The organism is Phyllobacterium sophorae (assembly GCF_003010965.1).
In the GTDB taxonomy this organism is placed as follows: domain Bacteria; phylum Pseudomonadota; class Alphaproteobacteria; order Rhizobiales; family Rhizobiaceae; genus Phyllobacterium; species Phyllobacterium sophorae.
Genome location: NZ_PGGM01000021.1, coordinates 1 through 97,215 on the forward strand (window position 1 = coordinate 1; position 97,215 = coordinate 97,215).

The following is a 97,215-nucleotide window of genomic DNA, read 5'->3' on the forward strand; positions in this document are numbered from 1 at the left end:
GGAATCGGGGCCAACGCTCTTTAGATTCGACGCGGGAGCTTATGCACAACTACTTCAATTCCCGGCTGCGCAATCCCGAAAAAATTCTGCTCCAACGAGCAACTGCCGCCAAATCTGCCCCGGTTACGCTGCGGCCCATCACAGAGGCAACAGCCGCGCTGTGCCGGCTCGACGAGCGCATCGCCCGTTCGCCCGTGGGCGAGGGGTTGTCGAGCGCTCGCACTTCACGGACGCCTGCGCCTCGCTGCGGATCGACGGTGAACTCGTCCATCTCGAAGACCTCGTCCTCCATGACGCCACGAAGGATATTCGCACGCCAACCTATGAACCTATGAACTCACCATCGCCCGCGACGTGCTGAAAACCCGCCGGCGCATCGCCGCGCATACGTCCGGCTGGGCGCTGTCCGCCGAAGGCCTGCGCTCCCTGCGCGGGCACGGCCTCGCCGCCGGCGCGCCGACCGCAGCTCATGGTGACTGGGACCGGGACCGCCGAGCCGACTATCGACGCGCGTGCAGAAGGGGAGGGGAGGACGGTGATGACGGCGCCGCGTTCGATGCAGAGCTTGCCGCCATCGATGCCGTGCTGGCCCGATCCGAGGCCGCAATCGCCGGCGACAGAGCGCCGATCCGCATCGGGTCCCCGGAAAAGGATTTTCTGGTCTACGATCCGGACTGGAGTGAGGATGAAAGACTCGACGAATGGCAGGTGGTGCTGCGGCAGACACAAGACCTGCCACCGGTGCTACAGGCGATCGTTGTCCTCGATGCCTGGAGCGAACTCTCTGTTCAGCAGCATGCGCCCTGGCTCGGCAGGCTGTTTTGCGCTTCGATCCTGCGTGAAGCCGGCATCACCACCGGTGCCCATCTCGCCGCCATCAATCTCGGCCTGAAAACCATTCCTATCGATCGGCGCCGTCATCGAGACCGGGAGACCCGGCTGCTCGCCATCGCCCACGGTTTTCTGGCGCCGCCGAGCTCGGCCTCAAGCAACACGATCGGCTGGCGCTGGCGCGGCAGATGATGGAGCGAAAACTGGCGGGTCGGCGGACATCCTCAAGACTGGCGGAGCTGGTCGAGCTCGTGATGGCGAAGCCGTTGGTGTCGGCCGGGATGGTGGCCAAGACGCTCGATGTGACGCCGCAGGCGGCGCGGCGGATTGTCTTGGAGCTGGGGCTGAGGGAGATGACCGGGAGGGGGAGGTTTCGGGCGTGGGGAGTTATGTAAATCCACGGCTTACGAAATGACCCCGTCGCGCACTGGTTGGGCCCGTGCGGCGCAATGCCACTGACGCGCCAGCAGACCGACCTTCAAGCAGCGAATATTTCTCGCTGGCTCCTGACCTAATCCTCCAGCAAATCCGCCCACAACAGGCCCTTCTCTTCCCGAAACCGCTTGAAATAATCCAGCTCTTCTTTCACCGCGTCGTCGGACTTGAAATAGTCGTGCATGATGAGGTTGGACTGGTTGAGAATGGCGATGAAGGAATCCAGCGTTGCGGCGAGGTCTTCGCGGGTGGGTTTGTCGAATATCACCATGTCGAGGCCATCCTCCCGTGGCCGGAAGTGCCGCGACGTGAGCGCCCGGATGTTGTTATGGCTGTCGTTGCAGAGGCTGTTGTAGATTGACCGGTATTCGTTTTCCATTCCAGCCGCTTTGAATTTGTCATAGTTGCTTGGAATAGCTGATGCTTCGGTGAAGGCCTTCAGCTCCGCCGTATGATGATCGAGCTTCTTTAGCGCTTCAGGGTTATTTTTGAAGTAGATGAGAAAGGGGTTCTCTCCTTTCACTCCGGCGCCTGCGAGCTTAATCCACTCCTTGTGGTAAACGGCAAGCATCGCCTTCAGATACCCGTCGCTGTTCGCTAAATTGATAAGATCCACATGAGCTTCCATGGCGGACCTGAGCAATGTGTCCATGCCAGTATATGCGCCGCCCTCGCGAATAATGATGGCGCTGTTCGTCAGCTCGATGATGGTGGCGTAGAGCGATATAAGGGTCCGGTGAACTTCGCTGCGCTTGTCGAAACTAAGATTGCTAAGATGCTTTACGGTCACACTGTATAGTTCGATGATATAGCCGTACATTGGTTCCTCCGGGCAGAGAAAATTTGCACGGCTGGAGGTAAACGTCCAGATCATCCCAAGTGCGGTCTACAGCCAGAATCCTGAGTGAAGTTCTTCTCCGCAAGGCTGCGGTTCCCAGCAATGTTCTGTGCTGTGACAATGTTGGTTCCTCCGGGCATCCAAGGCGAGATGCGCTGGCGGCGCCCGCGGCCGGTAATCCTAGCCGGGATGGTGGCGGATACGCTCGACGTCACGGCGCTATCGGCGCGGCAAAGTATGAGCTTCGTGCTTAAGGAGATGTCGGCGATTTTTTAGCTGAAAACGATTGGATAAACCCACCCCTTCCCAACACCTGTGCTCGTTTCGCGCGAATACCTCTCCGTGAACGGATAGATCATGCTAGCAGCACGGCCCTCTAACCTTGATAAATAGTACAGCCCGAAACCCAGAACCTGTGGTTTTGTTGATAAGGGGCTCAAATATAGGTTAGATATGCGTTGTTTGCTGTTTAGCAGACTCACGGCCTCATCTAAGACAGCGGCCGTGACATAGGGGTCGTTCGCCGTCGCGAAAAAATTGAGATCCACGGCATGTTGGGTCGAAACAGCGGATACGCGGTCAAGGCGTAAAATGCTCTCTTGGTACATGTCTGCACTCAAAGAGGGAAAGCAATGCAGCTGCACAACTCGCGCGCTTTCCTTATTAGCTATTACTTGGCCAATTAAGCTATGATCATAACCGATGCCAACCACGACAACGTCATGGTCCATCTCGGGGTTGTGCAATCCTTCAAAACCAGCGACTTGGCGTACACTGACTGTCTCTGTCAGAGAAAAGCGCGTTTCGACCTTGCGCGAATAATGGCCTGGTTCAGTATATATGAACTCTAGTTCTTCGACCGGATTAGCTTTGAAATATTTCAGAAGCAAAAGGATATGGGGGTGCAAAAATCCCGTAATGTCGACGCACACGCTCTTGATGTCCGGATCGGCCAGGCCGCTTCGCCGAAGGCCCTCAACAACCAGCTCCGCTTCATTCTCAGGTAGCGAATCCACAAGATGAGGTCCTGCAGGATATTCATCGGTGCTGTATCCGTAATCGGGCAAGATCCACCAAACCTTCCGAGATGCATTTACCTCGTCAAATGTAGACTTCACCCGTTCATTGTCGTTATATGCCGAGATAAAAACGTCTCGATTACGCTGTTTCTCATCGGCTGATAGAAGACGCTTTGAGTCAATCAAAAATTGCAGCATCATTGATCACAGAAGTTTTGGTTGTTTTACAGTGGCATTACGCGAGACTTCGATGAACATGTTTTGAACCCGACCTCGCATCAGAGACGCCAGCGATGCCCGCTTCGTGTGATCTAAAATCGCGTTCGCGAGTTCTTGCTGTAGTTCAATCGTTCCCCGCCTATGGATCGATACTCCCCATCTAGGGGCAAGCATAGGGCCAAGCTGGTATTTGGCATCGACGGCGTGAGAGTTCTTGTTTTTGCTCCCTGCCTGGATTTTGATGAGGTATGACCAGTTCTCGCAGGTTTGTAGTACTTTGCGTGCGTTTTCGGTTAGTTTCTCCTCATCAACGCTGAACGTCCCAACGTCACATTCGCTCGGTTTGTCGCTGTATCGCACGGTTCGGAAGAGCACCGCCAGTGCTTCCACCGCTTCCCTTACGTCCACCCCTGTTCCCGTGGGCTGTGCATCCTCCCAGAACCAAGCGGCGCTGTCGAGAACACCAAGTGATTGGGATTCGACGCTGATCACGCCATCGGCGAATGGCTTCTCCCCTGCGAACGAAGAGCGACGGTAGATTTGCTTCAGAATACCAAGTAGATTCCGCGGGATTCCCTGTGACAAATGAACTAGCTGTTCCCAACCACAGTAAGGGATGGTTTTTCCGCATTCTCTGTAGAGTTGAGCGAGCAAATCGGAGCCGAAGTGGCTTAGGACATCCTCGTAGTCGGGTGCGGCAACTTTCCCACCTTTCATGAAGGCATCCGCTTTCGCTGATATAGATTCAGCAGCCGCGCGTATTTCGCCGGTTGTGTCGGCCCATGCTCGGTATAGCAAGAGGATGTTCACCTTCTCGAGTAGGGGATAATCCTTCATTGTCAACAGCGTTACGATTTGCTCCACCCATGACAATGGCGCGTCAAACCCCTTTGTAAGATTTGACCGTAGCTTTGCTATATGAGTTCTGTCGGCTCCTTTTTTGTCTCGGCCCGAAACCGCCTCAAGGGTCGGTTTCTGGTAAAAATTGGCCTTGTTTAGCTCTTGAAAGCAATCACGGAGTTCTCCGTTACGCCGCGATGTCAGACCGACTTGGTCAAGCCGCTTCGATACCAGTTTTTCAACAAAGACTTCATACGCTGATGACTCATCACGTAGGAAGGAATCGAGTTCTACGCGCTCGTATTCCGAGCCCCGCTTTATGGGTTCTCCTGATCCAAGCGTTTCGTATGTTCGAATGCCATACAATCTGGCGCCCACCTTAACCGTGGCATTTCCGGATCGGTATCGGATCAAGCTGTTGAGGAACCGTTGTTGGGTGGCAGTGAAATTTTCCGCCTCGTCGATAAGATAGACAAATACCGTCTTTTCGAATTCACGGATCCGTTGCGCTGCTATACGCGGGAGGCCGTAGAAAAGACTTCCAGGCGAGAAAGATATCACCACCGGGTCCATGGTTCCCGTGATCGCCACGTTGTTAGCCGCATAGTCAATATGCTTTCGTAACCGTGTGACATACTCAATGAGCTCGTCGATGGTCGAAAATTCACCCTTCACATTGATGTCGAAAAGTTGGTGGATATCCGAAACGAAGCCGCTTGAATCGTAGTCGCATTCCTCGTTTTCGTTGAGCCAGCTTTTGAGGACATCGAGAAAAGTGGCGACAAGCCAAAGCTCAAAATACATGCTGAAGATCGCCAGCCACAGGTCTTCAGTCTGCTTCTTGCCCGAGAATTTCTGCGAATTAAGTCCTTCGGCTCGCACGTAGATGCCGAGGTAACCATCTTTTACGACAGCATCGGTTATGCTTCCCGCCCTGGCTGCTTGCACCGGCGCAGAACAATAGCGCATCAAATGCGTCTTGCCGCTGCCTTTGCCGCCAACAAGGATCATCGGCATTAAAAGTCGAGGTTGAAGGAAGTTAACGAGACCTCCATGTTCGTCGGCGATATCAACCCAATAATCAAGGATCTCCGCCGCAGAAAAATCGGATGCCTTAACGAGGTCAAACGGGTTTTCGTCTAGTCGAATTGCCATGCTTCTAATCCTAAATCTTCGGATACCGTCTAAATATCGGTGTCCAAGGTATCGGAGAGCCGTTTGAGACCTCGCGCCATATTATTGGGAGCGTATTGTCTGGTGTGTTGTGATGAAATCCGAACAACATCTGACTGTCTTCAAAACCTCCCGCGTGGCCAGGAGCCAGCAGGTTGCCATAATGCAGAGCAACGTCGCGAACAGTTGCCTCAGATACATGCTCCGGTACCACCCGAAGATATCGAGAATCGTTAGAAAGGCACCGGTAACTAGCGTCCAGCTCGATAAGAGCAGCCGATCGCGCATTGAACAACGTGTTCGTCCTCACATTCGACATACCTGCTGCGGTTCCGAAGATTGAAAAGTAAGAAAATTCGATGTCAGGATCGAGCGCCCGAATATCCTGCAAGATGTTCCTGGAGTATTTGAGTGCTGTATCCCCCGAGCCGCATACATCATCCAAAAATATATATCGTCTGATGGATGTGTCCTGTAACTGCCTCGAGACAACGCCCCCAGGGCCGACAAACCTCTCAGTGATTTCTGCGTTGTCCAGAAAAATCGACTTAGTCAGCCCGTTCTCCTGCCTAAAAAAATATAGCAGATGAACGCCGCTCTCAGACGGATTTCCCACCCCAAGAAACCGCGTCCGGTTCAATTCTTCGGAAAGTCTCGCTCGTATCACATCGAGATCGCGAGTGTCGTCGGACGCCTTTCGGACCTCTTGAATAAGAGGTATAAGAAACAGATCTCTGTATTGGGCTCGTAGTAGAACACGAATTTCCGTGCTGCCGTAGTAGAGAAACTGGGCGAGGAGGTATAATGCGTGTAGTCGCTCCACCTCATTGGTATGGCCGCTCCGACCGTCGAAATTCTCCAACCACCGCTCGACAAGTGGCCAGCTAACTCGGCCTTCCCACAAAGCGGAATTCAACACGGTAATGCGTCGGCGAAGGCTGTCCCAAGTACTTTCAGCACCTTCGTCTTCCACAAGCGGAAGCAGGCTTCGGATTTCGTCCAACGGGCTCATCACACTTACACCGGCAGCTTCTTATGGACCAACATCCGGTGTTTAGTGATGGCTTCTGAGCATCCTTGCCCCGTTGCCATCAAACGTATTTCTTTTATCGTATCCGCCAGTCTCTGTCGCATTATCGAACCCTTTGTCCCCTCAGCGCTTTTGAAAAACAATCACGTGCTCTCGTTCAATTGTTCCGGCGGTTTTGTTGCGCTTCGTCATCAACCCTCGGGATCGTATATCGTCCACTAGTTCAAGCGTCGTTGTCAGACCTTTGCGCGAGAAAATGTCTTTCACAAACTGACTAGTTGAAAAATTATGGCCGCAAATCATATTATCCCCAACAACTAGAACTAGATGCCCGTTCTGTCGAAGTCGTGAAACGATATTTTCTGCCGCGTTGTCCATTTCGCGAAGATAAGTAACCGCAATGTGAGCACGCAGAGGATTAACAGCTTTGATTTTTTTTAGCACCTCCACAGCGCTAGACACTACTGAAGCGCTCTCCGCGTTGTAGTCAGATTTGCAAAAGTGCTCTCTGCCAATATTTAGTTTCTCTAGCTCGCGAAGCTGATTGGCGGGGGCCATTCCCAACCAGCCAATGCTTAAAGACGATGCTCGAATGTATTTTTGGGCTCCTGCGTAAGGCGGCGAGGTGATGATGAGGTCCGCCTTTGCTTCTCCATCTAGGTGATGTTGCCGCGCATCGGTGTAAATTTTCGAAATGCAGCCTTCCGGCATCTTACTTAAGCGAGCGCAGTTTGCCATTACAACCTTTTTGAAATGCTCGATAAGGTCTGGAGAGTGTATAATGTGCTTTTCGAGCGCCTCTCCCTTTAGTCGAACGGGTACAGAAAGTCTCGGATCGCTGACGCTCACTTTTTTCACACAGGCGGAAAAGCACGCCTCAAAAAAATCGAGGACAGAACCGGTTGTGTTATTTCGTATTGAATAAAGTAGAGAGCCGAGAGAGCTAAGCACAGCTTCAGAAAACCAAATATCCTTTTTGATTGTAGTAGTAAAAGAAACTTGCCGCGCTGCGTCGACATCAGAGATGACTGCATCAAGTGCTGCTGTTATTATATTGGAAGTTAGGTGTGTCGTCTTAGCTTTAGCTATAAGCCTTGCGAGCGGGTTTGCATCGGCGCCCATAGCCCGCCGTCCAGCTAATAGAGCTTCAACCAAGACAGTGCCAGACCCCGAGAAGGGATCATAGACCAAGTCGTTTGGTCGCGAGTACTTTGTGCAATTTATGAAAAATAGCGGGATGTTAAGCAGCAGCTTCGCAGGGTAAGAATGAAAAAGATGTGTGGCTCGATCCACACCAGACCCGAGTGGAACAAGGGCGCGGAAATTGACCGACATCGGTGAACCGTTGGCGTCGTATGCTTCTTGCAAACTCTGAAGGTCTGCGTCGAAGTTCCAGGTCTTAAGATCGCGTGTTTTAACTTGCGTGCTAGTTGGCGCAGCCCCTGCGGTAAAATCAGAGTCCGTCAGAGATCGAGCGCGAAGGGGACGAATAAATTCATTCATCTTTGAGCGCAGACATAAGCTCGGTCCATTCCCTTTGGGAAAGACCGCTCTCATCGAATGAGATCGATTTACCAACAAGCTGGCTTTTCACGACCTTCCACGCTGAAGCCGAGAGTGTCACCGCGCCTAGCTTGTACTCCTTGAACGCATCGTAGGTCAGAGGGACCCATTTTTCGGTGATTTCAAGCAGCCGTTCTGCATATGCGCGGATCTCGTATTGAGCGTGAGGATCGGCTCGTAGGCGTAAAAAATTCAACAAGTTGTGTAGATTCGTCTTCCAATACCACTGTGTGTAAAAATTGAGGCTCAGGTTCATGCGAGCGAGCTCGCGCGCGATGCCAACACGTCCATTGTCAATGACCATGCCTTCTTCGGAAACATTCAAAAGAGCGTTGTAGCCCGCGTAGCTGCGCTCAGCCTCTTCACGAAGAAGGTTCAGCACCCACCCGTTGTCGGCTAGAGGCGCGTCCTCGCGCCCTTGCTTGTTGTTGGCGGACTGCGCAGCCAAATTCGCGGCATCAGGCACATAAAACTCTTTGTCCAGAATAGAGTACCGGGCAGAGTACTCGTTCACACTCGCAGTTCTATGGCGTATCCATTGGCGAGCAACAAAGATCGGCAATTTAACGTGAATTTTAATTTCGGCCATCTCGAACGGCGTCGTATGTGAGTGGCGCATCAGATATCGGATGAGGCCGCGATCCTCGCTAACCTTCTTCGTCCCGCGACCGTAGGACACTCTTGCGGCCTGCACCACCGCTGCATCGTCTCCCATGTAGTCAACCACACGGATGAAACCGTGGTCGAGCACAGGAATCGTCTTGTGGAGAAGTTCTTCCAGGCCGATGGAGACAGCACGGTACGTCGGTTTCAAGTCGTCTCGCAGACCGTTTTCAAAGTCATTTTCCTGTACCAAATCATCCTCATAGAGTAGCTGTCTACGCTATATCAGTACTGTGAATTCGGCCTAGCGACAATCTAGAAGGCCTTTTTTCTTCCCAATTGCCTTCAAGGGATGGGAGCATCGCTTTGGATCAGCGTCGCGCGCGTAAAACTGCCGATAGCCCCACGCTTGTCTAAGATCATTAGGATCTTGCGGCTGCCCAAATGTTCGATCGAGAGCTTGATCGAAGACATTCGAATTCTTGCCGTTCATAAAGCACATTGGGATAGGCGCCGGATGAAGGCTTGAAGGTCAGCTTGCCAAATCTGTCTTGAATACCTCATTTGCATCCCATGTACGAAGGCAACAAACCACATGGCACTATGAAAAAGCGACTGAACGACAAAGTGCTCAAACGTGGGGATGTGATCCTGACAACCAGTGACGCGGGGATTAGTAAACTAATCCGCGCCACCACCATCAGCCCGATTTCGCACGCTATGCTCTATGTCGATCACTGCTCGGTCATCGACGCGACGGGAGATGGAGTTCACTCCGCTAACACACAACGACTGTTCTTCGAGCCGCACAACGCCGTATTTGTCCTTCGCGTCGAAGGTGGGCTGGATCCGGCAACCGCGGTAAAGATCTGCAACTATGTCCGCGAACGCGTCGGAAGCGAGTACGCAACTTGGGAAGCTGGCAGAGCCTGGCAGGGACTGGGAAAAAAAGGAACGCCCAAACAATTCTGCAGCCGTCTCGTTGCCCAGGCTTACGCAGCCAATGGCTTCAATCTCGTCAAGAACACGGATTTCTGCACGCCAAAGAAACTATTGAAGAGTGCGAAGCTCGTCGAAATTGCCGACCCTACGGTGGAAGTCACCGACGAGGAATATCGGGCCTGGCAGATACATCCCAACGGGTTAGATATGATGCGGCAGTCGACGAACCACATTCTCAACGGCGCTCGTAATATTGATAAATCTATTCAACATCTTAGTGACGTGGACACATTAGTGCTGGAACATTCCGAATACGACGAAGCCGTTTTGCAGCTTTATATAGAGTCGGGCTTTCTTCACGTTTGGAAGACCGATCACGAGATCAACCCGTGGCACTACGATGGGCAGCTTATGGAGGATGTTGGCAGTAGAAATTATGACGACGTTCGGTGGTATTGCGAGAGCACTCTGTCTGAGGGGTCTCGCACAGACAATCGATATGCGGCGAATGCCAAGGTCTACCAACATTACCAGTCGATGAGGCCCAGAAAAACCATTGCGATGCTCATGGCCTTCTATCAGATGTTAGCGGAGCAACACGCGCGCCGCCTCGATATCGCTGAGAATTGGCTCAAGCGTCACCCATAAGTATGGTAGCGAAAGCGGCTTTCTCCGAACCATCCGGCGCCTCGCGAAGTACACAGCAAGAGGCTACCTCAACTGAACTTGAAAAACATATTATCGTTAATGTTCAGTGCGATAAGGATTAAACATCTACAGGTCACCGGTTCCAATCCCTTCAAGACCAAGGATTTCGGAGCGCAACGAGGATCAGCTAGCACACGCGGCCGATCCAACAACCGAACGATTTCAATCAAAGAACGCGAACGTTTTCAGCCTTCGATTTTCGGGTCTTGCGATCCTGACCGACGTCGTCCTGATCAAAGATACGTTGTATGAGGGCGATGCGGCTGAAGCTGCCGAGGCGGTGGAATGCGTCGAAGCCGCACAATAGATATGCATAGGCGGCAACATAGGGCCGAACTGTTTGGTCCACCCAACCTGGCAATCGTCTTGCAAACGCGTGACGATCTTCGCCGATAAGGCGCACCCACGCATCCTCGTTCCAGCCCCAATACGGCGTACCTTCTTCGGCAGATCGGAATAGAACGACGCCAATGGCATCCTTGGACGAGCGACGATGAAGCTGTGTGTCGGGAATGCGGAGGTAGAGACGGGCCGCATCGAGCGGAGCCAGAAGCCGACCCACCTGCGACCACTCAAGCCGATTCGTGTTATGGCTACGCCGCCTCCGGAGATCCCAGTGTAAGGCCCAGAGCGCTTCTTGCTCACCAATCGCAAAAGACGGTGATCGATCGAACTCGGCTAGGTTCAACATCGGAGTATTCCGCTTAGTCAAGGTCATGCCGACCCCGCCGCGGTAGCTGCAAGAAGAGCAATCCTCCAGTCGTGAATCTGTGCCATACCACTGGCAAGCTTGGCGGCAAGCTCGCGACCCGACAGGTGAATATACTGGAGCGTCGTGTCGGGTGAGCGATGGCCGGCGAATGTCGCGATCGCGTGCAACTCCCAGCCAGCGCGCGCAAGATCGGTCAGGCAGAGGTGGCGTAAGGTGTGCGTGCTGAAGCGCGGCTCGCCAGCCTCGAGGGCGATCCGACGGATAACCTTGGACCATGTCCAAAGCGTCAACGGTTCGGCCCAGTTACGAGGCGACTCCGATAGAAACAGAGGTCCACGTGCCCGGCTGAGAGTTGAGCGATGAGCGAGATAGGCGCGAAGCAGCTCTCCTCCTGGCGCCGAATATGGAACCACGCGCTCTCGCCGGCCTTTTGTCGTTTCGGCTCGTACCCTGATTGTGCGCCGAGCCGGATCGATATCGTCGGTTCGCAAGGAACACAGCTCCTCGCGCCTCAAAGCGGCATCATAAGCGAGCGCCAGCATTGTTCGATTTCGAATTGGCTCACGGCTGGCGACCGTGAGAATTGCGTCCCATGCTTCATCGTCGGGTATCCACGGCAAATGGGTGAAGCGCGGCATCAGACCGCGGCGGCTGACCCCGGCCCGTCCTCCAGGCGCATATCGGCCACGACCGATCGGGCTGGATATTCGTAAGCCCTCCTCGACGAGAAAATCATAAAATAAACGGACCGCAGTCAGTCGCTGTTGTACCGTCGCATTAGAGAGGCGCGGAAAAGAGGGAGCACCATGTTCGGCGACACTCCGAGGTCGGAACGAGGGCCGGTCCGTGAGATCGCGTACGAAGAGAGCGATATCGTCACGTCCGGCACTGATGGGATCGATCAAATGGGTTGCGCAGAAAACGAGATAGGCCGTTAGACCACGACCGTAAGCGTCGATGGTTCGGGGCGCACAGCCGAGATCGTCGCGCATTCGCAGCCACGTCAGCGCAGGCGGAACGGAAGCTATCTCGGGGAAACGCCGCTCTATCGAAGCAGAAGACACTCTGTCCCTCCCAGTTTTCACCCAAATTCATGAAGCAATTCCACGTAACATATATGAAGATCGAGCGCTCGATGCGGCCCATTTCGCGCAGCGCCTGATTGAGCCGGTTTTGCCGGGGGGATGCGGCAAGTTTCTTGAGGATCACCGAGGGTGGCACCAGACCTGCGCCGATCGAAGCCTTCAGGCGCAATACCTCATCCCAGTGCTGCTCGATGACATCCATATTGACGGTTCCCGCGATCAGCGCGTCAAGCGGGGCGTAAGCCGGATCTGGATCGATGGCGAACAGCCTGCGATTGCCGAGATTGCGGATACGCGGAATGAGTCTGTAGCCGAAGGCATGGAACATGGAAAACGTCGTTTCGGTCGCGCCGGCGGTGTCTGTTGCGTGCTCATGGATTTCGATTGAGCTTTCGTTGTGAAGGAGCCCGTCGAGTACATAGGGAGCCTCGCTCTCAGACGCCTGGATCATGCGGGAGAAGAAGGAGGCGAAGCGGTTGGACAGGAAGCCATAGAGCGAGGCGCCGGGCCGCTTGCCATATTTTGCGTTGTAATCGAGGCTGGCTTCGCCGCGGCCGCCGGCCGGAAAGAACTGACCGTCTGAGGAGGATATATGGCCATCACCCCAAATCGCGGCAAAGGGATGGACTTGCTGCGCATCGACCAGAACGGCGGTCGCCGTGGCATAGGTTTCCGAGCGCAGATGCCGGTCCACCATCAGCATCATTTGATGGATCGTGACACCACGCGAGCTTTCAGCCATGCGCTCAGCGCCCGCATTGGTCGCGTCGGCAAGGATCGCCGCCATCAATGCCGCCTCATCGCTCGCCGTCTCACCGGTGCGATAATGGGTGAAGCTGTCGAGAAACCTGGTCCAGCTGTGAACTTCGGCGAGCAGGCTGGTGATTCTGATCCGTGGAACGAGGACATAAAGACGCCGACTGAGCGCTACGACCCTCTCGCGCTCATCCTCGCGAATGGGCGAGATTGACAGACCCTTGTCGGAAATCACCGCATCCGGAATGGCGTTGGACGCAGCCGCTTGAGCCAAGGCTTTCAGTTTGGCGTCAAGCGTGGCAGTGCGTTCGGCCCGCCAGGCCGCGAAGCTGTCCGGGATGGCAAGCCCCAGCCGTCCTTCCACGCGCATCAGGGCGAAGGTCGCGCGCGGCAACAGATAATCTTCAAAACTTCGCCATGCTCGGCTGCCATCGACCCAGATGTCGCCGGCCCGCAAACGATCCCGCAGGTGGACGAGCACCGCCACTTCCCAGGCGCGGAGGTCGATCTCGCCGCCGCCCGACCGGACACGTCGTCGCCATTTGCGGGTCAGGAAAGCAAGCGGCACGTGCGCGGGCAGCTTGCGTCCGCGGTAGAGCGCGGCAGATGATCCACTGCGGACAGAAGCGGATCGTCGGGACGAAAGGACCGGAAACAAAACGCGTCGAACAGGAACCGGGCCAGCTTGCGCATCGACTTGTGCCGCTCCACCAGTGCGTCGAATTCGTCGCTGCGATCAGGACGAACAACAGCTGTGGCTGCCGCCATACTGGCCAACAGTCCTTCCCAGCCGATGCTGGCTGCGATCGCCGAGGCAAAATCAGCGTTGCCCTCGCGTGCCGTCACCAGCGCCTCACCGAGCTGAAGATGATTGAGCGCCACACCGGCAAGGATTTCCGCTTCTTTCAGCCGGCGTTCCTTGCGGCTGACCTCGGCTTTGCGGCGGGCGCTGCCAATCAGTTTGCAGAACATGTCGATCGCAAAATCGGTGATCGACGCCTGCCTTTCGATGACGAAGGCGGTCAGCGTGGCGTAGCGACGCTCGACGGTTAGGCGTCGTATCTCACGCGCATGCAGGATGCGGGTTTCCCGGGCGATGATGCCATAGCGGTTGGCATGGATCGTCTTGCGCCTTTCATCTGGAATGGCGGCGGACCGCAAAACCTCAAGGCGGGCGATCAAACCCTTGAGGTTCTTCAGCTTCGCCCCTTCAGGTGCTTCCGCGATCCAGCCGAGATGGCTTCGGTCTCCAATCCGGTCAGCGACAAGCTGGTCAAGGACCTCAATGGAGGGCTGGGCCAACCTCCGGATCAACTCACGATAGGCATGCCTGCGCGCCGCTGCCCGACCGGCCATCGCCAGGCGTATCAGCAGTTCGGGGCCAGGAACGAGGAGCTTCCCGTCTTTCAGCGCCTCGATAACCGCCTGTGCGATCGGCATACCCTTCTCGGTAGCGGCCGCCTGGCGTGCTGCCGCGGTGATCAGACTGCGGTAGTCGCTCGCCCGGACAGCTCGCAGCCCAAGAGCGGCAACGATCTCGCGCGCATGTTCCCGGCGTGTTTCCTCACGTTGCGCATAGAGGCCGAAAACGGCAGGGTCGATGCCGAGCTGATCGGCGACAACCGAGACAATTGCCTGAGGCGGAGCTTCGCCCGCGCGCAGCGGCCGCCCCAAATCCCGGACCAACGCAAGCTGGATCGCAAAGCCCAACCGGTTGTGCGAACGGCGATGCCCCTTGGCGAAGGTAATATCCTCGACCGAGAGCGCATAGCGCGCCAAGGCCTCTTCATAAGCTTCGGGTGGCTCAAACAGTGTGGCACGCGACTGCGCGTCGAGGAAGGACATCGATCATCCCCGCCCTTAAAGCGAGGTGTCGGGCGGATCTTTCTTCCCCGGCCCGGTCCATCCAATCCGCCTCAGTGTGTCGATCAGCGTGGATCGCGGTACCTTGAAAGTCCGGCAAACGGACGCCTTGCTGGCGCCGCCTTCCAGGGCCGCAAGGACCTTTTCGGCGTCGATCGCCGCAGGCCTGCCGCCCTTGCGACACCGCCGGCGCGCCGCAGCCAGGCCGGCATTGACCCGCTCCGTGATCAGCGCTCTTTCGTATTCGGCAAGCGAGCCAAACAGGTTGAACAATGCGCCATGCGAGTTCGTGGTATCCATCGCCTCCGTGAGAGACCGGAAGGCGATGCCACGCGCCTTCAGTTCCTCGACAATCCGGATCAGATGCGAAAGCGAGCGCCCCAACCGGTCGAGTTTCCATACGACCAGAACATCGCCCCTGCGCCGTTCCGCGAGTTCTCTCACGACAGCCGTCCTCGCGCGTTGGAGACCCGAAATGACCATCAGCCTCTTGAGTTGGGGATGCGAATTTGAGCGAACTCTGGAATTTTGTGCTTCAGCCACTTCAGAGATTCTCCGAGAGCCCAATACTCAAGCTCGGCGACTTTTCCGGGATCCTTTGTTATGAGACTGTCGATATCAACATATTCGGCAGGCTCGCGGAGTGGCGTGACGGGATGTTGGAAGAAACCTTCTCCCAAATTTGCGCTTCCGCGGCGGTCTCGCATCGCAGCCTGATAGCCCCACGTGTTTTCAAAGCAAATTCGATCGACTCCCGAGGCTAGAAGCTGAGAAGTGATCTCAGCCACCGGAGCATTGCCTCCGCCGATCGGCACACCGAGCAGGCCACCCTCGCCGGGAGCGAGGATTACACAGTCCTTCAGGTGCGCCGAGCGTATCCAGGGGCGCATAAGATCCAGGGATGTCAACGGATCCTCATAGAACAGCATCGAGTTCACGTAGTCAAAAAGCCCTTGTACCCAAGGACTGTCGACGTGGGTGAGGATTTCGGCGACCTCGCTGGCCGAAATATCCTCGTGGTTTTCAAGAAGCAGTGGGATGCCGGCGCGCTCGGCTGCATGCGCCGCCTGGGCGAGATTGGCTTTGGCTTCTTCGACGCGAAGGCGCCTGTCCAAAGTTCCCTTGGTGTAGGTCCGCAAGAACCCCGCGCCGAGTTCTTGCGCTATGCCGAGCCATCGCTCGATATGCGCCGGCTCGGTCCCCGCGGTCTCGATATCGATCAGTATCCCGCGCTTTTCCAGATGGGCACGAAGTTTCCGAAGGTGCGCCGGCTCGATTCCAGAGATTTCGATGTACGGTTCAAAGCACGAGACGTTGATGCCATCGAATCCCAGGTCCGCGGCAAGATCGACGAGCGAGAACACATCAAAGCCCGGCTTGTGGCGATACTGATAACGAAGACCGTACGAATGCAGGAATAGTTTTGTCATGATTTCGAGAATTCCAGTTTGCGGGATGCATCGGAGGCTGCGAGGAGCGCAAGCAACGAGGCGATTAGAATGAAAATGCCTGGGATGAGCGGCGCCGCTGAATCGAGCAAAAGGCCGGTCGCATTGAGCTTGATCAGCGTTCCCCAGTCGGTGGTCGGGGGCTGGATGCCAATTCCGAGCAGGCTAAGCGCGCTCAGAAACATCAGGCAGGCAACGAAACGGTTGACGAGCTCGACAGCCGCGTAGGGACGAATGTTCGGCCAGATATCTCGCGTGACAAGATAGACGAAGCCTTCGCCTCTTATCCGAGAAAGCTCGACGAATGGCTCGGCGAAGATTTGGATCACCGGCGCCTTGAGCGAGCGATAGGCCCGCGTGAACTCGACCACGGTGATGATGATAATGAGGCTCGATGTGGTCGATCCGAAGGCAGCGATGAGCACGAATGCGATGATGAGACTGGGGATTGAATTCAGCGCGTCCATGCCGCGGGCGAGGATCGTGCCGGGTATCGTTGGCAGGGCGCTGGTCAGCACCGCGCAAGTCAGGCCGCTCGCCAACGACAGCAACGTTGCTGCCGCGCAAATGAACATCGTCACGCTACCGGCTCGAAGGACCTCGAACAGCATGTCACGCCCGAGATAGTCAGTTCCCAATGGATGCGCCGGAGAAAGGCTTTCAAACGGGCCGGCTCCAGAAAAAGTATCCGCCGATGTTCCGATGAAGAACGGCGCGATCATGAAGAAAAGGATAAAGCCGATGAATATCAGAGCACGCATTGCCGGGGTTCACTCTCACGATAAATAACACTCCCCGCCACATCCTCGCGAGACGCAGAGGGCGCATGGTTGTCCCTGACGGGGTGTACGACCTGACCGTCGCGCAGTTCGAGAACATCGCTTGCGAGGCGCGCGACGATCTCCGGCTGGTGCGAAACGAGCAGCATCGCCATGCTCCCGCTGGCCCTGTGCCTGTCCAGAATATCGGCGACGACATTTGCGTTCACCGGATCGAGTGACGCCGTGACTTCATCGAGCAGCAGCAGTGCCGGATGACTGGCGAGGGCAAGTGCTATGCCCAATCGTTGACATTCCCCACCCGACAGTTCCGCGCTCCGTTTGGAACGGTAGTCGGCGGGCAAGAGGACTTTCTCAAGCGCGTCCACAACGGCATCGATGGAATGATCGTGTCCGGCCTGACGCAGCCTTCTGCGAATGAGATAGTCGACGCTGAGAGCAGGGTTCAGATGCAGCTTCACCGATTGCGGCACATATTCGAGCTGGCGTTTTTGCTCGACGGTGCGACGGGAGTGGTGCAACGGTATCCGCTGACCGTCAACTTCAATGGTTCCTTTAGCGTCGCCATGCTGCCCAAGCAAGCTCCGCAGGATCGTCGTCTTGCCGGCACCAGAGGGGCCAACGATCCCGAGGCAGGCTCCGGGCCGTACCTGAAAAGCCACGTTCCGAACCAGCGGCCGGCCGCTCGGCGCCTTGATGCAGAGCCCGCCGACCGCCAATCGCGGCGGCTCAGTCAGCATTGGCTGGGGTTTGAACGCAGCGCGGGATTCTCCAACCAGCGGCGCTGCCGGACGTACGGATCTCGGCTTTACCGCCGGGGGAACAGACGCGCTCAGGTCGATGGTCTGATCCGAAAACTCGGCAAAGAAGGGGAGTTCGTGCGATATGACGAGCGCTGCAGCACCGATTTCCCTAACGCGAGCCTTGATGGCCTCGATGACGCTGGTCTTAAGATCCGGGTGCAGCGCCGTCGTCGGCTCGTCGAGAATAATCAGGCGAGGCGTCGCACAAAACACCGTCGAGATCAAAATGCGCTGCAATTGTCCGCCGCTATATTGGTGCGGATAGCGATCCTCATCAAATCCGGGAATCTCCAACCGCTGAAACGCCGCCTGAAGGAGTTTGCGGCGCTCGCTCCGCTCTTGCGCTGTGTCACCGGCAAACTCGGAGATCTGACCGACGACGTTCCGCGGGGCCGCCAGCGCCGTCGCCGAAGACTGCGGAATGTAGAGAATCTCGCGCCCCCACAGCGCCTGTTTCTGCCGCTGGTGCATCTGCAGCAAAGGCCGCGTCCCGAACAGGACTTCGCCGCTCACGATACGAACATTGGGTCTCAACCATCCCATGAGGGCGAGGCAAAGACTGGTCTTGCCGACGCCTGACGGTCCGATCATCGTCGACAGCGTGCCGGGCTTCAGTGCCATACACAGCTTCTCGATTCGCCTTGCACTAGCCGCGGAGTTAGAGATGACTGCCGAGAGGTCTTTGACTTCAAGAACATTGGCGGCCTCTGCGGTGTGTTGTCTTTCGGAGCTGTCTGGTTTCATAGCGCGCCTCTTTTGCTGATCTGGCCGGCGACCAGGTCCGACAGCGAGTAGATGCCCACATAGATGGCGGTGATGAACACTGCGCAGAATTGCAGGACCGGGATATCGCGCCAAACAACCGAGGACACCGCCAATTCGCCGATACCGGAAATACCGAAAACAACCTCGATCACCAGCACGCCGGTCAGCAGGTAAGCGCAGTAAATGAGGAGGAGGTTGACGATCGACGGGAGGATCGCCGGAACCGCATAGCGGAGCGCAATCCAGCTTCGGCTGAACCCGCGCAGGCGAGCGAATTCGAAATAGTCCTTCTTTTCCTCCATCAGTAGCAGCGACAGCAGCATGCGGCCGACATAGGCAATCATGCCGACGCCGAGACAGGCGCTTGGCAGAATAAGAACGCGGATATGTTGCGACACCGACTGATCTGGCGCCAATCGCGAGACTGCCGGCAGCAAATGGAGCTGGACGGCAAAAACGTAGATGAAAATATAGGCGATGAGAAACTCCGGTGCGCAAAGCACGATTTGCATGAAGAGCTGGAGGAAACGCCGACTTTGCGGAGGCGCGAGGAAAGACGCCACGCCGGCAGTCAGAGCAAGCGGAAACCAGCAAAGCGCGGCGCCAGCAAGCATCAGCGTATTGCCGAGACGCGGCTGAACGACCTCCCAGACCGGTATGCGGCTGGTGAATGATTGGCCGAATTCTCCTTGAAGGAAGTGAAGCAGCCAGGTGACGAAGCGCTCCGGCAAAGGCCGGTCCAGACCAAGGCTATGGCGCAGTTGGGCGCCTAGTTCCGGCGTGTAGTCCTGGCCGAGCAACTCCGTCACGAAGTCGCCCGGAATGAGTGCCGTCCCGAAGAAAATCAGGGCGGCAGCAACCAGGAGAATGACTAACCGTATTGTCAGTTCAAAAGCAATCGAACGGAGGTTTGCGAAGGGCGACCTCTGCTCGTGTTGCTCGGAAGTCAGAGAGTCAACGGACATCGCGGATCAAGCGCTCTGGTCGAGCCAAAGGTCAGCCATAGCCGGTCCGGTCAATGAGCCCAGCGGAGACGGCGAAACGCCCTTCACTTTGCTGGAGACCGCGTCAAGCTGATCGAAGAAGAGCGGGATGCCGGCGCCGCCATCGTGGTGAATCGTCTCCTGGATCGCCCAGTATAGTTCGCGACGCCGGTTGACATCTGTGGTGGCAACCGCCTCGTCCATCATTGCGTCCACCTTCGGCCGGCTCCAGTGCGTTTCGTTCCATTTCGCGCCCGAGCGATAGGCAACGCGCAGCATAAGGTCGGGCGTGAAGCGCGTACCCCATCCACTCACCATGAGCGGCTGCTTCAGCCAGACGTTGTCCCAATAGCCGGTGACGGGATCGCGTTTCGGCTCGAGCGAAATTCCCGCCTTGCGCGCCCCATCGGCATAGACTTGCGCCAGATCGACCGCAACGCCGGGTGTCACGGCGTCAGAGGAATGGAGGACCTGCGTCGGAAAGCTCAGTCCAGCTTTCTGCAGGATCGACTTGGCGCGATCGGGATCGTACGTGCGGATCGGCAATTCGGTATGGTAGAAAGAGCTGAAGGGCGGGATGGGGTGGTCATTGCCGATCTGCGCATGGCCGGCGCAAAGGCGATCGCGCATTTGCTCTCGGTCGAAGAGATATTTCATCGCATCGCGAACTTCAGGCCGGTCAAACGGCGACGTGTCGGTCAGCATGGCAATGACGTTGTGCACGCCGCTCGGGGAAGACACGACCTGGAAGCTGGATGTTGCCGCGATGCGCTTCGCGAGCGCGAAGTTGATCGTCTGCACGGCATCCACATCGCCGGCGAGAAGTGCTGAAGCGCGCGTGACCGCGTCCTGATTTCCCTGGAACGCAACCTCGTCCAGATAAGGCTTGCCGTTCTGCCAATAGTTTTGATTGCGGCGGTAAACATTGACGCCGGCCGGATTCAAGCCGTCTGCTACAAAAGGACCGGTGCCCAACGGCTTGTCAAAGGTCGAAAAGCCCTCTGGGAAGATGTAGAATCGGTCCTGCGCCAGCAACAGAGGGAAGTCTGCATCGGGGCGCGAGAGAACAAACCGCAGTGTATAAGGATCGTCCTCGACGATCTCGGTGATGTGTTCAAGAAGGGTGCGCAACGGCGACTGCGAAGCCGGGTCGCGAAGGCGGTTCAACGAATAGGTGACGTCCTTTGCCGTCAGGCTCTTGCCATTGTGGAACTCGACACCGCGACGCAGTTTGAAAACCCAAACGTCGACCTTGTTGTTGACCGGTTCCCAGCTCTCGGCAAGCATCGGAACGGGGTTGAGGCGGCTGTCGACGCACACCAATCTTTCTCCAACCATCGCGTAGGCAAAGTATACGCTGAAGGACGCGACTTTGGTGGGATCTAGCAGCGAGGACGAAGCTGTCTCCTGCAACATGATTCTTAACCGGCCGCCCTTGGTCGGCGTGGGACTTGTTTGCGCGAGACTTGGGCGGGTGATCGCCGCAAGAGCGGTGGTTCCGAGAGAGATGTTGAACATGCGGCGGGAGATGGGATGATTGAGCATTGCCGAATCCATTGTTTGTGTAGACTTTGCATGCGCCGTCCAGCCGACGTGATCTGTTTCGTTGCCGAGGCGTTTCGCAACTCGTATACACGAGTTTTCGTGACAGACGCATGACAGAGAGGTTAATTTTATGAAATCACGCCCGTCCGGGATGTCAGGACAACCCCGTTGGAAGACGATCGTCGAGACCTTGCATCGCGAGATTCTCGAAGGCGAGTTCGATAAGGAAGGGCGACTGCCCGCTGACACGAAAGTAGCCGAACGGTTTGGCGTCAGCCGCATGACCTCGCGCAAGGCGCTCGCAATCCTTCAGAACAAAGGGCTCATCCGGATCGAACATGGCCGCGGAGCATTCATCGAAACCGATATGCTCGAGTATCGTATGGCCTCACGCATTACATTTCCTCAGAATGTCCGCGCCAACAAACAGTTGCCAAGCCGAAAGCTGATCTCCGCCGAGAGCAGGTCGGCTGATGGATGGGTATGTTCCTGCCTCGATCTTGCTCCCGGAACATCGGTACTGGCCGTTCAGCTAATCGCGGAAAGCAACGGTCGGCCGGTGGCATTCAGCACCAGTTTCCTGGATTTGCCCAGGTTTTCAGGTTTCGTTGAGGCGATGGGCCCAGAGGCGGATGTCGAATCCGCCTTGGCGAAATTTGGATTTGCCTCTTTGTGGCCCGGCACTGCCAAGGTGATCGCGCGTATGCCGACAGAAGAGGAGGCCAAACTTCTTGATCAATCCCTGTCGAGACCGGTCGTCGAGAAGAGAGCCGTGGAAGTGGACGAGAACGGCAGGCCCGTGTGGTGCCATGTGACCTGCTACGCCGCTGACCGGATCCAGTTCGTTTTCGATGGGGAAGAGCCGGGCAAATAGGCCGTCATTCTAAGCCAGTTGCGAAGACAACTCACAGGCAGATACGAAATCAAGAATTAGCAAATCGACAAGTCCGTTCTCTGCCGTTGGCCGATCTTGCCTCGACCCAGGCCGATAATTCAGGCGGTACATGCGAAAATCACCCTTGACGCGCAAGGTCGGCGAAATTTGCCGTGTACAGGTCGTATGACCGCTCACCGGACGCGAAGCAGTGAGGCGTTTCTTTGATTTCAAGATAAGGCAAACCGAAATCACGACCTTGATGCCACGTTGCTGTCAGGAACTTCGCGCAAATCTAACGATGCTCGAACCGTCAGTACTGTTCAAAGCGAGTGCACCGTTAGGCTACACGACCGGATTATTCGAACAAAATGTTCTGCAGCGACGTGTGGCGGACCGGAGTTATCGACGGTGACGACATCCGATCCCTCCGGATCGAACTCGCCGCCACGCTGCAACCGCTGCATAACGTCATCATCGGCTTCACGACCACGGCTTCTCAGACGATCGGCAATCACATCCGGTGACGCCACGACGTTTACGATCTTCAGCCTAGAAAATCTTGTCCGCGCTTCGGCCAGGATGGAACGCGACCCGTTCGCGACGACCACGTCTCCATTGGCTAGCCATTCATCGATAATGATCGGCAATCCGTAGGAGAGGCCATGCGCTTGCCAATATAGAGCAAGAAGGCCTTCCTCGACCAGTCGCTGAAACGCTTCCTTCGTTGCGAACGCGCTGTCCTCGCCGCCGCCAGCGGGCCGGGTAATGATTCGTCGCACGAAGTTGAAGCGTTCGTCACCGGCGAGTGCCTCTTTTGCCAGGTTCAACAGCGTGTCCTTGCCGGCGCCGCTGGGGCCGACGACCAAGACCAGTGTTCCTTCTAGGCGAGCGCTATCGGTCATTAACCGAACCCTCCAACTGCATCTCGCGAAACGCAAAGCGGGAGGTGGCCACGAAATCGGCATGCGGACCTTCTTGCTCGAACAGGGTGATGGCATCGACGAGGAAATCTTCGTCGAGCAGCGGTCCGAACTGCCTTTTCAGCCGTGTCTTGACACCCTCCCGGTCTTCGGCCGACACGGGACCGGTCAAGGTCATGTGAAACTGGAAGCGGTCGAATACGTACGGATAACCCCACTGAACCAGATTGGTCATCTCCGCTTCATCGAGGCTCGACTTCAACCGCCGCTGGAGATCCTGTGCCGTCAACGGCGCACGGAAACGATCGAACTCCGATACCACCCGAGTGGCAAAGCTGCGGAGATATGGCGTAGTGTTGATGGGTGCGAGAGTGAAGAACTTTCCGAGCGCGGTGACCCGCAATGGTCCAATCGGACAGGGCGGTCGACGTTGCGCGAATTGTTGGATGGCAGTCTCCAGTTCCTGCCGGCTTTTGCCCGGCGCAAGGCGAAACGGCGGTTTCAACGTCGCATGAAAACCGTACCGCTGCGGTTCGGCTGTCAGTGCCCGGTCGGCTTCTGTTTGCTTCTTGGGAACAGGGGTGTTAGGATCGAAAGGATCGCGACCCAGCCAAAGTGCCGCCGCCCGGCTTAACGGATGCGTTGGAGCCGGAGCATAGTACAGCGCATATCGTCGGTCACCCCCTTGGCCGGTCATTCCACCATCGCTCCGGCTGACATTTGCAGGTCAGATTTGCCAGACGATGAAGGCACGGCTGCTTTTCCAACTTCAAACAACCGGTCTGCAACGGCGTTACGCACCTCCTTATCATGAAAGATGCCAACGACGGCTGTGCCACGTATTTTTGCCTCGTCGATCAGGTCGACGACCGTTGCGCGATTGGCGGCGTCAAGCGAGGCGGTGGGTTCGTCGAGCAGCAAGATCGGATAATCCACGATGAAGCCGCGGGCGATGTTGACGCGCTGCTGCTCGCCACCGGAAAAGGTGGCGGGCGCCAGCGACCAGAGGCGTTCGGGAATGCGCAGCCGCGTCAGCAGGGTCCTGGCACGCGCCTTGGCCTCATCGACCGGCATGCCGTTGGCGATTGCCGGCTCGGCAACGACGTCGAGGGCCCCGACGCGTGGAATGACGCGCAGGAACTGGCTGACATAGCCGATGGTGCTGCGGCGGATCTCGACGACCTCCCAGGGCTCGGCCGCCAAAAGATCAACGGTCTGGCCAAGGTGTTTGACCAGGATCTGCCCGGCATCCGGCTTGTAGTTGGCATAGAGCGAACGCAACAGCGTCGACTTGCCGGCGCCGGACGGCCCGTGCAAGCAGACGCATTCGCCGGCCTTTACCGTCAGTTCGACGTCGTCGAAGACCGGCAGGACGATGCCGCCCTGTGTGTGGAGCGTGAAGGTCTTGGTCAAGCCCTTGGCGTGCAAACGAATGGTCATGAGTTGTCCTTAAGTCTCAAACCTGCAGGACGGAGGAGACGAGCAGTTGGGTATAGGGATGATGAGGATCGTCGAGCACCTGGTCGGTCAGACCCTCCTCGATGACACGGCCACGCTGCATGACCATCAGCCGATCGGCGAGCAGGCGCACGACGGCGAGATCATGGGTGACGATGATCGCGGCGACGCCGAGCTCGCGCACGAGCCCGCGCAACAGGTCGAGCAGGCGTGCCTGGACCGAGACGTCGAGCCCGCCGGTCGGTTCGTCCATGAAGACGAGCCGGGGACGCGTGACGAGATTGCGGGCGATCTGCAGGCGCTGCTGCATGCCGCCGGAGAAGGTGCGCGGCTTGTCGTCAGTACGGGACAGGTCGATCTCAACCTTCTTGAGCCAATCCTGCGCGTCGGAGCGGATATCGCCATAATGGCGAGCGCCGAGCGCCATCGGCCGCTCGCCGATATTGCCGCCGGCTGATACGTCCAGCCGCAAGCCGTCGCGCGGGTTCTGGTGGACGATGCCCCAGTCGGTGCGGGCAAGCCGTCGCCGTTCATGTTCGGAGAGCGTCAGAATGTCGACCGGCCCGCGATCCTTCATGTCATAGCTGATCGAGCCGCTATCGGGCTGCAAGCGTCCGGAGAGGCAGGCAAGCAGGGTGGATTTGCCGGAGCCGCTCTCGCCAACGATACCGAGCACCTCTCCGGGCCGTACCGCGAAGGAGATGTCTCTGCAACCAACCTGAGTGCCATAGGATTTAGAGAGGCCCGAGACTTCAAGAAGCGGTGGCTTAGGGGCGGGTTTGCGGAGCGCACTCGCTGTCATGCGTCTTCTCCTGCCGCCTTGTCGTCCGGTGCGCTAGCCGCCTCGGCCTGGCGGGTGTTGCAAAAGTCGGTGTCCGAGCACACGAACATGCGGGAACCGCGGTCGTCGGTGATCATCTCGTCGAGATAGCTGGTCGTCGAACCACAGAGCGCACATGAGCCTTTCCACGTCTGCACCTCGAAGGGATGATCGTCGAAGTCGAGGCTTCTGACGGAGGTGTAGGGAGGAACGGCGTAGATGCGCTTTTCGCGGCCGGCGCCAAACAGCTGGATTGCGGGATTGTTTTCCATTTTCGGGTTGTCGAACTTCGGGATCGGTGATGGAGACATCAGGTGCCTTCCGTTGACTATGGCCGGATAGTCGTAGGTCTTGGCGATGCGGCCAAAGTGGGCGACGTCTTCATAGAGCGTCACCTGCATGGCGCCATATTCGGCATAGGCATGCATCTTGCGGGTCTCCGTTTCCCGTGGTTCCATCCTGCTGAGAGGCTCCGGACGCGGCACCTGGTAAACTAGCACCTGGCCTTCCTTCAGCGGCGTTTCCGGCACCCGGTGGCGGGTCTGAACGACTGTCGCTTCCGCGGTGCTTTCGGTTACCGAGACATCACAGACAGTCTGAAAGAAACGGCGAATGGAGACAGCATTGGTGGTGTCGTCGGCGCCCTGGTCGATTACTTTCAAAACGTCGTCAGGGCCGATGACGCTCGCCGTCACCTGAATACCGCCGGTGCCCCAGCCATAAGCAAGCGGCATTTCGCGTCCGCCGAAAGGCACCTGGTAACCGGGGATCGAAAGAGCCTTGAGCAGTGAGCGACGGATCATCCGTTTCGTCTGTTCATCGAGATAGGCAAAGTTATACCCGTCCTCTTTATGCACCTGTGCTGCTGTCGTGGTCATTCCGCGGCCTCCTTCGCCTGTTCTGAGCCAGTGGCCTTGCGACGATGTTCCTCGTGCTCAGTCCGCAATTGCCGCACGAGTTGCAGCTCGGCCTGAAAGTCGACGTAATGGGGGAGCTTGAAATGCGTCACGAAACCGTTCCCTTCGACGTTGTCAGTGTGGGAGAGCACGAATTCCGCATCCTGGGCGGGGTAGCGCACATTTTCGCCGAACTCTCGGGCGCGCAATGCCCGGTCAACCAAAGCCACCGCCATGGCCTTTCGTTCATTATGGGCAAAGGTCAGCCCATATCCGCGCGTGAACTGCGGCGGCCTATCGACAGAACCGCGAAACTGATTGATCATCTGGCACTCGGTGACTGTGATCTCAGCGATCGCGATTGGAAAACCGAGCTCTTCCGGAACGATCTCGACCTCTACCTCGCCGAGCCGCAATTCGCCAACGAAGGGATGGACACCGCCGTAACCGCGCGCCGTCGAATAGGCGAGCCCGAGCACGAAGCCCTCATCACCGCGTGCGAGATTCTGCAAACGCTGATCGCGGCCTGCCGGGAGGAGCATCGGTTCGCGGGTGAGGTCAAACACCTCACCATCGCTCTCGTCGATTTCCTCCTCGATCAGACCCTCATCGTTGAGTAGGTCAATGACGCGAGGTAGAGTCTCATCGAGTGGTTCGTGTGCAAGCTCAGCCTGCGGCCGTTCGAGACCTTCCGCCGCCAACGCGAAGTCAACCAGGCGGTGGGTATAGTCGTAGGTCGGACCCAGCACCTGACCGCCGGGGATATCCTTGAAGGTCGCCGAGATGCGCCTGCGTATGGCCATCTTCGAGGTGTCGATCGGCTCAGATACGGCGATCCGCGGTAATGTCGTCCGATAGGCGCGAAGCAGAAAGATCGCCTCGATCGCGTCGCCCTGTGCCTGCTTGAGCGCCAGTGCGGCAAGTTCACGATCGTAGACGGACCCTTCCGTCATCACCCGGTCGACGGCGAGCCCGAACTGCTCGCTGATCTGAGCGAGCGAAAGTTCGGCAAGATCCGGATTGCCCCGGCGGGTTTCGGAGATCAGCTTGTGGGTGTTGAGGATGGCCTGTTCCCCACCCTTGACGGCGACATAGGCCATTTACGCCTCCACTTTGATGGTGCGCGGCAGGCCCATCAGGGCATTGCCGCAGCTGAAGATCACGTCGATGCCACGCGGATAGAACTCGCTATTCAGGTCCCAATCGGACCAGAACCAGAAGGGCAGCCCATCGATGGCGCCAGTCGTGTTGTCCTTGATGCCCGGACCGCTCCAGGTTGTAACCGGTCCTTCGGTGAAGGACTTGACCTGGATGAGAAGGGTGGTCGAGCGGTCGGGATATTCAATTTCCCCTGAATGGAATTCAAATAGGCGCGGCATGTTGAGCGCGTCGGTGACGACAGCAAAGCGCGCCGTCGCCGTTTCCTCGATCAATGGCAGACCGCAATGGAAGCGGAGCCAGGCGGACGCTTCGCTGGAGGCCGTTTGGCGGTCGAGCCAAGCCGGCGTCTCGAAATCCATCAGCGTCAGGCAGAGGGCCGCCGTCGCCGGGGAGAACGGTCGCGGTGCGACGAAGCTGCGATCGAGCGGTATCACACGACCGGGATAAGCGGTTGCGAGAAGGGCGGCGCGGAAGACGGCCTGCGCATCGAAGACAGGATCGGCAAAGCCCGGCTTCAGAAGAGTGCCATCAGAGGACGTGGCGGTGATAGATTGCAGTGTCATGCCGGGTTCTCCCCGCGAACCATGGTGAAGAATTCGACTTTCGTGGACGCGGCCTTGCGGCTCTTCTCGATGCGGCGCGCCTGTTCTGTCTGGCGCAGCGGCTCGATCACTTTTGCGATGATCTCCTCGTGGCGGTCGGGCTGCTGCAGCAGTGCGTCGACGATTGCTGCAAGTTGTGCCTGCCGCTTGTCTCTACCTTGCACGTAGCCGTGGCCCAGCGTGCCGTCTGCAAGACGGATTGAGGCGCGCGCCACCGTCATCTCGCCGAGATTGAAGACCTGCCCGGTCCCGCCGGCCCGTCCCCGCACCATCACCAGTCCCACATGCGGTTGGCGGAGCCATTCGAAGCTCACAGCGGCCACGATCCCCGCAGTCAGTGCGTCCAGGTCGCCCGCATGACTGCGGGAGAGAATTCCGAGCCAGTCGGCGCGCTGCGGCGTTGTTGGCAAGTCCGCGTCTATTTTGGTGTTCAATGTCATGATTGTCGTTCCATTTGGCGCTCAGGCCCCTTTATAGATATTGCCTGCCGGCCACCCAGACGCTCCGGACCACCGGCACGCCGTCGACCAGGCGAATGCGCACAAGATCGGCACGCAGGCCCGGGGCAACGCGGCCCCGATCGGAAAATCCCATGGCGTTCGCAGGTGTCGCCGTCACCATGGCGACGGCCGAGTGAAGAGGGACACCGCGGTCAGCAAGCATGAATGGGGCTTGCAGAAGGCTTGATGGCACGTAGTCGGATGTGAGGATATCTAGCAAACCGAGATCGGAGAGAACGGCCGCGCTGACATTTCCCGAGTGGGAGCCGCCCAGGACGATGTTTGGGCTGCCCATGATGTTCAGCATACCGAGCTCGCGTGCACGGCGAGCGGCGTCGACCGTCGTCGGAAATTCGCTCAGTGAGATGCCGTTGGAATGCGACTCCTCGACGTCCGCAACGGTCGTGTCGTCGTGACTTGCGACCGGCACGCCGAGCGTGACCGCGGCTTCATGGATGAGACGGCGAAACTTTGGCGCGAACTCTTCCTGAACTTTTCGGCACTCTTCCAGATATTGCTCGAACTCGGGATCCGTCCATATGACGCCTTTCTTTTCGCGCCGATAGTTGCGGAACAGGGCGAGGTCGCGCCACTGCCGCTGGCCGGGGGTGTGATCCATGACGCTGAGCAGCCTGAGTGCCGGAAGATCGAGAAACCGTTCGACGATCTCTATGAGCAAGGGGTCCGACACTTCACATCGGAAGTGAAAGAAATGCTCGGCCCGAAACAGACCCTCGTTCCGTGCGCGGCTGATTTCTTCTATTGCTGTCCTCAGGATCCGGGCCCGGCCGCCGCCACTCTGGTAGTCGCCGAGTGCAAGCGAATCGAGGACTGTCGTTATTCCCGCGCAAACCATTTGCTGATCATGTGCGAGCACCGCGCCCAATCCGATCGGCCACTGAACGCCAGGACGCGGAAAGAAGTGACATTCGACATTGTCTGTATGGAGATCGATGAGGCCGGGCAAAAGGAAGTCGCCGTCACAATCGATGGATGCGCCGTTGGCGGCATCCGAATGAGTGACCCCGGAAATCATGCCGCCATCGACATGAACCTGGCCGGCGACCACCCGGTCTTCCAGGACCAGCATCGCATCGGAGAGCGACCAGCCGCTTTCGGGTGGGCGAAGGTGAAAGTCGGATTGGGTGGATAGGTTCATTTCAGATGTCCATGTGAATATTGAAGCTGCTGACGAATTCGACGGCCTTACTCGATCAGGCCATGATCGAGATAGTGGACGCCATCGACCTGGACGCGCCGCAATGTTTGCCGGTATTTTCCGCGTGTGGCGGATAGCTCATCGAAGATGATAGCGTGCTCCGACGGGTGGCTGTCGGCAAAGGCTTCGCGCAGCACCCGCCCCTTCATCGAAGGGGGAGGCGCTACACCGAAGACCGAGAGGATGGTGGGCGCAATATCGGTAATGCCGGAGAATATGCTCGACTGATGGCCGCGCTTGAAAAGCGAGCCGGCTGCGACGGCAAGGCACGACATCTCGTCGATATGGAGCCCCCCGTGGTAACCGGCACCATCGAAGAATGCGTCGTCATCGGCAAAGCAGACACCGCGAATGCCGAACCTGTTGTCTGAATCATTCCCGCGAAGCGTATAGTAGAGGTCGGGCGCGCGCGGGTGATTGACGAATGCGTCGCTCATCCTGATTGCCCCGGGGACCGACAGCTCGTCTTTGGCGATCAGCATGCCGCACCATGGCTCGGCGGAGAGAACTTCGACAATCCGGTCCAGCGTCTTGGCGCAGCGATCTGGCACGTAGATCTTGCCAACATGCCCCGGCAGCAAGCCAATCGCACCGCTTGACGTCGGATGTGACGACACCGGCAGATCGGCGGCTTCAAGGGCATCACGCACCGACACCCGCTTCACTTGGGCGATGTGCCCGTGATCCGACATGACGATGAGTTGGAGGCCAGGTTCCGTTTGCCAGAAGTCGAGAATGCGCCCCAACTGCGTGTCGGCATCCTTGATGACCGCAATGCTCTCCGGCGAGCCTAGTCCGCAGCCATGGAAGCTTGTATCCGGCTCGTTGAAGATGAGGACGGTCAAATCCGGTCTTTGCGACGGCCAGACATGGCGGAGAAAGACATCGGTCAGATATCTGCTGCTTGGGCCAGCTTGCGCCTCAGCTTCCGGCAGACCCGGGCTCGCGGCAATCTCCTCGGCAAGTTGGCGCGGGTAGGAATAGTTGAGATGTGGGTAACAGAACGAGAAGCCCCCATCGGCGACGCCGCTCAGGTCGACCAGCCGGGTGCAGCCGGGGGAGTTTCCGGAAATGACGGCCAAGCGCCGATTTGCCCGACGGAGAATGTCGCCCAAGGTCGGCGTGGTGAACAGCTTGCCGCCATAGGCGCGGTCCGCATAGTCGATGTCTTCGACGCTTCCGGTATTGATCCTCCTGCCGGGCATCACGCCCGGATCGGCGAAATTGTTGGCGACGATGCCATGATCAGCCGGTGGCGCTCCGGTGACGAGACTTGCATATGCCACCATGCTTTCGCTTGGAAAGACCGTCCGATGATTGGAAAAGCGAACGCCGGCACCTGCCAGACGGAGGAGATTGGGCGTCCGTTCCTCATTGACGATATCGGACCGAAGTCCGTCAAAGCTAACGATCAGGAATTTAGCATCTTGGCCGGGATTCAAGCTGGCGCTCATGACGTCACCTGCCGCTCTCGATGGAGCGAGGGCTGATCACCTCGGTGCCAGCCTTCGAGAGACGCTTCACAAACGCCGGCTCGGGAAGCTCGTTCGTCACGACCAGGTCAACCTGATCGAAATCCAGAATCTTGTAACGGCCGGGAATCCCGAATTTGGTGACGTCGCATACCACCATGACCCGCCGGCTCTGCTTGCGGATGACACTTGTTTGCGTGACATGAGAACTGGTCGGGCCCATGAAGCCGTGATCTAGCTCAATGCCGCTAATTCCGATGATGGAGAGGTCGAACACTCGGGGACGTAAAAAATCCAGCATTTCGGGACCGATGACGCTTCTGGTCGGCGCGTCGTAAAGGCCCCCGGCGAGATGAACCTCGTGCTTGCCCTGCGAGGCCAGAGCGGCGGCAACATCGGTCGTCCCCGTCACAAAGGTGGAACGCGCCATGTCCGCGATCTCGGCCGCCACCGCAAGCGCCGTAGAGCCACCGCCGATATAAATCATTGACCCTGGCGTGACGACGTCGCGCGCAAGACCGGCGATCAGCGCCTTGGCCTGGCGATCTTTGTCCTTCCTTGCTTCAAGCGGAGGCAGCTCGCCTGCCGAGACGCCGACCGCGCCGCCATGGACCCGCCGGAGTTTGCCCGTCTGTTCGAGGGCGCGCAGGTCACGGCGAAGCGTTTCGGGCGAGCAGCCGAGTTCGTCCACCAGGATCGAAAGTTCGACCTGCCCGCCGGACTCCAATCGTTTGAGTATGTGCTGACGCCTTGCAGTCCCGAGCATCGATGACCTCACGCTGGCTCTCTTGGAGCGTATTACGGTTTTGAAGCCGGCGACCTGGGCCAACTCGCTTTCGAGGCCCCTGATACAGCAGTTCCACAAAACGGTCAATAGCCATCATAAGCGGGCAACATCCTGCAATAAAACTGTCACATACGGTCGCTATGAAGGGTCCGACAGCAACGGAGGCAGCTCGAAAATGTCCAAAGGTGTAAAACGCAGAACCCTTCTGCGGGCGCTCGCCGCGTCAACGATGATGGCGGCTTCATTCTCGTTGGGGGCCCTGGATGCCGCCGCGCAATCAACGACGGCAGGCGGCAGGAATCTCACGATTGCCGTGCAACAGATTCCCGACAACCACGACCCGGTTTCGGAAAACACCAACGTCAATCTGCGCGTGATGTATTCACTCTACGACACGCTGGTGAAGGTCGACTTTCGCAATGGCAACAAGCTGGTGCCGGGGCTTGCCACAGAGTGGAAGGTGATCGACGCCAAAACCGTCGAGTTCAAGCTGCGTCCGAACGTCGTCTTCCACAATGGCGACACCTTTGACGCCAAGGACGTGGTGGCGACCTTCTCGCCCGTGCGCCTCGGCCTTGACAAGACTGTGCCAGTCGAATCCCGCCCGTTCCTCAGCGGCATCGACAGGGTCGAGGTGGTCGACAATATGACCGTTCGCTTCCAAATGAAAACGGGCGATGCCATCATCCTCTCCCGCTTTGCCTATTACCCCTCGCAGATCATATCGGCAACCGCGCTGAAGGAAGCCAAGTCCTATCAGGATTTCACGGCGATGGATGCCGGGACGGGCCCCTATAGCCTCGTCAGTCACGAGGTCGGCAAGGACGTCGTTCTCAAGAAGTTTGACAAATATTGGGGGAACCCCAAGGCAGCGGCCGACACGGTCACCTTCACGGCCGTACCCGAGCTTGCGACCAGAGTCGCCGGCCTTCTCTCCGGGCAGTTCGACATCATTACCGAGATTGGAACCGATGAGGTTGCCCAGATCGAGGCGAACAGCGCTACCGGCGTTGCCGGTGGTCCGGTCGCCAATATCCGCGGACTGTTCTACGACTGCATAAGCAGCCCGATCTCCGATCCCCGCATCCGCAGGGCCCTCAATTTTTCGATCGACCGCGAGACGCTCGTCCTGACGCTTTACAATGGCCGGGTCGGCATACCGCATGACTGGCAAATGGCCTCGTTCGGCGACTTGTACTTGGCAGACCGTCCGGCTGCTGAATACAATCCGGAAAAGGCCCGGGCGCTCTTGAAGGAAGCAGGCTACAACGGTGAGGAGATCGTCTACCGCACGCTGCCCACCTACTACGCCAAGCAATTGGAAACCGCGCAGATCCTCCAGTCGATGTGGAAGGCTGTCGGGTTCAACATCAAGCTTGAAGTGAAGGAAAACTGGGACCAGGCGACGAAAGATACGCCTGACCGCGCCATCATCGATTCCTCCTTCACCGGTTATTATTCGGATCCCCTGGGCCAATTCTGGCGTCGCTTCGGGCCGGAAAGCAGCTATACCAAACAAGGTTGGTGGACGATTTCTCCTGAAATGCAGAAGCTCGGTGACGAACTGACGACGTCGACCGACATCAAGCGTCGCCGTGAGGTTTTCGGCAAGATGCTAGATGAATTCGAGCAGGATCCCCATGGCGGTATGCTGCACGATCTGGCGCAGTTCATGGGCGTGCGAAAGGATCGCATCGAGCTGAAACCGCTGCCTTCCGAATATCTCGATCTGACCACCGAAGGCGTGAGCTTCAAGTAGATGATTGAAGCCAATCAAAGCTCCGGCGTCGTTCCACTCCAGCCCCTTTTGTCCATAAAGGGGCTGGGAGTAGGTTTTTCGACAGGTACCGCCACCTCAACCCTCTCCAGCATCTCGTTCGATCTGATGCCTGGGGAAATTCTCGGCATCGTCGGCGAGAGCGGCTCGGGCAAGAGCGTCACCTGCCGGGCGATTACCGGCCTGTTGCCGAACTTTGCGCGCGTCCGAGGCGAAATGATCTTCGACGGGCAGTCGCGGTCCCTGTCATCCCCACGTATGTTGGCACCGCTTCGCGGCGCGGACATGGCCATGATCTTCCAGGACCCGATGAGCGCCCTCGACCCGCTGATGACGGTGCGTCGTCATCTGAGATTGCGGACGAAGGAAGATCCGGCGATCTATCTGCGGCAAGCAGGCATCGACGAGCCCAACACATTGCTTGACACTTATGCCCATCAGCTGTCGGGCGGGCAGTGTCAGCGCGTGGCGATCGCCTGCGCGCTTTCCCGTAACCCAAGACTCCTGATTGCCGATGAACCGACGACGGCGCTCGATGTGACCGTACAGGCGGGCATCTTGCGCCGCCTGAAGGCGCTGAGCGCCGAGCGAAACATGGCGATAATCTTCGTCACGCATGATCTTGCCGTCGTCTATCAGCTTTGCGATCGGGTTCTGGTCATGCATCAGGGGCAAGTCGTTGAAAGCGGCGATGTGAAAACCGTTCTGACGGCTCCGAAGGCACCCTATACGCAGGATCTCATCCGGGCCATTCCGCGCCCCGCCGTGCGCGGCGAGCGGCTGGTAACCGTCCCCGGGGAACTCGGCCAATATTCCTTCCCGGCTCCGCCGGCGATTGCCGGTGGCCACCAGCTTCTCGAGTTTCAGGCTGTGAAGGTGCAGTACAAGCGCCCTGACGGCAGCAACGTCGACGCGGTCAAAGACGTTTCCCTCACTCTGAAAAGGGGCGAAATCCTCGGCCTGGTCGGCGAAAGCGGTTCCGGCAAGAGCACGCTCGCCAAGACGGCCGTCGGTCTCGCTCGGCCGATAAGCGGGAATGTCATGCTCGATGGCGAGCGGCTCGACTGGAACGCGCCCAGAATGCAATGGAGGCGGGACATCCAGTACATTTTCCAGGACCCGCGCGGGGCGCTTGACCCGTCCGCGCGCATTTTGAGCCAAGTGCGCATGCCACTCGATGTTCATCGCTTGGGAGAGGCGAGTGAGAGGGACGCCAGGGCACGCGCACTCATGCGTGCGACCAGGCTGGAGGACGCGCTGTTTTCTCGCAAACCCGCGAGCTTGTCGGGCGGCCAGCGCCAAAGAGCGACCATTGCCCGGGCCCTGACGCTTCAGCCAAAGGTATTGATTTGTGACGAAAGCGTTTCTGCGCTCGACGTCTCGATCCAGGCCCGCGTTCTCGACCTTCTCATGGATCTGCGCGAAAAGCTTGGCATCGCCATTCTGTTCATCAGTCACGACCTGTCGGTCATTGATCATCTGTGTGATCGGGTGGCGGTCATGCGTCAAGGCGAACTGGTGGAAGAAGGCGAAACGGAAGCCTTGTTCCGGCAGCCCGTCGCAGATTACACCCAGGACCTCATCGCGGCTATCCCGAGACTACCTTCATTCGCGGGGGTTCAAATCGCGAGGATTGAGGCAATGGCATGAACTGGCTCCTCCTGCGCAGCGGCCGCGCGATCCTGACGCTGCTTCTCCTTTTGACGTTCACATTCTTTACGCTGGCAGCAAGCGGCGACCCGGCCTTGCAGAAGTTCAGCCCCGACGTCGACCTGGCCACGATTGCGGCGTTTCGGGAAAAGTGGGGGCTCAACGAGCCGATCTGGAAGCAGTTCCTCATCTACCTTGAAAGACTGGCCCATTTTGATTTCGGCATGTCCTACCGGACAGGTCGCCCCGCCCTTGAAGTTGTCCTCGACAGGGTGCCCGTGACCCTGTCACTGGCAATTCCCTCCATTGTTCTGTCGATCGTGATCGGCATTCCGCTCGGATTTTATGCTGCCATGAACAAGGGACGTCTTGCGGATCGTATCACCATTCTGGTCGCGGTCATGGGACTTGCCATTCCTCCGTTCCTGCTCGGCATTTTCCTGATGTACGTGTTTTCCATCTGGCTCGGGTGGCTTCCGCCAAGCGGCTATGTCAACTGGACCTCCTATATCATGCCGGTCGCCAGCATTTCCGCAGTCTATGCCGCAATCTTTGCCCGCTTCACGCGCTCGGCGATGGTTGAAGTGATGAGCCATCCGATGATTGAGACGGCGAAGGCAAGCGGGCTGGCAACCGGATTGGTTCAGCGGGTTCACGTTCTGCCGAACGTTCTCTTGCCCCTGGTGACCATTACGGCGCTCGAATTCGGAAATGTCGTCACCTTCGCAGCCGTGATCGAAAACCTGTTCAGTTGGCCGGGCGCCGGCACGCTATTGATCGAAGCGGTCGCGGGCCGTGACTATGCCGTCGTCGAGGCAGTTCTGCTCTTGACCGGCAGCACGATGATCCTGGCGAATTTCCTGACCGATCTTTCCTATGGGCTCATTGATCCACGCATCCGCGATTATCGCCGTGCCTACCGCCGCTCACCAGACCAACTTCCTTCGCCGGAGGGCGCCGCATGAGCCCGTCAGGCAACTTCCCTCTGCTGATAGTGGCATCCTTCTTGATTGTGGCGGTGTTTGTTCTGCTTGCGATATTCGCCGCGCCATTGTCTCCGCATAATGTCGCCGACATTAACCTCCTTGCGCGCTTCAGGCCGCCGGTCTTCCTGGGAGGCACATGGGATTATCCGCTTGGGACCGATCGCCTCGGTCGTGACATGCTCTCGCTGATCTTGCGGGGCATCCAGATTTCTTTGACCATCGCGGCGGTCGGCACGATCTGCGGAGCCATCTTCGGAACAACCCTGGGGCTGTTGTCGGGCTGGGTGGGCGGCTTGTTGGATAACCTTGTCGGCATTCTGGTTGATTTCCAAGCCACCATTCCCAATTTGATCCTGATTCTGGCCCTCGTCACCATTATGCCCGAGGCAAATTTCGTGGCCTTCGTAATTATCATGGCGATGTATGGTTGGGACAGGTATGCCCGTCTGGCGCGTGCCATCGCACTGAATGCCAAAAACCAACCCTATGTGCAGGCACAGCAAGTCATAGGTGCCTCGGCGTTCCGCATCGTAACGCGATCGGTGTTGCCGAACTTCATGGCAGTGCTGCTCGTGACCATGTCGCTCAGTTTCCCGCAAACGATCCTGCTGGAAACCACATTGAGCTTCCTTGGTATAGGCATCCAGCCGCCAGACACGTCCCTAGGCGTCCTGATCGGTGAGGGCCGCGGACAACTCTACAACGCGCCATGGGTCGTCCTCTTGCCGGCGTCAGTCATTTTGCTGGCCACGATCTCCATCTCCATGCTGGGTGACTGGGCTCGTGATCGTGTCGGCGTGGATTGAAGCTATTTTCCGCCGGCGGGACCGTGTCGATTTCAGAAGACGATTTCACGTCTTCAGTAGGTCAAGCAGACTGTTTTCATACGGGCGCGCGCTTGGCTTTTGGTGCGTCTGTTCCGGCCCCGGTCCAACCAACGCGCTCCAGTGTGTCGATGAGTGTCGATCGCGGCACCTTGAAGCTGCGACATACCGAGGCCTTGCTGGCGCCTCCGTCAAGAGCTGCGATGATCTGTTCGATCTTCTCGGAGTCCAGTGAGGGTGGCCGACCGCCTTTGCGCCCGCGCCGTCGGGCTGCTGCGAGCCCTGCGGTCACCCGCTCCGCTATCAGGGCCCGCTCGTATTGAGCGAGTGAGCCAAAGATGTTGAATAGGAACTCCCCATGCGGCGTGGTGGTATCCATTTGCTCGGTCAGCGAGCGGAAAGCGACGCCACGCTCCTTCATCTCGTCGACGATCCGGATCAGATGTGACAGGGAACGTCCAAGGCGATCGAGCTTCCACACCACCACGACGTCGCCGGATCGAAGCTCCTTCATGCAGGCCTTCAGCCCCGGACGATCGTCGCGAGCGCCGGAGGCTTTATCGTGATGGAGATGACGTTCGTCGACACCGGCAGCGATGAGCGCATCGCGCTGCAGGTCGGCCGACTGACGTTCGTCGGCGGACGAAACACGCATGTAGCCAATGAGCATGTACGGCAAACCTCGAATTGGACGTTTTCGTACACTGCCACAATCCGACAGGGTTTGTCGCGCAAAATAGCGGGGTGGTTTGACGGTTTCGCAAGGCCGCCTGCCGGGTGACGACAATCACCTGTTTTCCGTAACCCAAGCAAATCCTTAGCGGGTATTATCGCAGAGGTTCCCACGATGCCCCATGAAGCGAGTGACAGAGGCTATTGAACCAACAACAGAGAAGCAGCGTCCGGAAAGCGGCTGTCTGGGACATTCTGAGCTTTTCGACCCGTTCAGGGGTCACATCCACAAATCTAAGCCGCGGTTGATGCAGTGATTTCCGCTACGGAATCCTCCTCGGTTCGCCCAAAAAACGGACAGCAAGGATACGAAGCCCTAGCGGAGCGATGGCCCTTAGAACCTTACAACCAGCTCGATCCAACGAGTTGAGACGCACGATTGACAATATGCGATTGGAACTCCGTGATCATCCACGTCGACGCTCAAGATCGTCATGATCGGTAAACTTCGTGGTTGAACCAGTAGCTCAGCCTCCTCCCGGGTAGGTAAGCGAGCGCTCAATCTCGTTTCTTTTCGTTGATATTTATCGACTCCAAGCTTAGCAAATGAGGTCGTTATAGATCCAGTTGCGGTGATGTGTTTTTCAATTCCGCTGAACCGCGGCAGAACAAAATACATCGCCGATAGGGAAACGGGAACTCCGTTTATAAAGTCGAGAAGGTCAATCTGCCGCACCAGTGAGCGGTTCCGAATATTAAGAGCACGCGAAACCAGCAGATCTGCGTTGACCTTTTCAGATCCGAGTACTTTCCTATCAGCGCTTTGGCTCAGCTGGCGAACTGTTGCACTTAAGCGCGCGTTTGGAGTGATTGCGTGCGCAATCGTGTTTTCTCGGACGTAAATGCCATGGCCGTGCTCCACCCTTATCAAGTCCTTATCGCGCAACGCATCCAAAGCTCGCCGGATCGTATGCCTATGCACGCTGAACCGAACCGCAAGGTCTGCCTCCGTTGGCAACCGCTCGCCCGCTGCCATTTCGCCCTTTTTTATATCGCGCTCTAGTTCCAGTTGCACTTGACGCCACAAAGGCAATGCGCGCGCTCGATCTACCACTCCCGGTTCAAGTGGCGGCAGGATTTTCGGCGCCATCGCAACCTCCTTCACAATTGGTCACAATTCTCTTCGGCGGCTTTCGCGTGGCTGTCAATTCACCCCAACAGACAACCAAGCCCGACATCTGCGATGTTTCAAGAGGCGTTCATTTTGCAGACATGCGCCTGTCACAGAACTGTCGTTAAAGGCTAGCGGTATCGCGACCGAACTCGCAACAACTTACTTTGGCTTTGCCAGAACTGACAAGGAAATCCGAAATGAACACCGCCGCGAGATTGCTTGGTATTTCGGTTGCAATAGGCTTTGCCGGATGTAGCTCGGTAAACGCTGCTGAGACCACGTTACGTCTGCTGCACAGTACACCAGTGGATCTCTATCAGGCCGTAAACAGCAGCTATCAGAAGTCCCACGGGGACATGAAATTTCAAGAAGACCCTGTGCCATCTGACTATGACGTCATGACGCAAGCCCTTTTGCGGTCGGCCGTCGTGGGCGACGTCCCCGATGTCGTATTCCAAGGCTACAATCGTGTCGGCGTGACGGTCCAACGCGGGCTCGCCATACCGCTCGACAAATTCATCTCGGGCGATACCGACATGGCGTCGCAGGGCTATTCCAAATCCAGTCTCGATATGTGTGCGGTCGACGGCAAGCCCTACGGCCTGCCCTTCGCCACCTCCGCACCGATCGTTTATTACAATCTCGACCTCGTCGGGAAGGCCGGTCACAGCAAGGATGCGCTTCCGACGGATTGGAACGGCATTCTGGAGCTGGCTCGCGACATTCGGAAACTGAACACTGACACGCAGGGCGTGTTCCTGGACTATGCAAATACTGGCAACTGGACATTTCAGGCTCTCTTGACGAGCTTTGGAGGGCAAATGATCGACGCCGACGGACGCACCGGCTTCAACAGCGATGCCGGCCGAAAGGCTCTACAGACTCTGTCGGGTTTCCGCGATGCAGGCCAGATTGACATGAGCACCAGCCAGGCTTTGCAGACGTTCACTGCAGGGGGCCTCGGTATTATGATCGCGAGCAGCAGTTATCTGCCGCAGTTCGAACAGCAGGCTGAGGGACACTTCAAGTTGGCGACCGGCGCATTCCCGATGGAGACGGCAAACGCGCGGCTTCCTGCCGGTGGAAACTGCGCGATGATCCTGACGAAAGACCCTTCCAAGCAGAAAGCTGCCTGGGATTATATCAAGTTCGTATCGGGGCCTGTCGGTCAAACGATAGTTGCGCTCAAGTCAGGCTACATTCCGTTAAATTCCAAGGCCATCGAGGATCCGGAACTTCTGGGGAACTTCTACGCCTCGCATCCAAATTATACGACGGCGGCGATGCAAATGCCGATCCTCACGCGGTTTCAGTCATTCCCCGGTGACAACTCCATCAAGATCACAACCGTGATCAATGATCACTTGGCGGAGCTGATGCGAGGAAAAGCAACTGCGGACGCTACGATGTCGGCGATGGTCAAAGACGTCAGCGCTCTGCTTTCGAAGTGATTTCTCTGCAAATTCCAGAACGGAACAGCCACGTGAGCAATATCAGCGTAATGACTTTCAACATTCACTCCGCGATCGGGCGGGATGAGAAGGTGAATGTCGACCGTATCGTTGAGGTCATTCGAGAAGTCGATATCGTTGCGCTTCAGGAAGTCGATAACTTTTGGCAGCGGTCAGGGAATGTCTCGCAGGTCGATTTGATTACTGCCGCCTTGCCTAAGCACTTCCATGCGTGGCATCCGGTGATCGATTTATGGAAGACCCCGACGACACGTCGCCAATATGGCAATCTGCTGCTGTCACGCTTCCCAATTTCGAGCATCAAACGCCACGCACTTCCCAAATCTGCTCCGCCTGACGAATTGGGACTGCAATGTGGGGTTTTGGAGGCGATCGTCGCCGGACCCTTCGGTGACTTGAGGGTGTTTGCCACACATGTCGTATCGACCGACAGCGTCAAGCAGATCTGCCGCCTCCTCGATATCTATAGGTCATCGCAGGAAGAAGGCGCGCCAATTTCGGGGAGCCATTATGATGAGACGTGGTTCGAAGAAGATCAGCCGACCAAGATCCCCGCCTCTGCCATTATCCTCGGCGATTTGAACATCAGGCCGGGGAGCGACGAATATAGGTCCCTGACGTCCGCGTCAGCTGGAACCGAGGGCGAGAGGCTGGTCGATGCCTGGTCGATCTGCAATCAGGCCTCGTCGCCATCTGTTGAAGGGACCGAGAACGATCCGGGCGCTACCTATTACGTCGATTTCGCCGCCAAGACCGGTGAACGCCTCGATCTCTGTTTTCTGTCGGCCGATATAGCAGACCGGGTGGAAAGTGCACAGGTCCTTGCTGACTGCGAGGCATCAGACCACCAGCCGTTGAAAGTCATCATCAGATCCGAGCCCTCGCATGAAGGCGGTAAGTAATGGCAGGAATTCTTATCGATAAGGTCGCAAAATCCTTCGGTGCGACCTCGGTTTTGCGCGAAGTGTCGCTGGCCATTGCCGATGGGGAATTTCTCACATTGCTTGGGCCGTCTGGGTGCGGGAAGTCGACGTTGCTCCGGATACTGGCCGGCCTGGACGTGCAGACGAGCGGTTCGCTGTCGATCGGCGACCGGGTGGTCGACGGTGTGCGTCCGAAGAGCCGCGATGTGGCGATGGTGTTTCAGTCCTATGCGCTCTACCCGCATATGACGGTGGCGGCTAATATGGCGCTGCCGTTGCGGATGCGCCGGCTGTCGTCACTGCAGCGGCTGCCCATGGCTGGCAAATTTCTGCCCGGGACGAAGGCAGTCACCGAGCGGATCGACGAGGATGTCAGACGGACCGCCGAAGCGCTCGGCATCGGCCATCTTCTCGACCGCAAGCCGGGGCAGTTGTCCGGTGGTCAGCGCCAGCGCGTGGCCGTCGGCCGCGCCATGGTACGCCAGCCGGCCGTCTTCCTGATGGATGAGCCGCTGTCGAATCTTGACGCCAAGCTCAGGGTGCAGATGCGCGCCGAGATCAAGGAACTGCACAAGCGCCTCGGCGTCACGTTTGTCTATGTCACCCACGATCAGTCGGAAGCCATGACTATGTCGGACCGGGTAGCAGTGATGCTCGACGGAGAACTCCTGCAAGTCGCTCCGCCCCAGGAGATCTATGCAGACCCGACAGACCGACGTGTCGCCGAATTCATCGGCTCGCCGAAGATCAGCATTCTCGATGGGATCGTCGAAGAAACAGGCATCGCCATGACCGCCGGGACGGTGTTTTCCATTCCGAAGGGGATCGAGTTAGGCAGCCAGATTGGGATCGGCATACGCCCCGAAGCTTTCGTACTTGCCGAAAAACACGGCCCAAACACCCTGACGGGGTCGATCAAACTTGTCGAGCACATGGGCTCGGATCTCTTCGTCCATCTCGATGTGCTGGGATCCGGCGCACCGATCATTGCCCGTCTTTTAGCGGAGCGAGCGCAACATATCGGCGAAGGTCAGACGCTGCATCTCGGCGTCAGACCCGACAGGCTGTTGTTGTTTGCGGCCGACGGCATGCGCATTCGGCCCAGCTCGCCCACTCCGGATATCACGGCCAATGCCAATGTCCTGCCGCTGAAGGAACGCGTGCTATGAGCCTTGCTGCTTCCACAACGGCAGCTGAGACCGGTGCGATTGCGTCCAATGGCGCGCGGAAAGCTCTGCAACGCCATCGGATCGCCGAGACCTTTACGGCTTGGTCGCTTGCCGGTCCCGCGCTCGTCTTCCTCGTCACCTTGTTCTTCCTGCCGGTCTTTGCCGTTTTCGCCATTGCGCTGACCGACTGGCAGTTCGGTGCCAGCACGCTCTCCTTCGTCGGCTTCAGCAACTTCAAGGAAGTCTTCGCCGACGAGGGCTTCCGCGCCTCGTTCGTCAACACGATCCTCTATGTCGTGATCGTCGTGCCTGGCACGATCATCCTCGGGCTTGCGATCGCGCTCTTGATCGAAAGCGGCAAGTCGATGCGCACCTTTTACCGCGCTATCCACTTCCTGCCCTTCATGGCGACGCTGACCGCCATGGCGATCGCCTGGGAGGCGCTGCTCCATCCCACCATCGGACTGATCAACCAGACGCTCGTCACCCTCGGGATCCCTACCGCCAACTGGCTGCGCGACGAAGATACCGTCCTGTCGGTGCTGGCCGCCATCGGCATCTGGCAGAACCTTGGCTATGCGATGGTATTGTTCCTGGCGGGGCTGAAGTCCATCCCGCAAGATCTTTATGATGCCGCTGATATCGACGGCGCCGATATGTGGCTCGATCGGCTTCGCACCGTCACTCTGCCGATGCTCGGGCCCGTCACCATGTTTGTCTTCATCGTCGTGGCGCTCAGAGCTTTCGAGACATTCGACACTGTGCAGGTCCTGACCCAGGGCGGCCCCGGCCATTCTTCCGAGATGCTGCTCTACACGCTGTACCGCGAGAGCTTCCAGTATCTGCGCACTGGCTACGGTTCCTCCGTCGCTGTCGTCTTCCTGATCATTGTCGTTGCGTTGACCCTGATCCAGGCGCGTGTGATGGACAAAAAGGTTCACTACCAATGAGCACATCCGAACCACGCGGCCTGACCGTCCCGGCCGCCATTACCCGCCATACTGTGCTGCTGATCACTGGCGCGCTGATCCTCATCCCCTTCGTCTGGATGGTGTCCCTATCGATCAAGCCGCCGGGTGAGATCTTTCGCGCCTCCTTCTCCTTCTGGCCGCAGCAGTTCTATGGCATCGAGAACTACACCAGGGCGCTAACCGAGGCACCACTTCCACAATACATGCTGAACGGCATCATCGTCTGCGGCTCGATCGTGATCCTTCAGGTGATCGTCTGTGCGCCGGCCGCCTATGCGCTCGCCAAGCTCGACTTTCCCGGCAAGAATCTCCTTTTCGCCATGGTGCTGATCGCGCTTATCCTACCGCATGAGGTGCTTTCGCTACCGTTGTTCATTCTCGGCTATCAGATCGGCATTCTCAACACCTATGGGGCGCTGATCTTCCCATACATCGTGTCGCCCTTCGGCATTTTTCTGTTCCGGCAGTTCTTCAAGACCATCCCCGACGATGTCGTACATGCTGCCCGCCTCGACGGCCTGTCTGAACTGGGAATAGTCTGGAAAATCATGGTGCCGATGGCCCTGCCGGCGATCATCGCCTTTGGCATCTTCTCCGTCGTCGGTCACTGGAACAGTCTTTTTTGGCCGCTCATCGCAGTGCGCGACCAGAACCTTATGCCGCCGCCGCTCGGCATCATGGCATTCAAGAACGAGGAGGCCGGAAACGACTATGGTCCGCTCATGGCAGCATCCACGATCGTCGTCGCACCTCTCATCATCGCGTTTCTCTCCGCTCAGAAATGGTTCGTCGAAGGACTGACCGGCGGAGCAGTCAAGTAATCAAAAAGGAAAACTGGATCATGAACATGAAATGGCGCAACCTTCTTACAGCCGCAACCCTGGGTATAATTTCCTGCGCATCAATATCGCCCAACGCACAAGCAAGCGAGACTGTGAATCTCACCATCTCGTTCTCGTATGGGCCCTATAGCGAACTTTTCGATGCGTTGGCTAAGAAGTTCGAAGAGACGCATCCGAACGTCAAGATCACAACGCTTCAGCCGATTGTCGGCACACACGAAGAGCATCTGCAGCAGGTCTTGCGGGCGGCTGTCACCGGCGGACTGCCGGACGTATCGTTCCAGGGCAATCATCTGCTACCCATCCTCGAGCAACGCGGCTTGCTCGTGCCGCTCGATCCTATGATCGAGAAAGATCCCGAATTCAACTCGCTCGGCTTGACCGAGGGTGCCAAGTCCGTGGGTCGAATTGGCAGCGTGACTTACGGCCTCGGCTTCCAGTCATCCGCTCCGGCAGTCTTCTACAATTCTGACTTGCTCAAAAAGGCGGGTGGTGATCCAGAAAAACTGCCCAAAACCTGGCCGGAAATCGTTGAGCTGGCCAAGGGCATTAAGGCCCAGGACGCAGGCACTATGGGCGGTTACTTCGATTATGCGTCGAGCGGGGCATTCACCTTCCAGGCCATAATCCGCGGACTAGGTGGCCAGATGATGAAGCCAGACAACACGACGATCGCGTTCAATGGCCCGGAAGGCCTTTCCGCGATGAAGCTGCTGAAGCAGTTCGTAACCGATGGCGGCATGAAGGACATGTCCCGCGATCAGGCCTATCAGGCGTTCGGCGCCGGCACGGTCGGCATTTTGGCGGGTGCGAGCTCCAATCTGTCCCAGTTCCAGAAGCTCTCCGGCGACCGTTTCAAGGTTCTTGTCGGACCGTGGCCGATCTCCGCCAATGGCAAGCTTCCGACCGGTGGACGTACGGCAGTCATCTTTACACGCGATCCGGCCAAGCAGGCAGCCGCCTGGGACTATCTCAAGTTCGTAACGGGGCCGAAAGGGCAAACGATGATGGTGAAGTTAACGGGTAGCCTGCCGAACAACGAGAAGGCGATCAAGGATCCTGCTCTTCTCGGTAAATTCTACCAGGACAATCCTAACCAGCTCGCCACGACCCAGCAATTGTCCGATCTCGGCGACTGGTACACCTTCCCTGGCGATAATGCAGTGAAGATCAATACTGCGATCAATGACGACCTGCAGAGCGTGGTGTCTCTAAAGCTGGAGCCGGACGACGCCCTCGACAAGATGGTGAAAGACGTTCAGGCGCTGCTTCCCCGTTAAGTCGGCATCAGACGCAAACCAAGAAGAAGAAGAAGACACTTGCCAACCATCAAAATATCGCGCGCGGAGCTCTTTTATGAGCTCCGCGGCCAAGGCCCGACCATGTGCCACCTACACGGTGGCACAGTCGGCAGAAGTCACTTTGCTTTGCTGAGCCCGATATTGGCCGAGCAATTTCAGGTTCTGGATTTCGATCTTCGAGGTGTTGGTGACAGTGCTTCGGATCCGATGCCCGATCGACTGGTCGACTGGGCGGACGATACGATCGAACTTCTCGATGCGCTTGGAATTGATCGGGTTAGCCTTCACGGGTCGTCGGCCGGCGGGCTCGTCGCACTGGAGTTCGCTGCAAAGTATCCGGAGCGCGTGGACCATCTGATATTGAGCTGCATTCATGCGCGCCCTGACGACGCCGATCGTCTGCGCAGACGCATCCGTGCGGCGCTGACGGATGCCTCCGACCCGGAGGCGCTCCTCGCTTGGTATACATTCATGTTCTTTTCGCGAGGCTACCTCGAATCCGCGCAAGCAGGCGAAGGCATTGCACTGCTGCATCGCATCGCGGAGACGATGCACGCCGCCCATTTGCGCACGCCGAGCGGCGGCCCCAGAACAGATGTGGATATGTCCGCCGTCTTGGAACGGATTGTCCGGCCGACGCTCGTGATCGCGGGCTCCCAAGACATAACGATACCACTCAACGGGGGACCGTCTGGAGTAGGTCCTGGAGAAATGGCGTGCCGGTTGCGTGGCCAGTTCGAGGTCATCGATGCGGGTCATCTCGCGCTCGTCGAACGCCCGCAAGAAGTGGCGGAGATCATCACGCGCTGGATCGACGGCGAAGCCTCCGCCTTGGCGCAACAATTACATCACGGGAAACATGCCCGCGATGAACAACAATCCAATTGGGAAGTGGGATAATGCCTGACCAATCTAAATTCGGCTGGCTTGAGACGCAAAGCGTCCTGGTTGATGGACTGAGCGACGACGCTCTGGGACTTGCGGACTTCCTCCTGCAAACGGCCCGGAAAGTCAGCGTTCTTGCGTCCGATCAACACCAAGGGGAGCCTTCCCGGATCACCAAGCTGGTGGCCGCGGGAGCAACACTCATCGAACGGGACGAGGCCAAGGAGCTGGATTTCGGCGATGCGGACACGATATTCGTCGATCTATTCACGTCTCCACGCTCGGCGTTGGTCGAAGAGGCACGAAAGCGGAATTTAACGCTTTCGTCCCTTGCGGAGGTGATCGTCAAATCCCAGCCGGACCAAACGATCGGCGTCACTGGCTCGGCAGGAAAGACGACGACGACATACCTGATTAGCGCAGTTCTCCGGGCCGCCGGACTGTCTGCACGCGCTTCGACGGACGATCGCTTCACGCCGTCAGGTCCTGGCCACGCCATGCTCGCATCTCTGCCTTCTCTTGGTGACGACGCCTGGAGGGTCGTCGAGCTGACGAGCCATCATCTCGAATACGTCAGCACGAGCCCGCACATCGCGGTCGTTACCAACCTGTTCGCCGATCATCAGGATTGGCACGGATCGTTCGATGCCTATCGTGACGCCAAAAAACGGCTGCTGTCGTTCCAAGGCATCAACGACGTCGCTGTGCTGAACTACGACGACCTGATCGTCAGGTCGGACTTCGCTCCGATCGTCAAGGGACGTACGGTCTTCTACAGCAAGACTGATGCCAGCGATGCGGACGTCTTCGTGTCGAACGGTGCGATCCTGGTCCGATCCGCCGCTCAGGGAGCGAGCAAGCTTTGCGCTGTAAGCGACCTTTCGATGCCGCGTCATCACATTTCGAATGCCTTGGCAGCGACTGCAGTGGGCATCGCGGCCGGGGCAAGGCTCGAAAGCATAGCGAGCGCCTTGCGGACATTTGCTGGTCTTCCGCAGCGGGGGCAGGTCGTCGGGAATGTCGGTTCGGTCGCTATCCACGACGATACGATCGCCCTCAACCCGAAAAAGGCACTCTCAGGGCTGGAAGCCTTTGCATTCGACGACGTCGTCGTCGTTTCCGGCGGGGCGATGGTCTCACCAGGCGGGGAACAGCGCGTCAGCAGCGATCTGGAGAAGGCTGATCTCCAGCTTTACTGCCGCGAGCTTGGTCGCAAAGCGAAAGCGGTTGTCCTCTACGGTGACGGCGGGGAAGTCATTCTCAAGATGCTGGAGAAGGACGGGCAGCAGCGCTTGACCGTCGAGGTCGCACCAGACTTCGAAGCCGCGCTGACTCAGGCGGTATCGCAGGCGGATCCAAACGGCAGGGTATTAGTCGCCCCGGTCTTCTACAACCGTCCGGCCGATTTGAAGCAGATCATCGAACGAGCAGTTCAGCCGCAGAGCTGACGCTCAAAAAACGACCGTCTTCCAGAAGCCAAGAGGAATATCGATGATTGGTACGACCGGCTTTATCCTCAAGCGAAGGAATGGGCTCAGCGGCAATGGCGACGCGACGGAAAACCTCTTTCCGGACAGCGGGGCAGAGATCCGCCTTATGAGGCCTATCGAATTCCACGGCTGGCTGGATCGCGCCGGTTTCGAGGTTCTCGCTGTCGCCGAAGACGACGCGGAAACGAATCTCGATGGGCAAAGGCTATGGGTGGTGCTCGGCGGCGCCATCCGCAGCCAAGACGAGGCTTTTGCAGAGAGGTTCCCCCCTCCAGGGGGAAAAAAGGACAGACCACAGAGCCCGAAGTCTGGAAATCGTTGCCGGGATGTCCTGTTTGAGGCGGTAGCCTCTCGGACATGTGAACAACTGAATAGCGGTCGCCCGTGATGAGCAACAATCCAATCAGAAAGTGGGATAATGCCTGACCAATCAAAATTCGCCTGGCTTTCGACTCAAAGCGTCCTGGTCGATGGACTGAGCGACGACGCCTTGGGACTTGCTGACTTCCTCAAGCAAACAGCACGGAAAGTCAGCGTTCTTGCGTCCGATCAACACCAACAGGAGCCTTCCCGGATCGCAAAGCTGGTGACCGCGGGAGTGACACTCATCGAACGGGGCGAAACTAAGGAGCCGGATTTTGGCGACGCGAAGACGATGTTCGTCGACCTGTTCACCTCTCCACGCTCAGCGTTGATCGAAGAAGCGCGAAAGCGGAATTTGACGCTCTCGAGCCTCGCTGAAGTGATCGTAAAATCCCAACCAAACAAAACGATTGGCGTCACAGGCTCGGCAGGAAAGACGACGACGACCTATCTTATTAGCGCAGTGCTCCGGGCGGGTGGACTGTCTGCACGCGCTTCGACGGACGATCGCTTCACGCCATCCGGTCCTGGGCACGCCATACTTGCGTCCCTGCCTTCGCTTGACGACGACACCTGGAGAGTGGTCGAGCTGACGAGCCATCATCTCGAATATGTCAGCACAACCCCGCACATCGCGGTCGTTACCAACTTGTTCGCAGATCATCAGGATTGGCACGGCTCCTTCGATGCCTATTGCGACGCTAAAATGCGTCTCCTGTCTTTTCAAGGCGCCGATGACGTCGCCGTGCTGAATTACGACAACGAAGTTGTCAGGACGCGCTTTGCTCCGATCGTTAAGGGGCGCACGGTCTACTTTAGCATGACTGACGTCCCTGAGGCCGATGTCTTTGTGTCAAATGGTTCAATCATGGCGCGTTCCGGGGAAGGCACAAGCGAGGTTTGCGCGGTGAGCGACCTTTCGATGCCCCGCCATCACATTCCGAACGCTTTGGCGGCAACCGCCGCAGGCATTGCAGCCGGAGTACGCCTCAAAAGTATTGCGATCGCTTTGCGAGGGTTCAAAGGTCTTCCGCAACGAGGTCTGGTTGTCGGACATGTAGGTTCGGTCGCTATTCACGACGATACGATCGCGCTTAGCCCGAAGAAGGCCCTGTTGGGCCTCGAAGCATTTGCATTCGACGACGTTATCGTCGTTTCCGGCGGGGCTTTGATCGCACCGGGCGGGGAGCAATGCGTCAGCAGCGACCTGGAGAAGGCGGATGTCCAGCTTTACTGTGCAGCGCTGGGCCGCAAGGCGAAGGCGGTCGTTCTCTATGGCGACGGCGGGCGAGTGATCCAAGAAATGCTGAGAAACGAACGGCAGACGCAACTGTTGGTCGACGTCGCACATGATTTCGAAGCTGCCTTGGCCAAGGCTGTCTCGCATGCAGCGCCGATCGGCAAGGTCCTAGTGGCACCACTCTTCTACAACCTTCCCTCTCATCTAAAGCAGATCATCGAAAGAGCTATTCAGCCGGGGCTGAAGCCCGTTCACCACTCAACCAAACCATCAAATGAGATCATGATGACTGTACAAGACAAGCCGGCTCTCGCAACCGAGGCCGCGCCCAGCGTCATCTACCGTAGTGCGGACTGGTACGACCAGCTTTATCCGCAAGCCCTGGAATGGGCGCAGCAAAGTCTTGAGATCGTCAAGACACATGCCGACGGTCAGCTTGAAAAGGTGCTTGACATCGGCTGCGGCACAGGACGAGCACTTGAACTGTTTCAGGGGAGCGGGGCAAGTGCGTGGGGCGTCGATATCCTGCCGACAATGGTGGCAGCGTCCCAGGCACGCTGCCCGGACGCCAACGTTTCGCTCGGCGATATGCGCAGTCTCGCATTGGACGAGACCTTCGACGCTGTCATATCGCTTGGATCTGTCTTCGCGCATGCTCTTACCGACGCCGACGTAGAGGCGACGCTCGGCACGATAGCCCGACTTACCCGGCCGGGCGGTTTGTTGGTGATCCACGTCTTGAACGGTGCCGCGGTGCTGGCAGGGGCCGTCAAACCGGAAGACCTATCGGTGGGTGCACGGGCGGACGACGGTGTCTACCTCGGCGAAGCAACCGGAACGATCAACCGGCGAAACTCACGCCTCGTCCTGAAGCGAATATGGCGCCGAGATGGGAAGCCGGTCTCGGAAGAACAAGTCGAGATCCGGCTCATGATGCCCATCGAATTCCAAGGCTGGCTGGATCGCGCCGGATTCGACGTCCTGGCTATCGCCGATAACGCCGCGCTCGAAGAAACAAATCTTGACGGGCAAAGGCTCTGGGTGGTGGCTCGGCGTCGTTCCTCGCAAAGATAGGCGCCTGTCGGAGAGTCTCCCTCTTCAGGGGCGCGAAAAAAGGACAGACCACGAAGTCCGTAGTCTGGAGATCGTTGTCGGGCTGTGCCGATTGAGGCGATAGGGTCCAGACATGTGAACAATTGAACAGTGGTTAGAATGCAATGACAACCAGAAGTGAACGGATGACGTTGCTTGCCGCGTCAGATCCTGCCGAGCTCGACAAGCATTGGAAGGAGTTCGATCGCCATCCGTCACTGAAATGGACAAGGCGTCCGCAGGTGGGGGCAATCGCAGTCAGGGGGCGCGCCAGCCGCACCGGTTCTCTGTTCGAGCTTGGAGAGATGACGGTGACGCGTTGCTCCGTCGAGGTCGACGGCGTCAGGGGCTATTCTTACGTTGCAGGTCGCAACAAGCGACACGCCGCACTGGCAGCCGTGTTCGATGCGCTGGCCGAAAGTGATGGGCTGAATCGATCGCAGATCGAGCGCATTTTGGCCGATTTGCAAGCAAAGCTCGATCGTCGCCGTGCCGGGAAGATCGCCCGGGCGAACACCAGCGTAGTCGATCTTCAGGAGTAGTAATATGGCTTCCGATATCACCTCTTCAGGCACCGCGGTATCACAGTGGGACGGCGACCACTCCGAGAACCGAGGATTCCGAGTAGTCCTGCGGGCGATGAGCAGGCCTGGCGCGGCGGTGCGTGTCGACGATACGAACGCAATCGATAACGGACAGCTGCCTCCAGCAATCAGTTGCCTTGCCAGATGCCTTATCGGTGCCGGAACTCCGGTCTGGGTCGATGCAGCTTTCAATTCGCCCCAAACTAAGGACTTCCTTTCGCTGTTTTGCGGCGCGACCATGGTCGACGAGCCGACGGCTGCGGCTTTTGCCTTTGTCGGATCGCCAGCAGATATGTTGCCGATCAACGCTTTTGAGTTGGGTGAGCAGGACTATCCCGATCGCTCGACGACGCTCGTCGTCTGGGTTCCCGATCTGATGGGAGGGCCATCGGTAACGCTTACGGGGCCCGGCATTAAGACGACCGTGACGATCGAGCCTAAGGGCCTTCCCGCGTGGTTCTGGCCGGCTTGGGATGACAACACGAAGATCTTTCCTCGCGGCATAGACATCTTTTTTACAGACGGTGTGAGCCTCGTCGGCTTACCGCGCACCTCCAGGCGGAACTAAGAAAATGTATCTGAAAAATAGTGGCGAAGACGCCATTAAGGCATCACACCGTTTGCTGGCGGCCAAACGCCGGGGAGACCTTCAGGTTCCGGAGCTTTCGGTCGACCAGATAGAACAGCAAATGAGTCTTGCGGTCGATCGTGTGATGGTCGAGGGAGGACTGTACGACAGAACGCTCGCAGCTCTGGCGATTAAGCAGTCACAAGGCGATGTGGTGGAGGCTGCATCGCTTATGCGTGCCACGCGCGCTACGCTTGAACGCTTCGGCGCAAGTGAACCAGTCGATCCGGGCAGGATGACCGTTCAACGCCGGATTTCGACGACGCACAAGGACATACCAGGCGGGCAAATTCTTGGCCCCACCTACGACTATACGCACCGGTTGCTCGACTTCGACACTGCGGTACCTGAAGGACTGGAAGACGTTGCCGACGAACTGGCCCCCTTGTCGGAGGCATCTTCCGACCTGTCGTTGGATGTTCACGCCCTGACCGGCAGCGATTTCGTCGAAGTTGAGCGAGACGAACGCGACTTCAGCGGCGACGCAGATCACACCGATGCTAAGAGCCGGAGATCGTCAGATCGTGGGGAGCGCCTCCGGAGGCTGGCGAGCGGCGACGAGGGTTTTCTTCTTGGTGTCGCATATTCGAGCATGAGAGGTTATGGCAACACAAAGGGCTTGGTCGGTGAGATACGCTACGGTGATGTGATGGTTGAGTTCACCGTCCCCGAGCTGGGCATCGTCGTTGGCGTCGGCGACATCGAACTGACGGAATGCCAGACATTGCACCCGTTCTTTGGAAGCAGGGACAAGGCGCCGGAGTTCTCCCGTGGCTATGGTTTGACGTTCGGGCAGGCCGAACGCAAGGCAATTTCCATGGCTGTCGTCGACCGGGCTTTGCGCGGCGAAGAGTTCGAGGAAGAGGTAAAGTATCCCGTTCAGGACGAAGCGTTTGTCCTGCCTCACGCAGACAGCGTCAGCTCATCAGGCGTCGTTCAGGTGCTGAAGCTTGCTCACTACGTCCATTTTCAAGGGCATCTGCAAGAACTGGAGGCCCTGAGGGCTCGCCATAAGCAAAATCTTGCGCCTGGCGAGGAGATGAAAGAATGACCATAGACCCGATCCCTCCTTTCGTCGAAGATGTCGGCACCAACTTCGCCTATCTCGACCCGCAGACCAAGCGTAGCATTCGTCGAGCTATCCTGAAGGCTGTCGCGATCCCGGGTTATCAGGTCCCGTTCGACAGTCGCGAGATGCCGATGCCTCCCGGATGGGGAACAGGTGGCCTGCAGGTCACCGCAAGCCTGCTTACTCCGGATGATACCCTGAAGGTGATAGACCAGGGAACGGACGACGCTACAAACGCCATCACGATCCGGGCTTTCTTCTCCAAGGTGTCAGGCGTTCCGATGACGGAGCGGACGGAAAGCGCGACAATTATCCAGACGCGTCATCGCATTCCCGAAACGCCTTTAAACGAAAACCAGATCCTTGTGCTGCAGGTACCTCAGCCTGAACCGTTCCGGCGTCTTATCCCCAGCGAAAAGGAGACGCGCAAGATCCACGCCCTTGGAAACTACGGCCTGATGTCCGTCATGCTTTATGAGAACATTGCAAGGCTCGGCCGGGTTGCCATTGCCTATGACTATCCGGTCAGGGTGCACGATCGATATCTAGCTTCGCCTTCGCCCATTCCCACTTTCGACAACCCGAAGCTTGATAACAGTCCGGCATTGGCGATCTTTGGAGCGGGCCGCGAAAAGCGCATCTATGCGATCCCTCCCTTTACGAAGGTGCGCAGCCTCGAGTTCGACGACTACACGTTCACGACGCAAAGCTGGGAGGCGCGATGCTCCCTATGCGGATCCTCCCACACTTATCTGGAGCAGATCGGCCAGGGTGACAAGGGAAGCACGCGCTACGTCTGCTCCGATACCTATTATTGCAAGAGCCACGCTCACGCGGATGAGCAACGCTGACTGCATTTCAAATCAATCGAAACACAACAAGCAAGAGCAATACACATGTCACTTCCAATGCCGAGCACCAATCAAATCGCTTCTCTCGAATTCACCAATGCCCGCATCGTGACCCCGACCGAGATCGTTCACGGCACTCTTCGCGTCGACGGAGAGACCATAGTGTCGGTTGAACAAGGGGGGAGAGCTTCGCCTGCGGCAATCGACTGCAATGGCGACTATCTGCTCCCCGGACTGATCGACGTTCATACGGATCATATCGAGAAACACGCGGTTCCGCGCCCACGCGTCTTCTGGCCCACGACTTCTGCGATCCTAAACTACGATGCGGCGATCATCTCCGCCGGCGTGACGACAGTATTTGATTCGCTGTGTGTCGGAGCTGCCGGCAAACCATTTCGCAAGCGCATCCTTCCGGAACTCATCCAGGGACTGCACGCGACCGGCGCCGCAGGCCTATTGAAGGCGGAGCATCTTCTTCATCTTCGGTGCGATCTTTTTGATCCCGATCTCGAAGAAGATCTCGAGAGCTTCATTGATGATCCTTCGCTCCGCTTCATTACGCTCATGGACGACAGCGCGCCGCGCCGGTCGGACGACTATTACCGCCGCGTGCAGCGAGAACGCGGGGAGACTGACGCCGAAGAGATCGAGAACCGTCTCCAGGCAAGTCATGCAAACGATCCCACCACTGCTGCGCGGATCCGGCCGTGGATCGTCAAATTAGCCAGGGAGCGGGGCATTGTGGTCGCCAATCACGATGACGCTTCTGCCGGACATGTCAAGGAAGCGGTTGAGCTCGGAATATCGCTCATTGAGTTCGCGATCACTGAGGAAGCTGCTGTCGCCGCACACGGGGCTGGCATGACTGTGATAGCCGGCGGCGCTAACGTCGTGAATGGAGGCTCTCATTTCGGCGGCGTGTCTGCAGAAGACCTGGTCAGGCGTGGAATAGCCTCCATCCTTTGCTCGGATTACGTCCCGGCAAGCTTGCTTCAGGCCGTATTCCGCATCGCCGGGAATGACGGTGGCCCATCGCTATCCGAAGCGGTCGCGCTCGTTACCGCCAATCCGGCAAAAACGTTTGGGCTCGACGACCGTGGTGCAATATCGGCGGGCAAACGTGCCGATATTGTCCGGGTCTCAACCTTCGATGGTGAGCCTTTGGTTAGCTCCGTCTGGCGGCAGGGGCGACAGGTTTTCTAGCCAATGCCGAAAGCATTCAATCAGCGACGCCGGAAAAGAGGAACTTGAATTGCCAGTAGAAATGGAAAATCGAGGTCCCTCGGCCGGGAATGATCAGGACTTTTACCGTCCATTGTTGGAGGTGAACGGCGTCACGAGATTGTATCTGAATGGCCTCGGCTGCCGGGATATCTCTTTTGTCGTCCATCCGGGTGAAGTGGTCGGAATCGTCGGAGAGAGCGGGTCTGGCAAATCTACCCTTCTGTCGTGCATATCGGGCCGGGCGACGATTGATAAAGGTTCCGTGATCTATGACATGGAAGGGGTCGGGCCCAAAAACATCTTCGAAATGTCGGAGGTAGAGCGGGAACGATTGGCTTTAACGGAATGGGGTATCATCCATCAGAATCCGCGCGACGGGGTCCGCATGGACGTCAGTGCCGGCGGAAATATCGGTGAGCGCCAGATGAGCCTGGGTCTTCGGCACTACGGAAAAATCCGGCAACAGGCGGGCGATTGGCTTGAGAAGGTCGAGATAGATCTTGATCGTATCGACGATACCCCGAAGGCCTTTTCAGGGGGCATGCAGCAGCGCCTCCAGATTGCCAGAAACCTTGTAACCCACCCAAGATTGGTCTTCATGGACGAACCGACTGGCGGTCTGGACATCTCGGTCCAGGCCCGCATCGTGGACCTGCTGCGGGCACTGGTTCGTGAGCTTGGTCTCGCCGTGATCATCGTCACTCATGATCTGCCGATGGTTCGGTTGCTGGCCGACCGCCTGCTCGTCATGCAACGCGGCACTATCATCGAAGAGGGTCTTACTGACCAGGTGCTGGATGATCCGCATCACCCCTACACTCAGCTACTCGTTTCGTCCCTCCCGCGGGCGTAGCGCCCGGAGCATCCCATGACCATTCGACTAAGCACGCGCAACCTGACCAAGAGTTTCACACTTCACACACAGGGAGGCGCAGTTATCCCGGTCTTCAAGAACATCAATCTCACCGTATCGGGCGGTGAATGCGTATGCCTGCACGGCCCCTCCGGCGCGGGGAAATCAACCCTGCTGCGTTCTCTCTATGCGAATTACAAGCCGGATTCGGGACAGGTTTTTGTCGAGCACCTTGGAGTAGTGACCGATCTTACGGGTGCGAAGCCTTGGCATGTGAAAGCTATCCGGCAGAGGACGATCGGGTATGTAAGCCAGTTTCTGCGCGCCATTCCTCGTGTTTCCTGTCGTGACGTGGTCATCGAGCCGGCACTCGCGCTGGGTCTTGATGTGGAGGAGGCAAGAGAGCGTGCTGAAACTTTGTTAAACCGTTTGCGCGTTCCGGAACGACTCTGGTCGCTGGCCCCCGCTACGTTCTCCGGCGGTGAGCAGCAGCGCGTCAACATCGCGCGCGGCTTTATCGTCGATTATCCGATCCTGCTGCTCGACGAGCCAACCGCGTCACTCGATGCCGCCAACCGGCAGACCGTCATTGAATTGATCAACGAAGCCAAGGCGCGTGATGCGGCCGTAGTCGGCATTTTTCATGATGAGGAGGTCCGCGACGCCGTCGCAGACCGGCTGTTCGCGGTCGGGAAGGTGTCAGTGAGCGACGCGCTTGCGGAGCCGACGAAACGCAAGGTTGCCGTCTGGTGCCGGACCTGCCCTCACGCCGATTTGCAATCTACTACACGCCCGCGCCGGAACATCCGCTGACGGTGGCGGCGAGGACCTGGCTCGGGCGGGACGCCTTTGCGCCGGGGACAGGCACCGCCGATGTCGGTAAGCGAGAGTTCATATCAGAGCCCCGGCGCTACGGATTCCACGCGACGCTGAAAGCGCCGTTCCGGCTCAAGGAAGGAACCCCAGTTGAGGCGCTTGAACGGGCGCTGCGGGGCTTTGCGGCATCGATGTCAGTCTGCCCGATCGGTCCCATGCGGATCGACCTCATTGGCGGCTTCTTCGCCCTCGTTCCGGTCCACCCATTGCCAACGCTGCGGGGTTTCGCGTCGCGCGTCGTCGAGACACTCGATCGGTTTCGGGCGCCAATGGATGGGGACGATCTCAAGCGGCGCATGAGCCATCAGCTCGACGACGTCGAGACGACCAATCTCGTCACCTGGGGCTATCCTTACGTCCGCGACCGGTTCCGCTTCCACATGACCTTGACGGATCGTGTACCGGAAGAACAGCGTGCTGGAATGCGGAATCGGCTGGATGCTGTCTTCCAGCCGTATCTGTCAGAGGACTATCGTATCGATGTCCTGTCGCTCTTCGTGCAGGAACATCGCAATGCCGATTTCGTCGTCCGCTCGCAGTTCGCTTTGAAGTCTGGCGCGGCCCTCAGGACGGCGGTCTGATGCCCAGGGAGTTGCGTGGCCATCTTGTCCTTGTCGTCGGTCCCAGCGGCGCGGGCAAGGATACCCTCATCGACTATGCACGCGACCGGCTTCGGGCCGATCCGCGCGTGTACTTCGTGCGCCGGATCATCAGTCGTCCGGCAGGTCCCGGCGAGGATCACGAACCCGTCGAGACGGACGAGTTCGACCGTCGTGGTCGCGACGGCGGTTTCTCGCTCCACTGGCGGGCGCACGGCCTTTCCTACGGCATTACGTCGGAGATCGATGACTGGCTGGAACGCGGCGATGTCGTGGTGGCCAATGGCTCGCGAGCCATTCTGCCAGCCGCGCGGCGGAAATACCGGCAATTGCTTGTCGTCAATGTCACCGCGCCCATGGACGTTTTGGCGTTGCGTCTGGTCGAACGGGGGCGCGAAAATCTGGAGGGCATCAGACAGCGTCTGCTCCGGAGCGAGCAGCAAAGCATCGAAGGTGACGACGTGCTGCATATCGACAATTCGGGTTCGCCCGAAGACGGTGGCGAAGTGCTGATCCGCATTCTTCTTTCGATCCACAGTGCAAGTCGGGACCGCTGATTTTTTCAAGGAAATTTCCGTCGCAAGCCTCGCTCGCAAAAGCCAAAGTTTCGCAGTGAGGAGCAGAAAAGTGGCGCATCGCTCGAAGGTCGGCCGCAACTGATGACCGTTCCCGACTTCATCCATGCCGGCGAAACTCATGTCATCACCCGCATCGAGCGGCAGGCTGAAGGCATCACCGCCGCCAGGAAACGTGGCATCTACAAAGGGCGCCCACCGAAGATTGATCGCGCAGAAATCCTGCTTCGCCTGCAACAGGGTCAGGGACCCAGCAAGATTGCCCGCGATCTCGGTATATCGCCCGGCGCGGTCTAGCAGGTCCGCAAAGGTGTTTCCGAATGAGCAAGGCAAACCGCATCACCCGTTTGACGTCGAGCATATTCCCGATCGCCGCGGCTTCAAGTTCACCGCCGACAATGTGGCCATGCTGCTCAAAGTTCACGTCAAACCCTGATGTTCACCAATTGTTCTCCGACTTGGCCAAAATCCCATATGTGGAACGGCCCGCTTAGCAAGATCTTTCCTCGAGCATTTCCCAAATAAGGACGGTGCGGGGAACCATGCCGTCTGTTCCCAAGATATCAGGAATTGACTTGATCAGTCTCGGACGGTTGTACGTCAAGAGGCAATAGCGCGTAGCCAACCTGATCAATGTGCGCCTGATTAAGGGCCTCTATAGCGTCATCACGTATATACAGCACTTTTCCAGCTCGTTTTTCAGTCAAACCCGGAACATGCATTCTGGTGACCACACCGCGGTTCTCCATAACCTTCGAAAGGAGATCCAACTGCGAGTAGTGTGAGTCCACACTTTTTGCCAATCCCTGGATGGTGGGCCTGCGACCATTATATATTTCGGCCGCCAGTCGATTGACGAAAGCGATCTGACGATAGCGAGTCGATCCCGTGTCATTGGCGAACCGGGATTTGTCGATCATCTCGCATAGTATGAGCAGATCATTCGGCTGAAGCAGGATCGGTGCAGGTATTGGTTCCATGGGTTTAGCCGGACGCCCGGCCATAGCAGCTAAACCCGAAACAACCAACTGTCCAAGGACCACAGGTATCCGGGCCCCCAACATCTGCGCCATAGCCACAACTTTTTCATGCTCCTCGCGGGGCAGAAACAACTTTGTTTCCACATGGCCTGGTTCGAGGGATTCCGCCCGCCATTTTTCACGGTATTCTGTGTACTTCGATTTTGATGTCATGGCTTTTGTGTTTTGCTCTGCATTGCTTGGAACAGAACAAGGTTGGGGTGTGGCATGTCCGGAAACGCCCATAGCCCCGCCCTGGACTGCTTGGCCGTGGCTTCTGCCACAAGGTAGGGCATGTAGACAGGTTTTGCGCCATTTGAAAAGGCCGCGAATGCAAACCCCTCAGTGATGAGGACTGTGCCGAGATCAAGCGATTTGTCACCAACATGCGCCGAACAAATGACCAGGATGGTCGCAGGCTCCTGCGGTGTCGTCGAAGGCAACTGCGCTATCGGAGAACAGGTTGGTTTGGTATCCCGTATCGTCGCTGCGAGCATCGCCAACGATACGGTTCCGCAATCTTGTTTTATTCCAGAATGATCAGTGTACAGGGTGCCGCGAATGCATGCCTGTACACCGTAGAGCCGCAGTTTTTGCGTTCCCTGCTGCCAGGTATCGCCTGTAAGAAACGATAATCCAGTTTGCGGGATTGAAAAAACCCGTGCGGCAGGCTGTGGCCGCGACTGATCGGTCTGTTGAGCAGCTCCTATTGTGGAATACAGGGCGATGATGCCGGATGATATGATTGCGATCGAGCGCATCGTAAAGTTCTCCCAATGACCAAGGAAAGCGGAAAGCTTGGTTCAACCTTAGCGACGTTGTGGAACTAGGATCTGGTGCCGGGAGTGGTGCAGTTGGTGCCGTCGCTCGAATTGGTGATGCAGCTCACATCGTACCCAGCACCTGATACCAGGTACTTGCAGACACTCGTTCCCGCACCATCAGCTGTCCCAGGAGCGGTGCAATCCATGCCACTCTTGACGAGATTATCCAGCTTGCCGCCTTTGCCGCAGCCAAATTGGCATGCTTTGAGAATGGAGGATTGGGTGATCTTGGCGCAGGTTCCGTTGTGGCAGACCTCCTTCGCCAAGGCAGAGGTCATGCCGTTCCTTTGAGCTTTCGCCCATTCTCGTTGCTGGTACGGGATCCATGCAGCGACCTGGGCTGACGGGTCATTGAGAAACTGTTGTGGGGTTCCGTTATAGAATTCCTGGAATGTGCCGCTATTGCAGAACTGAAAAGCGCCATAACAGGTGACGCCGTTCACTGCCGGGGAGACGCTGGAAAAGTTTCCCTCACTTTTGGAAACGTTCGCAGCGTATTCGGCGCATGCGCTCGGCATGCCGGCATTCATGAGACTGACCGCGCTTTCGCCTGCGAATGCCAAGGAACTGGTAAGGGTGAGAAAGAAGCCGGTGTTTGCGAAAAAGCTGCCGAGGGTTCTCATTTTATCGGCTCCACATCATAGGAACCGATGAAGGGCTTGGCCGCCTCGTCAAGTTCCTGTGTTGTGATTTTCTTATAGTTCAGGGAAAGCGATGCGGACCCGCCGAGCATGACTTGTGGATTGGCTACCACCTGTGTTTGTCCATCTTTAGACTTGTGCACGAGCAGCGTGGTACACATGGTCTGCATATTGCAGTCTCCGCTCGTTTGCGACAGCAACCACTCACCGGATGGGGTTGTGAGACGCGCGGTGTAGATGTCCGGGTGGTGCGGGGGATTGCCATATGCTGCCAGATCCTGCGAATCCCAGACACCGTCGGGATCCCGGCTTGCATTCTTTAAGGTTAACTGAAGGTTGAACTTGTATCCGTCATCAGCCTTTGCTTGCATCGTCGGGACAAGCAAGGAAAGCACCGTTGCCGGCATTAAAATGCGAGTCGTCAGTCTCATTGCTGGTTCCTTCTCCGATAAGCAAAATTGAAGATTTTTCGGGCGCTGTCACAGGTGAGAAAACACAGCGAGCAGGTCATGAGATAAGCCATACGAACGGTGCGCCAGGCGTAGTAGGCGCCTATGCAGCCCATCCCCGCGACAATGAGAGCTTCGTAGGGCCGGGAGATCGGATCAGCGGCGACGGCTTGGATCCATTTGAAAAGTTCGTTGACCCACAGGCCAGCCGTGGCTAGTGCGCCGACAAATAAAATGGCGGGACCGATTGGACCAGCCTCTGGTTGCTTCTCTGTACCGTAGACATAGATATTTTGATCATGATTCATGGTGTAGCTCCTTTTTCGCAGTCGCAGTATATCATTTGATGTACCTGGATGGAATCCACCATGATCACTATGTGCTTGTTTTTCCTGTCGTTTTAAACGTTCGTTGGTCTGCGCCCTATTTATTCAGGGCAAACCAAACGCGCTGCTTCACGCCCTTGTTGTTCGGAATGTCAAAGTAATACGGCTTGTCGCGAAGCTTGCGCGGTTGGGTCTGTTCGAGGGAACAGGAGCCGAGACTGTTGCCGCTGTAGACCCGTTCGGTCTCAACGCCAGCCGGAGTTTGCCTTAAAAGTTCTCTCGCCGCCTTGCTGTTGCAGTTTCCGAGATTGCGTTTGCAGATGTTCGCGTCTCCTCGACTGGCCACGCTGTTATTTCCGGAACCTGAGCCGTCACCGGTTGCAGACCAGCCTGCCGGGCAGGGCTCGTAGCGTTCCAACCCCGGCTTACCGGCGTTGCCTCCTTTGCATATCGGCCAGGAAAAGCCGGGCAGAGACATGGCAGCAATGAGTTTTTGCATCGGCGGAACGCAATACGGCACGCCGTGCCAGGAGGGATTGTCCGAGGCTGCACAGAGCAACACCTGACAGCCCCACGAGGCGTCGGCTGCTCGCGCTGCGGTGCCCGCCATCAACAGCATGCCGACTGCGCCAGCCGATGCCAAAAGGCCACTCCCAACACTTTTCATGTGATCCCTCAATGGTTGCTAAAAAATAATTCTTGCTAGGGTAATATTTCTCGCTATAGATGATATATAGTGCCGTCAATCGCGTCGCGGCTGTCTGGTCGGGGATGGTCGACGCACTCCTGAGTGCCGCAAATGGGTAAATAATCACTTTTATAAGTTACCTGAAAAGAGAGGGCAACATGAAGGGGCTGGTCTTCGTTTCAAGCGCAACAGTAATTTGGCTGTGCAGCGCAGCGTGGGCGGAGCCGGCGCCTGCCTTGGCAGATGACGGTCCGGTTCAGGTCACTGCCGTCGAAAAGCAGCCCGTTGACCGCATCACGCGAAGAGTGATCGAAGCAGCGACCTCGACAGCGCCACGCCCGCGCCCGGACGTGTCTATTCGTGCCTTACCCATGGGGATACATTCTGACAACACCCCGCCGTCAAAGTACGCTGACCAAGGTTGCCTCGACAATGAATTCGACATCAATGCCGTAAAGACCATGATCGAGGCTGAAGCCGCGCGTCAAGGAGCGGATGCCAAGCTGGCGCTTGCGATCGCAGATCAGGAATCCGGATTTGGCGCCAGCGTTAATTCGACCGCTGGCGCTCGCGGCATCATGCAATTGATACCGGCCACGGCCGCGCAGTATGGCGTCACGGATATTTGTGACGCTGCCCAGAACATTCGTGGCGGCATCGCGTTCCTGAAGGATCTCGACGTGACCTTTGGCGGCAACGTCATGTTGATGGTTGCCGCTTATAATTCCGGCGAAGACCGCGTGTTGAAATCAGGCGGCATCCCCTCGATCTCCGAGACTGTCAACTACACGGCACGAGTCACCAATGCCTATTATGGATTCAACAATACGCTGAAGGGCGGCAAGCGCACCAAATCCAATGCGGTTGCCGATAGTGCGGCACAGCAGCTGTCCGGCGTGACCGAACTTCCGGTTCAAACGATCGGCGACGGATCTCCCATCCCCATCAATCAACCGAAATCCAGAACCGACGGGGGCCGCCACCAATGGATCGGCGGTTCGGTTCTCTATGTTCAATAGGAGACAGAGCATGAAGACTGCGACCAAGACCCGGTTTTTGAACACGACTTGTGCCGCTCTGATGATCGCCCTGGCGATTGCCGGCAACCCCGAGATATCTGCCGCCGCTGGCGGCGGCGATGTATTCCAGCCCATCAACAATGTGTTTGAGCAGGTCCTGACGTTCATGACCGGCACCTTTGCGACAACGGCTGCGACGATCGCGGTTGGGGCCGTTGGTTATCTCGCATTGACCAGCCGCGTTCCCTGGTCCTGGCTGTTCTCGATCGTTGTCGGAGTGGCGTTCATCTTCGGTGGCGCTCAGCTCGTCTCTTCCATTACCGGCGGGATCGGAAACTAAGCCATGAATACGGAACAAACAGATCCGGACAAGCCGCAAGCCGTCCCACTCGTGCTCGGTTTGACCCGGCCACGCATGCTGTGGGGCATCCCGTGGGGCTTGTTCGTGGCTGAGATCGTTCTGGTGTTGATGATCTTCCTCAACACCAAGAACCTTCTGATGTTTCTGCTGATCCTGCCGATGCACGCGGCCTCGTATGTGCTGACGATCAAGGATGCCCGGCTTGTCGATATCATCCGGGTTCGTCTGTTGAAATGCGCCGGCACCCGGAACGCCAGGTTCTGGGGCGGTAACTCCTACACGCATTGAGGAAAAAATGGTCTTACAGCGGGCGGTACGCAGTTCACTGAAGTTCGGGACCGTTGCGGCGCGTGAGAAAAAGATTTCTTCGCACGTGCCTTATGTGCGGCACGTCGATGAGACCACGCTGCGCACCAAGGAGGGCATGATCCTGTCAATCCTGAAGATTGACGGGTTCTGCCACCAGACGGCGGACCAGTCGGAAATCGATATGAAGGCGAATGTGCGCAATACGCTGATGCGTTCGTTGGGCGACAGCCGCTATGCCGTTTACAGTCACATCATTCGTCGCCGGATCACCCCGTAGACAGCGGGATCCTTCGCCAATCCATTCTGCCGCGATCTCAATGACCGATACATGCAGGGTCTGGCTGAAAAGCGCATGTACGCCAACGACCTCTATCTGACCGTCATTCGTCGCGGGTTTCAGGGCAAGGTCGGGCTGGCGGATGCATTTGTGTCACGCTTTCGCAACGCCGCCGGTGTTTCCGCCGAGGTGCTTGATCGCGAGGCGCATCAGGAACTTAAGGAACAAGTTGCCAATATCCAGAAGGATATGGCGGAATATGGCGCGCGCATTCTGACCGCGACAGTGCGCAATGGCAGCGTTTATTCCGAACCGCTGGAATTCCTCGCGCAGCTCCTCAATGGCGCGCAGCAAATACCGATGCTGCTGCCACGCATGGGGCTCGACGAATATCTGCCGACACGGCGCATCACATTCGGCAAGAAGCAATTCGAGCTGCGCGGCGCCGTGGATATCGAAACACGCTTCGGATCCATGGTTTCGTCACGCGAATATCCGTCGTGGACAGTATCGGGTGTTCTCGACGGGCTTCTGAAAATTCCGGGTGAGTTTATCGCAACGCAGTCGTTTGCCTTGCAGGACCGCGCCCCGGTGATGGAAGAGATTGCCAAGGTTGAACGGCAGATTGCCGCATCCGATGAGGCCGGCACATCGCTTGAGGAGGCGATCAATCTTGCTCGTGATGAGATTGTAAATGGCCGCGCTGTCATGGGGTACCATCACCTGACAGTCATGGCGATCGGTGACACGCTGAAGGAACTCGAAGCTTGCGTCCAGGCGGTGACCAAGGAAATCCAGAATACCGGCATGGTCACGGTGCGCGAGGACCTGAACGCTGAACCGGCATTTTGGGCGCAACTACCCGGAAACTTCGCCTATATCGCCAGACGCGCCATGATTTCATCGCGCAATTTCTGCGGACTGGCGTCATTTCATAATTTCGCGGTTGGCAAGCCTTCGGGCAATCACTGGGGTCCAGCGATCTCGCTGCTGCAGACGACCTCGATGACGCCATACTATTTCAACTTCCATCGCCAAAAGGTCGGCAATTTTACCGTCGTCGGCCCGACGAATTCAGGCAAAACCACCGGGCTCGCCTTTCTGATGGCGCAGGCGATGCGCGTCACACCGCAACCCCGCTGCGTATTCTTCGACACGCTGCGCGGTGCAGACATCTTTATTCGGGCGCTTGGTGGCCAGTACGAGATCCTGGAACCGGGTGTGGCGACCGGCTTTAATCCACTGCAGCTGGAGGGCTCAGCCAGTGACAGAGCCTTTGTGCTCGATCTTCTGCGCTTTTTGGTACGGCCACGCGACGGCCGGCAGGATCTGTCACCAGAACAGGAGAACATCCTCGAAGCGGCAGTGCAGCGCATCTTCGCCATACCGCCAGCCGAGCGAAATTTCGCGGAAGTTGCGCATCTGTTGCGTGGCGGCGAAAAGGCTGGGCATGATGACTTGGCCTCACGTTTCGACAATTGGTGCGATGCGCGCGGATGGCTGTTCAACAATCCGGTCGATCAGTGGGACGCAGACAAGGGCATCGTCGGTTTCGACCTGACGAAGGTGCTCGACGATCCGGACATTCGCACCGCTGCCCTTGGCTATATTTTCCACCGCATCGAAGGCATGCTCGACGGCAAGACACCGATGATGTTGTTCATCGATGAAGGCTGGAAAGTGCTCAGCGATGATAAGTTCTCGAAATTCCTCAATGAGAAACTGAAGACCATCCGCAGGCTGCACGGCATCGTCGGCTTCGGTACGCAATCGGCGAAAGACATCGTGTCCTCAAAAATGGGGCACACCATTCTGGAACAGACGACGACCAACCTGTTTTTCCCCAATGCCAAGGCGGACCGGGAAAGTTACATCGACGGATTCAAGCTTTCGGAAGTCGAATTCAACTGGGTGCTGACGACGCCACCCGAAGCGCGTCAGTTCCTGGTCAAACATGCAAATGACAGCGTCATCGCGACGCTCGATCTGAGCCACATGCTCGATTTTGTAAAGGTCATTTCGGGCAACGCGGCCACGGTGGCCGAGTGCGAGGATCTACGCTCGGCGTATGGCGATCACCCTGCAAACTGGCTCCCTTACTTTTTGCGGATGGAGGACTGAAGCATGAGCATGTTCTTGCGTATGACGACAGCCTGTCTTGTCACCGGCCTGAGCTTTCCTGCTCTGGCGCAGGTTCCGACTAATGATGTGGAAAGGACCGGCGAGGAGAGCAACACACGCGTCTGTATGGAGCGGGCTCGCACCTACAAGCAGCGGTCGGAAGCTCCGACCAATGGTGTTCGCGGCAGTTTTGCGGACCAGGGCGGTGGCGGATCTCTATCACAGGCGGGTGGCGGCAATGTCATGGGCGGCGCCTTCAGCGGAACGACTGTGGGCGGCGTGGATCTCGCCGGCATCATGGCCGGTGTCGCATCGCTGAAGTCCAACAATGCGGGGCAGGTGGCGGGCGCCTTGAGCGCAGTCAGTGCGGCGATCGAACAAAACAGACGAGGGTTGGTGAGCCAGGGCCAGGCGATCGGTTCGGTTCGTCCATCCACCTGAGCAAAGCGCAGAGAACCAATGCTGCGTAACACCGCGACGGCGACGAAAGGGCCCATACGGCGCAGACAAGAATGAAGCGTAACGACAACGGTCAAACATAGGAGATCCTGCAATGGCAGACATGACCAATTACATAAGGTTCAACGGTGACGAACTCAGCGGCAATCTCGCCTCGCTGAACTACGACATCGATGTCATCGGTGAGCGCTTTCACAGCGACAATGAGAAAGCCCCTCTCTTTCGCCTGTTCGGTTCATCGCCACGTGGCCGCAAGATTGAGATAGGCGGTATCTGGCAGAAGGTAAGCCAGAAGGAAAAGCCTTACTACACGCTCTCCGTCAATACCGGATTCGGCAAGATCAACGCCAATCTCGGCCGCTAATCCCGGTCAGGATGATGAGGAACTGATGGCTGTCATCCCCTGGGATTGACCGAAGCGAGTGGAGACCGCAGCGCTCGCAACGCCCCGGTCCCTAGGGCTGGCACTTGTGGTGAGTAAGCCCTTTTAACAATCGTTCAATTCTAAGTTTAATGATGCGCTGCTGACCATAGCGCTTCAAGCGGAACCCTGAACCAGAGGCCCAAAATGCCAAAAGCAGCAACACCTCAGGAATTGCGCGCGAAACATACCATCTTCCACTTCGGGGCGCGCCGTCGCCATCCTTGATCTTGCGGACGATCTACGTGCCTCCGATCACGCAATCCGAATTGTGCTGGGGCATCTGCACCGCAAGAATTTGATTGCAACGGACGATCTCGAGTTTACGGAGCGATCCAGCGTGTGTTTTCGCACTGAAACCGGCGATCGTGCCTGCCTCAAAAGCTGTCGCTGACCGGTTTGCCTTGCGTGGCGTTTGGAGGGCGCAGGAACCCTTCACGATCGATCCGGCCATTCGTACGCGTAGGCGTTCATGACAAAGCCGCTTGAGGTTGTTGGCTAAAGCGGCTCCAAATATCGCCTTGACCCGTCGCCAGCTTCTCAATTAACTGGCCGCGACGGTTCCCCTACCCGAGAGGCGGTGGGGAATAATAGGGAACACGGTGCGGACGACCCGCATGGGACCAAAACCGTGGCTGCCCCCGCAACTGTAAGCGGAATTGATGCCACTGTGCAAGTCGCAACTGCCGATTGTCCACATAGTCCAAATTATCTATTGAGCCACATCCAGAGGTTGTTATGTTGCCGGCGCCGGCGGTCTTGCCGGTGGTCATAACCCCGATTTCAGATATGCCCTTCTAGGGGACATGGCCCTTTTATTCCCTCCCAAAGGAGAAAGCTCTCGCGCAAGCGAGCGAGGTCTGGCGCAAGCTCGCGCTTCTTTCACGGCGCCAGACCTCTCCGGCTTAACCACTTATGCTCAATTGATGGATGTGTGACCGCCATATGTTTCAACGGCCAACGGAGTTGGCATTTGCAACCCGATCCCCTCCATACCAGAGATATGATCATCATCGCCGCATTGATCGTGGTGAGCATCTTTGTGTTCGGCGCCGTAGCATCGGCCGTCGAAAGAGCCAAGCCCAGTTTCGACGCACCGCCGGCCGTTGCTCGTCACTGACGTGACTGCATATTTCCGGCGGCCATGACTTGCTGGGCGGCCCCAATTAACTTCGTGCTAGGCGTGAATTCGACTATTCCATTTCTTATGATGCGCCCGCGCGGCCCGTCGCTCATCAACATCTGCGTTTCGATAAATCCGAACTGCACACTGCCTTCAAGCTTTTCGACTGCTTCCAGGGCAGGTTCCAGAGCATCATAGGCTTGCAACGAAATTGGTACCTCAGTGATCTCTCCGGCGGTCGCTTCCCCGATGGCCTCGAGTATTCGCATATACTTCAGGCCGACAATGACGAGTGCGTTACCAATTCCATGCTCGAACATATAGGCTTTCTCAAAGACTTCGATGTCCTTGGAAAGTGCATCGACATTAACCTTGGGTACACTCGATCCAAGCTTATCGGCGACCAACCCAAATACCTCCTGAAGCTTCTTTTTATCCGTTGCTTGCATACCATGGAGAAGTTGAAGCGGGATGGGGAGCGTGTTGGGTGACATGCCGGAATGGCAAATTGGAGCCACATCAATGCCCCGGGTCCATCCAGCACCGGCCTCGAAATTGATCCACGGCCGGCCAACACTTTGAGGACTGCACAGGACCAGCATGGCAACACAGTTTTGAAGCCCGTTTGTAATATTTTCCAGCCAGCGCTCGCCGAGGGCAATACTATCGGACTCCGAAGACACGAACACTTTGACCGTGTTCAGAAAGCTCTCTTCGATCAAAGTTTTGAACATTGCTGCCAGCTCAGCTTCTTCATTGATGTGAGAAATGAATATGGTTGGTTTTGTCGTTGGCTTCTTTGCCATGCGGGCCCCCGATAAGTTCGTCGGCACAACCACTAACAAATTAACTTATTGCGAGTCGACCCTGTGCCCTTTCTCTCCATAAGTTTCTGCAAAGGCATCGCTTTCATGGATAGGAAATACCCCATGGAAAGCAAAAAGTACGGCATCGACCCTCGCGGATCGTGCCTTAACCCCCTCGTTCGTCAGGTCGTGTGGTGTGTCGCAGGAACGCTGATCGCTTTCTCCATGCCGTCGTGAACCAACCACAATAGGCTTGGAATTTCCAAGGCACTGAGGCCAAGATCAATTTCTTTGTCAACCACATCGATTCCCCAAACCAAAAACGCTGTGCAAACAATCGCTTCCGTTGACGAAAATCAAGTGCACGCATCATGCGACGGTTAACGAATTTAATGTACTGTAAAGGAGCTAAAGGCCCAAGGCGCCCCTGGCAGGGCTCAGCCGGAAGACCCGCAAATGTCGAGCGCCATGCGCCAACGACTACACGGCCTATTTGCGGTAGATCACCGTCAACAGCTCGCCGAAATGCTATAACCATGAGCTTCTGTATCAAAAATCAGTAGTTTGTGCGACGACACCGGACGCTGCGAAGCACGCCCGCCTTTCACGTTTCGGGGTCAATCTCACCACCCGTGCGCCTAGTGGCTAATCCTTGCTGCACCATCGCCATAGCCGGCAGGATGAACTGATGTACGTGCTAGAAGGGGAACCGACGCTGATCACCGACAGCGGCGAGATTCAGTTGCACCCAGGTATGTGCGCGAGATTTCCAGCGCACGCGCGGTTCATCTCGAAAACCGATCAGCTCGCATCCTGGAAATCGGGGGGCGAACTTCTGACGATGTTGTCGAGTATCCCGCGACGATCTCCGGGTTAGATTCTGCCCGGACGGCACGTGCCTGTTCACGAGAAAGGACGGTCGAGAATATTGACCTTCCTGTAGCAGCGGCACGAATCTCAGGATTTCTGCGATAGAGCGCGGCGTTGGCCGAAGATAAACGGCCACCCGAGATTCACGCCGAGGCCGGCGAGCAAGATCAGCGCCAAGCCAACAGCCTGCATTGCGGTGACAGAGCGATCAAAGACGAAGAAATCAGACAGCAGGGCAGCGGCAGGGTTCAGGAAGGATGCAGCGGCAATGACGGTGGTGGGCACCCTGGGATATGCCGAATACAGCAGCACATAGACGATGCCGGTATGGATGACGCCAAGCCCAATCAGCCATCCCCACACGGGGGCATAGCCGCCCTGAAGCGTCGCCACGTTGAGAAACGGCAGGAAGGCGATGCATCCGATCAAGCAATGGACCGCACTGAGCACGTCCGGCTTCACGCCTTTGACCGCGCGCATGGTCAGCGTCGTGGCGGCGTAGAAAAGCGAGGCAACGAGCGCCAAGCCGACGCCGATCAGCCAATTCCGGTCGGTCTGCACATCCCCGAGCTTTGGCAGGATGGTGAGGACCAGGCCGAGAAAGGCGAGACATATCCACCCGATCTTGTGCGGCGAGAGCGCTTCGCCCAGAAGCAGTCCGCCGGCGAGCACGATCCAGAAGGGTTGGAGATGATAGATGATCGTTGCGAACCCGATCGAGGTTCGATGGAATGCCTCGAACAGGGTCAGCCAATTGAGCACGAGGCAGATGCCGCTCATCAGCACGAGTGGCCACAGTTTCCGCTCAATGGAGATAAGGCTTTGCCAGCCACCCCGCAACGAAACCCATCCGATAAGTGCCAACGCTCCGAACAAGCAGCGGAAAAACACCACGTTGAAAGTCGGCTGGCCGGACGAGACGGAAAAAAGCCCTGCCGTTCCTGACAGAGCCATGCCTAGGGAGAGCATGATTGTTGCCCGTGTCAGACCCGCTCTAGATTCCATCTTTTCTCCATTGTGGCAAATATCCCGAGTTTTCCATGGCATGAATCGCCGACTTTTGCGACAGCAGCTTTGAGCAAGCCCTAAGCGGAATGGTACACGGTCGAACAGTGCGGCGAAGCCGGGGCCCACCTCCAGCCTCTTCCATCCGCGCCCACGTCCCTCTGCAAGAGCAACCACGATCAGGCGAGGCGCAATTACGCCGACCGGCTCCTTGTTGGCCAGGCGATCACAGCAATGACGCCCGCATCGTAACGCAGCCAATAGGCAGAATAACTGCGGATATCTGCGTATCCTGGCGAATTCCAACAAGAGCCACAACGCTTTGAAATGCGGTCACCCTATGCCGGAGCGCTCCTCCTCACCGTGCCCGTGGAGCCCGTGGCACCACCACGGCGGAAAAGAAGTCGCCATTTTCGACCGGATTGTCCTCTTCGTTGCACCGAAACTTTTGGGACGGCGGTCCATTCTCCACGTGTCGCGATGGCTCACTGCCGTCCGGATCGACCGTCCCCCGTAGAATCCTACACTTTCCAACCGCTCCTCAGCATGCATGTTTGGGCCGTCCGCAACTCAGGTGTGATGGCCCGCACCGACGACATCATCAACGTTGCTGGCCATCGTCTATCGACTGGCGCCATGGAAGAAGTGTTGTCCGCACACCCGGACGTGGCCGAATGCGCCGTCATCGGCATGGCTGAGGGGACGAAAGGACATATTCCGCTTGGCTTCATCGTGCTCAATGCGGGCGTCTCGCGTGACATCAGGATCATCGAGAGCGAGGTCGTGGCGTTGGTGCGCGAATGCATCGGACCGGTGGCGGCTTTGAGAACCGTGGTAACGATCAAGCGCCTGCCAAAGACGCGCTCGGGAAAAATACTCCGAGGGACAATGCAGAAGATTGCCGACAAGGAGGCGTGGGCTGTGCCCGCGACAATGACCCTGTCATTTTGGACGAGATCACTGCAGCGCTCCAGGCGCGCGGGATAGGAATATAGGATGTGAATCGAGCAAAAAGACAACGATCTTTCGGAAGATGGCCAATTTCCAATTGTCCGCCGTATCTGCTGCCTTTCGTTTCCCCGCAAAGTTCTCCCACTTTCCGCCACCGAAATTCATACCGTCGTCCTCACGCATTGTGGGCGTATTGATTTGGGGGTGTGCGTTGTGCCACGGGTCCACAAGATTTGATGTCATCGGTAGCTCCGTCCCAGTCACAACCATGATCCCGGGTTCCGCTGAAGTCCTCGTTCGACTCTGTTCGTCACCAGTCGGATTCGCAGCCGTCGGCCGAACTCCTTATCGCCATATCCAGTGAGCCGTCCGGTTGTCGGAAGGGGTCGTAGGTAATCCGGTCGATAATCTCGTTGTCCTGGCCGAACACCAGCACCTTCGGCTTCATCTCGATCGCTTCATCGATCTGGCAGTAGACGCTGGATGCTATGATGATTTCATCGCCAAGCTGACACGTTCGCGCCGCGGCGCCATTGAGTATGCAGCAGCGCGAGCCAGCTTCCCCGTAAAGGACATAGGTGCTGATCCGGGCACCCGACATCTTGTTCCAGATTTCCACGTATTCGAGCGGGACGATTCCAACCGCGCGGCAAAAATCTGCATCGATCGTTATCGATCCGTGGTAGTCGAGCTTCGATTCCGTTACCCGCAGACCATGCAGTTTGGCGCCTACGAACTTTTTCACCCGTCATCCTCTCTCTTTTGATTCCTCATTTTTTCAAACGGCAAACACGATCGCACCGCCTGTCAGTCCTGCCCCGGCCGCAGTGAGCAGAAGCCTTTCACCTTTCACAAATCTTCGCTTGCTGTTGGCGACAGAAAGGGAGAGCGGAATGGTGGCGGCTGACGAATTGCCGTAGGTTTCGATCGTGCGGATCGTCTTTTCCGGCTCGATAACGAGGTTACCGCAAATTCTGTCGAACATGCGCGCATTCGCCTGGTGCGGAACGAAATGGTCCAGGGCAGCGGCTGCAATCCCTGCCTGTTCCAGCGCCCGCTTCGAGGTCCTTGTCATGAGCGCGACGGCACGTGAGAAAACCTCGCGGCCATCCTGCATCGTCATCAGGAAGTCCTCTGCGTTCATATCGCAGGCAAAAGGCCGGTTGCTGCCGCCGGCCGGTATCTTGATCAAGTCGTAGCCACTGCCATCCGATGCGAGATCGGCGGAGAGGAGGCCGCTTTGCCGGTCTCTAATGGGCGCGAGCACGACGGCGCCCGCCGCGTCGGCAAAAAGCACCGCGCTTGCCCTTTCCGCGGGGTTGATGCGGCGGCTGAGGATATTGGCGGCGACCACCAGCACGGCGCGGCCATGGGCGCGGACGAAGCCGTCGGCGAGGGCGAGCGCATAGAGAAAACCGGAGCAGGCGCCGGCGAGATCGACGGCACCGGAGTTCACGAGACCCAGACGGTGGGCAAGGAGCGGGGCCGACGGTGGCAACAGATGATCCGGTGTCGAGGTCGCAAGTAAGGTGAGGGCGATGTCGTTTCGAGCGATCTGCGCCTCCTCGAGCGCCATTCGTCCGGCATCGGCGGCAAGGCCGCTCAGCGTCTCGCCGTCTTGGACCCAGTAGCGCGTGCGGATGCCGGTTCTGCGCTCGATCCAGCCTGGTTCGAGACTAAGCTGCGCCTCGATCTCGCCATTGTCGACGCATCGCGTTGGCACGGCATGGCCAAAGCCGGCCATGTGGGAAGACCAGGCCAGCATCGTCAGACCTTTCCGAGAACGATCGATGCCACTTCATCTATGGCGTCATAGGCGCGGCCGAGCTCCTCCGCCGTCACGCAGTAGGGCGGCATCAGATAAATCACATTGCCGAGTGGACGGATGAGCAGCCCACGCTCGCGAAACTGCTGTCGCATGCGGGGGCCGACCTCGGCGAGGTAACCGCCGGATGGCGCGACGAGATCGAGCGCTACAATCGTCCCGGCCTGGCGGATATTGGCAAAACGCTTATCGCCTGCAAATCGCTCAAGGTTTTGCCGATGCAGCCCCATGAGATTTTCGATCCGCTCGAGCACGGGCTCGCTGCGCCAGATGTCGAGATTGGCGACCGCGGCGGCACAGGCGATCGGATTAGCGGTATAGGAACTTGAATGAAAGAAGGTCTTGCGCCGGTCCGTGGACACGTGAGCGTCGAAGATCGCACCGGTGCAGAGCGTTGCCGCGAGCGGCAGGGCGCCGCCCGTCAGCCCCTTGGACGTGCACAGGATATCCGGGGTGATACCGGCCTGTTCGCAGGCAAACATCGTTCCCGTTCGGCCCCAACCGGTCATGACCTCATCGGCGATCAGCAATGAGCCATGGCGCTCCGCGATTGCCTTCAATCCGGCAAGCACGCCGGCATCATACATTTTCATGCCGCCGGCGCCGAGGACCAGAGGCTCGATCAAGAGTGCCGCAATGCCACCCGCCCGGCAAAAGGTTTCAAACATGTCGAGCGTCCGCTGTTCCCGGCCCGTTTCCGGAAAAGCAAGCCGGTCGACGCCGAACAGCAACGGCTCATAGGCGGCATTGAAGACGCCCCGTTCCCCGGTCGACATGGTGCCGATGGTATCGCCGTGGTAGCCGTGTTCCATCACCACGATACGGTCGCGCGGTTCTCCCCGATTGTGGAAATAGCCGAGCGCCATTTTAAGCGCCACCTCGACTGAGGTCGAGCCGCTGTCGGAATAGAAGACGTGCTTCAATCCAGCCGGCACCACGTCTATCAGGCCTTCGGCCAGTTTTTCGGCGGGCTCGTGCGAGAATTCGGCAAAGATGATCTGGTCATAGGCATCTGTCGCTGCGCGGATCGCCTCCATGATCGTGGGATGGCGATGGCCGTGGGTTATGACCCACCAGGACGAGATCGCGTCGAGTATGCGGTTGCCATCCTGGTCGATCAGAAAGGCGCCCTCGGTCGACACGATGGATTTCATCGCCGGTTCGAGCGCATGCTGGGTGAAGGGGTGCCAGATGGTCGAGCGGTTCATGCGGGCACCTTTGCAAAGCAAGCAAGATCGAAGTTCTCACGGAACGCCCGGCGCAGCCCATCGGCGGTGGTGTTCTCAAGCCAAGGCAGTCGGCCGAGCGAGCGAACGCCACCGATTTGGACGATGATACGCTGGGTTTCGCGGTTCTCGTCGCCGATGAAGACGATGCCGAGGACCGGAATGGCGCGGTGCCGCATTAATTCGAGCGACAGCAGCGTGTGGTTGATCGTGCCAAGCGACGTCCTGGCGCAAAGGATGACCGGAATCTGCCAGCTGGCAAAAACATCGGCGAAGACGAGATCGTCCGAAAGCGGCACGAGCAGCCCTCCTGCGCCCTCTATCACCAAGGGCCGGCGGGTTATCGGCGGCACGAGCTTTTCCGGATCGATTGCAACGCCGTCGAGACGAGCCGAGAGATGCGGCGAGGCGGGCGTCGCAAGGCGATAGGCTTCCGGCAAGATGCGCCCGCGCGGAACCCCGCTGAGGCGGGCAATCGTCTCGCTGTCAGTCTCGCCATCGAGCCCCGACTGTACGGGTTTCCAGTAATAACCATCCAGGGCACCCGTCAGCGCTGCAGCAAAGACCGTTTTCCCGATCCCGGTATCGGTGCCGGAGATCACGAAGCGCGGGCTCATGGCTGGTCCTCCTCAATCGCAGTGGCGAGCCGCTCGGTCATCTGTGCAATTTGCTTCTCATCGACATTGAGCGTGATGGAGATCCTCAGACGCGCGGTGCCTTCCGGCACGGTCGGCGGCCGGATCGCCCTGATGTCGTAGCCCTCGGCCTGCATCCGGGCCGCGATCCGCACCGATCGGCCATTGTCGCCGATTATCACAGGCAGGATCTGCGAGCCGCTGGGGCAAACGCTAAGCCTGGAGCGCAACTGTTCGCCCGCAAAATCTTTCAGGCCTCCAGCTGTGTGCGACGCTCAGGTTCGTCGGCAATCATACGCAATGCCTCCCGCACCCCAGCGGCCATCAGCGGGGAGGGCGCGGTCGAATAGATGAAATTGCGGGCACGGTTGATCAGATAGTCGGCGAGTGTCGAAGGCAGGCCCAAGAGCGCACCGGTGACGCCAAGCGCTTTGCCGCACGTGTGCAGCACCAGGATATTGCCGTGGGTCTCCAGCCCTGAGGCAATGCCCCGGCCGCCGGGGCCGAAAACGCCCGTCGCATGCGCTTCGTCGATGACGAGGAAGCCGTCATGCCGGCGGGCGAGATCCGCAAGCGCGCCGAGCGGCGCCTTGTCTCCATCCATTGAATAAAGGCTCTCGATTGCAATCCATGGGCGCCCCTTGCCACCGCCTTCGCGCCACCTGCGGATTGCCAGATCGAATGCTTCAACGTCATTGTGCGGCACGGCGACCGCCTCGGCCTTGCTCATTGAGATGCCGTCATGGGCGCTGGCATGGATCAAAGCATCGTAGACGATCAGGTCGCCGCGCTGTGGCAGTGAGGAGAATAGCGCGACATTGGCCGCAAATCCGCTGCCGAAGTAAAGGACCTTCTCAGCGCCGAAGAACGCGGCTGCCTCAGCTTCAAGCGCCTCGTGTTCGGCATGATTGCCGCGTAACAGCCGCGAGCCGCCGGCGCCCACCGGTACACCTCGGTCGATTGCAGCCGATATTGCAGCCTTCAGGCGGGGCGCATTGGCAAGGCCCAGATAGTCATTGGAGGTGAAATCCACGCCCTGATGCGGGACGAGTTCGCGGATTCGCGATTGGCGCTTAAGTCCGGTAAGCGTGGCCTCGTAGCGGGCGAGCGCCGGCAAACTCAAGGCGCCGGCTCCAGTTCCATCGGCTTTAATCCAAGTCGGCGGAAGAGTGCGGCGTCATGATCCTCGCCGGGATTGTCGGCCGTCAGCAGCGTATCGCCGACAAAGATCGAATTGGCTCCTGCGAAGAAACAAAGGGCCTGCATCTCGTCGCTCATCTCCGTGCGGCCAGCCGACAGGCGTACATGCGAACGCGGCATCAGGATACGAGCGAGCGCAATGGTGCGGACAAAATCGATGGGGTCGACCGGCGCGGCATCGGCGAGCATGGAGCCGGGGATCGGGATCAGCATGTTGATCGGCACGCTCTCAGGCGGCACCGGCAGGTTGGCGAGCGTCAGCAGCATCGAGATACGGTCCTCGACCGTCTCGCCCATGCCGAGGATGCCGCCAGCGCAGACCTTCATCCCCGCCTCGCGCACATTCGCCAGCGTCTCCAGGCGATCTGCGAAGTTGCGGGTGGTTATGATCTCAGGATAATAGCGCTCGGACGTATCGACATTGTGATTGTAATAATCGAGGCCGGCGTCGGCGAGCTTTTCGGACTGTTGCGGCGTCAGCATGCCGAGCGTCATGCAGGTCTCCATCCCGAGCGCCTTGACGCCCTCGACCATGGCGACCAGCGCATCCATGTCGCGATCCTTGGGATTGCGCCAGGCAGCGCCCATGCAATAGCGCGTCGCGCCGCCCTCCTTCGCCTTGCGTGCCTCTGCCACCACCCGCTCGACCTCCAGGAGCTTGGAGGCCTTGAGACCTGTCGGATAATGGGCGGACTGGCTGCAATAGCCGCAATCCTCGGGGCAGCCGCCGGTCTTTATCGACAAAAGCCGGCTCATCTGAATAGCGTTCGGATCAAAATTCGCCCGATGAACCTGTTGAGCGCGGAAGAGAAGGTCGTTGAACGGCAAATTATAGATTATGTTGGCGTCTTTCAACGGGACGGACGTGCTGAGGGACGGTTTGCTCTGAAATTCACCATTTAACACCGCAACGTTCTCCCTCATCTCTGCACTCTTCATCATCTTGGTAGTGCATTCTTCTATCTATAATTGTGCACTGCAGCATACTCAACAGTCTACCCGCAAAAAGAAACTCGATCTGGCAGCCGGGTAAATGGAGCAACTTAAGGACATCGGTCCCGCGCAACTCTGACCGGAGCACATCGCGTATACAAAGGCTGGAGTTGCCGTTGTCAGTTCACCTCTTCCAACTCGATCAGCGTCCCGAAGAAATCCTTTGGATGCAAAAACATGACGGAATTGCCGTGGGCGCCGATCCTGGGAGTGCCATTGCCAATAACGCGGGCTCCTGCCGCCGTAAGTTGATCTCGTGCGGCAATAATATCCGTGACCTCGTAGCAGATATGGTGCATCCCGCCGTCCGGGCTCCTGGCGAGAAAGGATGCAATTGGCGATGCCTCTAACAATGGCTCAAGCAATTCGATTTTGGTATCGCCAACGGTAACAAAGGCGACAGTAACCCCGTGTTCGGGCAATGGCTGCGCGGCCGACACTTTCGCACCGAGACTATCGCGATAGCGGGCGATGGCGGTTGCAAGGTGCGGCACCGCCAATGCGATGTGATTGACCCGGGTCAAGATGTCATTCATTGCGTAGCCGTCCCTCAGCCAGATCCAAGACCGCTCGCGCCGCATCGACGACATTCGTGCCGGGCCCAAATATCGCCGAGACCCCATGTTCTTGAAGAAAATTATAATCTTTTCGCGGAATCACGCCGCCACATATGACTATGATGTGCTCGGCTCCCTTTGCCTTCAATTGGCGGACTAGTTCCGGCATCAGAGTCTTGTGACCCGCGGCAAGCGAGGACACACCGATAACGTCGACTTCCTCCTCGATGGCGAGATCTGCCGCCTCGTCCGGGGTTTGAAAGAGAGGGCCGGCCAAGACATCGAAGCCAATGTCACCGAACGCTGAGGCAATCACTTTCGCGCCCCGGTCATGACCGTCCTGACCGAGTTTGGCGACCAAAATTTTTGGTTTACGTCCTGCTTTGCGAACCCGCTCTGAAAGTCGGGCTTTCAGCGTCTGATATTGCGGATCCTTTTCGCTTGCGGGGCCGTAAATGTCGCCTACAACTTCTGGGATTGCATCGTGATCACCGTAAGTGTCGCGCAATGCGTCCGAAATTTCTCCAACTGAAGCGCGAGCCCGTGCCGCTTCGACAGCGGCGGCCAGGAGATTGCCTTCGCCAGTGCGGGACACCTGTTTCAGGGTCGCGATCGCATCGGCCCATTTCTTCGGGTCGCGAAGCAGGCGGGTCCTATCAAGCCGCCGGATTTGCGCTTCCCGGACGGCCTTGTTGTCGATGTCGAGGGTTTCGATGTCGGCCTCCTCCGGCAGGCGGTACTTGTTGACGCCAACGATCACGTCCTCGCCGCGATCGACCGCGGCCTGCCGCTTGGTGGCGGCAGCTTCGATAAGCCGCTTCGGCAAGCCCTCGCTGACGGCTTTCGTCATGCCGCCCAGCGCCTCGACCTCTTCCATCAGCGCCCACGCTTTTTCCGCAAGTTCTGCCGTCAGGCTCTCGACATAGTATGAGCCGGCTAATGGATCGACGACCTTGGTGACGCCGGTCTCGTGTTGAAGAATGAGCTGCGTGTTGCGGGCAATGCGGGAGGAAAACTCGGTCGGCAGCGCGATCGCCTCATCAAACGAATTGGTGTGCAGCGATTGCGTGCCGCCGAGCACCGCCGACATTGCCTCGAATGCGGTGCGGATGATGTTGTTATAGGGATCCTGTTCGGCAAGCGAAACGCCGGACGTCTGGCAATGGGTCCGGAGCATCAGCGAGGATGCTTTCTTCGGTTCAAACTCCTTCATGATCCGCGTCCAGAGCAGCCGGGCGGCGCGGAGCTTCGCTGCTTCCATGAAGAAATTCATGCCGATGGCGAAAAAGAAGGAGAGGCGACCAGCGAACTCATCGACATCGAGACCCTTCTTCAATGCAGCGCGCACATATTCGCGACCGTCGGCCAACGTGAACGCAAGCTCCTGCACAAGTGTCGCGCCCGCTTCCTGCATGTGATAACCGGAGATCGAGATGGAGTTGAAATTCGGCATCTCCTTGGCCGTGTATTCGATGATGTCGGCGACGATTCGCATCGATGGTTCCGGCGGATAGATATAGGTGTTCCGCACCATGAACTCTTTTAGGATATCGTTCTGGATGGTGCCCGAAAGCTTGTCGCGGGTGACGCCTTGTTCCTCGCCCGCGACGATAAAATTCGCAAGAATTGGGATCACTGCGCCGTTCATCGTCATCGAGACGGAAACCTTCTCGAGTGGAATCCCGTCGAAAAGGACCTTCATGTCCTCAACACTGTCGATCGCGACCCCCGCTTTACCCACATCGCCGACAACGCGCGGGTGGTCACTGTCGTAGCCGCGATGGGTGGCTAGGTCGAAGGCGACGGAAACGCCCTGCTGGCCCGCGGCGAGCGCCTTGCGATAGAAGGCGTTTGAAGCCTCCGCAGTCGAGAAGCCGGCATATTGACGGATCGTCCAGGGACGCCCGGCATACATGGTAGCGCGAGGGCCGCGCACAAAGGGCTCGAAGCCGGGCAGGGAGCCCAGATGCGATGCACTGGCGAGATCGTGAGCCGTATAGAGCGGCTTCACCGCAATCCCCTCCGGGGTATTCCAGAAGAGCTTTTCAGGAGAGGCCTTGAGTTCCCTTTCAGCGAGAGCCCGCCAGTCCATCATCGTCGTGTCGGGCATTACTGGAACTCCATGATCACTTCATCGACCGCAAGCGAGTGACCGATCTTCGCCTTCACGAGCTTGACCACGGATCTTTTCTCGGCCTTGAGGACGTTCTCCATTTTCATTGCCTCAACTGTCGCAAGCGATTGTCCCGCTTCGACCTGCTCGCCCTCAGTGACCAAGATCTGGGTGATAACACCCGGCATAGGACAGAGTAGCTGTTTTGAGGTATCGAACGCCTTCTTCGCCGGCATGTAACGTGAAAGTTCGAAGGTGCGTGGAGCCATCACCTTGACGACTTGGTCGAGCCCCTTCCAACGCAAGCGCCAGCCAGTCTCGGCCTTGGCTATCTTGATTCCGAACGTCTTGCCGTTGAGCGTAAAACGGCCATGTGGCGCTCCAGGGGTCCAGTCCGATACAACAACGTGTGAAACACTATCTTCAAAGCGAATGCCGATATTGCCAGCCTCAAATGTCACGGTGATTGGCCAATCGTCGCCGCCGGCCACCACCACGTACTCGCTGCCAAGCGTGCGTGCGTGATTGGCGAGCGTGCCGGATATTTTGGTCTTGCGGCTATCGTCGGCGAACTGGGCGAACGTCGCCACAGACGCTAGCAGCCGTGACTGATCGGTATTGGGTTGAACCCCATCAAATCCGCGGGGCCATTCTTCGGCTATGAAAGCGGTCGTTATGTTCCCAGTCAGAAATCGTGGATGCGCCATGACCGCTGATAAAAACGGCAGGTTGTGGCCGATGCCGTCGACCTCGAAGTCGTCGAGAGCGTCCGCCATCGCCGCGATCGCTTCACCGCGCGTGGGTGCCCAGGTACAGAGCTTGGCGATCATCGGGTCGTAGTACATTGAGATCTCGCCGCCTTCGGTGACGCCGGTGTCGTTACGGATGACGGCTCCGCCGGCCTGAGGCCCTTCCGCTGGTGGGCGGTAACGGGTCAGTCGCCCAATCGATGGCAGGAAGCCGCGATAGGGGTCTTCGGCATAAAGCCGGCTTTCGATGGCCCAGCCATTGAGTTTCACATCGCCTTGGCTGAGCGCCAGCCTCTCGCCGTTCGCGACGCGGATCATCTGCTCGACCAGGTCGATGCCGGTGATGAGTTCAGTGACTGGATGCTCGACCTGGAGGCGCGTGTTCATTTCAAGGAAATAAAAGTTTCTGTTCCCGTCGACGATGAACTCGACCGTGCCGGCGGAATGGTAGCCAACTGCCTTGGCCAGTTGTACCGCCTGCTCGCCCATGGCCTTCCGCGTCGCCCCGTCGAGGAAGGAGGACGGCGCCTCTTCCACGACCTTCTGGTTGCGGCGTTGGATCGAGCACTCGCGCTCGCCAAAATAGATGACGTTGCCATGCTGGTCGCCCAGCACCTGGATCTCGATATGGCGCGGCTGGTCGACGAACTTCTCGATGAAGATGCGGTCGTCGCCAAAGGAGTTCTTCGCCTCGTTCCTCGAGGATTGGAAGCCCTCACGCGCTTCCTGATCGTTCCAGGCGATGCGCATGCCCTTGCCGCCGCCGCCAGCCGAAGCCTTGATCATGACGGGATAGCCGATCTCGCCCGAGATCTTGACCGCCTCGTCACCGTCGGCGATCAGGCCCATGTAGCCGGGCACAGTTGAGACGCCGGCTTGCGCCGCCAGTTTCTTCGAAGTGATCTTGTCGCCCATGGCCTCGATCGCGCCGACCGGCGGGCCGATGAAGATCACGCCCTCCTGTTCGAGCCGCTCGGCGAAGGCCCGGTTTTCCGACAGGAAGCCGTAGCCGGGATGCACGGCGTCTGCCCCGGTCTGGCGGATCGACTCAATGATCCGGTCGATCACCAGATAGGACTGCCCCGAGGGTGCAGGCCCGATGTGCACCGCTTCATCCGCCAGCTTCACATGCATGGCATCGCGGTCGGCGTCGGAATAGACGGCGACGGTGGCGATGCCCATTTTCCGGGCGGTGCGGATAACGCGGCAGGCGATCTCGCCTCGGTTAGCAATAAGGATTTTGGTGATCATTTTTGGCCTAATCTTCAATGATGTATGTCTCTGAAGCCTCAAGATGCTTCCATTTGGGACGCGCGCGGTTGAGGCTGAGGGGCACATCGATCACACAACGACACCAGTCGAAGTCGTCCTCCCGTTCCCGCCAAACCAGATCTGCTGGGGAACAGAAAAGCGAGCTGAGGACCCTGGGCGTCTTATAAGTATCGCCCCGATGGATGACGTTGCTGCACATCGGAACCCTCACAGCGGCATTGTGTCGTGCTTACGCCAGTGGCTTTCCTGCTTCTTGGAGCGGAGCATGGCGAAGGCGCGGGCGATGCGTTTGCGCGAGGAATGCGGCATGATCACCTCGTCGATGAATCCGCGCTCGGCAGCGACGAAGGGGTTGGCGAAGCGGTCCTCATACTCTTTCGTTCGCGCGGCGATCTTTTGCGCGTCCTTGAGCTCGGCGCGATAGAGGATTTCGGTCGCGCCCTTGGCGCCCATCACCGCGATCTGGGCGGTCGGCCAGGCATAATTGACATCGGCGCCGATATGTTTGGAGGCCATAACATCATACGCGCCGCCATAGGCCTTGCGGGTAATCAGCGTCACCATCGGCACAGTGGCTTGGCTATAGGCGAAGAGCAGCTTGGCTCCATGCTTGATGATACCGTTATACTCTTGCGCCGTGCCGGGCAGGAAACCGGGAACGTCGACCAGCGTCAGGATGGGAACGTTAAAGGCATCGCAGAAGCGGACGAATTTGGCGCCTTTGCGCGATGAGTCGATGTCGAGGCAACCGGCAAGAACCATGGGCTGGTTGGCGACGACGCCGACGGTCTCGCCCTCAATGCGGATAAAACCAGTCAGGATGTTGCGCGCGAATGCTTCAGAGATCTCGTAAAAATCACCCTCGTCGGCAATGGCGAGGATAAGTTCACGCATATCGTAGGGCTTGTTGGCGCTATCGGGGATCAGCGTGTCGAGCCGATCCTCCAGTCGCGCCGGGTCATCGAAGAAGGGCCTGACGGGCGGCCGCTCACGATTGTTGAGCGGCAAGAAATCGAAGAGATCACGGATGCCGGTGAGCGCCTCAATGTCGTTGTCGAAGGCGCCATCGGCGACCGATGACTTGGACGTGTGCGTCTTGGCGCCACCAAGATCCTCGGCGGTCACGATCTCGTTAGTGACCGTCTTCACCACCTCTGGACCAGTGACGAACATGTACGAGCTATCGCGCACCATGAAGATGAAATCCGTCATGGCCGGCGAATAGACGGCACCGCCGGCGCATGGGCCCATGATCACGGAGATCTGCGGTACGACGCCAGAAGCCTCGACATTGCGGCGAAACACTTCCGCGTAGCCGGCAAGCGAATCGACCCCCTCCTGAATACGCGCGCCCCCAGAATCGTTGAGCCCGATCACAGGGGCGCCGTTGCGCACGGCCATATCCATGATCTTGCAGATCTTCTGCGCATGCGTTTCCGACAGCGAGCCGCCAAGCACGGTGAAATCCTGGCTGAACACGTAGACGAGTCGACCGTTGATCGTACCCCATCCGGTCACCACCCCGTCGCCTGGCACCTTGTTTTCGGCCATGCCGAACTCGGTCGTGCGGTGGGTGACGTACATGTCGTATTCTTCAAACGAGCCCTCGTCGAGCAGCACGTCGAGCCGCTCTCGTGCTGCGAGCTTGCCTTTCGAATGTTGAGCGGCAATGCGAGTTTCGCCGCCGCCAAGGCGGGCAGCATTTCGGCGCATTTCTAGTTGATCGAGTATTTCCCGCATTGTTGTCAGTCCTTCTTGTTCGCCTCCCATACACAGTCGAAATACGTTGCAAAATATCAATAGATGTGCGCATGAGTACTGCTCCAAGTTGAATTCTGAGATTTGCAAAGTTGCAAAATGGCGGTAGGCAAGCTTTATATTGGGCGAAAGGTGCGCGATCTGCGCCTTGCAAGTCAGACGACACAGGCGCAATTTTCCGAGCGTCTTGGCATATCGATAAGCTATCTCAATCAGATCGAAAACAATCAGCGACCGGTATCTGCCGCCGTGCTGCTTTCACTCGCCGACAAGTTCAGGATTGATCTTTCCGACCTGTCAGGAGGAGAGGGCGATCGGTTGCTTTCGGCGCTGTCAGAAGCGCTAAGTGACCCGCTGTTTGCTGCCTATACGGTCAACCTGCATGAACTGAAGCTTGTCGTGCATAACGCGCCTGGGATAGCCCATGCGCTGATTGCCGCCCATCAGGCCTTTCGCCACAATTCAGAGCAGCTTGCGAGCATTGACGACACGTTGGGGCGAGCTTCATCCGTGGCTGAGAATACGCCCTATGAGGAGGTCCGCGATTATTTTCATTTCGTCGACAACTACGTCCACGACATCGATATGATGGCTGAAGAGCTGGCGCAGGAAATCGGTATCGGCGACCTAGAGGCTTTTACTTCGTTATCCAAGTACCTTGAAAACACTCATGGAGTGCAGCTAAGCCGGGCCAATCAAGATGACGATCTTATGCGGAGCTTTGATAAGGAAAAACGTGTATTGACGCTCAACCCTTATCTTCCTCCGGCGACGCGCGATTTCCAGATCGCACTGCAAATCGCCCAACTTTCAGCGGGACAGCTTGTTGATCGCGTAGCCGCCAACGCTGCATTTCGCACTACAGAGGCATATGAGATCTGTCGCATCGGACTACACAATTATTTCGCCGGTGCACTCATTTTGCCCTATCGACAATTCCTGAAGGCGGCGCGGCAGGTTCGCCACGATCTCGACCTGCTGACAGTGCGTTTCGGAGCAAGTCTCGAGCAGGTCTGCCACAGACTGTCGACCTTACAGAGGCCCGGGCAAAAGGGCATCCCCATCTTTTTTGCGCGTATCGACCGGGCCGGTAATATCACCAAGCGGCACAGTGCGGCCAAGTTGCAGTTCGCGCGCTTCGGTGCCGCCTGCCCGCTCTGGAATGTGCATCAGGCATTCGAGGCGCCCGGGCGCATCATTCGTCAACTCGCGCAGACGCCTGACGGTGTTCGCTACCTCTGTCTTGCCACGCAGATTAGCAAAGGTGGTCGCGGCTTCCACTCCGGACGCCAGCATTACGGGCTGGCTCTCGGCTGTGAAATTTCCTATGCGGATCAATTCGTCTATGCGGACGATCTCGATCTCGCCAACGTCAAGGCATATGATCGGATAGGGATCTCGTGTCGGATTTGTGAGCGAACCGATTGCGCCAGCCGCGCCGTACCGCCGATCAAGAGCCAATTGATTGTTGAACATCACAGTCGTAGTCAATTGCCGTACAAAATTCGTTCGCTCGTCGAATAAGGAGCCTCGGCGTTGGCTAAAGGATACTAACCCTCTTCACTTCGCGGCAGTACGTGTCGGCTGATATCATCTTTGTCGCGTGTGATGGTGCTTAGTGCTCAACTGGACAAGGCTTGTTAGTCTTCGTGCAGTACTAAATGGTCGGAAGTTAGATGCGATTAAGCAACGGAATGTCGCATTCAGTCAGGTTTCGACTCTTTGGGCCGCCCGATAATCATGCAAAACGACCGGCGACGGGCAATCAACGGAGTGGAACCTGCAAATGTCAAATGAACTTCCCTTATTGGATGAAGACGGTGACGGCGGTCGTTTTACGGACACGCGAAGTAAGTTTCGCGAAAAGCCTGATAAATTGCTCGATATATGCAATCTCCGGATCGAGGCGACTGTCTACCCACCCGGCGAGCGCCCACAGAATGTGGTTCTCGTTAATGACGTTTCGCTCACATTGAAGCGGGGCGAGGTATTGGGCTTGATAGGCGAATCTGGCGCGGGCAAATCGACCTTAGGTCTGGCCAGCATGGGGTACGGTCGAGGCGGTGTCAAAATTACCGGTGGCGAGATCATCATTAATGACCGTGACATACTGAAAGGAACACCAAATCAAATTCGTAAGCTACGCGGCCGGGAGGTCTGTTACGTCGCTCAGTCGGCGGCCGCCGCGTTCAATCCAGCGCACCGATTGATGGACCAAGTGGTAGAAGCGGCGCTCCTGCACGGCATGGCAACGCGAGCGGATGCCGAAAAGCGGGCGATTGCTTTGTTCAGGAAGCTTAGCCTGCCTGACCCCGATAACATCGGCAAACGATTCCCCCACCAGGTTTCTGGCGGTCAGTTGGAGCGTGTTATGGTAGCTATGGCGCTTTGCTCGGAGCCTGATCTCATTGTCTTTGATGAGCCAACTACGGCGCTCGACGTCACTACCCAGATCGACGTGCTGGCTGCGATACGGAACGCGATCCGCGACACTGGGGTTTCAGCGCTTTATATAACCCACGACATGGCCGTGGTGGTGCAGGTTGCACACGAGATAATGGTTCTGCGCAACGGCGAGCTTGTAGAACGGGGCGCCACGCAGCAGATCGTCAACGCGCCTCGCGAACAATACACGCGAGCACTCGTTTCCGCGCATCACATTGATCACGTGCAAAAAGACCCTGCTCCTGTGCCGGTGCTATCGGTAAAAGGCGTGACTGCAGGTTACGGTGATGGTGCGATCAAGGTGTTGCGCGACGTTTCCTTGGAGCTTCATTCTGGGCAAACGCTCGCCGTCGTTGGTGAATCGGGTTCGGGCAAATCGAGTATTGCGCGGGTGATCACCGGATTACTGGCACCTTTCAAAGGCAGCGTTCAATTCGATGGGCGTGAACTTCCGCCCCGACTGGTTGATCGATCAAAGGAGGATCTGCGCCAACTGCAAATGATCTATCAGATGGCGGATGTCGCGATGAACCCGCGCCACACAGTAGCGACGATCATTGGTCGCCCGCTCGAATTCTACTTTGGCATTGGCGGGAAGGAGCGCGACCAGCGCGTGGCAGACCTGCTCGATAAGATCGAAATGGGTGCAGGCTATGCAGATCGGTATCCGGCTGAGCTGTCGGGCGGACAAAAGCAGCGCGTTTGCATCGCCCGTGCGCTTGCGGCCAAGCCGAAGCTTATCATCTGCGACGAGGTGACTTCGGCGCTTGACCCTTTAGTTGCCAACGCCATCCTGAAACTCCTGCTGCAATTACAAAAGGAAGAGGGGGTAGCCTACCTTTTCATTACCCACGATCTTGCAACGGTGAAATCCATCGCAGATTCCATCTCGGTGATGTATCGCGGGCAAGTCGTCCGCGATGGGCCCAAGAGCAAGGTCCTTGCGCCGCCGTTCGACGCTTACACTGATCTTCTTCTTTCTTCCGTGCCGCAGATGGAGGTCGGTTGGCTGGACAAGGCGATCGGCGCTCGGCGCATGGAAAGCGCCGGAAACTAGTCGTCTTGCTGTTGAGTTGTCGATGCTAAAGGTCGCCGGCGCTTGCTAGTCCTGATTGACGTGACTGAAGATGCACAGAGGTTGAACGCTGGCTGTCTGTGACAGCCTCATTGCGAGGCCTAGTGACCACGTCCCAGCAGCGCGTTGCGACCAATGGATCGCGGAGGGGCAACGGCCGGTATGGCCTGTTTCAGCCAGTATTTGGGCCGCAGTGCCAGTTGAAAATCAAAAAGCCTGGCTTGGCCATTTGCGTTCGGAAGGGTGCAACGGGGCGTAAGCTGCCCACCCAAGCTCAGATACTTCAATCCCGATCAAGCATGGCGCCCCACGACCGATTCCGGATTTGCGTCTCGCCGCCAGCGCGCTGCCTTCAACAGATTCCCGCAATCATACAGAATTTCAAATCATTCATGGACAAGCGACGCGGATTGACTTGCTTGAACAAGCCCATGATTGTCAAGATCGATCTTGGCCCGTGCAGTTGGCTTCTCCCACAATCCGACCGAGTTGAAGGGTGCGCATCCGTTCGAGCTCAGTACATGCCAATGCATCGCAAGGCCCAATACATCGTATAGGCGCGGCCATGACGATCTCTTGTCGGAAAATGCTAAGCCAGCGGCGAACGGCGCATAGTTTGTTTTTGATACCGGTTCAATTTTAGCATTATCGTGGGCCGTGCGGTGCGCAAACGAAAAGGTGTTCCAATGACGCTGCCTCCTTCAAAAAACGCTTTCCGTTTAATCAAGGAAAGATATTCCGCGCGCCATTATTGCCAAGAGATGGCATTGAGCCTGTCATGTCGAGAAGGTCAGGGACCTGGGAGGTTATTGCGCTGTAAAGATTGTGGGCCAGGGGTTGCCGGCTCAGATACCTTGAGGCGTTTCGCGCTACAACGCGTGCAAACGGAACCTGCGCTGATTGTAGCTACCGCCCAGACGGGCGCTGGTCCGCGCGACCTAGAGGCAGCTGTTTAAGAATTTAACCGCATAAGGAGAATGTGATGGAAATAATTTCCCATGAAACGACCGAATACGAACACCTCCTGTATGAGGTTGATGACGAACACGTCTGCTGGCTGACCCTGAATCGGCCAGACAGTATGAACTCCATGAATGAGCGTCTGCTGGCTGAGCTCCGGGCCGCGCTTCTTCGTGCCGACTTTGATGATAAAATAAATGTAGTGGTCATTCGTGGCGCCGGCCGCGGATTCTGTGCCGGACACGACCTCTATGAGGACGCGACCGACGATCGTTCGTCGATATACGGATATCGCATGAAGTACTTTCGTCAGTTTGATCAGTTCACCACGCCGTGGACCATCAGCAAACCGGTCATAGCGTCTGTTCATAAGTTTGCGATCGGGAAGGGATTTGAGCTTGCCCTCTTTTGCGACATAACCATTGCCTCGTCGGATACAAAAATTGGTTACAACGAAGTTCGCTACGGCATCTCCGGTCACTGCATGTTCATGCCCTGGTTGGTGAACATGAAGAGCGCAAAAGACCTTCTGCTCACAGGACGTGATGTGTCAGCAAATGAAGCCAAGGATATGGGACTGATCACCGAAGTGGTTCCGCCTGAGGATCTTCATGAAGCCACGCGTCGGAAAGCCACGCTCATGGCACGAATGCCGCCCGACATGCAACGAATGCACAAGATGTATCTCAACCGCGTTTACGAGATGCAGGGGCTCAAGGGCGCGACCGACTACTATCTTGAGTTGATGGCACCGCTGGGTGTACTGCCGGTTCCCGAGTATGCCGAATTCACCAAGATGACGACTGAAAAAGGTCTGCGAGCCGCATTGGACCATGCTCAGGCACGATACGAAGGACTCGACTGAAGACACGCTGACGGCATTCGCCCCGGACATCGTGGGCAAAAACTTGATCCTCCGCGGGATGCTTTGCAGGAGGTCATCAAATCCCGGTTTGGTCCAAGAATACGCTGCGAGGCCTCTTCCGGGCCAACCTCAAATCCATGTCCCGATAAAAGTATATAGAGGACCTAAATGCCCAGCAGATCAGGCAGTACACAAACAACCCAAAGCTTTATGGAGCCCAACCTTAGCCGCCATACCGCCCCTGAGAGCAAACTCGAACGTCTCAAGCGTATGCTGACACCTCAAAGTGCGGTGTTCATCGGGGGGCCGTTTATGACCACTGCAATTGAGTACTGTCGTGCGATCGGTTTCCGAGGTCGCCTTCATGTTGTCAATCCGCGACGGGCTGAGATCGCTGGCATTGCCTGCCTGCCAAATGTCGCCAGCCTGCCGGAAGTGCCTGATGTGGCGTACGTGGCAGTTCCAAATACAAGTGTTGTCGAACTCATCCGAGAGCTTTCGCGGTTCGGGGTTGGAGGCGTCATTTGTCACACCGCCGGCTTCTCTGAAATGCACGGTGGGGAACGTTATCAGCAGGCACTTGTCGAAGCAGCGGGCGACATGCCGGTCATAGGTCCCAACTGTCCAGGTATGGTGAACTTTCTCGATCGTTCCGCCTTCATGATGGACAATTTTGGAAATCATGAAGGAAGCAGCGGTGTTGCGCTCATCAGCAGCGGTGGGTCTTACCTTTTGGATATTGGCTATGCCGACCGCTCGCTGCCCGTGTCATATTCGGTTGGGCTCGGCAATCAGGCAATGGTCTCTGCCGCGGATGTCATGAATGCGATCTTGGATGATGCCCGCGTATCCGCCATTAATCTCTACCTCGAGGGTATCCCAGATCCGGTAGCCTTGGCCGCCGCGGGTCTCAAGGCAGCGCGCAAAGGAATTCCTGTCGTGGTCCTCAAGGGGGGGCGCACTACTGCAGGCCGTCGCGCAGCCCAGTCGCACACTGCGTCACTTGCGGGCGATGACGTAGTCATGTCGGCCTTGTTTCGGCGACTTGGATTTGTCCAAGTGCGCTCGGCCACGGAAGCAATGGAAACGCTCAAGATGCTTATGTTCGCACCTCGTGTTCGGGGCCGGCGAACGGCACTGGCGTCCACTGGCGGCACGTATGCGGTGCAAGGCGGCGATATGGCGGAGGCTTATGGATTGGAGTTGGGGCCCCCGTCGCCATCGGCATCTAAGGAATTAGAAAAGTATTTGCCGGCCTTGGTGCATTCCGCCAATCCGCTTGACATTTCCTTTGCGCATTATGATCCCCTGGAACAAAATCTGAACATTTATAAATCGTTCCTTTCGGATGACTACGACTTGGCTCTCATGGTTATGTGCTATCCACCCGATGGTGGATTTGATCCAACAGGCTGGGACATAACATCCAGTGCATTCGCGCAAGCCGCGGGCGGGCGAGGGATACCCGCAGCATTCATCAACACTATACCTGAAGATTTGCCGGGCAAAGTTCGAGAGCGGATGATTGGCGAGAATTTGGTCCCGCTGATGGGTATGGAAGACGGTATGCGCGCAGTGGCAAATGCCGTACGCTTTTCGGAGCTTGCTGACCAGCTTGCTCTACGTACCGATGAGGAAATTGCCCTACCTGACTATCGGACCGGCTCTACCGAAGGGGCAGCGCTCGACGAGGCTGCCGCCAAAGCCGAATTGGGTCGCGCCGGCATTTCAGTTCCACGCAGCGTGGTCGTGAAACATGATCAAACGGATGGTCTGGACAAGCTTACATTTCCGGTGGTCGTCAAAGCGCTTAGTGCGGAGCTAGCACACAAGAGCGATCTGGGAGCCGTTGCACTGCGCCTCGGCACGCCAGAGGCGGCTTTGAAGGCGGTGCGGGCAATGGCCGACAAGTTGCAACAAAGCGTCCCTGACCTCTCTATTCGCAACTTCTTGGTAGAAGAAATGGTGCAGGACGGTGTCGGCGAGTTGCTCGTGGGAATTCGCCGAATTGACGCGATGGGTTTGGCTCTCACGGTCGGAATGGGCGGCACAGACGCTGAGCTCTTACGTGACACAGCGACACTCCTTTTGCCGGTTTCGCCTGAGACCATTGGCGCGGCCGTGCGAAGCCTCAAACTGTTCCCATTGCTCGACGGCTGGCGCGGTCGGCCAAAGGGCGATGTGGACGCGGCTGTTAATGCTATTCAAAAGCTCGCTGAGTTAGCTATCGCCAACGAGAACCGATTCATCGAGGCCGAAATCAATCCACTCATCGTATGCCGAGAAGGACAAGGCGCAGTTGCTGTTGACGCGGTCATACGACTTGGCTGAAACCGGTAGCCATTGAATAGATCGACTTGGGCAATTCAAATAGAGGAGATACACCAATGGGTGTTCTCAAAGGGGTAAAGATTGTTGAGATGGTCGGGCTTGGCCCTGGACCATTTTGCGGTATGTTGCTTGCCGATCTCGGTGCAGACGTGATTGCAGTGGAGCGTCCAGCCGCAGGCGCCGGCAGTCCTCGGCCGTGGGAATTATGTAGTCGTGGTAAGCGTTCGATCATTCTGGACATCAAGAAGCCAGGAGCTGTCGAGACGTTCCTGGAACTTATTGACGGGGCCGACGCACTGATCGAAGGTATGCGACCAGGTGTAATGGAACGCCTTGGTCTGGGTCCAGACGTTTGCCTCGCGCGTCGCCCGTCCTTGGTCTATGGTCGAATGACGGGGTGGGGACAGTATGGCCCTCTGTCGCAGGCTGCAGGACACGACGCAAATTATGTGGCTCTATCTGGTGCTCTATGGCTTGCAACCCAGCCTGGCCAGCGGCCTGATGCACCACCCGGACTGCTAGGAGACGTCGCTGGTGGCGCGCTCTATCTCGCGATCGGAATTCTCGCTGGCATTCTGCGCGCCAGACAGGACGGCCAAGGGCAGATAGTCGACGCCGCGATGCTCGATGGCGCGGCGCATATGCTAAATTTCGCGATATCCTTTCTTCCCGATCACTATGGCGGCTCCTTCGACAAGGCCAGGCCCGCAGCTCTTGGTATGCACTGGGATCGTCCTTATCTTTGCGCCGACGGCGGATGGATCGTCGTACAAGCTGTCGAACCACAATTTTACGCCGAACTCATTCGGCGCCTCGGCCTCGACCAGGATCAGCGTTTCGTCAACGATCAACGAAATCCTGACGCTTGGGCTTCGCTTGGAGATGAGCTGTCGGCACTCTTCAAGACAAAGAGCCGCGCCGAATGGACCCGGCTGCTAGAAGGCACGGATACCTGCTTCTCCCCGGTCCTGGCGCCGGAGGAGGCGGCAGCACATCCCCATAACATTGCGCGTGATATCTACAAGACCGTCGACGGTGTCTTGCAGACAGCGCCGGCGCCGCGCTTCTCGGTCACTCCGTCGGGCGAGCTGGTCTCTGTGCCGGCGCGTGGCGCGCATACCAAAGAGGTCCTCGCCGAACTTCAACAGAATGGGACGTACGGGAGGTCGCACAGGCGAATAAGAAAAGGCACATGATTGTCAGTGCCGCCCTGTTATCGAGGCCACGGTCGACGCTGCTTAGACTTGGAGCGTATTGGCACCATGTTTGTCTCGCCTGTCAGGAAAATCGAAAAACACGCGATGGAGTGCAACAGCCACATGGCCCACTGCAACATGCTCTTCGACCCGTGACGGAGATCATGCGTTTGATGAGATGGCGCTCGGGGCCGAGGCAGCGTGCGCACATCGAGGTCGTTATCGCAACGCAATCGTGGAGGTGCACGATCGGACGACGCGATTGAAGTTGCTCCAAAACTTGGGCCCGCGGCATCGTCAGCCTCGCAGCGCGCCAGATAATTCTCGGCGCCGTAGAACTTCTCATCCTCGATAACTACGGACTTTAGCCTATCGACAGCAATGCTCTCTCCTGGAAATCCTTGAGGGACTAAACGGCTGCGGGTCGACGCTTGTCATCAGCCAATTCCCCGCAGCCAGATGGCACGAAAAGATCAGCGAACCCGCCTGTGCCGGCGCAATATTGGATCGTCTTGTTCACAACGCGCACAGGCCTGAAATGAGCGGCGAATCCATGCGCCGTCTGCGCCAATCGGCAGAAATATAGGCCTGCAAGGCCGGAACGCAGAACCGTGGCAAATATCCTGGCCAAGACATTGTTGGATGCGCACCCCGCGAAGCAGACCGCCAATCTCCTCTCTCAGAATGCAGGTTAGTCTCAAAGCGGGGACGATTCTAGGGGAGTACCTCTATCCCTTACGGCACTTTGCAGAAGGTTCATTCTGGAATCTTCGCCTATAATAGCTTCGAAGCGATTTGGCAAAGGCCTGCAGCCGACCGGGTATACGCTGCTAAAGCTTCGTCGGCGAGAAATTAATTGGGCACAAGCTGGCGGCGTCATTCCTTCAGCCCGCTGGCGGAGTGCAAGAACCAGTCCACGATCAAATTGACAGATACCGCCAACAACGCGATTGCGCCAGCGGGAAGCAGGGGTGTAATATCTCCATAGACAATCAACGTCGCAGTGTCACGTACCATTGAGCCCCAATCTGCGGTTGGCGGCTGGATGCCGAGCCCGAGGAAAGATAGTCCGCTGATGAGTAGGAACACGAAGCAAAACCGAAGGCCGAATTCAGCTATGAGTGTTGGTGCAATGTTCGGCAGGATCTCACGTGTCATAATCCAGATTGGTCCTTCCCCGCGGAGCCTCGCCACTTCGACGTAGTCCGAAACTTCGGCGTTGATTGCTATGGCACGTGTGAGTCGAAACACCCGCGTAGAATCGAGGACAGCAATAACGATTACGAGGGTAGGAATTGAGGTGCCGAAGATGGAGAGCAGTAGCAGCGCGAAAATCAGCTGAGGTATCGACATCAAAACGTCGACGAGGCGGGACAGAATCTGGTCGGTCCACCCTCCGAAGGTGGCTGCCGCCAAACCGGCTGAAGCACCAATGGAGAATGCGAGGATCGTTGTTATCAAGGCGATCCCGATGGTGTTGCGCGCACCAAATATGAGTCGGGTAAACATGTCGCGACCAAGATTATCGGTTCCGAGCCAGAAGGCGGCGCTCCATGGTTCGAATTGGGTGCCGACGATCTCTGCCTCTCCATAGCGGGCCAGGTGCGGCGCCAGAAGTGCGGTCAAGGCATAAAGCGTAATGATCACAATTCCAAACTTTGCACTCATTGGGGCCGACACGAACTTGCTGGCTCCTGACCGAATTATTCCTGGAGTATGCAAATTCGTCATATGGCCTCGCTCACAAGCTGTTCATAGTAAGTATCGTAGATCATTTTGGATGCATAAGCCGCGGATTTGTTACGATAGAAAGGACATCGGCTGTAAGATTAAGCAAGACGTAAGTAGCAGCGAAGATTAAACTGCAGGCTTGCACGACTGGAATGTCCCGTTTCTGGACGGAATCGACAATAAGCTGCCCAAGGCCGGGGTAGACGAAAACGACTTCGACCACAACAACGCCGGTGATGAGATATGCCATATTGAGAACGACAACAGTGGCGATGGGTCCCCATGCATTGGGTAGAGCATGTCGAACGAGCACCCTCCACTCAGACAGACCCTTTAGGCGCGCTGTTTCGATATATTGGTTGCCCAAAAGATTGACGATTGAAGTCCTCGTCATTCTCATCATATGAGCCAGTACAACCACCGCAAGTGTGAGAGCCGGCAGGGCGATTGCGGTTAGCCGATCCACAAAGCTGGTGGTTGAGTCGACATCAGAGAGGCTGGGCAGTACTCCTGCATGCACCGCGAAAATCAAGATGAGTATATAAGCCACGAAGAACTCTGGAAATGAAATGGACGACAGAGTGACCACATTGATCGCACGGTCAATAAATGTGTTCCTGTTGATTGCCGCCACGATCCCCCCAAGCAGCGCCAAAGGGACTGAAATTATTGCAGCACTGAGCGCAAGGAAGAGCGTATTAAACAGCCGCGGGGCAATAAGCTCCCCGATGTCCCGGCCGCTAGCGAGTGCCGTTCCGAAGTTCCCATGGAGTATACCGCCGAGCCACCTAAGATACCGGAGGTGAACGGGGAGATCCAGGCCCAGGCTCTTGCGGAATGCTGCGACAGTCTCGGGCGTCGCCGACTGCCCGAGGATCTCGGTCGCGATATCTCCCGGAAGGAGTTGAATCCCGGCGAAAATGATAATTGAGACGATCCACAAGGTCAGCGCGCCCAAGGCGACACGCTGACCGATAATCCTTAATATTGAAGTCATGGTAGCTTTCGATCTCAGGCTTCAGCGAACCACCAGCGCTCCGTACAACGGAATCCATCCAGATCCCAGTTGGAAGCTATCTTATTGTGACCGACCTTCCTCGACAGGGCACTGACGTAGTTCGCGAAGACCGGTATGATCGAGCCGCCGTCATCGCTGCAAAGCGTCTGCATCTCTGAATACATCTCCAGACGTTTAGCGTCGTCGAGTTCTGACCGGGCAGAGACCAATAATTCATTGAAACGACCATTCTTCCAATGCGCTTCGTTCCAAGCGGCACCAGCGGCATAAGCTTGCGAAAACATCCAGTCGGCTGTGGGCCGCCCTGCCCAAAAGGCCTCACAGAAGGGTTTTTTCAGCCAGACGTTGTCCCAATAGCCATCGCTCGGCTCGCGGACAACATTGATGGTGATGCCGGATTTGGCAGCATTCTGCTGGTAAATCGCTGCGGCGTCGACCCCACCTGGAAAGGCGGCATCCGAAGCTGAAAGGCTGACTTTTAGATCAGCAAGACCAGCCTTCTTGAGGTGGAACTTAGCCTTTTCGGGATCGTATTCCCGTTGCGGCAGGTTCTTGTTGAAGAAGCGATTTGTGGATGCGATTGGATGATCGTTGCCGAGCTGGCCATACCCCCGTAGCAAGGTATCAAGAAGCTGTTGCCTATTAATCGCATATTTGAGTGCAAGTCGGACATCCAGATTGTCGAATGGGGAAACATCACAATGCATTGGCATGGTGTAGTGTTGGGTTCCGCCGATCGACACAATCTCCAGATTTTTGTTCCTCTCCAGCAAGTGCACCGTCTTCAGGTCGCAACGTTCCATCGCGTGAATCTGGCCTGTCGTCAGCGCGTTTGTACGCGCTGTGGCATCTTGAATCACGAGGAGCTCGATCGAATTAAACCAGGCCGCATTCGTTTTCCAATAATTTGCAAAACGTTTGGCTGTTCCTTTGACGCCGTAGTCGACGTTCTCCAGAACATAACCTCCGGCTCCTACTCCGGAGACGTCTGCCTTTCCGTCCTTCGCGGGCACCATAGCCAAGTGATAGTCTTCGAGAAGGTAGGGAAAATCTGCATTCCCGTTCTTCAGTGTGATAACTACAGTTCCGGGACCGTCCGCGCGGATATCATCGATCGCATCAACGGTGCTCTTTGCGGCTGATTTGGATTCATCCCCTCGATGGTGATTGATAGAGGCGATAACATCGTCGGCATCCAAGCTTTTGCCATTATGGAACTCGACGCCTTGCCGCAACTTGAAGGTCCAGGTCTTGGCGTCTTTTGACGCTTCCCAGGATTCAGCGAGTTCGCCGGTTACTTTCCCATCCGCATCAATTTCCATGAGATAGCCATGCAGGCTCTTGCCGAACACTTCTGTGAACGCGTTATTATAAGTCGCAGGATCGAGGGTGTCGGATGTGCCACCGGCAGCGACTCCAAGTTTGAAATGCCCCCCCTTCTTCGGCGTTGCTTCCTGGGCGATAGCCGGCAGGATGCCACCTGATGAAGTGATGGCCAGAGCGCCTACCGCTGCTGCGGATTTGAGGATACTCCTGCGGTTCACCTTCATAGCCATGTTTGAACATTCACCCCATTTGTTCATTGCAGTTCTCCTCCTTTTAAGTTGTTTATTATGCCGGCAATTACTCAGTCAACATCGACATCTGGCGCGAGGTCAGCAAGGCCCATGGACTTGGAAGCCAAGTTTCCTGGCGCGGATTTGCAAACTCGATTACCTCGAAGTGTTGCACAATCTGGATAGCCAATTTAACATTCCCCGACGTCAATCTGCGTTTTTTGGACAAATGGCGGCGAGTGGACAGTCGATGAAATTCCTCCTACTCGTGCGGCCCAACCTTAACCGGCCGGCGG

Annotated in this window: 90 protein-coding genes, 3 pseudogenes and 1 riboswitch; of the genes and pseudogenes, 43 read left to right on the forward strand and 50 right to left on the reverse strand. The window is 57.4% G+C overall.

What is annotated here, in order from left to right:
* Positions 1-41 precede the first annotated feature (41 nt).
* A pseudogene (locus tag CU103_RS29015) lies at positions 42-1,226 on the forward strand (RHE_PE00001 family protein).
* A gap of 116 nt (positions 1,227-1,342) precedes the next feature.
* Here the strand turns inward: CU103_RS29015 and CU103_RS29020 are convergent.
* The 6 genes from CU103_RS29020 to thyX all read right to left on the reverse strand — a co-directional run bounded on the left by CU103_RS29020 (position 1,343) and on the right by thyX (position 8,804).
* Positions 1,343-2,086, reverse strand: a complete 744-nt coding sequence (locus tag CU103_RS29020; protein ID WP_106667516.1) for a DUF5677 domain-containing protein — start codon at positions 2,084-2,086, stop codon at positions 1,343-1,345.
* Positions 2,087-2,376: 290 nt separating this feature from the next.
* The gene (locus CU103_RS29025) at positions 2,377-3,324 is read right to left on the reverse strand and encodes a hypothetical protein (RefSeq protein WP_106667517.1); all 948 of its coding nucleotides are present in this window, start codon (positions 3,322-3,324) and stop codon (positions 2,377-2,379) included.
* Positions 3,325-3,327: 3 nt separating this feature from the next.
* The gene (locus tag CU103_RS29030; RefSeq protein ID WP_106667518.1) at positions 3,328-5,337 is read right to left on the reverse strand and encodes an ORC-CDC6 family AAA ATPase; all 2,010 of its coding nucleotides are present in this window, start codon (positions 5,335-5,337) and stop codon (positions 3,328-3,330) included.
* A gap of 10 nt (positions 5,338-5,347) precedes the next feature.
* On the reverse strand, positions 5,348-6,367 hold the full coding sequence (locus CU103_RS32950) for a phosphoribosyltransferase-like protein (RefSeq protein WP_106667519.1): 1,020 nt from the start codon (positions 6,365-6,367) through the stop codon (positions 5,348-5,350).
* 141 nt (positions 6,368-6,508) lie between these two features.
* Positions 6,509-7,888 (reverse strand): DNA methyltransferase, encoded by a 1,380-nt coding sequence (locus tag CU103_RS29040; protein ID WP_170117145.1) that lies wholly within the window; start codon positions 7,886-7,888, stop codon positions 6,509-6,511.
* Positions 7,881-8,804, reverse strand: coding sequence for an FAD-dependent thymidylate synthase (gene thyX, locus CU103_RS29045; protein ID WP_106667521.1), 924 nt, complete (start codon positions 8,802-8,804; stop codon positions 7,881-7,883). The genes CU103_RS29040 and thyX overlap by 8 nt, the downstream gene beginning before the upstream one ends.
* Before the next feature lie 350 nt (positions 8,805-9,154).
* On the opposite strand from thyX, the gene CU103_RS29050 reads away from it, so the two are divergent.
* Positions 9,155-10,141, forward strand: a complete 987-nt coding sequence (locus CU103_RS29050; protein ID WP_170117146.1) for a YiiX/YebB-like N1pC/P60 family cysteine hydrolase — start codon at positions 9,155-9,157, stop codon at positions 10,139-10,141.
* A 226-nt stretch (positions 10,142-10,367) separates the two neighbouring features.
* Here the strand turns inward: CU103_RS29050 and CU103_RS29055 are convergent, their stop codons facing one another.
* From CU103_RS29055 to CU103_RS29095, 10 genes are all read right to left on the reverse strand, one after another.
* Positions 10,368-10,763, reverse strand: a complete 396-nt coding sequence (locus CU103_RS29055; RefSeq protein ID WP_146147890.1) for a hypothetical protein — start codon at positions 10,761-10,763, stop codon at positions 10,368-10,370.
* 152 nt (positions 10,764-10,915) lie between these two features.
* On the reverse strand, positions 10,916-11,818 hold the full coding sequence (locus CU103_RS29060) for a tyrosine-type recombinase/integrase (protein WP_342588918.1): 903 nt from the start codon (positions 11,816-11,818) through the stop codon (positions 10,916-10,918).
* Entirely contained in the window at positions 11,790-13,322 is a 1,533-nt protein-coding gene (locus CU103_RS31840; RefSeq protein WP_210203854.1) for a Tn3 family transposase, read from the reverse strand. The genes CU103_RS29060 and CU103_RS31840 overlap by 29 nt, the downstream gene beginning before the upstream one ends.
* Complete coding sequence (locus tag CU103_RS31845; protein WP_210203855.1) at positions 13,304-14,599, reverse strand: DUF4158 domain-containing protein; 1,296 nt, start codon at positions 14,597-14,599, stop codon at positions 13,304-13,306. The genes CU103_RS31840 and CU103_RS31845 overlap by 19 nt, the downstream gene beginning before the upstream one ends.
* Before the next feature lie 15 nt (positions 14,600-14,614).
* The gene (locus CU103_RS29070) at positions 14,615-15,061 is read right to left on the reverse strand and encodes a recombinase family protein (RefSeq protein WP_425350678.1); all 447 of its coding nucleotides are present in this window, start codon (positions 15,059-15,061) and stop codon (positions 14,615-14,617) included.
* A gap of 38 nt (positions 15,062-15,099) precedes the next feature.
* Positions 15,100-16,047, reverse strand: coding sequence for a sugar phosphate isomerase/epimerase family protein (locus CU103_RS29075; RefSeq protein WP_106667526.1), 948 nt, complete (start codon positions 16,045-16,047; stop codon positions 15,100-15,102).
* Positions 16,044-16,826, reverse strand: coding sequence for an ABC transporter permease (locus tag CU103_RS29080; RefSeq protein WP_106667527.1), 783 nt, complete (start codon positions 16,824-16,826; stop codon positions 16,044-16,046). Before CU103_RS29080 ends, CU103_RS29075 begins: the two co-directional genes overlap by 4 nt.
* Positions 16,814-18,268 carry an ABC transporter ATP-binding protein gene (locus tag CU103_RS29085; RefSeq protein ID WP_170117147.1) on the reverse strand — a complete coding sequence of 485 codons (1,455 nt, stop codon included), beginning with the start codon at positions 18,266-18,268 and terminating at the stop codon, positions 16,814-16,816. The genes CU103_RS29080 and CU103_RS29085 overlap by 13 nt, the downstream gene beginning before the upstream one ends.
* Positions 18,269-18,387: 119 nt before the next feature.
* Positions 18,388-19,377 (reverse strand): ABC transporter permease, encoded by a 990-nt coding sequence (locus CU103_RS29090; RefSeq protein ID WP_106667529.1) that lies wholly within the window; start codon positions 19,375-19,377, stop codon positions 18,388-18,390.
* A 6-nt stretch (positions 19,378-19,383) separates the two neighbouring features.
* The gene (locus tag CU103_RS29095; RefSeq protein ID WP_170117148.1) at positions 19,384-20,940 is read right to left on the reverse strand and encodes an ABC transporter substrate-binding protein; all 1,557 of its coding nucleotides are present in this window, start codon (positions 20,938-20,940) and stop codon (positions 19,384-19,386) included.
* A gap of 130 nt (positions 20,941-21,070) precedes the next feature.
* Between CU103_RS29095 and phnF (CU103_RS29100) the strand changes: the two genes are divergently transcribed.
* Positions 21,071-21,814 carry a phosphonate metabolism transcriptional regulator PhnF gene (gene phnF / locus CU103_RS29100; RefSeq protein WP_106667531.1) on the forward strand — a complete coding sequence of 248 codons (744 nt, stop codon included), beginning with the start codon at positions 21,071-21,073 and terminating at the stop codon, positions 21,812-21,814.
* A gap of 323 nt (positions 21,815-22,137) precedes the next feature.
* Here phnF (CU103_RS29100) and phnN (CU103_RS29105) read toward each other — a convergent pair whose 3' ends face one another.
* From phnN (CU103_RS29105) to CU103_RS29155, 11 genes are read right to left on the reverse strand one after another with little or no spacing between them, the layout of a single operon-like run.
* The gene (gene phnN, locus CU103_RS29105) at positions 22,138-22,719 is read right to left on the reverse strand and encodes a phosphonate metabolism protein/1,5-bisphosphokinase (PRPP-forming) PhnN (RefSeq protein ID WP_106667532.1); all 582 of its coding nucleotides are present in this window, start codon (positions 22,717-22,719) and stop codon (positions 22,138-22,140) included.
* A complete protein-coding gene (locus CU103_RS29110) occupies positions 22,709-23,434 on the reverse strand; it encodes a DUF1045 domain-containing protein (RefSeq protein ID WP_106667533.1) in 726 nt (241 codons plus the stop codon). The genes phnN (CU103_RS29105) and CU103_RS29110 overlap by 11 nt, the downstream gene beginning before the upstream one ends.
* Positions 23,431-24,177, reverse strand: coding sequence for a phosphonate C-P lyase system protein PhnL (phnL, locus tag CU103_RS29115; RefSeq protein WP_106667534.1), 747 nt, complete (start codon positions 24,175-24,177; stop codon positions 23,431-23,433). Before phnL (CU103_RS29115) ends, CU103_RS29110 begins: the two co-directional genes overlap by 4 nt.
* A gap of 16 nt (positions 24,178-24,193) precedes the next feature.
* Positions 24,194-24,997, reverse strand: coding sequence for a phosphonate C-P lyase system protein PhnK (phnK, locus tag CU103_RS29120; protein WP_106667535.1), 804 nt, complete (start codon positions 24,995-24,997; stop codon positions 24,194-24,196).
* On the reverse strand, positions 24,994-25,893 hold the full coding sequence (locus CU103_RS29125; protein WP_106667536.1) for an alpha-D-ribose 1-methylphosphonate 5-phosphate C-P-lyase PhnJ: 900 nt from the start codon (positions 25,891-25,893) through the stop codon (positions 24,994-24,996). The genes phnK (CU103_RS29120) and CU103_RS29125 overlap by 4 nt, the downstream gene beginning before the upstream one ends.
* Positions 25,890-27,011, reverse strand: a complete 1,122-nt coding sequence (locus CU103_RS29130) for a carbon-phosphorus lyase complex subunit (protein WP_106667537.1) — start codon at positions 27,009-27,011, stop codon at positions 25,890-25,892. The genes CU103_RS29125 and CU103_RS29130 overlap by 4 nt, the downstream gene beginning before the upstream one ends.
* Positions 27,012-27,635, reverse strand: a complete 624-nt coding sequence (gene phnH / locus CU103_RS29135; protein ID WP_106667538.1) for a phosphonate C-P lyase system protein PhnH — start codon at positions 27,633-27,635, stop codon at positions 27,012-27,014.
* Positions 27,632-28,114: a phosphonate C-P lyase system protein PhnG gene (gene phnG / locus CU103_RS29140; protein ID WP_106667539.1), complete on the reverse strand. Its 483-nt coding sequence runs from the start codon at positions 28,112-28,114 to the stop codon at positions 27,632-27,634. The genes phnH (CU103_RS29135) and phnG (CU103_RS29140) overlap by 4 nt, the downstream gene beginning before the upstream one ends.
* Positions 28,115-28,145: 31 nt before the next feature.
* Positions 28,146-29,333, reverse strand: a complete 1,188-nt coding sequence (locus tag CU103_RS29145; RefSeq protein ID WP_245449061.1) for an alpha-D-ribose 1-methylphosphonate 5-triphosphate diphosphatase — start codon at positions 29,331-29,333, stop codon at positions 28,146-28,148.
* A gap of 47 nt (positions 29,334-29,380) precedes the next feature.
* Positions 29,381-30,847: an alkaline phosphatase family protein gene (locus CU103_RS29150; RefSeq protein ID WP_106667540.1), complete on the reverse strand. Its 1,467-nt coding sequence runs from the start codon at positions 30,845-30,847 to the stop codon at positions 29,381-29,383.
* Positions 30,848-30,851: 4 nt separating this feature from the next.
* Positions 30,852-31,643 (reverse strand): DeoR/GlpR family DNA-binding transcription regulator, encoded by a 792-nt coding sequence (locus CU103_RS29155; protein ID WP_146147891.1) that lies wholly within the window; start codon positions 31,641-31,643, stop codon positions 30,852-30,854.
* Positions 31,644-31,827: 184 nt separating this feature from the next.
* On the opposite strand from CU103_RS29155, the gene CU103_RS29160 reads away from it, so the two are divergent.
* From CU103_RS29160 to CU103_RS29175, 4 genes are read left to right on the forward strand one after another with little or no spacing between them, the layout of a single operon-like run.
* The gene (locus CU103_RS29160; protein WP_106667542.1) at positions 31,828-33,411 is read left to right on the forward strand and encodes an ABC transporter substrate-binding protein; all 1,584 of its coding nucleotides are present in this window, start codon (positions 31,828-31,830) and stop codon (positions 33,409-33,411) included.
* Positions 33,412-35,079, forward strand: a complete 1,668-nt coding sequence (nikE, locus tag CU103_RS29165; RefSeq protein ID WP_106667543.1) for a nickel ABC transporter ATP-binding protein NikE — start codon at positions 33,412-33,414, stop codon at positions 35,077-35,079.
* Positions 35,076-36,044: an ABC transporter permease gene (locus CU103_RS29170; protein ID WP_106667544.1), complete on the forward strand. Its 969-nt coding sequence runs from the start codon at positions 35,076-35,078 to the stop codon at positions 36,042-36,044. Before nikE ends, CU103_RS29170 begins: the two co-directional genes overlap by 4 nt.
* Positions 36,041-36,871 carry an ABC transporter permease gene (locus tag CU103_RS29175; RefSeq protein WP_106667545.1) on the forward strand — a complete coding sequence of 277 codons (831 nt, stop codon included), beginning with the start codon at positions 36,041-36,043 and terminating at the stop codon, positions 36,869-36,871. The genes CU103_RS29170 and CU103_RS29175 overlap by 4 nt, the downstream gene beginning before the upstream one ends.
* Before the next feature lie 76 nt (positions 36,872-36,947).
* Here CU103_RS29175 and CU103_RS29180 read toward each other — a convergent pair whose 3' ends face one another.
* Positions 36,948-37,559 (reverse strand): recombinase family protein, encoded by a 612-nt coding sequence (locus CU103_RS29180; protein ID WP_106667546.1) that lies wholly within the window; start codon positions 37,557-37,559, stop codon positions 36,948-36,950.
* Positions 37,560-37,955: 396 nt separating this feature from the next.
* Positions 37,956-38,711 carry a phosphonate metabolism transcriptional regulator PhnF gene (gene phnF, locus CU103_RS29185; RefSeq protein WP_106667547.1) on the reverse strand — a complete coding sequence of 252 codons (756 nt, stop codon included), beginning with the start codon at positions 38,709-38,711 and terminating at the stop codon, positions 37,956-37,958.
* A 221-nt stretch (positions 38,712-38,932) separates the two neighbouring features.
* On the opposite strand from phnF (CU103_RS29185), the gene CU103_RS29190 reads away from it, so the two are divergent.
* The 21 genes from CU103_RS29190 to CU103_RS32610 all read left to right on the forward strand — a co-directional run bounded on the left by CU103_RS29190 (position 38,933) and on the right by CU103_RS32610 (position 58,181).
* Positions 38,933-40,186, forward strand: coding sequence for an ABC transporter substrate-binding protein (locus CU103_RS29190; protein WP_106667548.1), 1,254 nt, complete (start codon positions 38,933-38,935; stop codon positions 40,184-40,186).
* A 32-nt stretch (positions 40,187-40,218) separates the two neighbouring features.
* A complete protein-coding gene (locus tag CU103_RS29195; protein WP_146147892.1) occupies positions 40,219-41,109 on the forward strand; it encodes an endonuclease/exonuclease/phosphatase family protein in 891 nt (296 codons plus the stop codon).
* Positions 41,109-42,299: an ABC transporter ATP-binding protein gene (locus tag CU103_RS29200; protein ID WP_106667550.1), complete on the forward strand. Its 1,191-nt coding sequence runs from the start codon at positions 41,109-41,111 to the stop codon at positions 42,297-42,299. Before CU103_RS29195 ends, CU103_RS29200 begins: the two co-directional genes overlap by 1 nt.
* Entirely contained in the window at positions 42,296-43,249 is a 954-nt protein-coding gene (locus CU103_RS29205; RefSeq protein WP_106667551.1) for a carbohydrate ABC transporter permease, read from the forward strand. Before CU103_RS29200 ends, CU103_RS29205 begins: the two co-directional genes overlap by 4 nt.
* Entirely contained in the window at positions 43,246-44,091 is an 846-nt protein-coding gene (locus CU103_RS29210) for a carbohydrate ABC transporter permease (RefSeq protein WP_106667552.1), read from the forward strand. The genes CU103_RS29205 and CU103_RS29210 overlap by 4 nt, the downstream gene beginning before the upstream one ends.
* A 20-nt stretch (positions 44,092-44,111) precedes the next feature.
* Positions 44,112-45,392, forward strand: a complete 1,281-nt coding sequence (locus CU103_RS29215) for an ABC transporter substrate-binding protein (RefSeq protein WP_170117149.1) — start codon at positions 44,112-44,114, stop codon at positions 45,390-45,392.
* Between the two features lie 102 nt (positions 45,393-45,494).
* Complete coding sequence (locus tag CU103_RS29220; protein WP_280954634.1) at positions 45,495-46,313, forward strand: alpha/beta fold hydrolase; 819 nt, start codon at positions 45,495-45,497, stop codon at positions 46,311-46,313.
* Positions 46,313-47,746, forward strand: coding sequence for a Mur ligase family protein (locus CU103_RS29225; RefSeq protein ID WP_106667555.1), 1,434 nt, complete (start codon positions 46,313-46,315; stop codon positions 47,744-47,746). Before CU103_RS29220 ends, CU103_RS29225 begins: the two co-directional genes overlap by 1 nt.
* Positions 47,747-47,789: 43 nt before the next feature.
* Entirely contained in the window at positions 47,790-48,176 is a 387-nt protein-coding gene (locus CU103_RS29230) for a hypothetical protein (RefSeq protein ID WP_106667556.1), read from the forward strand.
* 30 nt (positions 48,177-48,206) lie between these two features.
* Positions 48,207-50,465, forward strand: a complete 2,259-nt coding sequence (locus tag CU103_RS29235; RefSeq protein WP_106667557.1) for a Mur ligase family protein — start codon at positions 48,207-48,209, stop codon at positions 50,463-50,465.
* Between the two features lie 143 nt (positions 50,466-50,608).
* On the forward strand, positions 50,609-51,025 hold the full coding sequence (gene phnG / locus CU103_RS29240; protein WP_106667558.1) for a phosphonate C-P lyase system protein PhnG: 417 nt from the start codon (positions 50,609-50,611) through the stop codon (positions 51,023-51,025).
* 4 nt (positions 51,026-51,029) lie between these two features.
* Positions 51,030-51,635, forward strand: coding sequence for a phosphonate C-P lyase system protein PhnH (gene phnH / locus CU103_RS29245; protein WP_106667559.1), 606 nt, complete (start codon positions 51,030-51,032; stop codon positions 51,633-51,635).
* A 4-nt stretch (positions 51,636-51,639) separates the two neighbouring features.
* Positions 51,640-52,746, forward strand: a complete 1,107-nt coding sequence (locus tag CU103_RS29250; RefSeq protein WP_106667560.1) for a carbon-phosphorus lyase complex subunit PhnI — start codon at positions 51,640-51,642, stop codon at positions 52,744-52,746.
* A complete protein-coding gene (locus CU103_RS29255) occupies positions 52,743-53,615 on the forward strand; it encodes an alpha-D-ribose 1-methylphosphonate 5-phosphate C-P-lyase PhnJ (RefSeq protein WP_106667561.1) in 873 nt (290 codons plus the stop codon). The genes CU103_RS29250 and CU103_RS29255 overlap by 4 nt, the downstream gene beginning before the upstream one ends.
* 45 nt (positions 53,616-53,660) lie before the next feature.
* The gene (locus CU103_RS29260; RefSeq protein ID WP_106667562.1) at positions 53,661-54,821 is read left to right on the forward strand and encodes an alpha-D-ribose 1-methylphosphonate 5-triphosphate diphosphatase; all 1,161 of its coding nucleotides are present in this window, start codon (positions 53,661-53,663) and stop codon (positions 54,819-54,821) included.
* A 61-nt stretch (positions 54,822-54,882) separates the two neighbouring features.
* Positions 54,883-55,695, forward strand: coding sequence for a phosphonate C-P lyase system protein PhnK (phnK, locus tag CU103_RS29265; protein WP_106667563.1), 813 nt, complete (start codon positions 54,883-54,885; stop codon positions 55,693-55,695).
* Between the two features lie 15 nt (positions 55,696-55,710).
* Positions 55,711-56,508, forward strand: coding sequence for a phosphonate C-P lyase system protein PhnL (gene phnL, locus CU103_RS29270; RefSeq protein ID WP_106667564.1), 798 nt, complete (start codon positions 55,711-55,713; stop codon positions 56,506-56,508).
* On the forward strand, positions 56,445-57,152 hold the full coding sequence (locus CU103_RS29275) for a DUF1045 domain-containing protein (RefSeq protein ID WP_106667565.1): 708 nt from the start codon (positions 56,445-56,447) through the stop codon (positions 57,150-57,152). Before phnL (CU103_RS29270) ends, CU103_RS29275 begins: the two co-directional genes overlap by 64 nt.
* The gene (gene phnN / locus CU103_RS29280; RefSeq protein WP_106667566.1) at positions 57,152-57,727 is read left to right on the forward strand and encodes a phosphonate metabolism protein/1,5-bisphosphokinase (PRPP-forming) PhnN; all 576 of its coding nucleotides are present in this window, start codon (positions 57,152-57,154) and stop codon (positions 57,725-57,727) included. The genes CU103_RS29275 and phnN (CU103_RS29280) overlap by 1 nt, the downstream gene beginning before the upstream one ends.
* A 102-nt stretch (positions 57,728-57,829) precedes the next feature.
* The gene (locus tag CU103_RS29285) at positions 57,830-58,042 is read left to right on the forward strand and encodes a helix-turn-helix domain-containing protein (protein ID WP_106667567.1); all 213 of its coding nucleotides are present in this window, start codon (positions 57,830-57,832) and stop codon (positions 58,040-58,042) included.
* A 13-nt stretch (positions 58,043-58,055) separates the two neighbouring features.
* Positions 58,056-58,181, forward strand: coding sequence for a hypothetical protein (locus tag CU103_RS32610; protein ID WP_280954633.1), 126 nt, complete (start codon positions 58,056-58,058; stop codon positions 58,179-58,181).
* 127 nt (positions 58,182-58,308) lie between these two features.
* On the opposite strand, the gene CU103_RS29290 is transcribed toward CU103_RS32610, so the two are convergent.
* From CU103_RS29290 to CU103_RS29315, 6 genes are all read right to left on the reverse strand, one after another.
* Positions 58,309-58,938 (reverse strand): hypothetical protein, encoded by a 630-nt coding sequence (locus CU103_RS29290; protein ID WP_106667568.1) that lies wholly within the window; start codon positions 58,936-58,938, stop codon positions 58,309-58,311.
* Positions 58,935-59,525, reverse strand: coding sequence for a thermonuclease family protein (locus CU103_RS29295; protein ID WP_106667569.1), 591 nt, complete (start codon positions 59,523-59,525; stop codon positions 58,935-58,937). The genes CU103_RS29290 and CU103_RS29295 overlap by 4 nt, the downstream gene beginning before the upstream one ends.
* A 65-nt stretch (positions 59,526-59,590) precedes the next feature.
* Entirely contained in the window at positions 59,591-60,211 is a 621-nt protein-coding gene (locus CU103_RS29300; RefSeq protein ID WP_106667570.1) for an acyltransferase, read from the reverse strand.
* Positions 60,208-60,660 carry a hypothetical protein gene (locus tag CU103_RS29305; RefSeq protein ID WP_146147894.1) on the reverse strand — a complete coding sequence of 151 codons (453 nt, stop codon included), beginning with the start codon at positions 60,658-60,660 and terminating at the stop codon, positions 60,208-60,210. The genes CU103_RS29300 and CU103_RS29305 overlap by 4 nt, the downstream gene beginning before the upstream one ends.
* On the reverse strand, positions 60,657-60,986 hold the full coding sequence (locus tag CU103_RS29310) for a hypothetical protein (protein ID WP_106667572.1): 330 nt from the start codon (positions 60,984-60,986) through the stop codon (positions 60,657-60,659). Before CU103_RS29310 ends, CU103_RS29305 begins: the two co-directional genes overlap by 4 nt.
* Before the next feature lie 115 nt (positions 60,987-61,101).
* Positions 61,102-61,623: a hypothetical protein gene (locus CU103_RS29315; RefSeq protein ID WP_106667595.1), complete on the reverse strand. Its 522-nt coding sequence runs from the start codon at positions 61,621-61,623 to the stop codon at positions 61,102-61,104.
* Positions 61,624-61,850: 227 nt separating this feature from the next.
* On the opposite strand from CU103_RS29315, the gene CU103_RS29320 reads away from it, so the two are divergent.
* From CU103_RS29320 to CU103_RS29345, 7 genes are all read left to right on the forward strand, one after another.
* Positions 61,851-62,711 carry a lytic transglycosylase domain-containing protein gene (locus tag CU103_RS29320; RefSeq protein WP_245449064.1) on the forward strand — a complete coding sequence of 287 codons (861 nt, stop codon included), beginning with the start codon at positions 61,851-61,853 and terminating at the stop codon, positions 62,709-62,711.
* A gap of 10 nt (positions 62,712-62,721) precedes the next feature.
* Positions 62,722-63,051, forward strand: a complete 330-nt coding sequence (locus CU103_RS29325) for a TrbC/VirB2 family protein (RefSeq protein ID WP_106667573.1) — start codon at positions 62,722-62,724, stop codon at positions 63,049-63,051.
* A 3-nt stretch (positions 63,052-63,054) separates the two neighbouring features.
* On the forward strand, positions 63,055-63,360 hold the full coding sequence (locus tag CU103_RS29330; protein ID WP_106667574.1) for a VirB3 family type IV secretion system protein: 306 nt from the start codon (positions 63,055-63,057) through the stop codon (positions 63,358-63,360).
* Between the two features lie 7 nt (positions 63,361-63,367).
* Entirely contained in the window at positions 63,368-63,658 is a 291-nt protein-coding gene (locus tag CU103_RS32350; protein WP_245449065.1) for a hypothetical protein, read from the forward strand.
* 51 nt (positions 63,659-63,709) lie between these two features.
* Positions 63,710-65,779 carry a VirB4 family type IV secretion/conjugal transfer ATPase gene (locus tag CU103_RS29335; protein ID WP_245449066.1) on the forward strand — a complete coding sequence of 690 codons (2,070 nt, stop codon included), beginning with the start codon at positions 63,710-63,712 and terminating at the stop codon, positions 65,777-65,779.
* A 3-nt stretch (positions 65,780-65,782) separates the two neighbouring features.
* The gene (locus tag CU103_RS29340) at positions 65,783-66,220 is read left to right on the forward strand and encodes a hypothetical protein (RefSeq protein ID WP_106667575.1); all 438 of its coding nucleotides are present in this window, start codon (positions 65,783-65,785) and stop codon (positions 66,218-66,220) included.
* A gap of 112 nt (positions 66,221-66,332) precedes the next feature.
* Positions 66,333-66,602: a DUF736 family protein gene (locus CU103_RS29345; protein WP_342588919.1), complete on the forward strand. Its 270-nt coding sequence runs from the start codon at positions 66,333-66,335 to the stop codon at positions 66,600-66,602.
* A 598-nt stretch (positions 66,603-67,200) separates the two neighbouring features.
* A riboswitch (cobalamin riboswitch) is annotated at positions 67,201-67,440 on the forward strand.
* 332 nt (positions 67,441-67,772) lie between these two features.
* Here the strand turns inward: CU103_RS29345 and CU103_RS29355 are convergent.
* Positions 67,773-68,588, reverse strand: a complete 816-nt coding sequence (locus CU103_RS29355) for a toll/interleukin-1 receptor domain-containing protein (protein ID WP_106667577.1) — start codon at positions 68,586-68,588, stop codon at positions 67,773-67,775.
* A gap of 688 nt (positions 68,589-69,276) precedes the next feature.
* Here CU103_RS29355 and CU103_RS32355 point away from each other — a divergent pair.
* Complete coding sequence (locus tag CU103_RS32355) at positions 69,277-69,465, forward strand: hypothetical protein (protein WP_245449067.1); 189 nt, start codon at positions 69,277-69,279, stop codon at positions 69,463-69,465.
* Positions 69,466-69,545: 80 nt separating this feature from the next.
* Here the strand turns inward: CU103_RS32355 and CU103_RS29365 are convergent, their stop codons facing one another.
* The gene (locus CU103_RS29365) at positions 69,546-70,463 is read right to left on the reverse strand and encodes a DMT family transporter (RefSeq protein WP_170117152.1); all 918 of its coding nucleotides are present in this window, start codon (positions 70,461-70,463) and stop codon (positions 69,546-69,548) included.
* A 576-nt stretch (positions 70,464-71,039) separates the two neighbouring features.
* On the opposite strand from CU103_RS29365, the pseudogene CU103_RS29370 reads away from it, so the two are divergent.
* A pseudogene (locus CU103_RS29370) lies at positions 71,040-71,458 on the forward strand (AMP-binding enzyme); the annotation flags it as partial.
* A gap of 266 nt (positions 71,459-71,724) precedes the next feature.
* Here CU103_RS29370 and panD read toward each other — a convergent pair.
* The 10 genes and pseudogenes from panD to CU103_RS29425 form a co-directional block, all read right to left on the reverse strand.
* Entirely contained in the window at positions 71,725-72,159 is a 435-nt protein-coding gene (gene panD / locus CU103_RS29375; protein WP_106667579.1) for an aspartate 1-decarboxylase, read from the reverse strand.
* Positions 72,160-72,192: 33 nt separating this feature from the next.
* On the reverse strand, positions 72,193-73,179 hold the full coding sequence (locus CU103_RS29380; RefSeq protein WP_106667580.1) for a beta-ketoacyl-ACP synthase III: 987 nt from the start codon (positions 73,177-73,179) through the stop codon (positions 72,193-72,195).
* A 2-nt stretch (positions 73,180-73,181) separates the two neighbouring features.
* Positions 73,182-74,447, reverse strand: a complete 1,266-nt coding sequence (locus CU103_RS29385; RefSeq protein WP_106667581.1) for an adenosylmethionine--8-amino-7-oxononanoate transaminase — start codon at positions 74,445-74,447, stop codon at positions 73,182-73,184.
* The gene (bioD, locus tag CU103_RS29390; RefSeq protein WP_106667582.1) at positions 74,444-75,082 is read right to left on the reverse strand and encodes a dethiobiotin synthase; all 639 of its coding nucleotides are present in this window, start codon (positions 75,080-75,082) and stop codon (positions 74,444-74,446) included. Before bioD ends, CU103_RS29385 begins: the two co-directional genes overlap by 4 nt.
* Positions 75,079-76,223, reverse strand: a pseudogene (locus CU103_RS29395) (8-amino-7-oxononanoate synthase). Before CU103_RS29395 ends, bioD begins: the two are co-directional and overlap by 4 nt.
* Complete coding sequence (bioB, locus tag CU103_RS29400) at positions 76,220-77,224, reverse strand: biotin synthase BioB (RefSeq protein ID WP_106667583.1); 1,005 nt, start codon at positions 77,222-77,224, stop codon at positions 76,220-76,222. The pseudogene CU103_RS29395 and the gene bioB overlap by 4 nt, the downstream one beginning before the upstream one ends.
* A 188-nt stretch (positions 77,225-77,412) precedes the next feature.
* The gene (mce, locus tag CU103_RS29405) at positions 77,413-77,820 is read right to left on the reverse strand and encodes a methylmalonyl-CoA epimerase (protein ID WP_106667597.1); all 408 of its coding nucleotides are present in this window, start codon (positions 77,818-77,820) and stop codon (positions 77,413-77,415) included.
* A 1-nt stretch (position 77,821) separates the two neighbouring features.
* Complete coding sequence (scpA, locus tag CU103_RS29410) at positions 77,822-79,960, reverse strand: methylmalonyl-CoA mutase (protein WP_106667584.1); 2,139 nt, start codon at positions 79,958-79,960, stop codon at positions 77,822-77,824.
* Positions 79,960-81,963, reverse strand: a complete 2,004-nt coding sequence (locus tag CU103_RS29415; protein WP_106667585.1) for an acetyl-CoA carboxylase biotin carboxylase subunit — start codon at positions 81,961-81,963, stop codon at positions 79,960-79,962. Before CU103_RS29415 ends, scpA begins: the two co-directional genes overlap by 1 nt.
* 228 nt (positions 81,964-82,191) lie before the next feature.
* Positions 82,192-83,724 carry an acyl-CoA carboxylase subunit beta gene (locus CU103_RS29425; protein ID WP_106667598.1) on the reverse strand — a complete coding sequence of 511 codons (1,533 nt, stop codon included), beginning with the start codon at positions 83,722-83,724 and terminating at the stop codon, positions 82,192-82,194.
* Between the two features lie 117 nt (positions 83,725-83,841).
* On the opposite strand from CU103_RS29425, the gene CU103_RS29430 reads away from it, so the two are divergent.
* The 6 genes from CU103_RS29430 to CU103_RS32615 all read left to right on the forward strand — a co-directional run bounded on the left by CU103_RS29430 (position 83,842) and on the right by CU103_RS32615 (position 93,200).
* Positions 83,842-85,266, forward strand: coding sequence for a helix-turn-helix domain-containing protein (locus tag CU103_RS29430; protein ID WP_106667587.1), 1,425 nt, complete (start codon positions 83,842-83,844; stop codon positions 85,264-85,266).
* A gap of 262 nt (positions 85,267-85,528) precedes the next feature.
* Positions 85,529-87,244, forward strand: a complete 1,716-nt coding sequence (locus CU103_RS29435; protein ID WP_106667588.1) for an ABC transporter ATP-binding protein — start codon at positions 85,529-85,531, stop codon at positions 87,242-87,244.
* A 1,000-nt stretch (positions 87,245-88,244) separates the two neighbouring features.
* Positions 88,245-89,087, forward strand: coding sequence for an enoyl-CoA hydratase/isomerase family protein (locus tag CU103_RS29440; protein WP_106667589.1), 843 nt, complete (start codon positions 88,245-88,247; stop codon positions 89,085-89,087).
* A gap of 312 nt (positions 89,088-89,399) precedes the next feature.
* A complete protein-coding gene (locus tag CU103_RS29445) occupies positions 89,400-91,418 on the forward strand; it encodes an acetate--CoA ligase family protein (RefSeq protein WP_170117153.1) in 2,019 nt (672 codons plus the stop codon).
* A gap of 56 nt (positions 91,419-91,474) precedes the next feature.
* Positions 91,475-92,614: a CaiB/BaiF CoA transferase family protein gene (locus CU103_RS29450; RefSeq protein ID WP_106667591.1), complete on the forward strand. Its 1,140-nt coding sequence runs from the start codon at positions 91,475-91,477 to the stop codon at positions 92,612-92,614.
* A 436-nt stretch (positions 92,615-93,050) separates the two neighbouring features.
* Positions 93,051-93,200 carry an ATP-binding protein gene (locus CU103_RS32615; protein ID WP_280954635.1) on the forward strand — a complete coding sequence of 50 codons (150 nt, stop codon included), beginning with the start codon at positions 93,051-93,053 and terminating at the stop codon, positions 93,198-93,200.
* Between the two features lie 290 nt (positions 93,201-93,490).
* On the opposite strand, the gene CU103_RS29460 is transcribed toward CU103_RS32615, so the two are convergent.
* From CU103_RS29460 to CU103_RS29470, 3 genes are all read right to left on the reverse strand, one after another.
* Complete coding sequence (locus tag CU103_RS29460) at positions 93,491-94,282, reverse strand: ABC transporter permease (RefSeq protein WP_245449068.1); 792 nt, start codon at positions 94,280-94,282, stop codon at positions 93,491-93,493.
* A 103-nt stretch (positions 94,283-94,385) separates the two neighbouring features.
* Complete coding sequence (locus CU103_RS29465; RefSeq protein WP_106667593.1) at positions 94,386-95,342, reverse strand: ABC transporter permease; 957 nt, start codon at positions 95,340-95,342, stop codon at positions 94,386-94,388.
* 14 nt (positions 95,343-95,356) lie between these two features.
* Entirely contained in the window at positions 95,357-96,946 is a 1,590-nt protein-coding gene (locus CU103_RS29470) for an ABC transporter substrate-binding protein (RefSeq protein WP_245449069.1), read from the reverse strand.
* Between the last annotated feature and the right edge of the window lie 269 nt (positions 96,947-97,215).

Bases quoted from the DNA above. Each gene is read 5' to 3' on its own strand.
- CU103_RS29020 (WP_106667516.1), bottom strand. From the start codon at position 2,086: ATGTACGGCTATATCATCGAACTATACAGTGTGACCGTAAAGCATCTT.
- CU103_RS29025 (WP_106667517.1), bottom strand. From the start codon at position 3,324: ATGATGCTGCAATTTTTGATTGACTCAAAGCGTCTTCTATCAGCCGAT.
- CU103_RS29030 (WP_106667518.1), bottom strand. From the start codon at position 5,337: ATGGCAATTCGACTAGACGAAAACCCGTTTGACCTCGTTAAGGCATCC.
- CU103_RS32950 (WP_106667519.1), bottom strand. From the start codon at position 6,367: ATGAGCCCGTTGGACGAAATCCGAAGCCTGCTTCCGCTTGTGGAAGAC.
- CU103_RS29040 (WP_170117145.1), bottom strand. From the start codon at position 7,888: ATGAATGAATTTATTCGTCCCCTTCGCGCTCGATCTCTGACGGACTCT.
- CU103_RS29050 (WP_170117146.1), top strand. From the start codon at position 9,155: ATGAAAAAGCGACTGAACGACAAAGTGCTCAAACGTGGGGATGTGATC.
- CU103_RS31845 (WP_210203855.1), bottom strand. From the start codon at position 14,599: ATGTCCTTCCTCGACGCGCAGTCGCGTGCCACACTGTTTGAGCCACCC.
- CU103_RS29075 (WP_106667526.1), bottom strand. From the start codon at position 16,047: ATGACAAAACTATTCCTGCATTCGTACGGTCTTCGTTATCAGTATCGC.
- CU103_RS29080 (WP_106667527.1), bottom strand. From the start codon at position 16,826: ATGCGTGCTCTGATATTCATCGGCTTTATCCTTTTCTTCATGATCGCG.
- CU103_RS29085 (WP_170117147.1), bottom strand. From the start codon at position 18,268: ATGGCACTGAAGCCCGGCACGCTGTCGACGATGATCGGACCGTCAGGC.
- CU103_RS29090 (WP_106667529.1), bottom strand. From the start codon at position 19,377: ATGTCCGTTGACTCTCTGACTTCCGAGCAACACGAGCAGAGGTCGCCC.
- CU103_RS29095 (WP_170117148.1), bottom strand. From the start codon at position 20,940: ATGCTCAATCATCCCATCTCCCGCCGCATGTTCAACATCTCTCTCGGA.
- phnF (WP_106667531.1), top strand. From the start codon at position 21,071: ATGAAATCACGCCCGTCCGGGATGTCAGGACAACCCCGTTGGAAGACG.
- phnN (WP_106667532.1), bottom strand. From the start codon at position 22,719: ATGACCGATAGCGCTCGCCTAGAAGGAACACTGGTCTTGGTCGTCGGC.
- CU103_RS29110 (WP_106667533.1), bottom strand. From the start codon at position 23,434: ATGACCGGCCAAGGGGGTGACCGACGATATGCGCTGTACTATGCTCCG.
- phnL (WP_106667534.1), bottom strand. From the start codon at position 24,177: ATGACCATTCGTTTGCACGCCAAGGGCTTGACCAAGACCTTCACGCTC.
- phnK (WP_106667535.1), bottom strand. From the start codon at position 24,997: ATGACAGCGAGTGCGCTCCGCAAACCCGCCCCTAAGCCACCGCTTCTT.
- CU103_RS29125 (WP_106667536.1), bottom strand. From the start codon at position 25,893: ATGACCACGACAGCAGCACAGGTGCATAAAGAGGACGGGTATAACTTT.
- CU103_RS29130 (WP_106667537.1), bottom strand. From the start codon at position 27,011: ATGGCCTATGTCGCCGTCAAGGGTGGGGAACAGGCCATCCTCAACACC.
- phnH (WP_106667538.1), bottom strand. From the start codon at position 27,635: ATGACACTGCAATCTATCACCGCCACGTCCTCTGATGGCACTCTTCTG.
- phnG (WP_106667539.1), bottom strand. From the start codon at position 28,114: ATGACATTGAACACCAAAATAGACGCGGACTTGCCAACAACGCCGCAG.
- CU103_RS29145 (WP_245449061.1), bottom strand. From the start codon at position 29,333: ATGAACCTATCCACCCAATCCGACTTTCACCTTCGCCCACCCGAAAGC.
- CU103_RS29150 (WP_106667540.1), bottom strand. From the start codon at position 30,847: ATGAGCGCCAGCTTGAATCCCGGCCAAGATGCTAAATTCCTGATCGTT.
- CU103_RS29160 (WP_106667542.1), top strand. From the start codon at position 31,828: ATGTCCAAAGGTGTAAAACGCAGAACCCTTCTGCGGGCGCTCGCCGCG.
- nikE (WP_106667543.1), top strand. From the start codon at position 33,412: ATGATTGAAGCCAATCAAAGCTCCGGCGTCGTTCCACTCCAGCCCCTT.
- CU103_RS29170 (WP_106667544.1), top strand. From the start codon at position 35,076: ATGAACTGGCTCCTCCTGCGCAGCGGCCGCGCGATCCTGACGCTGCTT.
- CU103_RS29175 (WP_106667545.1), top strand. From the start codon at position 36,041: ATGAGCCCGTCAGGCAACTTCCCTCTGCTGATAGTGGCATCCTTCTTG.
- CU103_RS29180 (WP_106667546.1), bottom strand. From the start codon at position 37,559: ATGCTCATTGGCTACATGCGTGTTTCGTCCGCCGACGAACGTCAGTCG.
- phnF (WP_106667547.1), bottom strand. From the start codon at position 38,711: ATGGCGCCGAAAATCCTGCCGCCACTTGAACCGGGAGTGGTAGATCGA.
- CU103_RS29190 (WP_106667548.1), top strand. From the start codon at position 38,933: ATGAACACCGCCGCGAGATTGCTTGGTATTTCGGTTGCAATAGGCTTT.
- CU103_RS29200 (WP_106667550.1), top strand. From the start codon at position 41,109: ATGGCAGGAATTCTTATCGATAAGGTCGCAAAATCCTTCGGTGCGACC.
- CU103_RS29205 (WP_106667551.1), top strand. From the start codon at position 42,296: ATGAGCCTTGCTGCTTCCACAACGGCAGCTGAGACCGGTGCGATTGCG.
- CU103_RS29210 (WP_106667552.1), top strand. From the start codon at position 43,246: ATGAGCACATCCGAACCACGCGGCCTGACCGTCCCGGCCGCCATTACC.
- CU103_RS29215 (WP_170117149.1), top strand. From the start codon at position 44,112: ATGAACATGAAATGGCGCAACCTTCTTACAGCCGCAACCCTGGGTATA.
- CU103_RS29220 (WP_280954634.1), top strand. From the start codon at position 45,495: ATGTGCCACCTACACGGTGGCACAGTCGGCAGAAGTCACTTTGCTTTG.
- CU103_RS29225 (WP_106667555.1), top strand. From the start codon at position 46,313: ATGCCTGACCAATCTAAATTCGGCTGGCTTGAGACGCAAAGCGTCCTG.
- CU103_RS29230 (WP_106667556.1), top strand. From the start codon at position 47,790: ATGATTGGTACGACCGGCTTTATCCTCAAGCGAAGGAATGGGCTCAGC.
- CU103_RS29235 (WP_106667557.1), top strand. From the start codon at position 48,207: ATGCCTGACCAATCAAAATTCGCCTGGCTTTCGACTCAAAGCGTCCTG.
- phnG (WP_106667558.1), top strand. From the start codon at position 50,609: ATGACAACCAGAAGTGAACGGATGACGTTGCTTGCCGCGTCAGATCCT.
- phnH (WP_106667559.1), top strand. From the start codon at position 51,030: ATGGCTTCCGATATCACCTCTTCAGGCACCGCGGTATCACAGTGGGAC.
- CU103_RS29250 (WP_106667560.1), top strand. From the start codon at position 51,640: ATGTATCTGAAAAATAGTGGCGAAGACGCCATTAAGGCATCACACCGT.
- CU103_RS29255 (WP_106667561.1), top strand. From the start codon at position 52,743: ATGACCATAGACCCGATCCCTCCTTTCGTCGAAGATGTCGGCACCAAC.
- CU103_RS29260 (WP_106667562.1), top strand. From the start codon at position 53,661: ATGTCACTTCCAATGCCGAGCACCAATCAAATCGCTTCTCTCGAATTC.
- phnK (WP_106667563.1), top strand. From the start codon at position 54,883: ATGGAAAATCGAGGTCCCTCGGCCGGGAATGATCAGGACTTTTACCGT.
- phnL (WP_106667564.1), top strand. From the start codon at position 55,711: ATGACCATTCGACTAAGCACGCGCAACCTGACCAAGAGTTTCACACTT.
- phnN (WP_106667566.1), top strand. From the start codon at position 57,152: ATGCCCAGGGAGTTGCGTGGCCATCTTGTCCTTGTCGTCGGTCCCAGC.
- CU103_RS29285 (WP_106667567.1), top strand. From the start codon at position 57,830: ATGACCGTTCCCGACTTCATCCATGCCGGCGAAACTCATGTCATCACC.
- CU103_RS29290 (WP_106667568.1), bottom strand. From the start codon at position 58,938: ATGACATCAAAATCGAAGTACACAGAATACCGTGAAAAATGGCGGGCG.
- CU103_RS29295 (WP_106667569.1), bottom strand. From the start codon at position 59,525: ATGCGCTCGATCGCAATCATATCATCCGGCATCATCGCCCTGTATTCC.
- CU103_RS29300 (WP_106667570.1), bottom strand. From the start codon at position 60,211: ATGAGAACCCTCGGCAGCTTTTTCGCAAACACCGGCTTCTTTCTCACC.
- CU103_RS29305 (WP_146147894.1), bottom strand. From the start codon at position 60,660: ATGAGACTGACGACTCGCATTTTAATGCCGGCAACGGTGCTTTCCTTG.
- CU103_RS29310 (WP_106667572.1), bottom strand. From the start codon at position 60,986: ATGAATCATGATCAAAATATCTATGTCTACGGTACAGAGAAGCAACCA.
- CU103_RS29315 (WP_106667595.1), bottom strand. From the start codon at position 61,623: ATGCTGTTGATGGCGGGCACCGCAGCGCGAGCAGCCGACGCCTCGTGG.
- CU103_RS29320 (WP_245449064.1), top strand. From the start codon at position 61,851: ATGAAGGGGCTGGTCTTCGTTTCAAGCGCAACAGTAATTTGGCTGTGC.
- CU103_RS29325 (WP_106667573.1), top strand. From the start codon at position 62,722: ATGAAGACTGCGACCAAGACCCGGTTTTTGAACACGACTTGTGCCGCT.
- CU103_RS29330 (WP_106667574.1), top strand. From the start codon at position 63,055: ATGAATACGGAACAAACAGATCCGGACAAGCCGCAAGCCGTCCCACTC.
- CU103_RS32350 (WP_245449065.1), top strand. From the start codon at position 63,368: ATGGTCTTACAGCGGGCGGTACGCAGTTCACTGAAGTTCGGGACCGTT.
- CU103_RS29335 (WP_245449066.1), top strand. From the start codon at position 63,710: ATGCAGGGTCTGGCTGAAAAGCGCATGTACGCCAACGACCTCTATCTG.
- CU103_RS29340 (WP_106667575.1), top strand. From the start codon at position 65,783: ATGAGCATGTTCTTGCGTATGACGACAGCCTGTCTTGTCACCGGCCTG.
- CU103_RS29345 (WP_342588919.1), top strand. From the start codon at position 66,333: ATGGCAGACATGACCAATTACATAAGGTTCAACGGTGACGAACTCAGC.
- CU103_RS29355 (WP_106667577.1), bottom strand. From the start codon at position 68,588: ATGGCAAAGAAGCCAACGACAAAACCAACCATATTCATTTCTCACATC.
- CU103_RS32355 (WP_245449067.1), top strand. From the start codon at position 69,277: ATGTACGTGCTAGAAGGGGAACCGACGCTGATCACCGACAGCGGCGAG.
- CU103_RS29365 (WP_170117152.1), bottom strand. From the start codon at position 70,463: ATGGAATCTAGAGCGGGTCTGACACGGGCAACAATCATGCTCTCCCTA.
- CU103_RS29380 (WP_106667580.1), bottom strand. From the start codon at position 73,179: ATGCTGGCCTGGTCTTCCCACATGGCCGGCTTTGGCCATGCCGTGCCA.
- CU103_RS29385 (WP_106667581.1), bottom strand. From the start codon at position 74,447: ATGAACCGCTCGACCATCTGGCACCCCTTCACCCAGCATGCGCTCGAA.
- bioD (WP_106667582.1), bottom strand. From the start codon at position 75,082: ATGAGCCCGCGCTTCGTGATCTCCGGCACCGATACCGGGATCGGGAAA.
- bioB (WP_106667583.1), bottom strand. From the start codon at position 77,224: ATGAGGGAGAACGTTGCGGTGTTAAATGGTGAATTTCAGAGCAAACCG.
- scpA (WP_106667584.1), bottom strand. From the start codon at position 79,960: ATGCCCGACACGACGATGATGGACTGGCGGGCTCTCGCTGAAAGGGAA.
- CU103_RS29415 (WP_106667585.1), bottom strand. From the start codon at position 81,963: ATGATCACCAAAATCCTTATTGCTAACCGAGGCGAGATCGCCTGCCGC.
- CU103_RS29425 (WP_106667598.1), bottom strand. From the start codon at position 83,724: ATGCGGGAAATACTCGATCAACTAGAAATGCGCCGAAATGCTGCCCGC.
- CU103_RS29430 (WP_106667587.1), top strand. From the start codon at position 83,842: ATGGCGGTAGGCAAGCTTTATATTGGGCGAAAGGTGCGCGATCTGCGC.
- CU103_RS29435 (WP_106667588.1), top strand. From the start codon at position 85,529: ATGTCAAATGAACTTCCCTTATTGGATGAAGACGGTGACGGCGGTCGT.
- CU103_RS29440 (WP_106667589.1), top strand. From the start codon at position 88,245: ATGGAAATAATTTCCCATGAAACGACCGAATACGAACACCTCCTGTAT.
- CU103_RS29445 (WP_170117153.1), top strand. From the start codon at position 89,400: ATGACCACTGCAATTGAGTACTGTCGTGCGATCGGTTTCCGAGGTCGC.
- CU103_RS29450 (WP_106667591.1), top strand. From the start codon at position 91,475: ATGGGTGTTCTCAAAGGGGTAAAGATTGTTGAGATGGTCGGGCTTGGC.
- CU103_RS29460 (WP_245449068.1), bottom strand. From the start codon at position 94,282: ATGAGTGCAAAGTTTGGAATTGTGATCATTACGCTTTATGCCTTGACC.
- CU103_RS29465 (WP_106667593.1), bottom strand. From the start codon at position 95,342: ATGACTTCAATATTAAGGATTATCGGTCAGCGTGTCGCCTTGGGCGCG.
- CU103_RS29470 (WP_245449069.1), bottom strand. From the start codon at position 96,946: ATGAACAAATGGGGTGAATGTTCAAACATGGCTATGAAGGTGAACCGC.